At 64.9% G+C, this 115,343-nt stretch carries 93 protein-coding genes, 4 tRNA genes and 1 riboswitch (2 of these 98 cut by a window edge); of the genes, 41 read left to right on the top strand and 56 right to left on the bottom strand.

The annotated features are described in order from the left end of the window. The 9 genes from gltB to hisI all read right to left on the bottom strand — a co-directional run. A protein-coding gene (gene gltB, locus OS914_RS05530) for a glutamate synthase large subunit (RefSeq protein WP_267545061.1) crosses the window boundary here: on the bottom strand, positions 1-656 show its 5' end (the start). Its footprint begins 4,108 nt before the window's first position; only the first 656 of its 4,764 coding nucleotides appear in the window; it begins with the start codon at positions 654-656; its stop codon lies beyond the left edge, outside the window. Between the two features lie 296 nt (positions 657-952). Further along, entirely contained in the window at positions 953-2,224 is a 1,272-nt protein-coding gene (gene lgt / locus OS914_RS05525; RefSeq protein WP_267545060.1) for a prolipoprotein diacylglyceryl transferase, read from the bottom strand. A gap of 4 nt (positions 2,225-2,228) precedes the next feature. Beyond that, a complete protein-coding gene (gene trpA / locus OS914_RS05520) occupies positions 2,229-3,110 on the bottom strand; it encodes a tryptophan synthase subunit alpha (RefSeq protein WP_267545059.1) in 882 nt (293 codons plus the stop codon). After that, the gene (trpB, locus tag OS914_RS05515; protein ID WP_267545058.1) at positions 3,107-4,603 is read right to left on the bottom strand and encodes a tryptophan synthase subunit beta; all 1,497 of its coding nucleotides are present in this window, start codon (positions 4,601-4,603) and stop codon (positions 3,107-3,109) included. Before trpB ends, trpA begins: the two co-directional genes overlap by 4 nt. A gap of 48 nt (positions 4,604-4,651) precedes the next feature. Then, positions 4,652-5,503: an indole-3-glycerol phosphate synthase TrpC gene (trpC, locus tag OS914_RS05510; RefSeq protein ID WP_267545057.1), complete on the bottom strand. Its 852-nt coding sequence runs from the start codon at positions 5,501-5,503 to the stop codon at positions 4,652-4,654. 2 nt (positions 5,504-5,505) lie between these two features. Continuing rightward, positions 5,506-5,790 (bottom strand): HGxxPAAW family protein, encoded by a 285-nt coding sequence (locus tag OS914_RS05505; RefSeq protein WP_267545056.1) that lies wholly within the window; start codon positions 5,788-5,790, stop codon positions 5,506-5,508. A gap of 124 nt (positions 5,791-5,914) precedes the next feature. Further along, the gene (locus tag OS914_RS05500; RefSeq protein ID WP_267545055.1) at positions 5,915-6,613 is read right to left on the bottom strand and encodes a Trp biosynthesis-associated membrane protein; all 699 of its coding nucleotides are present in this window, start codon (positions 6,611-6,613) and stop codon (positions 5,915-5,917) included. A 29-nt stretch (positions 6,614-6,642) separates the two neighbouring features. Beyond that, a complete protein-coding gene (locus OS914_RS05495) occupies positions 6,643-8,226 on the bottom strand; it encodes an anthranilate synthase component I (RefSeq protein ID WP_267545054.1) in 1,584 nt (527 codons plus the stop codon). A gap of 72 nt (positions 8,227-8,298) precedes the next feature. Next, the gene (gene hisI, locus OS914_RS05490; RefSeq protein ID WP_267545053.1) at positions 8,299-8,706 is read right to left on the bottom strand and encodes a phosphoribosyl-AMP cyclohydrolase; all 408 of its coding nucleotides are present in this window, start codon (positions 8,704-8,706) and stop codon (positions 8,299-8,301) included. A 134-nt stretch (positions 8,707-8,840) separates the two neighbouring features. On the opposite strand from hisI, the gene OS914_RS05485 reads away from it, so the two are divergent. Beyond that, a complete protein-coding gene (locus OS914_RS05485; RefSeq protein ID WP_267545052.1) occupies positions 8,841-9,485 on the top strand; it encodes a TIGR03085 family metal-binding protein in 645 nt (214 codons plus the stop codon). Positions 9,486-9,564: 79 nt separating this feature from the next. Here OS914_RS05485 and hisF read toward each other — a convergent pair whose 3' ends face one another. The 14 genes from hisF to OS914_RS05415 form a co-directional block, all read right to left on the bottom strand. Next, positions 9,565-10,338 (bottom strand): imidazole glycerol phosphate synthase subunit HisF, encoded by a 774-nt coding sequence (hisF, locus tag OS914_RS05480; protein ID WP_267545083.1) that lies wholly within the window; start codon positions 10,336-10,338, stop codon positions 9,565-9,567. Between the two features lie 10 nt (positions 10,339-10,348). After that, positions 10,349-11,194 carry an ATP phosphoribosyltransferase gene (gene hisG, locus OS914_RS05475; protein WP_267545051.1) on the bottom strand — a complete coding sequence of 282 codons (846 nt, stop codon included), beginning with the start codon at positions 11,192-11,194 and terminating at the stop codon, positions 10,349-10,351. A gap of 96 nt (positions 11,195-11,290) precedes the next feature. Next, positions 11,291-11,554, bottom strand: coding sequence for a phosphoribosyl-ATP diphosphatase (locus OS914_RS05470; RefSeq protein ID WP_267545050.1), 264 nt, complete (start codon positions 11,552-11,554; stop codon positions 11,291-11,293). A 63-nt stretch (positions 11,555-11,617) separates the two neighbouring features. Then, positions 11,618-12,100: a 6,7-dimethyl-8-ribityllumazine synthase gene (ribH, locus tag OS914_RS05465; protein ID WP_267545049.1), complete on the bottom strand. Its 483-nt coding sequence runs from the start codon at positions 12,098-12,100 to the stop codon at positions 11,618-11,620. Continuing rightward, positions 12,097-12,882, bottom strand: a complete 786-nt coding sequence (locus tag OS914_RS05460) for a GTP cyclohydrolase II (RefSeq protein ID WP_267545082.1) — start codon at positions 12,880-12,882, stop codon at positions 12,097-12,099. The genes ribH and OS914_RS05460 overlap by 4 nt, the downstream gene beginning before the upstream one ends. 26 nt (positions 12,883-12,908) lie before the next feature. Continuing rightward, a complete protein-coding gene (gene ribB / locus OS914_RS05455) occupies positions 12,909-13,559 on the bottom strand; it encodes a 3,4-dihydroxy-2-butanone-4-phosphate synthase (RefSeq protein WP_267545048.1) in 651 nt (216 codons plus the stop codon). Next, positions 13,556-14,242 (bottom strand): riboflavin synthase, encoded by a 687-nt coding sequence (locus OS914_RS05450; RefSeq protein WP_267545047.1) that lies wholly within the window; start codon positions 14,240-14,242, stop codon positions 13,556-13,558. Before OS914_RS05450 ends, ribB begins: the two co-directional genes overlap by 4 nt. 1 nt (position 14,243) lies before the next feature. After that, positions 14,244-15,413, bottom strand: a complete 1,170-nt coding sequence (gene ribD, locus OS914_RS05445; RefSeq protein ID WP_267545046.1) for a bifunctional diaminohydroxyphosphoribosylaminopyrimidine deaminase/5-amino-6-(5-phosphoribosylamino)uracil reductase RibD — start codon at positions 15,411-15,413, stop codon at positions 14,244-14,246. After that, positions 15,410-16,108: a nicotinamide riboside transporter PnuC gene (pnuC, locus tag OS914_RS05440; protein ID WP_267545045.1), complete on the bottom strand. Its 699-nt coding sequence runs from the start codon at positions 16,106-16,108 to the stop codon at positions 15,410-15,412. Before pnuC ends, ribD begins: the two co-directional genes overlap by 4 nt. A gap of 107 nt (positions 16,109-16,215) precedes the next feature. Beyond that, a riboswitch (FMN riboswitch) is annotated at positions 16,216-16,361 on the bottom strand. 113 nt (positions 16,362-16,474) lie between these two features. Then, on the bottom strand, positions 16,475-17,158 hold the full coding sequence (gene rpe / locus OS914_RS05435; protein ID WP_267545044.1) for a ribulose-phosphate 3-epimerase: 684 nt from the start codon (positions 17,156-17,158) through the stop codon (positions 16,475-16,477). Positions 17,159-17,228: 70 nt separating this feature from the next. After that, on the bottom strand, positions 17,229-18,806 hold the full coding sequence (locus OS914_RS05430) for a transcription antitermination factor NusB (protein ID WP_267545043.1): 1,578 nt from the start codon (positions 18,804-18,806) through the stop codon (positions 17,229-17,231). Then, positions 18,803-19,795: a methionyl-tRNA formyltransferase gene (locus OS914_RS05425; RefSeq protein WP_267545042.1), complete on the bottom strand. Its 993-nt coding sequence runs from the start codon at positions 19,793-19,795 to the stop codon at positions 18,803-18,805. Before OS914_RS05425 ends, OS914_RS05430 begins: the two co-directional genes overlap by 4 nt. Beyond that, a complete protein-coding gene (def, locus tag OS914_RS05420; RefSeq protein ID WP_267545041.1) occupies positions 19,792-20,400 on the bottom strand; it encodes a peptide deformylase in 609 nt (202 codons plus the stop codon). Before def ends, OS914_RS05425 begins: the two co-directional genes overlap by 4 nt. A 68-nt stretch (positions 20,401-20,468) precedes the next feature. Further along, complete coding sequence (locus OS914_RS05415) at positions 20,469-21,359, bottom strand: cytochrome (protein WP_267545040.1); 891 nt, start codon at positions 21,357-21,359, stop codon at positions 20,469-20,471. 228 nt (positions 21,360-21,587) lie between these two features. On the opposite strand from OS914_RS05415, the gene OS914_RS05410 reads away from it, so the two are divergent. The 3 genes from OS914_RS05410 to OS914_RS05400 are packed head-to-tail and all read left to right on the top strand — an operon-like array spanning position 21,588 to position 24,881. Then, entirely contained in the window at positions 21,588-22,226 is a 639-nt protein-coding gene (locus OS914_RS05410; RefSeq protein WP_267545039.1) for an acetate uptake transporter, read from the top strand. A 5-nt stretch (positions 22,227-22,231) separates the two neighbouring features. Further along, entirely contained in the window at positions 22,232-24,259 is a 2,028-nt protein-coding gene (gene acs / locus OS914_RS05405; RefSeq protein ID WP_267545038.1) for an acetate--CoA ligase, read from the top strand. A 55-nt stretch (positions 24,260-24,314) separates the two neighbouring features. Then, positions 24,315-24,881 carry a phosphatase PAP2 family protein gene (locus OS914_RS05400; RefSeq protein WP_267545037.1) on the top strand — a complete coding sequence of 189 codons (567 nt, stop codon included), beginning with the start codon at positions 24,315-24,317 and terminating at the stop codon, positions 24,879-24,881. A 62-nt stretch (positions 24,882-24,943) separates the two neighbouring features. Here OS914_RS05400 and OS914_RS05395 read toward each other — a convergent pair. Beyond that, positions 24,944-25,018, bottom strand: a tRNA-Val gene (locus tag OS914_RS05395). 371 nt (positions 25,019-25,389) lie between these two features. Here OS914_RS05395 and OS914_RS05390 point away from each other — a divergent pair. From OS914_RS05390 to OS914_RS05375, 4 genes are all read left to right on the top strand, one after another. Further along, positions 25,390-25,461: transfer RNA gene (locus tag OS914_RS05390), tRNA-Gly, on the top strand. An 88-nt stretch (positions 25,462-25,549) separates the two neighbouring features. Next, positions 25,550-25,623: transfer RNA gene (locus OS914_RS05385), tRNA-Cys, on the top strand. A gap of 47 nt (positions 25,624-25,670) precedes the next feature. Next, positions 25,671-25,745: transfer RNA gene (locus tag OS914_RS05380), tRNA-Val, on the top strand. Between the two features lie 174 nt (positions 25,746-25,919). Beyond that, positions 25,920-26,150, top strand: coding sequence for an antitoxin (locus OS914_RS05375; RefSeq protein ID WP_267545036.1), 231 nt, complete (start codon positions 25,920-25,922; stop codon positions 26,148-26,150). Positions 26,151-26,255: 105 nt separating this feature from the next. On the opposite strand, the gene zapE is transcribed toward OS914_RS05375, so the two are convergent. Then, a complete protein-coding gene (gene zapE / locus OS914_RS05370) occupies positions 26,256-27,293 on the bottom strand; it encodes a cell division protein ZapE (protein ID WP_267545035.1) in 1,038 nt (345 codons plus the stop codon). Positions 27,294-27,505: 212 nt separating this feature from the next. On the opposite strand from zapE, the gene OS914_RS05365 reads away from it, so the two are divergent. After that, entirely contained in the window at positions 27,506-28,429 is a 924-nt protein-coding gene (locus tag OS914_RS05365; RefSeq protein WP_267545034.1) for a sulfurtransferase, read from the top strand. A gap of 21 nt (positions 28,430-28,450) precedes the next feature. After that, positions 28,451-28,897 carry a SufE family protein gene (locus OS914_RS05360; RefSeq protein WP_267545033.1) on the top strand — a complete coding sequence of 149 codons (447 nt, stop codon included), beginning with the start codon at positions 28,451-28,453 and terminating at the stop codon, positions 28,895-28,897. On the opposite strand, the gene OS914_RS05355 is transcribed toward OS914_RS05360, so the two are convergent. Then, positions 28,894-30,204, bottom strand: a complete 1,311-nt coding sequence (locus tag OS914_RS05355; protein ID WP_267545032.1) for an alpha/beta hydrolase family protein — start codon at positions 30,202-30,204, stop codon at positions 28,894-28,896. The two genes, OS914_RS05360 and OS914_RS05355, sit on opposite strands and share 4 nt — an antisense overlap. Before the next feature lie 109 nt (positions 30,205-30,313). Between OS914_RS05355 and OS914_RS05350 the strand changes: the two genes are divergently transcribed. The 14 genes from OS914_RS05350 (at position 30,314) to OS914_RS05285 (ending at position 47,071) form a co-directional block, all read left to right on the top strand. After that, positions 30,314-30,808 (top strand): hypothetical protein, encoded by a 495-nt coding sequence (locus OS914_RS05350; RefSeq protein ID WP_267545031.1) that lies wholly within the window; start codon positions 30,314-30,316, stop codon positions 30,806-30,808. A gap of 13 nt (positions 30,809-30,821) precedes the next feature. After that, on the top strand, positions 30,822-31,313 hold the full coding sequence (msrB, locus tag OS914_RS05345) for a peptide-methionine (R)-S-oxide reductase MsrB (protein WP_267545030.1): 492 nt from the start codon (positions 30,822-30,824) through the stop codon (positions 31,311-31,313). A 286-nt stretch (positions 31,314-31,599) separates the two neighbouring features. Then, positions 31,600-32,973, top strand: coding sequence for a DUF6421 family protein (locus tag OS914_RS05340; protein ID WP_267545081.1), 1,374 nt, complete (start codon positions 31,600-31,602; stop codon positions 32,971-32,973). Between the two features lie 34 nt (positions 32,974-33,007). Further along, complete coding sequence (locus OS914_RS05335) at positions 33,008-33,715, top strand: SDR family NAD(P)-dependent oxidoreductase (protein ID WP_267545029.1); 708 nt, start codon at positions 33,008-33,010, stop codon at positions 33,713-33,715. Between the two features lie 18 nt (positions 33,716-33,733). Then, the gene (locus tag OS914_RS05330) at positions 33,734-34,810 is read left to right on the top strand and encodes a threonine aldolase family protein (protein WP_267545028.1); all 1,077 of its coding nucleotides are present in this window, start codon (positions 33,734-33,736) and stop codon (positions 34,808-34,810) included. A gap of 135 nt (positions 34,811-34,945) precedes the next feature. Next, the gene (locus OS914_RS05325; RefSeq protein WP_267545027.1) at positions 34,946-35,635 is read left to right on the top strand and encodes a DUF3000 domain-containing protein; all 690 of its coding nucleotides are present in this window, start codon (positions 34,946-34,948) and stop codon (positions 35,633-35,635) included. 57 nt (positions 35,636-35,692) lie between these two features. Beyond that, a complete protein-coding gene (locus OS914_RS05320; protein WP_267545026.1) occupies positions 35,693-37,186 on the top strand; it encodes an HRDC domain-containing protein in 1,494 nt (497 codons plus the stop codon). A 187-nt stretch (positions 37,187-37,373) separates the two neighbouring features. After that, positions 37,374-38,603: a thiolase family protein gene (locus OS914_RS05315; protein WP_267545025.1), complete on the top strand. Its 1,230-nt coding sequence runs from the start codon at positions 37,374-37,376 to the stop codon at positions 38,601-38,603. Further along, positions 38,600-40,750: a 3-hydroxyacyl-CoA dehydrogenase NAD-binding domain-containing protein gene (locus tag OS914_RS05310; protein WP_267545024.1), complete on the top strand. Its 2,151-nt coding sequence runs from the start codon at positions 38,600-38,602 to the stop codon at positions 40,748-40,750. Before OS914_RS05315 ends, OS914_RS05310 begins: the two co-directional genes overlap by 4 nt. 68 nt (positions 40,751-40,818) lie before the next feature. Further along, positions 40,819-41,277 carry a QcrA and Rieske domain-containing protein gene (locus OS914_RS05305; protein WP_267545023.1) on the top strand — a complete coding sequence of 153 codons (459 nt, stop codon included), beginning with the start codon at positions 40,819-40,821 and terminating at the stop codon, positions 41,275-41,277. Between the two features lie 191 nt (positions 41,278-41,468). Beyond that, complete coding sequence (gene aroA, locus OS914_RS05300) at positions 41,469-44,498, top strand: 3-phosphoshikimate 1-carboxyvinyltransferase (protein ID WP_267545022.1); 3,030 nt, start codon at positions 41,469-41,471, stop codon at positions 44,496-44,498. Next, positions 44,495-45,778: an acyl-CoA dehydrogenase family protein gene (locus tag OS914_RS05295; RefSeq protein ID WP_267545021.1), complete on the top strand. Its 1,284-nt coding sequence runs from the start codon at positions 44,495-44,497 to the stop codon at positions 45,776-45,778. Before aroA ends, OS914_RS05295 begins: the two co-directional genes overlap by 4 nt. Continuing rightward, positions 45,775-46,620 (top strand): SDR family oxidoreductase, encoded by an 846-nt coding sequence (locus OS914_RS05290; RefSeq protein ID WP_267545020.1) that lies wholly within the window; start codon positions 45,775-45,777, stop codon positions 46,618-46,620. Before OS914_RS05295 ends, OS914_RS05290 begins: the two co-directional genes overlap by 4 nt. 307 nt (positions 46,621-46,927) lie before the next feature. Continuing rightward, a complete protein-coding gene (locus OS914_RS05285; RefSeq protein ID WP_267545019.1) occupies positions 46,928-47,071 on the top strand; it encodes a hypothetical protein in 144 nt (47 codons plus the stop codon). Positions 47,072-47,313: 242 nt separating this feature from the next. Here the strand turns inward: OS914_RS05285 and OS914_RS05280 are convergent, their stop codons facing one another. From OS914_RS05280 to OS914_RS05225, 12 genes are all read right to left on the bottom strand, one after another. Next, positions 47,314-48,927, bottom strand: coding sequence for an ABC transporter ATP-binding protein (locus OS914_RS05280; RefSeq protein ID WP_267545018.1), 1,614 nt, complete (start codon positions 48,925-48,927; stop codon positions 47,314-47,316). Then, positions 48,927-49,709, bottom strand: coding sequence for an energy-coupling factor transporter transmembrane component T (locus OS914_RS05275; protein WP_267545017.1), 783 nt, complete (start codon positions 49,707-49,709; stop codon positions 48,927-48,929). The genes OS914_RS05280 and OS914_RS05275 overlap by 1 nt, the downstream gene beginning before the upstream one ends. 5 nt (positions 49,710-49,714) lie before the next feature. Then, positions 49,715-50,524 carry an ECF transporter S component gene (locus OS914_RS05270; RefSeq protein ID WP_267545016.1) on the bottom strand — a complete coding sequence of 270 codons (810 nt, stop codon included), beginning with the start codon at positions 50,522-50,524 and terminating at the stop codon, positions 49,715-49,717. 138 nt (positions 50,525-50,662) lie between these two features. Then, positions 50,663-51,715: a nucleoside hydrolase gene (locus tag OS914_RS05265; protein WP_267545015.1), complete on the bottom strand. Its 1,053-nt coding sequence runs from the start codon at positions 51,713-51,715 to the stop codon at positions 50,663-50,665. Continuing rightward, on the bottom strand, positions 51,715-52,692 hold the full coding sequence (locus OS914_RS05260; RefSeq protein WP_267545014.1) for an aldo/keto reductase: 978 nt from the start codon (positions 52,690-52,692) through the stop codon (positions 51,715-51,717). Before OS914_RS05260 ends, OS914_RS05265 begins: the two co-directional genes overlap by 1 nt. 40 nt (positions 52,693-52,732) lie before the next feature. Next, positions 52,733-53,290: a hypothetical protein gene (locus OS914_RS05255; protein WP_267545013.1), complete on the bottom strand. Its 558-nt coding sequence runs from the start codon at positions 53,288-53,290 to the stop codon at positions 52,733-52,735. Beyond that, positions 53,287-53,844: a DUF402 domain-containing protein gene (locus OS914_RS05250; protein ID WP_267545012.1), complete on the bottom strand. Its 558-nt coding sequence runs from the start codon at positions 53,842-53,844 to the stop codon at positions 53,287-53,289. Before OS914_RS05250 ends, OS914_RS05255 begins: the two co-directional genes overlap by 4 nt. A 38-nt stretch (positions 53,845-53,882) precedes the next feature. Then, positions 53,883-55,856 carry a 1-deoxy-D-xylulose-5-phosphate synthase gene (gene dxs / locus OS914_RS05245; RefSeq protein ID WP_267545011.1) on the bottom strand — a complete coding sequence of 658 codons (1,974 nt, stop codon included), beginning with the start codon at positions 55,854-55,856 and terminating at the stop codon, positions 53,883-53,885. 220 nt (positions 55,857-56,076) lie between these two features. Beyond that, positions 56,077-58,935: an aconitate hydratase gene (locus OS914_RS05240; RefSeq protein WP_267545010.1), complete on the bottom strand. Its 2,859-nt coding sequence runs from the start codon at positions 58,933-58,935 to the stop codon at positions 56,077-56,079. Positions 58,936-59,003: 68 nt separating this feature from the next. Then, positions 59,004-61,520, bottom strand: a complete 2,517-nt coding sequence (locus OS914_RS05235; protein WP_267545009.1) for an HAD-IC family P-type ATPase — start codon at positions 61,518-61,520, stop codon at positions 59,004-59,006. Positions 61,521-61,656: 136 nt separating this feature from the next. Further along, a complete protein-coding gene (locus tag OS914_RS05230; RefSeq protein ID WP_267545008.1) occupies positions 61,657-63,279 on the bottom strand; it encodes a class I SAM-dependent RNA methyltransferase in 1,623 nt (540 codons plus the stop codon). Next, the gene (locus OS914_RS05225; protein ID WP_267545007.1) at positions 63,279-65,255 is read right to left on the bottom strand and encodes an APC family permease; all 1,977 of its coding nucleotides are present in this window, start codon (positions 65,253-65,255) and stop codon (positions 63,279-63,281) included. The genes OS914_RS05230 and OS914_RS05225 overlap by 1 nt, the downstream gene beginning before the upstream one ends. 423 nt (positions 65,256-65,678) lie before the next feature. Between OS914_RS05225 and OS914_RS05220 the strand changes: the two genes are divergently transcribed. From OS914_RS05220 to OS914_RS05210, 3 genes are all read left to right on the top strand, one after another. Beyond that, positions 65,679-68,537 carry an HNH endonuclease signature motif containing protein gene (locus OS914_RS05220; RefSeq protein WP_267545006.1) on the top strand — a complete coding sequence of 953 codons (2,859 nt, stop codon included), beginning with the start codon at positions 65,679-65,681 and terminating at the stop codon, positions 68,535-68,537. A gap of 131 nt (positions 68,538-68,668) precedes the next feature. Then, positions 68,669-69,343, top strand: a complete 675-nt coding sequence (locus tag OS914_RS05215; protein WP_267545005.1) for a potassium channel family protein — start codon at positions 68,669-68,671, stop codon at positions 69,341-69,343. Continuing rightward, positions 69,340-70,023: a potassium channel family protein gene (locus tag OS914_RS05210; protein WP_267545004.1), complete on the top strand. Its 684-nt coding sequence runs from the start codon at positions 69,340-69,342 to the stop codon at positions 70,021-70,023. Before OS914_RS05215 ends, OS914_RS05210 begins: the two co-directional genes overlap by 4 nt. Here the strand turns inward: OS914_RS05210 and OS914_RS05205 are convergent. From OS914_RS05205 to dut, 4 genes are all read right to left on the bottom strand, one after another. After that, on the bottom strand, positions 69,974-70,729 hold the full coding sequence (locus tag OS914_RS05205) for a DUF3159 domain-containing protein (protein WP_267545003.1): 756 nt from the start codon (positions 70,727-70,729) through the stop codon (positions 69,974-69,976). The two genes, OS914_RS05210 and OS914_RS05205, sit on opposite strands and share 50 nt — an antisense overlap. Next, entirely contained in the window at positions 70,730-71,092 is a 363-nt protein-coding gene (locus tag OS914_RS05200; RefSeq protein ID WP_267545002.1) for a single stranded DNA-binding domain-containing protein, read from the bottom strand. Positions 71,093-71,097: 5 nt separating this feature from the next. After that, positions 71,098-71,910 (bottom strand): DUF3710 domain-containing protein, encoded by an 813-nt coding sequence (locus OS914_RS05195; protein ID WP_267545001.1) that lies wholly within the window; start codon positions 71,908-71,910, stop codon positions 71,098-71,100. A 66-nt stretch (positions 71,911-71,976) separates the two neighbouring features. Next, entirely contained in the window at positions 71,977-72,471 is a 495-nt protein-coding gene (gene dut, locus OS914_RS05190; RefSeq protein WP_267545000.1) for a dUTP diphosphatase, read from the bottom strand. 91 nt (positions 72,472-72,562) lie between these two features. On the opposite strand from dut, the gene OS914_RS05185 reads away from it, so the two are divergent. Then, positions 72,563-73,054 (top strand): DUF3093 domain-containing protein, encoded by a 492-nt coding sequence (locus OS914_RS05185; RefSeq protein ID WP_267544999.1) that lies wholly within the window; start codon positions 72,563-72,565, stop codon positions 73,052-73,054. 173 nt (positions 73,055-73,227) lie between these two features. Further along, positions 73,228-74,691, top strand: a complete 1,464-nt coding sequence (gene sepH, locus OS914_RS05180) for a septation protein SepH (RefSeq protein WP_267544998.1) — start codon at positions 73,228-73,230, stop codon at positions 74,689-74,691. A 119-nt stretch (positions 74,692-74,810) separates the two neighbouring features. On the opposite strand, the gene OS914_RS05175 is transcribed toward sepH, so the two are convergent. Genes OS914_RS05175 through OS914_RS05160 form a run of 4 tightly spaced genes read right to left on the bottom strand, consistent with a single transcriptional unit; the run spans position 74,811 to position 80,219 of the window. Further along, positions 74,811-75,512: a thymidine kinase gene (locus tag OS914_RS05175; RefSeq protein WP_267544997.1), complete on the bottom strand. Its 702-nt coding sequence runs from the start codon at positions 75,510-75,512 to the stop codon at positions 74,811-74,813. Continuing rightward, a complete protein-coding gene (locus tag OS914_RS05170) occupies positions 75,505-76,749 on the bottom strand; it encodes an alkaline phosphatase family protein (RefSeq protein WP_420713867.1) in 1,245 nt (414 codons plus the stop codon). The genes OS914_RS05175 and OS914_RS05170 overlap by 8 nt, the downstream gene beginning before the upstream one ends. Before the next feature lie 21 nt (positions 76,750-76,770). Further along, a complete protein-coding gene (locus tag OS914_RS05165) occupies positions 76,771-77,502 on the bottom strand; it encodes a DUF5998 family protein (protein WP_267544996.1) in 732 nt (243 codons plus the stop codon). A gap of 41 nt (positions 77,503-77,543) precedes the next feature. Continuing rightward, positions 77,544-80,219 (bottom strand): bifunctional acetate--CoA ligase family protein/GNAT family N-acetyltransferase, encoded by a 2,676-nt coding sequence (locus OS914_RS05160; protein ID WP_267544995.1) that lies wholly within the window; start codon positions 80,217-80,219, stop codon positions 77,544-77,546. Positions 80,220-80,272: 53 nt separating this feature from the next. Here OS914_RS05160 and OS914_RS05155 point away from each other — a divergent pair, with 53 nt between their 5' ends. Then, complete coding sequence (locus OS914_RS05155) at positions 80,273-82,780, top strand: DNA gyrase/topoisomerase IV subunit A (protein ID WP_267544994.1); 2,508 nt, start codon at positions 80,273-80,275, stop codon at positions 82,778-82,780. A gap of 44 nt (positions 82,781-82,824) precedes the next feature. After that, positions 82,825-83,343 (top strand): DinB family protein, encoded by a 519-nt coding sequence (locus OS914_RS05150; RefSeq protein WP_267544993.1) that lies wholly within the window; start codon positions 82,825-82,827, stop codon positions 83,341-83,343. Between the two features lie 259 nt (positions 83,344-83,602). Here OS914_RS05150 and OS914_RS05145 read toward each other — a convergent pair whose 3' ends face one another. The 4 genes from OS914_RS05145 to OS914_RS05130 form a co-directional block, all read right to left on the bottom strand. Beyond that, entirely contained in the window at positions 83,603-84,592 is a 990-nt protein-coding gene (locus OS914_RS05145; RefSeq protein ID WP_267544992.1) for a GNAT family N-acetyltransferase, read from the bottom strand. Between the two features lie 160 nt (positions 84,593-84,752). Beyond that, entirely contained in the window at positions 84,753-88,724 is a 3,972-nt protein-coding gene (gene cydD / locus OS914_RS05140; protein ID WP_267544991.1) for a thiol reductant ABC exporter subunit CydD, read from the bottom strand. A 7-nt stretch (positions 88,725-88,731) separates the two neighbouring features. Then, complete coding sequence (gene cydB / locus OS914_RS05135) at positions 88,732-89,763, bottom strand: cytochrome d ubiquinol oxidase subunit II (protein WP_267544990.1); 1,032 nt, start codon at positions 89,761-89,763, stop codon at positions 88,732-88,734. A gap of 116 nt (positions 89,764-89,879) precedes the next feature. Next, positions 89,880-91,490 carry a cytochrome ubiquinol oxidase subunit I gene (locus OS914_RS05130; protein WP_267544989.1) on the bottom strand — a complete coding sequence of 537 codons (1,611 nt, stop codon included), beginning with the start codon at positions 91,488-91,490 and terminating at the stop codon, positions 89,880-89,882. A 140-nt stretch (positions 91,491-91,630) separates the two neighbouring features. Here OS914_RS05130 and OS914_RS05125 point away from each other — a divergent pair, with 140 nt between their 5' ends. From OS914_RS05125 to OS914_RS05115, 3 genes are read left to right on the top strand one after another with little or no spacing between them, the layout of a single operon-like run. Beyond that, positions 91,631-92,011 carry a BlaI/MecI/CopY family transcriptional regulator gene (locus OS914_RS05125; protein WP_267544988.1) on the top strand — a complete coding sequence of 127 codons (381 nt, stop codon included), beginning with the start codon at positions 91,631-91,633 and terminating at the stop codon, positions 92,009-92,011. 30 nt (positions 92,012-92,041) lie between these two features. Further along, on the top strand, positions 92,042-92,992 hold the full coding sequence (locus OS914_RS05120) for a M56 family metallopeptidase (protein WP_267544987.1): 951 nt from the start codon (positions 92,042-92,044) through the stop codon (positions 92,990-92,992). Positions 92,993-93,052: 60 nt separating this feature from the next. Next, positions 93,053-94,468, top strand: coding sequence for a cryptochrome/photolyase family protein (locus OS914_RS05115; protein WP_267544986.1), 1,416 nt, complete (start codon positions 93,053-93,055; stop codon positions 94,466-94,468). Positions 94,469-94,507: 39 nt separating this feature from the next. On the opposite strand, the gene OS914_RS05110 is transcribed toward OS914_RS05115, so the two are convergent. Beyond that, positions 94,508-96,619, bottom strand: a complete 2,112-nt coding sequence (locus tag OS914_RS05110) for a DNA gyrase/topoisomerase IV subunit B (protein ID WP_267544985.1) — start codon at positions 96,617-96,619, stop codon at positions 94,508-94,510. Positions 96,620-96,899: 280 nt separating this feature from the next. Here OS914_RS05110 and OS914_RS05105 point away from each other — a divergent pair, with 280 nt between their 5' ends. Beyond that, entirely contained in the window at positions 96,900-97,124 is a 225-nt protein-coding gene (locus tag OS914_RS05105; protein WP_267544984.1) for a DUF7455 domain-containing protein, read from the top strand. 142 nt (positions 97,125-97,266) lie between these two features. Here OS914_RS05105 and OS914_RS05100 read toward each other — a convergent pair whose 3' ends face one another. The 4 genes from OS914_RS05100 to OS914_RS05085 all read right to left on the bottom strand — a co-directional run bounded on the left by OS914_RS05100 (position 97,267) and on the right by OS914_RS05085 (position 102,778). Next, positions 97,267-98,691 carry an RNA polymerase sigma factor gene (locus tag OS914_RS05100; protein WP_267544983.1) on the bottom strand — a complete coding sequence of 475 codons (1,425 nt, stop codon included), beginning with the start codon at positions 98,689-98,691 and terminating at the stop codon, positions 97,267-97,269. Positions 98,692-98,931: 240 nt separating this feature from the next. Further along, complete coding sequence (locus OS914_RS05095; RefSeq protein ID WP_267544982.1) at positions 98,932-100,194, bottom strand: DUF4192 domain-containing protein; 1,263 nt, start codon at positions 100,192-100,194, stop codon at positions 98,932-98,934. 87 nt (positions 100,195-100,281) lie between these two features. Next, positions 100,282-101,661: an MFS transporter gene (locus OS914_RS05090; RefSeq protein ID WP_267545079.1), complete on the bottom strand. Its 1,380-nt coding sequence runs from the start codon at positions 101,659-101,661 to the stop codon at positions 100,282-100,284. Between the two features lie 190 nt (positions 101,662-101,851). Then, a complete protein-coding gene (locus OS914_RS05085) occupies positions 101,852-102,778 on the bottom strand; it encodes a proteasome assembly chaperone family protein (RefSeq protein ID WP_267545078.1) in 927 nt (308 codons plus the stop codon). A gap of 301 nt (positions 102,779-103,079) precedes the next feature. Between OS914_RS05085 and OS914_RS05080 the strand changes: the two genes are divergently transcribed. The 5 genes from OS914_RS05080 (at position 103,080) to OS914_RS05060 (ending at position 110,655) form a co-directional block, all read left to right on the top strand. After that, positions 103,080-104,600, top strand: a complete 1,521-nt coding sequence (locus OS914_RS05080) for a leucyl aminopeptidase (protein WP_267544981.1) — start codon at positions 103,080-103,082, stop codon at positions 104,598-104,600. A 302-nt stretch (positions 104,601-104,902) separates the two neighbouring features. Then, positions 104,903-106,285, top strand: a complete 1,383-nt coding sequence (gene lpdA / locus OS914_RS05075) for a dihydrolipoyl dehydrogenase (RefSeq protein WP_267544980.1) — start codon at positions 104,903-104,905, stop codon at positions 106,283-106,285. Positions 106,286-106,415: 130 nt separating this feature from the next. Beyond that, complete coding sequence (gene sucB, locus OS914_RS05070; RefSeq protein ID WP_267544979.1) at positions 106,416-108,236, top strand: 2-oxoglutarate dehydrogenase, E2 component, dihydrolipoamide succinyltransferase; 1,821 nt, start codon at positions 106,416-106,418, stop codon at positions 108,234-108,236. A gap of 129 nt (positions 108,237-108,365) precedes the next feature. After that, on the top strand, positions 108,366-110,099 hold the full coding sequence (locus OS914_RS05065) for an HNH endonuclease signature motif containing protein (RefSeq protein WP_267544978.1): 1,734 nt from the start codon (positions 108,366-108,368) through the stop codon (positions 110,097-110,099). A gap of 127 nt (positions 110,100-110,226) precedes the next feature. Beyond that, positions 110,227-110,655, top strand: a complete 429-nt coding sequence (locus OS914_RS05060) for an OsmC family protein (RefSeq protein ID WP_267544977.1) — start codon at positions 110,227-110,229, stop codon at positions 110,653-110,655. A gap of 224 nt (positions 110,656-110,879) precedes the next feature. Here OS914_RS05060 and OS914_RS05055 read toward each other — a convergent pair whose 3' ends face one another. Beyond that, positions 110,880-114,527 carry a S41 family peptidase gene (locus OS914_RS05055; protein ID WP_267544976.1) on the bottom strand — a complete coding sequence of 1,216 codons (3,648 nt, stop codon included), beginning with the start codon at positions 114,525-114,527 and terminating at the stop codon, positions 110,880-110,882. 100 nt (positions 114,528-114,627) lie between these two features. On the opposite strand from OS914_RS05055, the gene OS914_RS05050 reads away from it, so the two are divergent. Further along, on the top strand, positions 114,628-115,343 hold the 5' portion of the coding sequence (locus tag OS914_RS05050) for a TIGR01777 family oxidoreductase (RefSeq protein ID WP_267544975.1). Its footprint extends 196 nt past the window's final position; 716 of the gene's 912 nt are visible here — the first part of the coding sequence; the start codon lies at positions 114,628-114,630; its stop codon lies beyond the right edge, outside the window.

Genomic DNA, 115,343 nt, shown 5'->3' with positions numbered 1-115,343 from the left:
CCGGTGGCCGGCTGCCGGGTATCCAACCGGACGGCCGGGTCGGCGTCAGCCTGCGGCATGGCCACGAAGAGTTGGACAAAGCGCGGCATACAGGCCTTGGCCATCGCGCCGACCAGACCCTCAACGATGGGGACCTCCCGCCACCCAAGGACGGTCAGGCCCTCGTCCTCGGCCAGGGCTTCCAGCCCGGCCTTGGCCAGCTCAGCCTCGGCTGCCTCCGGGGGCAAAAACGCGGTGCCGACGGCGTACTGCCCGGCCGCGGGAAGCGCGAAGGCCGTGACGGCGCGGAAAAATTCGTCCGGGATCTGGGTGAGCAGGCCGGCCCCGTCACCGGTGCCTTCGTCCGCACCGACGGCCCCCCGGTGTTCGAGATTGCGCAGCGCGGTGAGCGCGGCGTCCACGATGTCATGCCCTGGCTCGCCGCGCAGCGTTGCGACTATGGCCAGACCGCAGGCATCCTTTTCCTGCTCCGGCTGGTAAAGGCCCTGCGCTGCGGGCAATTGCGCATAACGGCGGAACGGGGATTCGGGCACCGGGGACGGCGGTGCAACCTGCGCGTCGGTGGCCCTCAGCGGTGCGCTGGTGTGAACCTGCGGACCGGTGGCCTCTGGCGGTGCGCTGGTGTGAACCGGCGCACCGGATGGGATATGAATCATGGCGTTTCTAGTCCTTCCCCCTAATGGAGCGTACGGAGGGGACAACATTGGCCCGGCGCAACGGACGGCACAAAACCGGCCGCGCTAATTTTCTAGTGCAAATTATATGACAGTCGTCACGGCTGTTCTAACGTTCTTAGGACGCCAGTGCTTCCAGGAATGGCAGTGGCTGCAGGTGGTTCCACTGTCCCGGCCCGTTTCCGGGCCGCATCCTGGGCGGTGGACCTTCGGGTGATAACCCGGAGCGGCCCGCCCTGGCTCCGCCGCGACCGTGGTATCCCGCGGAGCTGTGGAGCCTAGGTACCGGAGATTTCCCCTTCCCCGGTATCGGCGAGATTATCACGCGCTGCGGGCTTTTCCCGAGTGCTGGACAAAGCGTCCGCATTCTGGACATCCGCAGTCTTCAGATCGGAATGCCCGACGGCGGCTGGACCGGAAGGAACCGCGCGGTCGGTTTCGGGACGGTCAACGACCCCGACCGCGCGGGTTGCCCCCGCTGCGCCGCCCGCCACGCCATCGGCTTTCGCTGCCCTGTCAGACTCGGACGCGGGGCTCATCCTATTGCCGGCTCCGTCGGAACCCACGTGGGACCCGCCGTCGGAACCCGCATCGGACCGGCCGCCGGGACCCGAATCGGCGTCGCCGTCGTGTCCAGCCGCGGATTCCCTGCCCGCCAGCAGGACGGTGTCATCATTGCCCTTGCCCCGGTAGAACGTCAGGACCAGGAAGATGACCGCGGAGGCCACAAAGACCAGAATGCTGGTCCAGACATTCAGCCGCGTGGTGATGCCGAAGAACGTGATCTGCTCTGCATTGTCGATGCGCAACAGCTCGATCCACACGCGGCCCAGCGTGTAGTACATCGCGTAGAGCCAGAACAGGCGGCCGCGGCGGAAGTGGAACCTGCGGTCCAGCAGCAGCAGCAGCGCGACGCCGGCCAGGTCCCATAGCGATTCGTAGAGGAACGTCGGGTGGAAAAGTGTGTCCGCCGCGTACCCGGCGGGGAAATTCACATTGGACGGATCCACCTGCAGCCCCCACGGCAGCGTGGTGGGGCCGCCGAAGAGTTCCTGATTGAAGTAATTTCCCCAGCGGCCAAGCCCCTGCGCCAGCAATAGGCCCGGCGCCGCGGCATCGATGAACGCCGGGAGCTTGACACCGGCGCGCCGGCATCCGATCCAGGCGCCGACGACGCCGAGCACTACCGCGCCCCAGATCCCCAGGCCGCCGCGCCAGATCTGCGGGATCAGCCACAGGTCTCCGCCGCCCCGGTAGCCGGGACCGAAGTAGGCGTCCGGGGAGGAGAAAACGTGGTACAGGCGGCCGCCAATGATGCCCATCGGGATGGCCCAGATGGCGATGTCCCAGATGGACCCAACCGGTGCCTTCCGCTTGGTCCAGCGAATATGCGTCAAGACCGTCGCGGCGATGATACCGGCGAGAATGCACAGTGCGTACGCGTGGATCCGCAGGGTCCCGGTGGGGAGCGAAATATCGAAGCCGGACCAGACCGGGGCGGGAATGCTGGCGGGCAGCGCTGTCAGGGCAGATTCAATCACAGTTCTCATCGGATCAGTGCGCTTCCGTGCCGGCGGGCAGCAGCCCGGAGCTGAGGTCTGTGGTCAGGTCGGCCAGTGCCGGCACGCCGCCGTCGCGCAGGGCTGCCACGAGGGCGGTCCCGACGATGACGCCGTCGGCATAGCCGGCGATTTCCCGCACCTGGTCGGCGTTGCTCACTCCCAGGCCAACGCAGACACGGGCGGCTCCGGCGGCTCGGGTGTCAGCGACGAGTTGCTCTGCGGTACTGCTCACGGCCGTCCGAGTGCCCGTGACACCCATGATGGACACCGCGTAGACGAAGCCGCGGCTGGCCTCTACGGTCCTCGCCAGCCGCTCGGGGGTGGATGACGGCGCCACCAGGAAGACCCGGTCCAGGCCGTACTTCTGCGAGGCTTCCAGCCATTGCGAAGCCTCCTCGGGAATCAAGTCAGGTGTGATGAGCCCCGCGCCCCCGGCCGCGGCCAGCCGGCGGGAAAATTCATCCACGCCCAGGCGCAGAACGGGGTTCCAGTACGTCATCACCAACACTGCCGCGTCGGTCGCGGCGGTGATGCCGGCGACGATGTCGAAGATACTGGAAACCCGGAATCCGTTAGCGATCGCCTCGGTGGTCGCGGCCTGGATCACGGAGCCGTCCATCACCGGGTCCGAGTACGGAATACCGATCTCGATCAGATCGGCACCGTTGCGGGCCAACGCGATGCCGGCGTCGATCGTGGTCTGGACATCCGGGTACCCCGCCGGAATGTAGCAGATCAGGGCCGCGCGGCCCTGCGCCCTGGCGCGGTCAATGGCTGCGGCACTCTTGCTGGGTGCGCCCGGAGTTTCCGGGCTGGAACTTTCCGTGCCGGGCGTTTCCGCAGTCGAACCACTTACGTTGGGGTCCACAGTCATTTTCCGTTCCGCCGGTTGGCTTCGGCCGCATGGGATGGGGTGCCAGATGCCGCAGCAGAGACCTGATCGGCTGCGGTATCGGCCGCGCGGATGACCGCTTCCGCCGACGCTTCGGCTGCGGTTTCGGCATCGATCAGGTCAAACCAGGCCGCGGCCGTTTCTACGTCCTTGTCGCCCCGTCCGGAAAGGTTAATCACAATGATGGTCTCCGCGGGATCGGCCTGATCCGCTGTGAGGCGCTGGCCCACCTTGATGGCGCCGGCCAGCGCGTGCGCCGATTCGATCGCGGGAATGATCCCCTCGGTCCGGCACAACAATTGGAAGGCATCCATTGCCTCGGCATCGGTAATCGGCTCGTAGCTGACCCGGCCGATGTCCGCCAGGTAGGCATGCTCCGGTCCGACCCCCGGGTAATCCAACCCGGCGGAAATGGAATGCGACTCGACCGTCTGGCCGTCCTCATCCTGCATCAGATAGGAGCGCGCGCCGTGCAGCACACCCGGGCGGCCGAGCGTAATCGTCGCGGCGTGCCGTCCCGTTTCGACGCCGTCGCCCCCGGCCTCGAAACCGTAAAGGCGCACGGATGGATCGTCAAGGAAACCATGGAAGATTCCGATGGCGTTGGAACCGCCGCCAATGCAGGCGCACACCGCGTCGGGCAGCCGGCCGGTCTGCTCCAGGATCTGCGCCCGGGCCTCTTCGCCGATCACCTCATGGAAGAACCGGACCATGGCAGGGAACGGATGGGCTCCGGCTGCCGTCCCGAGCAGGTAATGGGTGCTGTCCACATTGGCCACCCAGTCCCGAAGGGCCTCATTGATGGCGTCCTTGAGTGTCTGCGATCCGTTCGTCACGGGAATCACGGTGGCGCCGAGCAGCTGCATCCGCGCCACGTTCAGCGCCTGCCGGCGGCAGTCCTCGGCCCCCATGTACACCACGCACTCGAGCCCGAGCAGCGCCGCCGCCGTCGCGCTGGCCACGCCGTGTTGCCCGGCCCCGGTTTCGGCGATGACCCGGGTCTTGCCCATCCGCTTAGCCAGCAGGGCCTGCCCCAGAACATTGTTGATCTTATGCGAACCGGTGTGGTTGAGGTCTTCACGTTTGAGGAAGATCCGGGCGCCCCCGGCATGCAGGGCGAAGCGCTTTGCCTCGGTCAGCAGGGACGGCCGGCCGGAATAGTTCTTGTTCAGGTCCGCAATCTGGGCCAGGAAATCCGGATCAACCTTCGCCTTTTCGAAGGTTTCCTCCAGCTCATCCAAGGCGGCGATCAGGGACTCGGGCATCCAGCGGCCGCCGTAGCTGCCGAAGTACGGTCCGGCGGCGTGCCGAAAGCTTCCGGTGCGGGCTGCTGGGCCGGCGGCCCCGTCAGCGCGCGTGCCGGTGTCCGGGCCGGCGGCCGCGTCAATGCTCGTGCCTTCGGCGGGGCGGGTGGCCCCGCTGAGAAAGGCGTCCGCGGGATGGTCCTGGGGCGAAGCTGCTGGCGTGGTGGCCATCGGTCCGACCGTCCTGTTCTAAAAGTTGGCTGTTGGCGAATACGGTGGTCAGGAAAGGGCGTGGCCGGAGCCTGCGGTGGCAATGGCCGCGGCGCTGACGGCAGCAGCACCCGCGGAACCGAACTCGGCGATCCGCTCCCCCGGTGTGGCATGGCTGACCAGCGCCTCACCGACCAGGACGGCGTTGGCACCGTGACCGGCATAGTGCCTGACGTCGTCGGCATCACGGACCCCGGATTCGGCCACTACCAGGGCTTCGGCGGGGATGAGCCCGGCCAGCGAACCGAAAACGGAGCGGTCCACGTCCAGGGTCTTTAGATTGCGCACGTTGACGCCAATGATCCGGGCCCCGGCTGCGACCGCGCGTTGAACTTCCTCGCTGGTGTGCGTTTCCACGAGGACGTTCATGCCCAATTCATCTGCCAAGGCCAGGAACCCTGCCAGCTCGGCATCGGTCAGCGCTGCGACGATCAACAGGATCAGATCCGCGCCGTGGGCCCGGGCTTCCCAGATTTGGTATGGATCGCAGGTGAAGTCCTTGCGCAGCACGGGAATGCCGACGGCGGCACGAACCGCATCGAGATCCGCCAATGAGCCGCCGAACCGGCGCTGCTCGGTCAGCACACTGATGACGGCCGCGCCGCCATCAGCATATTGGGCCGCCAACAGAGCCGGATCGGCGATTTCGGCCAGCGGACCCTTGGATGGGCTGCGCCGCTTGACCTCGGCGATGACTTTAAGCCCCGCCCGTGGCGAATCGTCGCCGCCCAGGGCCGCCCAAGCATCCAGGGCCGGCGGCCGGGCAGCAATCAGGTCCTGCAGCTGGGCCAGGCTGACCTTCTGTTTGCGCGCCTCGAGATCTTCCCGGACCCCGGCAATGATGTCGTCGAGAACGCTCACGCCTAGTGTCCGTCGCTCTTGAGCTTGTGGCCGCCTACCCCGTAGCCGGCCGCCCGCAGGCCGTAGCCCACGCCCAGGCCAATGAGCATGATGACCACGCCGATGATGAACAGCACGGTGGCAGGCGGCCCCATCATGAAGGCTATGCAGGCGATCGCGGCACCAAAGAGCATGATGGCAACCGTGGTCCAAGCCGCCGGGCTGTTTCCGTGGCCCAACTCAACCGAATGGTCAATGTCTTCCGTCGCTGCGGCACTCCGGCCCGTGGTAGCGCTCCTGTTGCTCATGCTAAATCTCCCTCGTGCTGATTTCCGCCAAACTGCTACTGCTTCCATTCTGCCATTAGTTCCCCGCGTTGCCTCTCGCACGACGGTCCCGACGTTCCGGTCCCGTCGATCTTGGGCCAGCGTTTTAGGCTGTCGGATCGTTTCCGTGGCTGAGCTCGTCCCAACTGTCAATGTCATCGCGCACCTCGGGCCTCGCCGGTACAGCCGTCGGATCAGCTGAGCCGGCTGCCGAACCGGCCGGTGCTGCGGTACGGCGGCCGGCGCCGGCGCCGCTGGAATCGTATTTGGTCCGCTGGTTCCAGGTCCGGCCCAGCCAGGCGATTAGTACCGCTGTCAGCGCCAAAACCACGGCGGCAGCTGTTGCGATCAGTGGGAACGCCGTCGTCGTCACGTCCGAACTTTGGCCGGTGACCCCGGTCGCCGTCCCCACGGGTCCGGCCGCGGCTGCCTGCGCGTTTAGCACGACGGCGAGGGAAGAGACAATGATGCCGACGGCCCCCAGGAAAATGATGACCGCCGCCACGACGCGCGAGACCCTGCGGCCGATCGAGGCCGCCAGCGCGCCCGCCAGTGCCACCAGCGCCAACGCTGTGACCGCCGTCGCCGCTTTGCTGCCGGCAACGTTCAGATCCGCCTGCTGAACCACACCCTGCCCGAGCTTGACGTGCACCCAGGTCTGCGTTGTGGTCCCGAAGACCACCAGCGAACTGATGACGGCGAGCATGATCAGCGTGGACTTGCGCCGCAGCCGCCCTGTTCGCCGGCCGGCAGCTCCCCCGCCGTCGGGCTTTGTCTGCGTCCGTTCGACGGAATCTTCACGCATGCTAGATTTGCTCACAATCTTCGGGTCAGTCATCGAAAGTCGCTGAGGCTCTCGCTAAAGGAGGGGTGGCTGAAATCCGCGGCGATGGTCTGCAGCGAGGCGGCGGCATGCACTGCCCGCAGCGGTGCCGCTGCCTTATTGACGGATTCCTGCGCCTCGGTTGCATTGTCGGAATCGGCAACAATTCCACCGCCGGCCTGCACATAGGCGCGGCCATCTCGGAGCAACGCGGAGCGGATGGCGATGGCCATGTCCATATCGCCGGCAAAGTCCAGATACCCGACCACACCGCCGTAAATGCCCCGCCGGTGCGGCTCGAGCTCGTCGAGCAGCCGCAGCGCCCGGGGCTTCGGCGCACCGGAAAGGGTTCCGGCGGGGAACGTTGCGGCCAGCACGTCGTAGGCCGTGTACTCCGGTCCCAGTGTGCCGACGACGGTGGAGACCAGATGCATGATGTGGCTGAATTTCTCCACCTCCATGAACTGGGTGACGTCCACCGAACCCGGGACGCAAACCTTGGAAATATCATTGCGCGCCAGGTCCACCAGCATCAGGTGCTCGGCGCGTTCCTTGGCATCGGCGTGCAGTTCATCGGCCAGGGCCTTATCCGCCTCCACGCTCCCGCCCCGCGGCCGGGAGCCGGCAATCGGGTGGGTGATGACCTCCTCGCCCGTCACCGTCACCAGCGACTCCGGCGAGGACCCCACAATGGAGAAGGGGCGGCCCTTGGCATCTTCAAAGCTGAAGATGTACATGTACGGGCTCGGGTTCGTGGTGCGCAGTACGCGGTAGACATCCAGCGGCGAAGCGTCACATTCCATCTCGAAGCGGCGTGAAATGACCACCTGGAAGACCTCTCCTTCCACGATGGCTTCCTTGCCCCTGTCGATTGCGGCCAGATACTCCGGCTCGGCCCAGCGCTGCCGGACCCGGTCCGCGAAGGATGACGCGTCGGTGCTGTTCAGCACGGAGACCGGCTGCGCCACCGGTGTGCTGATCTGCTGCAGCATCGTGTTCACGCGTGACACCGCATCATGCCAGGCCTCATCCACCCGGTCGGTGCTGCCGTCGTAATTTATGGCGTTGGCAATCAGCAGCACGCTGCCCTCGGCATTGTCATGGACGGCCATGTCCGCGACCAGATTCAGCGCCAGCTCGGGCAGCTGCAGGTCATCCTCCGGCGGGGACGGAAGTTTCTCCCAATGCCGCACCGATTCCCAGCCGACAAAACCGACCAGACCGGAGGTAAACGGCGGAAGCCCCTCGAAGCGCTCGGTGCGCAGTTCATTGATCGTCGCCCGGACAGCTTCCACCGGGTTGCCACCCAACGGCACGCCCGTGGGTGCCTCGCCCAGCCAGCAGGCGGCGCCGTCGTCCGTCGTTAACGTGGCCCGGGACCGGACGCCGATGAACGAATATCGCGACCAGACGCCTCCCATCGCGGCGGATTCCATCAGAAACGTACCCGGCTGACCCTTAGCCAGCCGGCGGTACAGACCGATCGGCGTTTCGGCATCGGCAAGGACCTTCAGCCGCACGGGAATCACGCGCCTGGTCCTGGCCAACAGCCGGAACTCCTTAAGGGTCGGGCTGATCACGCCTAGCTCCTGCATGTGTACGGCGACCTTCTTTGTAGGTGGACTTCAATTCTGGACGGACTCTGCCGGGGACTGTGCTGAGGAAACCTAGCCGACGACGGCGTCAAGATCACGGCCTTCGAAGCAGGTCCGGCTGCCGGTGTGGCAGGCAGCACCTACCTGATCCACCATGATCAGCAAGGCGTCGCCGTCACAGTCCAGAGCCACGGACTTTACATACTGCACGTTGCCCGAGGTATCGCCCTTACGCCAGTATTCCTGGCGGGAGCGCGAATAGAACGTCACCCGGCCCGAACTCAACGTCCGGCGCAGCGCTTCGTCATCCATCCAGCCCAGCATCAGCACTTCCCGGCTGTCGAACTGTTGGATGACCGCGGCCACCAGGGAGGCGGCGTCACGTTTGAGCCGCGCCGCAATGTCCTCGGGAAGGACGAAGTCGGCGCTGGACCCAGCGGTGCTGCCGGAAGGGGACGGGGCGTTCGGCTCAGCAGACATCGCCTTCAATTCTAGTGCCACCGGCGTAAGCTGACGTTCGGGCGCCCGTAACAGCGCGGGGCAACAGATCGTAATCAGCAACTGCGGCGGTTCACAACCCTAAAACAGATGAGGGCGTGCTAATTTCACAAGTGATGCATTTTGTAGATCCTTCCCGCGAAGTCCTGGCCGAAACCCTGCTCGCAGCAGGGCCCGGCGCCGCCACTCTCTGCGCTGGTTGGCGCACCCAGGAGCTGGCGGCGCATCTGTACCTGCGCGAACGCCATGCCAAGGTGGGGCTCGGCGTGCTGATCAAAGCCCTCAACCGGGCCTCGGACAAAGCGACCGCCAAGCTGGCGGAAAAGTCCGGAACCGTCGAGGCGTACTCCCGGTTGGTCGCGGATTTCCGGGCCGGGCCACCCAAGCTCTCCCCGCTGAAAATCAAGGCAGTGGACGAAAGCTCCAACCTGATCGAATATTTCATCCACACCGAAGACGTGCGGCGTGCAATGCCCCGCTGGGCGCCGCGGGCGTTGGACCGAGCCTATTCGGACGCACTCTGGGACGAACTGGTCAAACGCGCAGCAATTCTGTACCGGGGCGTTGACCTGGGCATAGTCCTGGTCTGTCCCTCCGGGCCCCGGCACGTCGCCAAGCGTGCCGCCGTTTCCGTGGCCATCGTGGGCGAACCCGGCGAGCTGCTGATGCACGCGCACGGGAGGACCGGCCATGCGCTGGTCACGTTCGAGGGCCAGCCCGATGCCGTCGCCCTGCTGCAGACCGCCGAAGTGGGCCTCTAGGTCCCTGCTGTAGCCGGGAAAACCACAGCGACGCTATCCCTAACGGACCGCGGACCTGACTTTAACGGATGGCGACCCTCTACCGGACTTCGAAGCCGGCCTGGCGGATCGCGGTCTTGACTTGGGCGATTGCGTCGTCCGGCCCGAAGTGGAAGACCGACGCAGCTAGTACGGCATCGGCTCCCGCGGCAACGGCAGGCGGGAAATGTGCCGGCTCGCCAGCGCCTCCGGAGGCGATGATGGGAACGCGGACCGCTGCCCGGACCAAGCGGATCAGCTCCAGATCGAAGCCCTGCTTGGTTCCGTCCGCGTCAATAGAGTTGAGCAGGATTTCCCCGACGCCGCGGTCGGCAGCCTCGCGCGCCCAGGCCACCGCGTCAATCCCGGTCCCCTGCCGTCCGCCATGGGTCGTGACTTCAAAGCCCGACGGCGTCATAACGTCTCCACGTGTCCGCCTGGCATCCACGGAGAGCACCAGCACCTGGGATCCGAACTGCCGGGTGATCTCGTCGATGACCTCCGGCCTCGCCACTGCAGCAGTATTGATCGATGCCTTGTCAGCGCCAAAGCGCAGCAGCTTGTCCACGTCGGCCACACCGCGGACGCCGCCGCCTACTGTCAGCGGGATGAAGATCTCCTCGGCCGTCCGCGCCACCACATCAAAGGTTGTGTCGCGGTTCCCAGATGATGCCGTCACGTCCAAAAACGTCAGTTCATCGGCGCCGCCACGATCGTAGCGGTGCGCCAGCTCCACCGGGTCCCCCGCGTCCCGCAGGCCCTGGAACTTCACGCCCTTGACCACCCGGCCTGCGTCCACATCCAGACACGGAATGACCCGGATTGCTACACCCATCATTGACTCCTTAGATTCGGCAGGCGTGAATGCTGCTGACCAGAATCGCCCGTGCGCCGAGCTCGTACAACTCGTCCATAATGCGGTTGGTGTCCTTCTTGGGCACCATCGAGCGAACGGCCACCCAGTCCGAGTCACGAAGCGGTGAAATGGTCGGTGACTCCAACCCGGGAGTCAGTTTGGCGGATGTTTCCACCAGGTCCTTGCGAATGTCATAGTCCATCAGGACATACCGGCGCGCCACCAAGACGCCCTGCAGCCTGCGGATCAGCACGTCGAGTCCCGCCGGGGCGGCCACGCCGGGACGACCAATCAGCAACGCCTCGGATTTCATGATTGGATCGCCAAAGACTTCCATCCCTGCGGCCTTAAGCGTGCTTCCGGTTTCCACCACATCGGCGATAGCGTCCGCAACGCCCAACCGGACGGAGGATTCCACCGCGCCGTCCAGCCGGACCACAGTGGCGGCTACCCCGTTGTCGGCAAGATAACGGCGCAGCACGGCGTCGTAGCTGGTGGCTAATCGCTTGCCCGCCAATTGGGACAGCTGGGAGAACTGACCGGCAGGGCCGGCGAAGCGGAACGTGGAAACGGCGAAGCCAAGCGGCAGCAGTTCCTCGGCTGCCACCTCGGCGTCGAGCAGCAGGTCCCTGCCGGTAATACCGACGTCGAGTGTTCCGGCCCCCACATACACGGCAATGTCGCGCGGGCGCAGGAAAAAGAACTCCACGTCATTGTCGGGATCAACCATGACCAGTTCGCGCGGATCGCGGCGCTGGAGATATCCGGCCTCGGTCAGCATGGCGGATGCGGCTTCGGACAGGGATCCCTTATTCGGGACGGCAACTCTGAGCATGGCGAATCTTTCGCGTTCGGTTCACGCTGGGCGTGGGATTTTCACGGGTGGGGACGATTAACGATCTGGCCACAGCGCCGCGGCAGCAGCGCGTGGCTACAGATGCTGGTAAACGTCTTCCAGCGTCAGTCCCTTGGCGATCATCAGCACCTGAACGTGGTACAGCAACTGGGAAATCTCCTCGGCCATGTTGTCCGTGGATTCGTATTCTGCCGCCATCCAGACCTCGGCGGCTTCCTCCACGATTTTCTTGCCGATGCCGTGAACGCCGGAGTCGAGTTCGCTGACGGTGCGGGAGCCGACCGGCCGTTGGACGGCCTTGTCTCCAAGCTCGGCAAAAAGCGATTCGAAAGTCTTCACGCGTTCCAGCCTACTAGCTCTGCCCGGATCAGCCCGATTCGGTAGCGGAGTATGACCCAAAACCTATCTCCCGACAAACAGCAGCGCGGTGGCCAGCGCCGCCGTCGTCGCCTCGTAGCCCTTGTCCTCGACCGAGCTCGGCAGTCCGGCACGCGCCAGGCCCTGCTCCTCGTTATCGCAGGTCAGCACGCCGAAGCCGACCGGGGTTCCGGTGCGGACGCTGACGTCCGTCAGGCCTAGTGTCGCCGCCTGGCAGACGTACTCAAAGTGCGGTGTGCCGCCACGGATGACGACCCCGAGGGCGACGACGGCGTCATAGTCCGGCGCCAGCCGCGCCGCCGCGACGGGGAGCTCAAAGCTGCCCGGCACCCTGAGCACCGTGGGAGCGTCAATGCCGGCTTCCGCCGCCGCCCGCAGCGCCCCGGCCAGCAGGCCGTCCATTATTTCTGTATGCCAGCTGGCCGCGACAATGGCCAGGCGCAGGCCTGCTGCCAGTTCCCGGTCCTGGCTGCTGAAGCCGATACTGGGTGCTCCGTGTCCGCTCATAAGTGCTGTCCTCTGCTATCCGATGGTGGCGTGGTTCCGCTGCTGATGCTGGGGTTGGTGCTGGGGTTGGTGCTGGTGTTGGTGCTGGGGTTGGTGCTGGTGCTGATGCTGTGAATTGCCGGGACCGCCACTGCCGGAACCGCCGGGGTATTAGGCAGGTTCAGGGTATGGTTCATGCGGTCCCGCTTGGTGCGCAGATAGCGGACATTCTGTTCCCGGGACGGCACCTGCACCGGGACCATCTGCGCTACTTCAATGCCCAGCGCCGCCAGCTGGCTCCGTTTGAGCGGGTTATTGCTCAACAGCCGGATGCGGTGCAGGCCCAGGGCGGCCAGGATCCCGGCGGCGGCGGCGTAGTCGCGTGAATCCACCGGCAGTCCCAATTGCTCGTTGGCCTCGACAGTGTCTGCACCGGCCTCCTGCAGGGCGTAGGCCCGCAGTTTGTTGGCCAGTCCGATGCCGCGGCCCTCATGACCGCGCAGGTAAATCAGCGTTCCACCGCAGTCGCGGATCCTGCGCAGCGCGTGGGCCAACTGCTCCCCGCAGTCACAGCGGTAGGAGCCAAAAACGTCTCCCGTCAGGCATTCCGAATGCAGCCTGACCAGGGGCACCATCTCCACGCTGCGCTCCGCCCCGCCCGTCGCGCCCGTCGGACTGTCCGCCGCGGCCGGACGCTCCGCGCTGATGCTCAGATGCTCGGCGCCGGTTGTTTCATCGGTCCAGGCCTGGGCCTGGAAGTCGCCGAACGCCGTTGGCAGTTGCACCACCGGGCCCGCACTCATGGGATACGCGGCCAGCGAATGGGCGCTCACCTCGCTGCTCCCGTCGCGTCCAGATAGGCCACCAGGTCCGCGATCGAAATCAGCAGCAGGCCGTGATGGTCCGCGAACGTCCGCAGCGCAGCCACCCGCAGCATTTCGCCGTCGTCGTCCACTACCTCCGCGATGACCCCCACCGGCTCGCAGCCGGCAAGCCGGCACAGCTCAACGGCAGCTTCGGTGTGTCCGGGCCGCTGCCGGACCCCGCCGGCCGCGGCCCGAAGCGGAAACATATGTCCCGGACGGGTCAGCTGCGCCGGCGTCGAGTCCGCAGACGCCAGCACCCGGGCCGTGCGCGAACGGTCCGTGGCGCTGATGCCGGTGGTGACCTCCGCCGCGGCATCGCAGGAAACGGTGTAGGCCGTTCCCTTGGCGTCCTGATTGACCAGCACCATCGGCGGGAGTTCCAGGGCGTCGGCGCGTTCATGGCTCAGCGGTACGCAGATCACTCCAGAACTGTGCCGGATGGTCCAGCCCATTAATGCCGGCGTGCTGTGTTGCGCTGCGAAAATGATGTCGCCCTCATTTTCCCGCCGTTCGTCGTCCACTACCAAAACGGGCCTGCCGGCGGCCATGGCCGCGACGGCGTCCGGTACGGTGTCCAGCAGACCGGTCCGTTCGGTGGCTTTTACATCGCTCATTTTCCCGGCTCCTGTCTGGTGGGGATGGACGTGGCTGCGCTTCCCGGGATCAGTTCCCGCTCGTGGGCCCGCGGGCCAAAGGCCAGTAGCCGCTCGGTGTATTTCGCCAGCACATCCACCTCCAGATTCACAGCGGATCCTGTCTGCTTCGCGCCCAGCCCTGTTTCCGCCAAGGTGGTGGGAATAAGCCCGACCTCAAACCAGGGGCTCGCCTGCGTCGCGTCGCTCACCGCGCTCACGGTGAGGGAAACGCCGTCGACGGCGATTGATCCCTTCTCGGCGATGTACCGGGCCAGCGCCGCAGGAACCTCGAAACGCAGCCGCTCCCAGGCGCCCAGATCTTCCCGTTCGGCCAAGGTGCCCACCCCGTCAACGTGGCCCTGGACCACATGACCATCAAGCCGGCCGCCGGCGGGCACGCAGCGTTCCAGGTTCACGCTGTCCCCGGCCCTGAGCTGCCCGGTGGTGGTCCTGGTCAGGGTTTCTCCCATTACGTCAACGCTGATCACTCCGCCGCCGATGGCGGTGGCGGTCAGGCAGACGCCGTTGACGGCAATTGAGCCGCCATGGCCGAGGCCCTCGAGGGAGGGCCCAGCGCGCAGCACCAACGTGGCGCTGCCGCCGTCGGCCGCTTGCTGCAGCGACTCAACGCGCCCCTGCTCGGCAATAATTCCGGTAAACACTTCAGTTTCCTCCCGTAGTTCCAGCGGCCATTGCCGCAGGTTTTAGACGAAGTTTAAGATCCGGTCCCAGAGGTTTGACAGCCGCCCCACCACCGGCATCCCAGTCCCACCGTTGGGCCTCTGCCAGTGTGCCGATGCCCAGTTCTCCCAGCGCAGGAATACCGGCCCCCAGCAGCGTAGGCGCCAGATACACAATGAGTTCATCAACCAACTGGGCGGACAGGAAGGCTGCGCTGATCCGTGACCCGCCCTCCACCATCAAATGACGAACGCCGCGGTCGAACAAGGTCCGGGACGCGGCCAGCGGATCGCGGGTGCGCAGCTGCAAAAATCCCCCCTGACCAGCGGGTTCGGCCGGGCCCGTGGCGCGGACCGCCGCCCCCGCGGGGATGTCCCGCAGTCCCATGACTACGCGCAGCGGCTGCCGCGCGGAGTCCTCGCCACTGGCTTCCCGTGCCGTCAGCCGGGGGTTATCCGCGAAAACGGTTTCGGTGCCTACCAGGATCGCATCGATCAGGCGACGAATTCCATGGCTGTCCGCCCGGGAGGCAGCGGAGGTAATCCATTGGCTGCTGCCGTCGGCCGCGGCAATCCGGCCGTCAAGCGTCTGGGCGAGATGGAGTGTGGTGAACGGCCGCTCAGCACGGACGGCTGCGAACCAGCGACGATTTAGTTCGACGGCTTCCTGTGCCAGCAGCCCCGACCGCACCTGCACGCCCGCGTCCCGCAGCCGTTGAGCTCCACCGGCCGCCGGCTGGTGCGGATCGTCGACGGCGTAAATCACCTGGCGGATGCCGGCATCAATAATTGCCTGTGCACAGGGGCCCGTCCGTCCGGTGTGATTACATGGCTCCAGCGTCACCAGCATTGTCGCCCCCGCCAGTGCCCTGGCTAGTTCGCCGTCCCGTGAGCTCGCTAGGTCGCCTGATCCTCCGATCCGCCGGGCCAGATCCGTCCGGATACTGGCAAGGGCGTCCACCTCGGCGTGGGCGGTTCCCGCTCCGCGGTGATATCCGGTGGCGATGACCTGGCCGGCAGGATCCAGCAGCACGGCGCCCACCAACGGGTTTGCGCCGCGGATGCCCTGGGCTGCTGCGCCTAACGCGGTGTTCATGGCCGCCGATTCGGCGGTGCTGTAGCGCACGGGGTCCGGGCTCATCTCCCCGCTCATCGGGATACCCTCGGATCCGGAAACGCCGTTTCCACCAGCACTTTTTCCGCATTCCGGTTCCGCACATGCCACCAGATAAAGAAGCCGGTCAGCGTAAAGGCACCGTAGAAGATGTACATGAAGGCTGAGGCGTAGTAGCCGGCGCTGAACAGCAGCGGCACCCCCACCAGGTCAACGGCCACCCAGATCAGCCAGAACTCCACCCAGCCCTTGGCCATCCCGACGGTCGCGAGCAAGGACCCCATGAAGATCCAGGCATCGGCCCAGACCGGGGCATACGAGCCTAACGCGGTGAAAATCGGGGTCCATACCGCGGTGCCGCCGACCAGCGCAACCACCAGTCCCAGCCGCACGCGATTGGACGCCCAGCGCGGCTCTACCGCGGCTCCGTCGGCAGTACGCTTGCTCTGCCGCCAGCGGTACCAGCCGAAGATTGAAACGGCGATGAACATGATCTGCCGCCCCGCCTGTCCCAAGAGGTTCGCGTACAGCGGTGAGCCGAAGACCGAGCCCATGAAGACCGTGAACAGGAGCGCATTGCCGAAGATGCCCACGGGCCAGGCCCAGACCTTACGGCGCATTCCGCCCAGCGCGCTGGCCAGGCCGAAGAGATTGCCCAGCACCTCGCGCCAGAGCAGGAACCCGCCGCCGGGAAAATCCAGTTTCGCCTCGAAGAGCCACCGGAGCATGTCCATCGTTACTTGCCTTTCGCCAATCTGCACTGGCTCCGGGGTAACGACAGAGGGCCCGGACGGGCGGGGCACTCCAAAGAGTGCGCCAACGCCGCGGCAGGCCAAAACTGCTCGTGCTTCTCCCATCCAGACTTTAACTGTCGGTACCGGAATTCCACCGGTTCAACCGTTTGCATTCGAACCGTTGCCGGCCTTTTGCGTGCGGGTCGCGGACTATAACCGCCGGTTCGGACTTACACCGACCCCGGAGCACGTAAAAACTTGTTACTGCTCCATTATGGCACTGCTTAGCCTCGCGGTCCGCCGCAATGACCCAGGCGACGTCGGCAACTGGCTCAGCCGATCTTCCCCTCTGTGTCGGGAGGGAATTTAGCGGATCGCCAGTTGGCCCTTGGCCCGCAGCCGCTCAATGGCTTTCCCCGGATCCGCTGCCCCGTAGACCGCGGATCCGGCCACGAACATCGTGGCTCCCGCCTCCGCCGCCCGGGTGATGGTCTCCTCAGTGATCCCGCCGTCCACCTGAATCGCCACGTCCACCCCGGATCCCTCGATGGCCTGCTGCGCCCGACGGATCTTCGGCAGGGTCACGTCCAAAAAGGACTGCCCGCCAAAGCCGGGCTCCACCGTCATAATGAGCAGCATGTCCAGCTCCGCCAGCATGTCCAGATAGGGCTCCACCGGGGTCGCCGGCCGCAGGGCCATGCCCGCCTTGGCTCCGCGGGCCCGCAGCTCGCGCGCCAGCTTGATGGGTGCGTTGGACGCCTCGACGTGGAAGGTCACCGAAGCCAGACCCGCATCGGCGTAGGCCGGCGCCCAGCGGTCCACCTCCGCAATCATCAGGTGCGCGTCCAGCGGCACCGGACTGATCTGCTGGATCCGTTGCACCACGGGCAGCCCGATGGTCAGATTCGGCACAAAGTGATTATCCATCACATCAACGTGGACGGCGTCGGCGTTGGAAATCCTGTCCAGCTCCGCCTGAAGATTCACAAAATCGGCGGAAAGGATGCTGGGGCTGATGCAGCAGCGCGCAACGGAACGGTTAGCGGTCATGAGGTGCCTTTCGTGCGGATCAAGCTTTCGTGCGGATCAAGCCTTCGTGTGGATCAAGCCTTCGTGTGAATCAAACCTTTTTGCGGATCAAGGCCAGGAACATGGCATCCGTGCCATGAATATGCGGCCAGAGCTGGGCCGTCTTCTCGTGTCCTGCGCCCAGGTTTCCGGTGAGGCTGACGCCGTCCAGGACCGCGCCGGCGTCGAGCAGCTCCAGATCCTCACGCTTGCGCAACGCATCGACGACGACGGCGTTGGTCTCCGCCGGGTGCGGGGAGCAGGTGGCGTAGGCCACCACGCCGCCGGGACGCACCGCTTTAATGGCCGAAGCCAATAGTTCGCGCTGTAAGGGCCCGAGCTCGCCGACGTCGGAGGGTTTGCGGCGCCAGCGGGATTCCGGCCGCCGGCGCAGCGCACCCAGACCGGTGCAGGGAGCATCCACCAGAATGCGGTCAAAGCCCTCGGGGCGTTGCTCCCCCACCTCGCGGCCGTCACCGATCCGCACGGTCCAAACGTCCCGCGGCACCGCGGCCAGCGCCTGCTTTACGAGCTTGGCCCGGTGCGGGGCGGGTTCGTTAGCCAGCAGGGTTGCCCCGCGCTGGCCCGCCAGGGCTGCCAGCAACGCAGCCTTACCGCCCGGGCCGGCGCACAGATCCAGCCATCGTTCGCCGTCCGGCTCGACGGCCGAGCCCCCCGGCGGTAGCAGCTCAGCGGCCGCAAGCGCCCGGGCCACCAGCTGCGAGCCCACATCCTGCACCCGGTTGGTGCCGTCCCGCACGGCGGAAAGCCGGCCGGGGTCCCCGCCGGACGACAGTGCTGAACCCGGCGCCAGCCCGCCGACGGTAAAGCCTTCATCCAGTGCCTCGGTAAGGTCTCCCAACCCCGGCAGGGCCACCAGGTTCACCACGGGAGCGGCGTTATCCGCCTCCAGCAGTGCCGTGATCTCCGTGACGTCCCGCCCGTGCGAGACCAGCGATTGGCGCAGTGCCCGGACGATCCACTCCGGATGCGAATAGGTCAGCGCGGCGATCGTGGACGCATCCGTCTGTCCTTGCGTCAGCGTGGCGATCCATTCCTGCAGATCATTTGCGGACACGCGGCGGAGCACCGCGTTAATCAACGACGACGGACCCGCACCAATGACGGCGCGGGCCAGGCCGACCGTTTGATCCAGGGCCGCGTGGGCCGGGACCCGCATCGCGAGGAGCTGGTGGACGCCGATCCGCAGAGCATCGAGAACGGCGGGGTCCAGCTGCTCCAGCGGGCGGTCAACGCAGCGCGCCAAAATCGCATCGTACGTTCCCTGCCCGCGCAACGCGCCGTAGCTCAACTCGGTGGCAAATCCGGCATCCCGCTTGTCCAGGTGATGCTGCCGGATCCGGGAGGGGAGGACCAGGTTGGCGTAGGCATCCTCGCCGGAAACCGCCCGGAGCACCTCGAAGGCCACCAGCCGGGCCGGGTCAGCCCTGCGGGTGCGTGCCGATGGGGCCGCTGCGGTAAAGGACGGCGCGGACGTCCTGTTACGTTCGCGGCCCTGCGCATTCCGCCGCGCGCCCGAATCGTGCGCCCCGGAATTCCGCGCCCCGGAGTTACGTGCGCCGGAATTCCGCGCACCACTGTTTCCGGAGCCGTGGTTTTCGTTCGTCACTGAAACACCATGTCTTCCCTGTCCGCCAGGCCTCGTGCCCAGTCCGTTGCCTGCATTATCTTCTTACCCGCCGGCTGCACCTGCACCAGTTCCACGGGATGCGAACCAGTGCCCACCACAACGGATTTCGGCCCCACTGCCAGCCGGCCCGGCGGCAACTCGAGGGGACTGGTGTCCAGCGGCGAATCGGTGCCCAAGGGGGAATCTGGGCTCGGTCGTAAATCGGTGCTCAGGCGTACATCGGGGCTCAGGCGTACCGGTCCGAGCTTGATCCGCTGGTCCGCGAGCATGGTCCAGGCGCCGGGCTCCGCTGTGACCGCTCGGATCCTGCGCCCAATGGCCAGCGCCGGCTCGCTCCAGTCAATCCGGCCGTCCTCGATGCTCAGTTTCGGCGCCAAGGTGATCTCGCCGCGCTGCGGCTGCGCATTCGCGCGCCCGGATGCCAGCGCGCTCAGGGTCTGGACCAGCAGCACCGCACCGCTATGGGAGAGCCGCTCGAGTAATGCGGAACCGGTATCTGTCGGTCTGATCAATTCCGTCAAGGTGCCGTAGACCGGTCCGGTATCCAGCCCCGTTTCGAGGGCAAACGTTGAAGCACCCGTGACATCGTCACCATGGAGGATCGAGTGCTGGACGGGTGCGGCGCCGCGCCAGGCGGGCAGCAGCGAAAAATGCAGGTTGATCCAGCCCAACGGCGGAATCGACAGCGCGTCGGCCGGGATCATGGCGCCGTAGGCAACGATCGCGGCGACCTCGGGGGCCAGCGCGGCGATCTCGGCGCAGGCCTGCTGATCAATTCGCGCAGCCCGAATGACCGGCAGGCCGAGCTCCTGGGCTCGTTGGGCAACGGGCGACGGCGTCAGCACACGTTTGCGTCCGATCGGCGCGTCCGGACGGGTCAGCACCCCGATGATGTCCAGGCCGGCAGCGAGCAGAGCGTCCAACGACGGCACCGCCACCGCTGGCGTGCCGGCAAAAAGCACCCTCATTTGCCGCTCCCGGCACGTACGCTGCCGCCGCCGAATCCAGACCTGACCTGTCCGGCGGCGCCAAAGCTGGAGCCGACGCTGCGAGCGCGCTTTGCAGTGGTCTTTTCCGTCACTTCGCCATAGCTGGCATTGCGGATGGCGCGGAAGGCGGCGGTGCGGTCCCGGCCGTCAAGCCGGTCAACAAACAGCTTTCCGTCTAAGTGGTCCGTCTCGTGCTGGAAGCAGCGCGCCAGCATGCCCTCCCCTTCGATCTCGATGGCATCGCCGTGGAGGTTCACACCGCTTACCGTGGTCCGCAGCGCCCGCGGTGCGGGGAATCCCAGGCCGGGGACGGACAGACAGCCCTCAACGCTGGGAAGTTGTTGCTCAGGGCTGCTGACCAACACGGGATTGATGACGTGTCCGTGGTCCGTTCCGATCCGATAGGTGAAGACCCGTTTGCTCACACCCACCTGTGGAGCCGCCAGCCCGGCACCGTCCACGTCATCCATGGTTTCCATCATGTCCTGCACGAGTTTCGCCAATTCAGGCCCGAATTCTGTCACTGGATCAGCCACGGTCCGCAGCACCGGATCGCCGATAATACGGATACTCAAAATGGCCATGCGGGAGGAGCCTCACTTCAGTGCGGGACGATGTCTGTACGGAATTGTTGGTTATTCGCCTCCTCAGTCTAGTTGGCTGCGGTTTCAGCGGGCTGCGGCGCACCAGCATTGGCCCCGTCGGACTGGGGCGGAGAAATCGGCAGCAGGGCCGCACCGGCGGCACGCGCGTCCGCTGCCGTTTTCCATACGTTTCGCAGCGCGGCGAACTTGTACCAGTGATATTTGAGCACCTCCGGGTTGGCGCGTAGCGCCCGGACCTCCGTCTCCCCGATCGCCACCCCCAGCAGGATGGGATCCTCACCGTACGACCATGACTCCCAGCTTCCGGCACCGGCGTCGACCAGGCCTTCTTCTGCCTTCATCCCGGCCACCAATTGCATGACCACCTTCTCGTCCAGCGCCTTCACCGCGCCGTTGCGGTCCGTTCCCTTGGTTTTATAATCGATCAGACACAACCTCCCGCCGATCCGCGCCACTAGGTCCAGCGTCCCCGCGTAGCCAACGGAATGGTTCCAGACCGTCACCTCGGGCGCGACAGGTTCTACCTGGTACAGGTCCCACCATTCATCAAAGCGGGCCGCAAACTTTTCTTCGCCGTTTTCTGCCAAAGCGGCCCTCGTCTCCGGCATCCGGTGCGCGCGGCCAAGCGCCCGCAGCGACACCTGTTCGCAGTATGAATGAACGCGGTCTCCTCGGGCGGCGGCCGCATCCCGAAATCTCTCGGCCGCTTTGGAGGCGTCATTGACCATCCCGCGCAGTTGGGAAGGGTTGCTCAGCGCTCCCGGGAGGGCTGGATGCTGGGCCAGGGAATTGGCAGCCATGTACCCGAACCATCCGTCCAGCGTCCCGGACTGCTGGGAAATCACCGTAGTGATGGACGGCATAACGGGCGGCTCCGACAGGGACCGGGCGTACATCCGGCCGAATTCGGTGGCATGGGCTAAGGCTGGCTGAGTCATGCTTCCACTATTGCATTCACCACCGACACCGGCAGCCGTCCCCTTTCCGGCAGCGCCGTCAGCACCGGCCCCGGCACCGGTTCGGGAACCCTGACAGTACCCCAAGCATAGTGTGATGTTAACCACAAAAAATTCGGCAGTACCCTTGCCTTTTCGGGAGTAGCCTGTGAGGCAGTAGCCAGCGATGGCGCTGGTGTGAACGAGGAGTCATGTCATGAGAGACGAGCCATGAGCACAGAACCCAGCCCCATCCCCTCGCACGCTGCTCCAGCGCAGGTACTGCCTGCGGGGGCGCCCGCTGCGACCCTTCCCTTCGCCGATCCGGCCGCGCTGGGACTTGGCGCCTTCGCGCTGACCACCTTTGTACTCAGTGTGATCAATGCCGGCTTGATCCCCAAACTCGATGAGCCAGTGGTGCTCGGTCTGGCGCTGTTTTACGGCGGCGTAGCGCAGTTTGCGGCCGGTATCTGGGAATTCGCAAACCGGAATACCTTCGGAGCCACGGCGTTCTGCTCATATGGCGCCTTCTGGCTCTCCTTTTGGTTCCTGGTCCAGTTCCGGGCCGCCGCACTGCCGCCTGCGGATGCGGGCAAGGGAGTTGGACTGTTTCTGTTGGCCTGGGCCATCTTTACGGCGTATATGACAGTCGCCGCGTCGCGCGTCAGCATAGCGGTCCTTGCCGTCTTCGTTTTCCTGACCCTGACCTACATCGCCCTGGCCGCGGGCGCCTTTGCCGGCTCCGACTCGCTGACCGTAATAGGTGGCTGGCTCGGCATCATCACTGCCCTCCTTGCCTGGTACGCCTCGCTGGCCGTGGTGATGAACTCCACGTTCAAGCGGCCAGTAATACCTGTAGGGACCCGGTGATTCCCATGCCCGGCGCCTCAGGAAACGACCAGGCTAACCCCAATAGCGGCGGCGATCCTGCGCCGCCAAAAACCTCGCCCGGAACCGAGACTCTCGCGAACCTGCTGCACGAGCAGCGGCGGTTCCCGCCGTCGTCGGACTTCACCGCGCAGGCCAACGTCACAGCGGAGGCGTACGCCGAAGCGGACGCCGATTATCAGGCGTTCTGGGGACGCCAGGCCGGGCGCCTGGCGTGGGCGCAGGAATGGACAAAAGTACTGGACTGGTCCAATCCGCCGTTTGCCCAATGGTTTGTCGGCGGCAAGCTCAATGCCGCGTACAACTGCCTGGACCGGCATGTCGAAGCCGGCCGCGGTGACAAGGTCGCCTACTACTTCGAGGGCGAAGGCGGGGACACCCGGACCATTACCTATGCGCAGCTGACGGACATGGTCTGCCAGGCCGCGAACACCCTGACCGCCCTCGGCGTCACAGCCGGTGACCGGGTGGCCATCTACATGCCGATGATCCCGGAGACGGTCGTGGCGATGCTGGCCTGTGCCCGGATCGGCGCTCCGCACACCGTCGTCTTCGGCGGATTCTCCGCGGACGCCCTGCGCACCCGCATCCACGACTGCGACGCACGCGTTGTGATCACCGCCGACGGCGGCTACCGGCGAGGCCAGCCGGCGGCCCTGAAGTCCGCCGTCGACGAAGCGCTGCTGGACTGCCCCGACGTGCGCAGCGTGCTGGTGGTCCGGCGCACCGGCCAGGATGTCGCTTGGCAGGACGGGCGCGACATCTGGTGGCACGACTCGGTGGAGCAGGCCAGCACGCACCACCACGCCGAGCCTTTCGACGCCGAACATCCGCTCTACGTTATGTACACCTCTGGCACCACGGGAAAGCCCAAGGGCATTCTGCACACCACCGGCGGCTACCTGACCGGCGCCGCGTACACCCACTGGGCGGTCTTCGATCTGAAGGCGGAGCGGGACGTTTTTTGGACGGCGGCAGATATTGGCTGGGTCACCGGGCACAGCTACATTGTCTACGGGCCGCTGGCCAACGGCGCAACATCGATCCTGTACGAGGGCACACCGGACACCCCGCATCAGGGCCGCTGGTGGGAAATCATCGACAAGTACAAGGTCTCACTGCTGTACTGCGCGCCGACCGCCATCCGGACCTTCATGAAATGGGGGGCCCAGATCCCGGACAAGTACAGCCTGGCCAGCCTGCGGCTGATCGGTTCCGTGGGCGAGCCGATCAATCCGGCCGCCTACATCTGGTATCGCGACACGATAGGGCATGGCCGCACTCCCGTGGTGGACACGTGGTGGCAGACGGAGACCGGCTGCATAGTGGTCAGCCCGCTGCCCGGAATCACTGCCGGCAAGCCCGGGGCGGCTATGAAGGCGCTGCCGGGTTTCCAGGTCGACGTGGTGGATGACGAGGGGCAGCCGGTGCCAAACGGCTCCGGCGGATACCTGGTGCTCACCCGTCCGTGGCCTGCCATGCTACGCACCATCTGGGGCGACGACGATCGGTATGTGAAGACCTACTGGTCCCGTTTCCCCGGACTGTACTTTGCCGGCGATGGTGCCAAGAAGGACGACGACGGCGACATCTGGGTCTTGGGTCGGGTGGACGATGTGATGAATGTCTCCGGGCACCGGCTCTCCACTACCGAAATTGAATCCGCTCTGGTCTCCCATCCGATGGTGGCCGAAGCCGCCGTCGTTGGTGCCACCGACGACATGACCGGGCAGGCCGTCGTCGCCTTCGTCATCCTGCGCAGCGAAGCCGGCGACGGCGGCCCGGACATCGTGCAGCAGCTCCGTGCGCACGTGGCCAAGGAAATCGGGAAAATGGCCCGGCCACGGCAGATCATGGTGGTGGCCGAGCTGCCAAAAACCCGCTCGGGGAAAATAATGCGGCGGCTGTTGAAGGACGTGGCGGAGAACCGCGAGATCGGGGACGTGACCACTCTGGCGGACTCCACCGTCATGGAACTGATCCGCTCCAGCATGCCGCGAACGGAGTCCGGGTAACCACCGGGCTGAGCCCATTGTCCGCAGCGGCCGGGGGGATCCCTAAGCTTGATGGATGCAACGACTAGCCAGGGCCCTGACCGAAGTCTTCTCTCCCACGGATGTGGTGTCCGTGTTTTTACTGACCACCGGGGCGGTGTCCGATGGTTGGCGCGGCTTCTGGTTTGCCGTGCTGGCGGCGCTCTTCGCCGCTGTGGGACCATTTGCCGGCATTCTCCTCGCGACCCACCTGGGCAAAGTCTCCGATCATCACGTCGGGAACCGGCGGCAACGGCTGCCTGTACTTTTAGCAGCCATGGTCTCAGGTGTCCTGGGACTAGTCATCCTTCTCCTCCTCGGCGCCCCGCATGTCTGCATCGTCGGCCTCTTGAGCGTTATCTTCGGGATGATCCTTGTCGGCGCAGTGAACGCCTTCTGGAAACTGTCCGTGCATGTCTCCGTGGTCACGTTCGCGGCCGTCGCTTCGGCGCTCACCTTGGGTGCGGGATTCCTGCCAGCGCTGTTGATTCCGGCTGCAGTCGGCTGGTCCCGGGTGAAACTCGGCGACCACACCACCGCTCAAGTCCTAGTGGGGATCCCGGCCGGGTGCATAGTCGCGGTTGCATATGCCGTGTTCCGCTAGGGCCCGTCTGGACAGAAAAGCCCCCCTGACCGGCGTTTGTGCTGGTCAGAGGGACTTTTCTTTGGTGGGCGATACTGGGTTCGAACCAGTGACCTCTTCGGTGTGAACGAAGCGCGCTACCACTGCGCCAATCGCCCGCATGGCCCGCCGGCCGGGAAGGCCGCTCAAGCACTGCGTTGCTTCAAAATCCTAACGGATACCGGCGTTGGCTCATAATCAAGCCGCTGTCGGTCCAGCAAGGCGGGCCGGCCCACGAGGAGGGTGTCGGGCAGCACCGGGTGCTAAGCCTGCAAATGACAAGCGTGTAATCTGCAAAATCCCCGTCGTTGCGGGCCCCTAGGGCAGAGCAGGAGTCCTCCAGGGAGGCCCGCGGCAGCCCAATTTGGTGTTTGGCTGAACCTTCTGTAAAGTTTTTCTAGCAAGGAACGCCACGAACGCTTCAGCGGGAACGAAGCGGGAATGGAAACAAAAAATCCTCAGATCTTGAGGGCTCAATGTGGTTTCTTCTGCGGATGTGGCTCAGTGGTAGAGCATCACCTTGCCAAGGTGAGGGTCGCGAGTTCGAATCTCGTCATCCGCTCGCAGGACACTGTCGAAAAAGTGTCCGGGGCATTACGGTGCAGTGCAGTAAATGCTGTACTGAACTTTGGATTTCCGGACCGAAATACGGTGGGGTGGCCGAGAGGCGAGGCAGCGGCCTGCAAAGCCGCGTACACGGGTTCGAATCCCGTTCCCACCTCCACTTCACCGCAGTAAACAGATTTCAGCAGGTTTTCCTGGTGCTGATCTGGGCGATTGGCGCAGCGGTAGCGCGCTTCCCTGACACGGAAGAGGTCACTGGTTCGATCCCAGTATCGCCCACCACAGTAAGCAGCTTCGTGATGAAGCTGCTTTTTTGTTGCCTGGTCACGGGCCCCATCGGATGGAATTTATATCGCCCCGAGCCGGTCCTGGCCGGCATCCTTGGCAGCATAGGGATCTGCGCTTAGAATTATGGTGCTGGAGCGAACTGGCTCCCATGAGGGAAGGGAGGTGCCCGTGAGTGTTTTTGACGACATCAAGGGCAAGGCCGCGGGACTGGTCAGCGGCAACGAGGCTGCGATCCGGAACGGCATCGACAAGGCCGGGGACTTCATCGACAGTAAGACCGGTGACAAGTTCAAGGACAAAATCGACGGCGTCCAGAACGCTGCACACGGCTTCCTCGGTAAGGTGGGCGGTAACCCGAACACCAAGACCGGCGAAGGCTCCGAGGATCGTCCCGCTTAGAAATCCCTTAGCCTGAGACTCACGTCAAAGGAGCGCTGGCCCTGCCGAGAGGCAGTGCCAGCGCTTTGGCGTTTAAGACCCGCTGGTGCTTTCGGCCGGAGCAGGCTAGCTGGCTTCCTGCTTCTGGCCCTCCCGAACCAGCGCAGTTAGCCTGGAGACCGCGCGGTAGTACTTCTTCAGGTATCCCCCGGCCATCATTTCCTTCGTAAACAGTGCATCTAAGGGGACCCCGCTAGCCAGGATCGGCACGTCGCGGTCATAGAGGCGGTCGGCCAGCACCACGAAGCGCAAGGCGACGGACTGCTCGGTGATGGTTTCCACATTCCGCCACACCACGGCGTCAATACCGTCCAGCAATTGGCGGTAGCGGCTGGGATGGACGGCTGAAAGGTGATTCACCAGGGTGTTGAAATCATCCAGGGCCACGGTTTTGTCCGCGAATTCGGCTTTCAGCACAGCGTTCAGATCACTGTTGGACAGCGGCCGCGGCGGGGTTGGCAGACCGCGGTGGCGGTAATCTTCCCCGTCGATCCTGACAACCTCGAATTGATCGGCCAGCACCTGAATTTCGCGCTGGAAGTCAACGGCGGCAAACCTGCCCTCGCCGAGCGATCCGGGAAGCGTGTTGGAGGTTGCGGCGAGTTTGACTCCGGCGTCCGCGAGTTCGCGCATCAGCCGGGACATCAGCACCGTGTCTCCGGGGTCATCGAGTTCAAATTCGTCGATACAGACCAGCTTGTAGCTGCTCAATGCTTCCACCGTCTTACGGAAGGACAGCGCGCCCACCAGATTTGTATATTCGACGAAGGTCCCAAAGGCCTTCGGCCCCTCGGAAGCATGCCACAGCGAGGCGAGCAGGTGGGTCTTGCCCACGCCGAACCCGCCATCGAGGTAGAAGCCGGACCGCACGGCCGGCTTCTTGGCGGCGAAGAGCTTCCGCAGTCCTTTTGGTTCGGGAGTATTGATGGACTCCGCGAAACGCTCCATCGCCCTGACTGCTATGGTCTGCGACGGCTGCTCGGGGTCAGGGCGGTAGCTGCCGAATGACACGGAGCCAAAGCGGGGAGATGGATAGAAGCCCTTGAGAAGCTCGTCCACCGTCACAGACGGCATGCGGGCGGAAAGTTGCTCAAGTTGTGCCAAGGGGCGGTATCCATTCATCTCGATGCGCGGTGTGATGCGGGGTGTTCCACCGCAGGAGTTTGCACGCTGTGGGTGCACAGCAAGAATTGCGGGTGCACAGCAAGAATACCGCCGGAGATGTTGCGTTACGTTAACGGCCCGGAAGTTTTGCATCCCGCGGGTGGTTAAGCTGAAGTAAAGGCCGAAGGATCACGACGAGATTAAGGACCACCATGCCGATTGCAGCAGAGACCAACGAAAAGTTTGCCGCGTATGCACATCCGGACCGGCTGGTTTCCACCCAATGGCTCGCGGATGCGTTGCAGGCCGGGGCCCAGGCGGATGGATCGCTGGTACTGGTCGAGTCTGACGAGGACGTATTGCTGTATGAAACCGGTCATATTCCTGGTGCGGTGAAGATTGACTGGCACACCGACCTCAACGATGAAGTCACCCGTGACTACGTCGACGGAGCCGCCTTCGCCAAACTTGCCGGATCCAAGGGCATCTCCCGGGACTCTACCGTGGTGATCTACGGTGATAAGTCCAACTGGTGGGCGGCCTATGCCCTGTGGGTCTTTACGCTCTTTGGCCACGAGGACGTCCGCCTCCTGGACGGCGGCAGGGATAAGTGGATTGCCGAGGGCCGCGAACTGACTACAGCGGCACCGGCGGTGAACGCAGCCAGCTACCCCGTCGTCGAGCGTTCCGACGCCCCGATCCGTGCCTTCAAGGACGATGTGCTCGCACATCTGGGCAAGCCCCTGATCGATGTGCGGTCCCCGGAGGAGTACACGGGCCAACGCACTCACATGCCTGCCTATCCGCAGGAAGGTGCCATGCGCGGGGGGCATATTCCGACCGCCGCGTCGATCCCGTGGGGCCGGGCGGCCGACGACGACGGCACCTACCGCAGCCGCGAAGAACTCGAAAACCTCTATCTCGGCGAAGCCGGCCTCAAGCCAGGAGACGATGTAGTTGCCTACTGCCGCATCGGGGAGCGTTCCAGCCATACCTGGTTCGCGCTTAAATACCTGTTGGGATTCGATTCGGTGCGCAATTATGACGGTTCGTGGACCGAATGGGGTAACGCCGTTCGCGTCCCGATCGCCAAAGGTGCCGAACGCGGCGAGCTGCCGGCTAAGCGCGCCAACTGAAATTTGAGTAGGCTGGTTTCGATGACTACTACAGCTGCACTGCCTCCCGCCTTGGCGGAGATTGTTGATGATTTCCAGGCCCTTGAGGAACCCGATCGGCTCCTGCTGTTGCTGGAGTTCTCCCGCGGGCTACCGGCCCTTCCGGAGCGCCTGAGCGATCATCCGGAGCTGCTGGAACAGGTAGTGGAGTGCCAGACGCCGCTGTTTCTGACGGTCGAGACCGAAAAGGGCGACGACGGCGACGTGGTCCGGCTCTTCTTCAAGGCACCCGAGGAGGCGCCGACCACGCGCGGTTTCGCGGGCGTCCTGCATGAGGGCCTCGATGGGCTTCCGGCGGCGACCATTCTGGCTGTCCCGGATGATATGCCGGACCTGCTGGGTCTGACCCGGGCGATCACGCCGCTGCGGATGCGCGGCATGTCAGCCATGCTGGGACGGATCAAGCGCAAGGTCGCAGCTGCCAGCTAGGCCCCCGGGCCCGCCGTCCTCGGCAGCTCATGACGCCCCAGCCGCGGCTGCAGCCAATCGGCCACGACGGCTTCCCAGCGTTGCGGATCGACGTTCCACTCCTTGGTGTGCAGTGCGCGGCTGAACGTCTCGAGCGTCACCATCTCGGGATTGCGCAGGGCCAGTTCCGCTGATGGCCCGTATGGGACAAAGTCATCATCCACGCTGTGAATAATCAGGGTGGGTGTGCGCAGTTCCACCGCCCGGGCCACCCAGTCCATGCTCTTGAGGTCCACCGGCGCCGCCAGACCGGTCAGACGGCGGCCCAGCGGATGGCTGAGCATGAGCTGCCCGTACTGGCCAACGGCGGCGGGAATCTTGTTCAGCTCCGCCTGGTGCGCCAGCACATCCACCCAACTGATCACCGGCGCGTCCAGAACAAGGGCCAGAATCACGTTCCGGTGCTTGCTGAGGTCGGCCGTCTGCAGTGCGATAGCGCCGCCCATCGAATAGCCGAAGAGCACCACATCCTTGGCTCCCTGCGAGAGCGCATACTCAATGGCGGCCTCCACATCCGGCCACTCGGTGGCGCCGAGTCCATAGCGGCCGTCCCCGGCAGCGGGGGCTTCGCCGTCGTTGCGGTAGGACATCACTAAGCTGTTCAAGCCAAGATCATGGGCGGTCCGGACCGCCCGAAGCCCCTCGTTTCTCGTGGCACCCCGCCCGTGCACCATGATGGCCCAGGTACTGTGCCCAGCCCCGGAGCGGAAGAGCCACGCCGGTGCCGGGCCCACGGGCAACTCCAGGATGACGTCTTCGGCTGCCAGCCCCACGTCCCCGGGCCCGGCGAAGACGGCCGAGCTCCACCAGCCGCGGGAAGCGTGCCCCAGCTCGGCTCCGCTGACCCGCAGCACCTCCCGGGTCACCGTGCCTTCACGCGGCACATAGGAGCGGATGCCGCCAATCACCGCATGTCCGGCTCCCCCGTCGAAAAACAAGCTGTAAGTCCCCGGCACCGTAGTTTCCGCCGTCGCCGGTAGGACCACCTCCAGGTCCATACCGTCCCGGATTACGGCCAGAATCGCAAGGTCCTGTTCACGCTCCTTCGCCGGCGTGACCACCCGGCGGGCAAAGTACGCGGCCAGCGCTGCGGTAGCAGTCAGCAGCACTGAGCCCGCCCCGGCGCCGATACCGACGCCGGCGATGGTCCATTTGAGCCAGGCGCTCGGCGCGGGAACCTGGACCGGAAGCGCGGACTGGCCGCGTCGGGCCAGGTCCGTCGCGAGGGATCGGTTTGGCTGTGAAGTCGGCTGTACTGAAGTCGGCATGTCTCCATTGTCGCCAACCGGCCCGGGATCGTCGAACCGCGCGCCGCCGGTGGCTCCGACGCCCCGCAGCGCACACCTCGCGGGCCGGTTCCTGACATACGCTTAGGCCATGACTGATTCGATCATTATTCTCACCGAGGAACCGCTGGGCGACGTCGACGCGGAAAACATCACCCGGCTGTACGGCGAAGGAGATGACGTTGAGCTGCAGCTGCTGGTTCCTGCCAATACCAAACGGAACCTGCTCGTCGACGTCGTCGACGGGCTGACCATGCTGGACCTGCCGGCGGTGCTGCGGGAACTGCGGGAAAAGGCTCCCGACAAGACGACGGTCCGCGCCGAGGCGGCGCAAACGCTGGCCATCTCCCTGGCAACCTTACAAAAAGCCGGCGCGCGGGTCACCGGCCAAGTGTCGGATGGAAACGCCGTCGACTCTCTGGTGGCGAGGGTGAAGGAAACGCAGGCCCGGCAGGCCGTCGTCGTGACCCGCCCGCACGCCCTGGCAGATACCTTCCGGCAGGATTGGGCCAGCCAGGCCCAGCACAAACTTGGTCTGCCGGTGCTGCATCTTTACGCCGGCTCGGGATTTATTGGCGACTCCTAGGCGTTAAGCCACTATGAGCAATCAGTTGAACGACCAGACGAACAATTCAAACGGCGCTCCCGATCAGGAAGGCCGTACCGAACAGGCCGGTACTGATCAGGCCGGAACGGGCGGGCCCAAAACCGATCAGCAGTGGCGCGAGGAACTCACGCCGGCCGAATTTGACGTACTGCGGCGATCCGGAACCGAGCGGCCGTTCACCGGCGAATACTGGGACTCGCACACCGCCGGTGTCTACAAGTGCCGCGCCTGCGGTGCGGAGCTGTTCACCAGCGGGGAAAAATTTGATTCCTCCTGCGGCTGGCCCTCCTTCTGGGCACCGCTGGCGGAGGGAAACGTCAGGTACATCCACGACAGGTCACTGGGGATGGAACGGGTCGAGGTACGGTGCGCAAACTGTGATTCCCACCTGGGCCATGTCTTTGAGGGCGAGGGTCTGGGTAATCCGACCGACCAGCGCTTCTGCATCAATTCTGTCTCGCTGACACTGGTTCCCGCCACGTAGCCGCTGATTCACGGTGTGCTGATTCACGGTGTGCTGGGGCGGCCCAGCACACCCGGCTCTGGCGCAGTCCCCCGCTGTTGCGCCTCCGAGCATAACTATTGCTAATGTTGGAGTTGATTTCGCATAAGTGTTGCTGTCGCGTTGATACGCTCCTTAAAGACGCACAGCGGCCGTTACCGTCCTACCGAGGAACGGCCCATGACAGAAAAGGACTGGCACGGTGACCGAGACACTCAACGCATATTCCCTTCCGGCGCAGGAGCGCGAAACGGAGCACCCCGGTCAGCTGGGCCTCCGTGTTAATGCTGCTGATCTGCTTACCAATAGCGACTGGCTTGCCCTCAAGGCGGCTGCCTCCGGCCTCCAGCCGCTGCAGATCAAGGACGGCTCCGTTCCCGAAGCTGCCGATCACGGAACCGCGTCGGAATACGTGGGCACCATCTGCCGCGCCATCGAGGCCTTGGCGCCAAACTTCCCGCACGATGACGAATACCTGCGCCTGCTGGTCACCGACTTTCAGCGGTGGCGGGACGGCGGGTTCGCCGTTCCGGACTTCCTCGACTCCCTGCTGGCCTTCGCGCCGGCAGCCGAGCGCATCGACGGGCTCGGCCACCTGGTGGTCTTCCCGATGTACACGCAGAACGGCAGCACCAGCCGACTGGTGGAAGCGGTGCTGATTGAAGTGATCTGGCCGGAATTCATCGCGGAACTCGAATCCGGTGCGTACTCCAACAAACTCTTCGTCCCGGTCCGTTTCCTGGACTTCACCGCCGGGTACGACAGCAACTCCGCCGTCCTCTTCCCGGAAAGCGTTGCGGTGCGCCAGACACCGTCGTTCACCTGGGGCGCCATTTTCGCCGACCGGGAAGCCGCCCGGTTCCGCCGCGTCCTGCGCGCCGCGGCCGAGACCACGTCCTTGGAACTGCCCGCGGACGCTGCGGCACTGCTCGATGACCAGCAGCTGGCCCAGGAAACGTTCGTGATGTGGGACCTGATCCACGACCGGACGCACATGCGCGGTGATCTGCCCTTTGACCCATTCATGATCAAGCAGCGGATGCCGTTCTTCCTGTACTCGCTGGAGGAGCTGCGCTGCGACCTGACGGCGTTCCGTGAGTCCGTGAAGGTCCAGCACGACGACGACGCCTCACCGCAGGCACGCAAGCACGCCAAACTGGTGCAGTACGCCGTCATCTTCGACCGCATTTTCCGCTTCGCCATCACCGGCAGCCGGGTGCGCAACTATGACGGGCTCGGCGGCCAGCTGCTGTTTGCCTGGCTGCACCAGCACCACGTGCTGCACTGGACCGACACGAAACTCTCGATCGACTGGGACGAGGTGCCCGACGTCGTCATTGCTCTCGGTACCGCCATTGAAGAACTGTACTGGCGCTCAATCGATCGGCCCAAGACCGCGCACTGGCTCGCCGCGTACCAGCTGGTTTCCGGCACCGTCACGCCGAATCCCGCGTCCGTCTGGGCCCAGGGCCCGGAGGCGTTGCCGCTGGACGGCCCGCCGCGCGGGCTGACCGACCAGGTGCTCGATGATGAATTCCCGCTCTCCATGTTCTATGAGGCGCTGGAAAAAAAGATGCGGAGCGTGATCGACTCCACCGCGGGCATCACCGGCGAAAGCCCCGAATCCGCTGCCGCGGCCTAAGTACGTGGGGGCAGCAGTGGATAGGGTTGGAGCTGTGACCCAGAACCAGGAAGCAGCGAAGCTGAACATACTCATCGCGGGGGGCAGCAGCTCGGCGGGCATCGCCGCCGCGCGCGCCTTGGCAGATAACGGCCATCAGGTGCTCTCCGTGGGCTCGGACCCGGGCCGGATCGCCGCCGCAGTTTCCGGCATTCCCGGCGCCGTCGGGCTGGTCTGCAACCTGGCGGATCCGGCCGACGTTCAGGCGCTGGCGGACCGTGTACACCGCGACTTCGGGACCGTTGACGGGCTGATTCATCTGGTGGGCGGCTGGCGCGGCGGCAAGGGCATCGCCGGGCAGAGCGATGAGGACTGGGACTTCCTGCAGCGCAATGTCATCACCACGCTGCGCAACACCAGCCGCACGTTCTATCCGGATCTGCTGGCCTCCCCGGCGGGCCGGCTGGCCATCGTGTCCTCCACCTCGGTGACCCGGCCGACGGCGGGCAACGCCAACTACGCCATGGCCAAGGCGGCAGCCGAGGCGTGGGTCCAAGCAGTCGCCGACGGGTTCGCCGCGGACAAAAGCCAAGGCGCCGCCGTCGTGCTGGCCGTCAAGGCGCTGGTGGACGATGGTATGCGGGCGGCAGCGCCAGAGCGGGCCTTTCCCGGGTTTACCGATGTAACATTACTGGCCGAGGAGATATCGGCCCTCTTCACCCAACCGGCTGCCGGGCTCAATGGCAGCCGCAAAGTCCTCTAGAAAAGGTACCGCTTCCCCGTGACTGAGACCCTCAACAGCCAGCTTTCCGCCACCCGCCTGCACGACCCGAGTGTGCGGGGGTTCGCCTCGGACAACTACTCCGGCGTGCACCCGGAGGTTCTCCAGGCCCTCGCTGCGGCGAATGAGGGCCATCAGGTGTCGTATGGGGAAGATGTCTACACCGCTCGTCTGCAGGAGGTTATGCGGGGCCACTTCGGTGCCGGTGTTGAGGTTTTCCCGGTCTTTAACGGCACCGGGGCTAACGTACTGGGCCTGCAGTCGGTGCTGCCGCGTTGGGGTGCGGTGGTCTGTGCCCGGACGGCGCACATCAACATGGACGAGAATGGCGCACCGGAACGCGTCGGCGGCATGAAGCTGCTCGGCGTCGCGACCCCGGACGGCAAGCTCACCCCGGACCTCATTGACCAGGAGGCCTGGGGCTGGGGAGACGAACACCGGGCCCAGCCTCTTGCCGTCTCCATCACGCAGACCACCGAGCTGGGCACCTGTTACACGCCGGCCGAAGTCCGCGCCATTGCCGACCACGTCCACGAACGCGGCATGTCCTTGCATATGGACGGCGCGCGGCTGGCCAATGCCGCCGCTCATCTGGACTTGCCGCTGCGTGCGTTCACCTCGGACGCCGGCGTGGACGTCCTCTCCTTCGGCGGCACCAAAAACGGGCTGCTGTACGGAGAAGCCGTGGTGGCGCTGAATCCGGAGGCAACCAAAGGCCTGCTGTACCTGCGCAAGATGAATATGCAACTGGCCTCTAAGATGCGCTTTATCTCCGCCCAGTTCCTAGCCCTGCTGGAGGGGGATTTGTGGCTGCGTTCGGCACAGCACGCCAACGCCATGGCCGCCCGACTGCGGGCCGGCGTGGACGGGATCGCCGCCGTCCGGCCCACCCAGGCCACGGAATCCAACGGTGTCTTCGCCATCCTCCCGGAAGGTGCTGCGGACCGGCTGCGCGAATCCTTCCGCTTCTACGACTGGGACGCGGCGACCCGCGAGGTCCGGTGGATGTGCGCTTTTGACACCACCGAGGCCGACGTGGACGCTTTCCTCGCCGCCATCCGCAGCGAACTCGGCTAACCCCCAACTGGGCCGGCGCAGCTGCACTCAAATCCCGTTATGCGTGCATCTGCAGCGACCTAGTCGGGCCGGCGGCGGGGAGAAATACCGGCGCGCCTTCGAGGGAACCGGGTCCGGGCGGCATAATCTGCCAGTGTGAGCGCGATAGCACAGGTACCCTCAGATTTCCTGACGGCCCTGGGAACCCTCCGGAAAGCCCGATGCCGCAGCGAGCTGCGCCTCGAGGAGATTCCGGCGCCGTCACGCCTGGCCCCCTTCGCCGTGGCCCTCGGAGCAGAAGTCACCGGTGAAGTGGCCGGTGCCGGGATCGTGGCAGGCCCCGGCGGTGTACGTCCGGGAGGACCCGGAGCGGGACGCGTCCGTTCCCTGAAGTCCGTGCACGGCCCCGCCATGCTGGCCGCCCCCGCGCAGCCGTCGGAACTCGCCACCGGCCGCTTCATCCTGCTGCATGACCCGGAAGGCTCGGCCCTCTGGGACGGCACCTTCAGGATCGTGACCTACATCCGGGCCGAACTCGAGGCGGATATCGGCAACGATGCGATGCTGGGCTCCGTGGCGTGGACCTGGCTGGTGGATGCTTTGGAAAACAATGCTGCCCCCTACCGCGCCGCCGGCGGCACGGCCACCAGAATCCTGTCGGAAAGCTATGGCAGCCTGGCGGGACGGCCGGATTCGGTGGAAGTGGAGCTGCGTGCTTCCTGGACCCCGGTGTCCTCCGACGTTGGGGCCCATCTTCGGGCCTGGTCCGAGATGGTCTGCAGTTTTGCCGGCCTCCCGCCGCTGCCCGAGGGAGTCACTGCTTTGCCGGGCCGAAGGCTGAACTGACGGTGCGGGCTACTGCTGGAAGGTCCCCTAATCCGTGCTCGGTAGACTAGAGGAATCATGACCACCCCGCATACTCAAAATACCCCCAGCCACAAACGCAGCAGACTCCGCGGCCCCAGAGCCTCGCGGCCGGCGAAGACCCCGCACATCGAAGAACCGACAGGGGACCTGGGGCCCGGGCCGGAGCCCGTGGGCGCTTCACCCGGCGCCTTGACGCCGGCGGAACTGAACGCGGAAATCTCCGGGCTGCCCGACGTCGTGGACCTCGACACTCCACGGGACGGCGTTCCGGTGGTGATCTCAACCCAGGAGGGGCTGGAGCGCTGCGCCGCCGCCCTCGCTGCCGGCACCGGTCCGGCGGGTGTCGACGCCGAACGGGCCTCCGGTTACCGATACGGCCAGCGGGCCTTTCTGATCCAAATTCGCCGCGACGGTGCCGGCACCTGGCTGATCGATCCGGAGCCCTTCGATGACCTGAAAATCATCAACGAGGCGCTGCGCGGGGTGGAATGGATCCTGCACGCCGCGAGCCAGGACCTGCCCTGCCTGCTGGAACTGAGCATGTGGCCGGACCGGCTCTTTGACACCGAACTGGCCGCGCGCATCGCCGGGCTGCCGCGGGTGGGGCTGGCTGCGGTGATCGAGCAGCTCCTTGGTTTCGGCCTCGCCAAGGAGCACTCAGCGGCGGATTGGTCCACCCGGCCGCTGCCCGAGCCGTGGCTGCGCTATGCCGCTCTGGACGTCGAGGTCCTGTCCGAACTGCGCGATGAACTCGTCGAACTGCTGCAGGCCCAGGGGAAACTCCGGTATGCCGAGGAGGAATTCGCCGCAATCCTGGCCAGCGGCGTCGCCCCGCCGCGGGTTGAGCCCTGGCGCCGGACATCGGGGGCGCATCAGCTCCGTGACCGGCACCAGCTGGCCGCCGTGCGGGAGCTGTGGACGGAGCGGGATCAGCTGGCGCAAAAACGCGACGTGGCTCCGGGGCGCCTGATTCCCGATTCAGCCGTCGCCGCAGCTGCCAAGGCCATGCCCGCTACCGTTCCGCAGCTGCTGGCCGTGCCGGGTTTCAACGGCCGCGCCGCCAAGAAGGAAGCGCCGCGCTGGCTGCGGGCCATTTCCACCGCCCGGGACCTGCGGGATCTTCCGCCGCTGCAGCTGCCCACCAATGCGCCACCGCCGCCGCGGATCTGGGCGGACCGGGATCCCGCGGCAGCGGCTCGCCTGGCCACCGCACGTCCCCGCCTTGCGGCCCTGTCCGAGGAATTGAACATCCCGGTGGAGAATCTGCTGACCCCTGACTACCTCCGCCGGACCAGCTGGCGGCCGCCGTCGCCGATCAACACCGCAACCGTGGCCGAGCAGCTTACCGAGCTGGGCGCGCGTCCGTGGCAGGTCAACCTCATTGCACCGTTGCTGGTCGAGGCGTTCCTGCACCCCGACGAGTTGCCCCTCAAGGAGAAGGACCTGAAGGTGAAGGAAGCCCAGGAAGCCACTGACAAGAACGACGGCGGGTCCCCGGCCACCGCCGCCGGCCCCTCCGACCCGGCCTGAACAACAGTCGGCGGCCCCGTGCAGCATGCCGCTTGTCAGCTAAGTTACTGACTAGTAACGTAGCTGCTGGCGCCGTCGGCCGTTATGCCGGCGCCGTACAGTATCCGGCAGCAGTGCAGTAGCGGGCAGCAGTAGCAGGCACGACATCAAACCCGCGCGGATTATCAGTCTCGATGAGGAGTATCAGGTGAGCCATACCAGGCAAGTACGGGACGTTGTCTTCGTGGACGGCGTCCGCACCCCCTTCGGCAAGGCCGGGGAAAAGGGCATTTACGCCGGTACCCGGGCCGATGACTTGGTGGTCAAATGCATTCGGGAACTGATGCGCCGCAACCCCTCGCTGCCGCCGGAGCGCATCGATGAAGTGTCCATTGCCGCCACGACGCAGACCGGCGATCAGGGCCTGACCATCGGGCGCACCGCAGCGCTGCTGGCCGGATTGCCGAAATCGGTCCCGGGCTTCGCCATCGACCGGATGTGCGCCGGCGCCATGACAGCCGTGACGACGACGGCGTCCGGCATCGGCTTCGGCGCCTACGACGTCGTCATCGCCGGCGGCGTGGAGCACATGGGCAACCATCCGATGGGCTCCGGCGCAGATCCCAACCCGCGGTTCATGTCCGAGCGCCTGGTGGATCCGGCCGCACTGAATATGGGCAACACTGCGGAGAATCTGCATGACCGTTTCCCTGCCATCACTAAGGACCGCACCGATGCCTTCGCCGTCGGAAGCCAGCATAAGCTGGCCAAGGCCTACCAGGATGGTCTGATTCAGCCGGACCTGGTCCCAGTCGCAACGCTCAAGCCCGAAAAGGGCTGGGCACTGAACACCGTCGATGAGCCGCCGCGTCCAGGCACTACGGTGGAGGACCTTTCGTCCCTGCGCACTCCCTTCCGTGCCCACGGCCGGGTGACCGCCGGGAATGCCGCCGGCTTGAACGACGGCGCCACGGCAGCCCTGCTGGCGTCTGCCGAAGCGGCGGAGGAACTGGGCCTGCCGGTCAAAATGCGGCTGATCTCCTATGCCTTTGCCGGCGTCGAGCCGGAGGTAATGGGCATCGGCCCGGTTCCGGCGACGGAAAAGGCACTAAAGATGGCCGGCCTGGGTATTGCGGACATCGGACTCTTCGAAATCAATGAGGCCTTCGCGGTGCAGGTGTTGTCCTTTTTGGACCACTTCGGCATCGCCGACGACGATCCGCGCGTCAACCGCTATGGCGGCGCTATCGCCGTGGGGCACCCGCTGGCATCCTCAGGTGTGCGCCTGATGACTCAGTTGGCCAGCCAGTTCGAGCAGGATCACAGCGTCCGCTACGGCATCACCACCATGTGCATCGGCCTGGGCATGGGCGGAACCGTGATCTGGGAAAACCCGCACTGGGACGGCACGGCCACCGAAGAGGAGAACGCAGCATGAGCGTCCAGGATTACAGCACCATTACCGGGCGCTTTCCCGATGAAGTGGTCACCCACTCGTATGTACGGGACGTTCAGCTTCCCGCGGTCGGTGGCCGTCCCGGCGCCGGCACCTTTGCCCTGATCACGCTGGATAACGGTCTGGACCACCGCCGCCCCAGCACGCTGGGACCCAACACGCTGGTGGAGCTCAAGGGTGTGCTGGAGGCCCAGCGGGCACGGGCAGCCGCGGGGGAAATCATCGGCGTCGGCGTCACCGGAAAACCGCACTTCCTCGTCGCCGGCGCGGACCTCTCCGCGGTCAAGGGCCTGCATGACCGCGAGTCCGGCATCTTAATGGCCAGCCTTGGCCACGATGTCTACAGCACCCTGAACGATCTGGGGGTCCCCAGCTTCGTCTTCATCAATGGCGTTGCCCTCGGCGGCGGGCTGGAAATCGCTCTGAACGCGAATTACCGGACCGTCTCCACCGGTGCCGGCGCCATTGGTCTGCCGGAGGCGTTCCTGGGGCTGGTGCCCGGCTGGGGCGGGGTCTACCTGCTCCCCCGGCTGATCGGACCGGTTAATGCCGTGAAGGTAATGATCGAGAACGCACTGAGCAACAACCGCACCCTCAGCGGCTCAGCCGCGTTCAAACTCGGCATCGCGGATGCACTCTTCGAACCGGCCGACTTCGTTGAACAATCCCTCGCATGGGCCGCCAAGGTCATGACCGGCGAGGTCACAGTGACCCGGCCCAACGCCGTCGCCGAGCCGCTCTCGGACGCCAACAGCGCTGCCTGGGATGCCGCCGTCGCCGGGGCCCGTAAATTCGTCGAAGACAGAACATCCAACGCGGCCCCCGCCCCCGCACGCCTCCTGGACCTGTTGGAGAAGGGAAAGAACTACAGCAAGGCCGAGTCCTTCGCGCAGGAGGATCTGGCGCTGGCGGATTTGATCCAGACGGCGGAGTTCCGTTCCACCGTTTATGCCTTCCTGGATCTGGTGCAAAAGCGCGGCAAACGTCCCGCCGGTGCACCGGAGGCAAAACTCGCCCGCCCCGTCACCAAGGTGGGTGTGGTGGGTGCCGGACTGATGGCCAGCCAGCTCGCCCTGCTCTTCGCCCGGCAGCTCAAGGTCCCGGTGATCATGACGGACATCGATCAGGCCCGCGTGGACAAGGGCGTGGGCTACGTGCACACGGAGGTGGACAAGCTGCTGGCCAAGGGCAGGATCTCCCCTGACGCCGCCAACCGGACCAAGGCATTGGTCTCCGGCTCCGTCTCCAAGGCCGCCTTCGCGGACGCAGACTTCGTGATCGAAGCCGTCTTTGAGGAACTCAGCGTCAAAAAGCAGGTCTTCGCCGAGGTGGAGGCCGTGGTTTCCGAAACCTGCATCCTCGCCACCAACACCTCTTCGCTCTCCGTTACCGCGATGGCCGAGGACCTGGCACATCCCGAGCGGCTGGTCGGCTTCCACTTCTTCAATCCGGTAGCCCTGATGCCGCTGCTGGAAATTGTCCGCGCTCCGAAGACGGACGACGCTGTGCTGGCCACCGCCTTCGAGACGGCCAAGGCGCTGCGGAAGACGGCCGTCCTGGTCAAGGATGCCGCCGCCTTTGTGGTGAACCGCATTTTGGGCCGAATGTTCGGCGAAATCACCGCCGTCTTTGACGAGGGCACCGATGCGGTCACGGCCGACAATGCGCTGCGCCCGATGGGCCTGCCGATGAGCCCGTTCGGCCTGCTCGCGCTGGTGGGACTGCCGGTGGGACAGCATGTGCAGGAATCCCTGCACGCGGCTTTTGGCGATCGCTTTCACGTTTCTGCGAACCAGCAGCGGTTGATCGATGCGGGCAAGAAGGGCCTGTGGGAGAAGAACTGCGACGGCAGCCAGTTTGTGTCCAAGGAGACGCTGGCGCTGCTGAGCTTCGGCGACACCCCCTCCAGCAGCGCCGAAGTACTCACCCGCACGCAGGATGCACTGGCCGACGAGATCGCCCGGATGCTCGCCGAGGGCGTGGTGGCCGGTCCGGAGGACATCGACCTCTGCGTCATCACCGGCGCGGGTTGGCCGATGCATCTGGGCGGCATCACCCCGTATCTGGACCGGGTAGGGGCATCCGAGCGCGTCAACGGCCAACTCTTCCACCCGGAGCTGGGCGCCTGAGCCGTGGCGACTCCGGGCGCGCATCCAGCTTTGAGAAACTTCCCAGTCAGAACTGGCACACTGGATCCATGACTTCGAGCGCTCCGCTAAACCGCCGCACCCTGCTGAACCATTCCCTCCTAACGGCAGGTGCCGCCGCAGGCACAATTGCGGCACTGACGGGATGCTCTGCGCAACAGGCTGCCTTAGCCAGCGCGCAGAAACCATCAGCAGTTCCCAGTGCCGGCGGAACTCCCGTCCGGGTGGGGCGATTGGCCGATCTGGCCGTTGGCACCACGGGTGGCACGAAGGCCAATGGTAAGGACATTGTGCTGTTCCGGCGGGACGAAAAGTCCGTCCTCGCCTACAGCGCCATCTGCACCCACGCCGGCTGTACGGTGGCGGCAGCCGGGAAAAAGTTTGACTGCCCCTGCCACGGATCGTCCTTTCAAGCCGCGGACGGAACCGTCATTACCGGACCCGCCCAGCGCCCCCTGACGCCCCTGCACGCCGCTATCGACGGGGACTGGATCACCGTCTCGCTGTAGCCGCCTCAGGCAGCTGCCTCAGACCGCAACCTCCGCGCAGAAGTTTTTTTACTTGCCCCGTACAAGATCCAAATCACGTATGCTCACTAGCAACGGCCCTGACCCAGGGGTAGAAGACTAGTTTCACCACAGGAGAGCAGAACCAGAGACGTTACATTCCGTCTTAAAAATCGTGGAAACGGGTTGGCATCGTGCAATTATCCGTCATTGGTTCCGACGACCTTATCCGTGGGGATGTCCAGGTCCCCAACTCGAAATATCATGCCCATCGGGCGCTGATCCTTGCCTCGCTGGCTCCCGGCGTGAGCCACATTTCCGGGCTCAGCGACGCCCGGCACGTGGACTATACCGTTTCACTGCTGCGTTCCCTCGGCACCCGAATCGAGATCTGCGGAGATACCTTCATTGTCCATGGCGGCCCGTACCACCCGCGCTCGGATGCAGCCTCCGCCGGCAGTTCGGGCAGCACCCTATATTTCATGGTGGGACTGGCCTCCCTGGCAGACCGCGACGTGACCATCACAGGTCAAAAGTACTTCCTACGCAGACCCATCGGCCCGTTACTCGCCGCCCTGCGCCAGCTCGGCGTTGACGCCACCTCCCCCACTGACTGCCCGCCGATCCGGGTCAAAGCCCGCCGTCCCAGCGGCGGCATAGTGCACATCTCCGGAACGCTCTCACAATGGGTTTCCGGACTGCTGCTGCTTGCCCCGTTCGCGCTGGACGAAAGCACAGTAGTCATCGACGGGCCGCTCAACGAACGCACCTACATTGAGCTCACCGTGCGCATGATGCGCCAATTCGGCCTGCACGTCGATGTGTCCGCGGACGGCAGGCGTTACACCATCCCGCCCAACCAGATGCCGAAGCCCACGGATCTGGTCCTGCCGCCGGATATCGGCTCCGCCGCCTTCGGACTGGCCGTAGGGGCCCTGCACCCGTCGGACATTCTGCTGCGCGGCTTACGCCAGACCAGCTCCAGCGGCACCGACCATCCGGAGTCCGAGCTGCTGGACATTGTGGCCGCCATGGGGCTGCCGATGGAGTACGACAGGCAGGCCGACGGCGTCCGGGTGCGGCACCAGGGCCGGCGGATGGGGCCGATGGACGTGGATTGCCGGACGGTGCCGGACATGCTGCCGGTGCTCTCGGTGATGGCGGCCCTGGCCGATGGCGACAGCGTCTTCCGGCACGTGGAGCACGTCCGGCTGAAGGAGTCAGACCGCGTCGTGGCCATGCTCCAGCTCAACAGCATGGGCGCAGACCTGACCTTTGACGGCAGCAATTTATGCATCCGCGGCGTTCCCCGACTGCACGGAGCCCACCTTTCATCCTTCAACGATCACCGGGTCCTGATGTCCTTGGCCGTCGCGGCAACGGCCGCGGCCGGCAGATCCTCGCTGACCTACCCGAATGCGTACCGGATCTCTTATCCGAAATTCCTGGCCGCCATGCAGACGCTCGGCTTGGATATGGAGGTGGAGCAGGGCTCCGCCCGCCGGCCCGTGCTCCATCATCCCGCCGAGCCCGATGCGAAGGAGAGCGCCGCTGCCGAGTCCATGACGGCGTCGGACTGGATCCGGCGCTGGGCCACAGAGAAACCGCACGCCCTAGCCGTGGTGGATGCCCGCTGGAATACGACGTCGCACCTAAGCTGGGCGGCCCTTGATAGCGAGGTTGATCACGCGGCGACCGTCTTTCTCAACCTGGGAGTCGCCGCTGGAGACAGGATCGCCGTCCAGCTGCCGAACTGGCGCCAGTTCGTCGTGATCTCCGCAGCGGCACTGCGGATCGGGGCGGTCATCGCGCCGATCATGCCGATTTTCGGCGACCGTGAAGTTGCCTATGCGCTGCAGCAGTCCGGGGCCAAGGTGCTGCTGGTGGCAGACAATTTCCGCGGCCGCCAGCATGCCAGCGAAATCGCCCGGCTGCTCGACCGCAGCGGTCCCGGCACCGGCACCGCCGTCATCTGCGTCGAGCACGTCTTTGTGGTGCACGGCACGGCAGGTGTCCCGCGGCTGATGCCCAACAACACCAATCCACGGGTGCAATGGTCCCCCTGGCACCACGCCTGGGCGTCCGCCGTCGTCGACCGTGCAGCACTGGACGCGCGCGCACCAGGTCCGGACGACGCCGCCCAACTGCTGCTGACCTCCGGCACCTCGGGCCGGCCCAAAGGTGTGATCCATACGCACCGGCGGCTTTCCCGGGCTGCCCTGATGGAAGCCCGCCAGCTGGGCCTGGACGGCACCGATTCCATCTATATCCCGTCGCCGTTGGCGCACCAGACGGGCTTCCTCTACGGGATGTGGCTGTCATTCACGCTGGGCGTCCCGCAGATCCTGCAAAGCGTCTGGAATGCTCCCCGCGCGTTGGAGATCCTGCATGAGTGGGAAGCAACATTCGTGCAGGCCGCGACGCCCTTTTTGACCGATTTACTGCAGGCAGTGGAAGACGGCGGGCCCCGGCCGGAACGCCTGCGTATCTTCGTGGTGACGGGCGCGGCCGTCCCCCGGGCACTGGCCGAACGCGCCACCCGCGTGCTCGGTACGGCAGTGTGCGGTGCGTTCGGCACCACCGAGACGGGGCTCGGTGCGCTCACCTCACCGGCGGACCCGCCGTCGAAGGCGTGGGGTACCGACGGCAGGGCACTGCCCGGAGTGCAGCTGAGGATTGTCGACGACGACGGGCTGCGGCTGCCGCCGGAGGCGGAGGGCAATCTGGAACTGACCGGCCCCACGGTCTTCGACGGCTACCTGGACCGGCCCGAGCTGGCCGCGGAGACGTTCAGCTCCGATGGTTGGTACCGTACCGGGGATCTGGCCACCATCGACGATGAAGGCTATCTGCGCATCACCGGTCGCGTGCGCGACATTATTAACCGCGGCGGGGAGAAGCTTCCGGTCGCCGAGCTCGAACAACTCCTGCACACGCACCCCGCCATTGCCGATGTGGCGATCGTTGCCATGCCCGACGCACGGCTCGGCGAGCGCGCCTGCGCCTTCGTCCGGCTGGCACCGGGAGCGGAACTGAGCTTCAGCGGGCTGCAGCGGTTCCTGCAGCACAGCGGCGTGAGCAAACACTACTGGCCCGAGCGGCTCGAGCCCATAGACCAGATTCCGCGCAACCCGGTGGGCAAGATCCAAAAGTTCGTGCTGCGCGAGCGCGCCGCGCATCTGGTCCCGCAGACGCGCACGACGAGAAAGGCCAGGGAAAAATGACGGTACGGCAGGCTTCCACCTTGGACGGGCGCGGCAGCGCCGTGCCGCAGGAACTTTACGAAAGCCTCCTGGCGGAGGTCACGGCCTGGGTCGAGGGGCCCGGCGAGGCGTGGGCCGAAAGGATCGAGACCAGCGGCACGGTGGAACCGGCCCTGCGCGCTGAGCTCAAGAGCAAGGGCTTCCTGGGCCTGGCGGCGCCCGTGGAACTGGGCGGACGTGGGCTGAGCTTTACGCAGTGGATGGGGCTGATGGAGGTCTTCTCCCGGTCCCACGCTTCCATCCGGATGATCGTGCACGTGGTCAACGGCACCTGGCGGTCCATGAATCCGTACGCCAGCGCCGGGCAGCGGGAAAAATTCATCGGCCCCTCCGTGGCCGGAGACATCACCGTGGCGTTCACCCTGACTGAACCGGACAACGGAACGGGCGCGGACATCAGCTGCTCCGTCCGCCGGGACGGGGACATTTACTACCTCACCGGGACCAAACATCTCATTACGTTCGGCGTGAACTGTCACTATTGGCTGCTCTTCGCCCGGCTGGCCGGCAGCAGCGGCTCAGCAGGAACCGTCGCCCTGCTGGTGGACCGAGACGCTGCCGGCGCCACAGTGCAGGACACCTCCAACACCATGGGCGTCCGGGGCACCGATCACGCCCGGCTCACCTTCCGCGATACCCCCGTCCCGGTGTCCCAGCGCCTCGGCGCCGAGGGCGACGGCCTGACGATCGCCTTGGGCGGATTCCTCACGCCGAGCCGGATTTCCGTGGCGATGAGCTGCGTCGGTCTGGCCCAGCGCGCCCAGCAGCTCGCCGTCAGCTATGCCCAGCATCGGGTCACCTTCGGGAAGCCAATCTCACAGCGGCAGGCCATCGCCTTCCTGCTCGCCGAAAACGCTGCGGACATCGAGGCCGCGCGAGCTTTGGTCATGCACGCGGCTGCCCAGTGGGAAGCCGGTTCCGACCGCGCTCCTGCCCTGTCCTCGATGGCCAAGCTGACCGCCGTCGACATGCTGACCCGGGTGACGGACAAGGCGCTGCAGGTTCACGGCGGAATTGGCTATTGGAAATCACAGCCCATTGAACGTGTCTACCGGGACGCCAGGGCGCAGCGCTTTGAGGAGGGAACCAACGAGATCCAGAAGGCCGTAATCGCCAAGGACCTCCTCTCCCGTGCGGGCCACGGAGGGGCCCCGGCTGTTCCGGACCCGGCTGTTCCGGACCCGGCACCGGCGGATGCGGACCGGGACGCCGATTCGGGCCTGACCGAGGCAGCCCAGTGACCGCCGGCAGCGCAGCCAGAGCTTCTGGCAAGTACGCCGGGAAGGTGGCGCTCATCACCGGCTCTTCACGCGGGATCGGCCGGGCGTTGGCCCTGCAGCTCGCCGCGGAGGGGGCCAGCGTCGTGATCAACTACCGCAAAAACGCTGATCTGGCCGACGCCGTCATTGCCGAAGCCAAGGCCGCCGGCGGCGACGGCATCGCGGTCCAGGCGGACGTCGAAAACCCCGAAGACATCATCCGGCTCTTCGACGAAGTGGACGCTGCCTACGGGCGGCTGGACTTCTTCATCAACAACGCCGCTGCGTCAGCGTTCAAGAAGCTGCTGGACCTCAAGACCCACCACCTGGACCGTTCCTACGCCATGAACGTCCGGCCCTTCGTGCTCGGAGCTCAAGAGGCGGTCAAACTGATGGACCGCGGCGGGCGCATCGTTGCGGTCACCAGCTACGGCAGTCACCGAGGATTCGCCACCTACGCTGCCCTCGGATCCTACAAAGCAGCGGTGGAATCCTTCGTCCGCTACATGGCCGTGGAGTTTGCCGGCTACGGCATCAACGTCAACGGCGTCAACGGCGGCCTCATCGAGTCTGATTCGCTCGAATACTTCTACAGCATGCCGGGCATGGCGCCGATGGAATCCGTTCTCGCAACAATCCCGCTGGGGCATCCTGGCACCGTCGCAGACATGGCCAATGCCATCGAATTCCTGCTCTCCCCCAATTCCGCCTACATCACCGGGCAAATCCTCGTGGTGGACGGCGGCATGACGGTAGCATCCGCCCCTTACTACGCGCAGACCACAGAACCCATCAGCCTGCCCAAGCGTCCGACGCGGCATTAGTCACAACTGTCTTCGTTGAGGACTGAAGTACCGGAGCTCTGCTCTAATTCAGCGCTGCCCCTACAAGTGCGGCACAGGTAAAACCCGAGCCGGACCGCGTCAGTGCAATGTCAGACAAGGCCTTGGCCCGGGCAAATCTTGGGACTCCGTCAGATTCGAACCGATGACCCCCGCTTTACCTGCCCAGTGCCTACGGTGAGTGCTGCATCAAGAAAAGCCACCGGCCGTCTCCGAGGCGCGTATTGGTGCCCATGCCGTCCGGTGGTTGCGTAGTGCAGCGCAACGTCCACTGTGCCTTCCTCGACCAATGACTGGAGGCACAGTGGCGCGGGACATGCCTACCGCAGCGGCGACCTCGGCAGCCGTCGACGGCTGCGCCGACCAAGTCAGTGCCTCCAGCACCGCTCGTTCCGTAACGGAGCTTGACTGGCCGCCGCCGTCGCCCGGATGAAGTTACCGCAAGGCGTGTTCGACCGCCTCCGGGTAGAGGGCGTTGTCGGTGTCCAGCAGGCGGCGGTAGCGGGCGTATCCACGTAGGCGTTCAGCCAGCATGTCCGCGCTGAGGGAATTGATGAGATAGGCCAGCCGTTCGGGGTTCTTCCCGGTGCTGCCCGCGGCCGGAGCGGGACAAGATCACGCCGGCTGGGAAACAGCAAACCGTTGGGCTACGGCTCCTGCCTGGCGCAGCCAGTGCTACGGTTCCCGCCGACGCAGCCAGGCTGCGGGGGCCTGCACGCCGAAGGCTTCACCACCGGCGAAGTGGTGCGCCAAGACACGGGAAAAGGGCCCGTCCGCAACGATCCGACCCCCGCTGAGCAGCACCAGCCGATGGCAGTGCCGGTAGGCGAAGTCCAGGTCGTGGGTGACGATGGCCACCGCGGCGCCACGGGCCGCTTCCTGGGAAATCGCGTCCGCCAGCCGGTCCAGACCGTCCCGGTCCATCGCCACCGTCGGCTCGTCCATCACCAGCACGGCCGGACGCCGTGCCAGCACGGTGGCCAGTGCCACCAGCCTCTGCGCTGAGGCGGGCAGCTCGTAGGGGTGTGCTCCGGCCAGCTCGGCCAAGCCGCAGCGCCGCAATGCCTCCTTGACCACGGCCTCCCGGGCGGCCGGATCGAGTTCGGGCAGCCCGTAGCCGACCTCGCGGGCCACGGTCCGTTCAAAGAGCTGATCCTGCGGGTCCTGGAACAGGTAGGAAACATGCGCCGAAACAGCGCCGACAGACTGCCCCGCAATGTCCCGGTCCAGGATCCGAACGGTGCCAGACTCGGGCCGGGCCAAGCCGTTGAGGTGGCGCAGCAGGGTGGTCTTGCCGGCTCCGTTCGCCCCTGCGATCGCAACCCGCTCGCCGGCACCAAGAGCCAGGTCTACGCCGTCGAGCACGGCCTGTGCCGAAGTCTTGGCGCGCTTCCGGGAGGCAAGGAAAGGCCGACGGCGTTGCGTACCATAGCGGTAGACGACGCCGCCCAGCGCGGCCGCGGGGGTCCGGGCATGCGGTGCGGGGCATGGCGGCTGAAGCATAGTCTCCGCGGGCTCCGGGGCATCCAGCGGATCGGGGATCACCGGAAGGCGTGCGGCCCAGGCGGACGTCAGTACCGCCTGCCGCGGTCCGGACGCGACCATTTTTCCGCCGTCGAGCAGCAGCATCTGTCCGGCCAGACGCCCGGCACCCCCGAGCTCGGGTGAGAGCAGTACCACGCCGGCCCCACGGTCCAACAGTGATCCGATCACGTTTTCCACGGCGCGCCGGGCGTCCGCGTCCAGGCCGGCCATCGGCTCATCCAGGACCAGGGTGGCGGGGTTCAGCGCCGCCGCCGATGCAATGATCATCCGCCGTTGCTCGCCGCCGGAGAGCTCGAACGGCTTGCGCTCAAGCAGTTCCGTCAGGCCCAGGGCGCTGGCCGTGATCCGGACCCGCTGTTTCATCAGAGCGTGCTCCATCCCGGCGTTCTCCAGCGCGAAGGCAATTTCCTCCGCGACGGTGGCCGCAACGGTGGACAGCTGGGCTGACGGCACCTGGCCCACATAGGCAATATTCCGGTTCCAGACCGCAGGGTTGACCCGCGGATTCACTGAGCCCGTGCCGGAAAACACCAAGTTCTCCCCCGCCACCTCGAAGCGGGCCGTCAGCTCACCGTTATGCCGCCCCGGCAGCACACCGGCCAGGATGCGCGCCAGCGTTGACTTCCCGGAGCCGGATCCACCGGCCACGAGCACGCATTCGCCGGCACCCACGTCCAGCTCGATACCCTGCACGGTGGGCCGATCCTCGCCCGGGTAATAAAAGGTCTCTAGACTGAGCCGCATCACCGGACACCGCCGGGTGTGAACCAGCCCGGCCCGAACCAGAGCGCCAGGAACACCGCCAGGGCTGCTACGGCCAGCCAGCGGAAGATTCTCTGCGCTGGAGAATCGGGCACTTCCCGGTAACTGGTACGCGGGCCGCGGCCGCCGAAACCCCGCGCTTCCAAGGAATCCGCCCTGCTGCCGGCCTCGTGCAGCAAGGCCATCACCAGGGGCACCGCCTGCTGCCGGACCGCGCGCAGCCGGCCGCCGGCTCCCGGGCCGGTGACCAGCCCACGAGACTGCTGCGCCTGGGCAATGCGGCGGGCGCGCCCGCTGACGGCCGGGGCAATGGTGAGAGTGGAACATAGGACAAAACCAAGCTGCGGCGGGAGCCTGTACTTGCTGAGCAAGGCCATCAGATCCGCCGGCCGCACACTGAAGGAAAAAGCCAGGAACACCACCACGAAAACGGCCGTGCGCAGCCCCATGCCGGCGGCGAATTCAAGTCCCTCCGCCGTCACGCGGACTGGGCCGGCCGTCCAGAGAATGGTCCGGCCCTCGTGGAAGAACAGGCCGTGCGTGAGCAGCAGGGACAACCAGAACGGAACCATGATCACGGCCGCCGCGGGCAGCACCTTGCGCCCCAGCCCGTTAAGGCTCAGCAGTGCAGCCAGCAGCAACAGAACCGCTGCCGAAACCGCCCAGCTGTTGATCGCCGTCGTCGTGACTGCTATGACGACGGCGGCGCTCAGCAGGGTGAGCGGGTTGAGTCCGCCGGGGGCTGCCGGAGAGTCGGGAAGCAAGGACGCTAGGAGGTCTTGGCGCCGGCCAGCACCCGGTGGCGACGGATGAACGGGAATTGCAAGGTGGTGCGGCGTGGCAGGGCATAAACCAGCAGCGCCACGACGCTGAAGACGATCGCCTTGTCCATCGGATCCGACAGTAGCGCCTGCTTGGTGATGGCGCTCAGAAGCGAGTCCCCCATCGCCCGGAACGCGCTCACCACGGCCCCGGTGGCAATGCCGGAGGTCCCCCCATAGACGAACGACGCGATCGGCGCCGAGAACACGCCGGCAAAGATCCCTGTGACAAAGCCGGCAACCGGGGCAAGGTAGAACCGCCGGAACAGGCCATAGCGTGCCGCAAGTCCGGCCAGGAATCCGATCAGCGCGGCACCGGCGGCGAACGGCAGGACGGTGGGGTTGAACAGGGACCAGACGATGCCGCTGAGCGCACCCGTGGCCGCGCCGGCCGCTGGACCGGCGAGCACCGCGATCAGCACTGTGCCGATGGAATCGAGGTAGAACGGCACCAGCGTGCTCCCGATGAACTGTCCAAGGACGATGTTCAGCACCAGGGCAACAGGGATCAGCACCAGCGTGGAGGTGGGAATGGTGGGGAGAACGCCGGCAATCAGCAGCACGGCGCCAAGCAGGAAGCCGGACAGCGCCAGCAGGGTGGAGCCGCTGGAGAGGCCGTTAGTAATGTCCGTCGGCTGGGCCAGCACCAGGTAGACGTAGGTTGCGGCGATGGAGGCACCGCCCAGAATTTCCAGCAGGCGGCGGTTACGGCCGGCCGCCTGTCCAGAGGCGGGCAGGGTCAATGAGGAGGAGGACATCAGGAATCCTTGAGAGTACGGAAACGGTCCGCCTATGTCACCTTGGCGCAGTTAACCATTCTAGCCGCTCGGGCCAGCCCGTGACCCCACCATCCCGGCCGTCCGTCCCCGCTGACGGCTCGGCGGTCCGACAGGTTGTCATGGCCGGTGATTGGTCTCCGTGGGCGGCCCGTAGAGGTCCCGGGCCAGCCCGCCGAGCGACTCAATCAGCTCCCCAAAACACTGCTCCGGGTCATTGTCCACCACAATCCGGGCGTTGGGCGCCTTACCCCAGAGCCCGCGGAAGTCCGCCACAGTGGTGCCGACCAGCAGCGGCGAGGAGGTTTCGACGTCGACCGTCGCCAGCCGTGCCCGATACGGGGTGCGGTCCGCGGCCACCGCGGCCGCAAACGCGTCGTGCACGTGCGCAATGTACCCCTGGTCGTAGAGCCGGTGGAACTCCATATAGAAACGGAGGGCGTCCGAGAGACAGGCCACCAGCGGGTTATCCGAGTTGCTGCGCTGCCCTTCCGGCTGCTCCGGCAGCACCAGCTCCGGGTGTGCTCCCGCCACCTCCGCCAGGCGTGCCAGGTGCTCCGGCCGCATTTCAATCCGTTCCGTGGTTTCCAGCGCACAGACAATCGGCAGCCGGTCTTCCGGCAGCCCCGTGTAGGCCTCGAAGACCTCCCGGGCGGCGTGCGGATCCACCGAAACGTTCCATTCGGCGGTGGGCGTGGTGTTGCCCTGGTAGTAGAAGCAGCCGCCCATGATCACCAGTCCCTTGAGCAGCCGCGGGAGCTCCGGTTCACGCCGCAGTGCCAACGCGAAGTTGGTCAGCGGGCCGGTGATCAGGCCGGTGATCTCTCCCGGATGAGCCCTGACCTGATCCACCCACACGTCGACGGCGTGGCGCGGCGAAATTTGCTGCGCCGGCTGCGGCAGGGCCGCGTATCCGATGCCCTGCGGGCCGTGGGTCTCCTCCGTGGTGACCAGCGGGATCTCCAGCGGCACCTCGGCACCGATCGCTACCTCGATTCCGGCCCGGCCGCAGAGTTCCAGCAGCGAGAGATTATTCAGGGCCACCTGGCGGGCGCCGACATTGCCGGCCGTACAGGTGACCGCCTGCACCTGCACTTCCGGTCTGGACAGCAGGTAGACCAGCGCCATGGCGTCGTCGATGCCGGTATCCATGTCGGCCAAAATCCGATTCATTAGAACAGAGCCACTTTGGGCACCTGCGGGAAAATCACGTCCAGCTCGGCCAGCTCCTGGGCCGACGGCGTCCAGCAGACCGCGGCGGCATTGGCCCGGACCTGCTCGATCTTCGTTGCGCCGGCTATAACGCTGCTGACGGACGGCTGAGCTGCGAGCCAGGAGAATGCGACCTGCACCTCGGTCAACTCCCGGGCCGCGGCGAAATCGCCAAACTTTTCCAGCTGGTCCCAGTCGGCCTGGGCCAGCAGGTTGGTCCGCGAGTGGGTCAGCCTGCTGCCCTCCGGGGCGTTGCCCTTGCTGTACTTGCCGGTGAGCAGCCCGTTGGCGAGCGGGAAGTAGGGCAGCAGTCCGAGCCCGTAGGCCTCCGACGCGGGAGTAACCTCGAGCTCCGCGCGCCGGTCCAGCAGGTTGTAGTGGTTCTGCGCGGAGATGAACGGCGTGCAGCCGCGGGCGCGGGCGGTGAATTCCGCCTCCGCGATCTGCCAGCCGGCACGGTTGGAATGGCCGATGTACCGGACCTTACCGGAGCTGACCAGCTGGTCCAGGGCGGCGAGTGTTTCGTCGATCGGAGTGAGCGGATCCGGCGTGTGGAACTGGTAGAGGTCGATCCAGTCGGTCCCGAGCCGGCGCAGCGATGCCTCGGCGGCCTTGATGATGTAGCGGCGCGATCCCCTGCGGCCCCAATCGGACCCGTTGGCCCCCTCCATGTCCATCCCGAACTTGGTGGCAACGATGACGTCCTCACGCCTGCCGCTGAGGGCCTTGCCGAGCATTTCCTCACTCAGGCCCGCTGTCATCCCGTACGTGTCCGCGACGTCAAAGAGCGTGATGCCTTCCTCAATCGCGGCGCCGATCACCGCGTTGGTCCCTTCCTGGGTCTGGGTCGCAGTCCCTGGTCGGCCGAGGTTATTGCAGCCGAGGCCGACGACGGAAACGGTGAGTCCGGAGCTGCCAAGTTGTCGATATTGAGTCATTTGTCCAGCCTACCCGGGCACAGTCCAGGTAGGGCACCGCCTACAGGGTGAAGGTTTCACCCTTCTTCAGCCCGTGCTTGCCCTTGATTTCGTCCAGGTGTGAGTACGGCGCAACACCAATGCTCAGTTTCGTAACGTCCAGATCCGACTCGCGGGCGCAGGTCTTGATCCCCGCAACGGCCTTGGCGGCATCCGGAGCCACGGTGAAGATGTTGAGTTTACCGGTGGCGAATTCACTCCGGTCCACCAGGCCGATGCCGCGCCAGGCGAAGAAGGACGTAATACTGTTGGTCGCCTTGCGTTCCAAGTACTTATCCCGCTCAGTCCCTGCTGCGGTCTTGAGCGCGAACTGGGCGACTACCCAATACTGTTCCTCGAGCGGGACAACGCGGTAGCCCTCCTCTATGCCGCGCGTCTGGAACTCCGCCAGCAGTTCCGCCCCGGCGTCGGCGGTCTCGGCCGGCACCTCCTTGGTGGAGCTTTGATGACCTACTGCTCCGGCGTTGACCACGAAGACCCCGTCCTCCTCATCGCGCCAAGCCTCGCGGAACTCCAGTACGCCGTCGTCCGTCTTTTTATACATCCTGATAATGCTCATGCCCGTCCATTCTCATACGATTTTCTAAACCACTGGATGTTTGTACCGTCGAACGGCGCCTGACCTGCCGCGACGGCGGTGAAAATGCGTTCACACTCGGACCGGACCCGCGCAATAATCTCCTCCGGGTAGCGCATCGCCACCTGGTGGTCGGCGAATTCGTCCTCATCGTCAACGAAGACGCCGCGATCGCGGCTGCGCACCACATCGAGGTCCATGTCGATGAGGTGAAATTCGAACACGTGCGGCCGGATCGGGTTCCAGCCCGGATCCACCGCCAGGTCCACGTAGATCTCCGTACCGTCCGGGTGCTTCTCATCGAAGAAAGTGGCCACATAGTCGCCGCTGCGGGGAATGAGCAGCACTGCGTCCGAAGCGGTGTACAGCGCCGCCCCGGGCCTGGAAATAAATTCGTTACTGCCCTGGAAAATCCACCACCCGTGCCGGTCCTCCCCCAAGTACCTGCCGGGAACCACCCAATGCGCCCGGGCGTCGTATTTCCGGTTCCGCGCTACCACCAGGTCCCCGGCCTGAATGCCGTCCGGTTCCCTCACCGGCTTTCCCTCACAGCAGTTCTCTCAAAGCGGATCCCTCACAGCTGGGGCAACTGCCCGGTCTGCGGCGCTTCCTGACCGGGCAACGGCCGCGCGAACGGCACCTTGGTGCCCAGCACTTGGGCCACGATGTCCTGCGTCACCCGCTGAGCGGTCAGGCCAACGCGTTCGAGCACCTGGGACCGGCTGCCGTGATCGAGGAATTCAACCGGAAGACCCACCTCATTGAGGGCCGTGTCGACCCCGGCCGCGCGCATTTCCTGCCGGATCCGCGAACCGATACCTCCGGCCCGGACTCCGTCCTCAATGACAACCACAATCCGGTGCTGTGCCGCCAGGGTCACCACCGACGGCGGGACGGGCAGGACCCAGCGCGGATCGATGACGGTGGAGCTGATGCCCTGCGCCCCCAGCCGGTTGGAAACGTTCAACGCCAATTCACTCATCGCCCCGACACTAACAATGAGGACGTCGTTTTCCGTGGAACCCGACGGCCGGCGCACCAGCACGTCAACGCCGTCGGGCAGCCTTTCGATCGCCTCGGCCTCGGCCCCCACGTTTCCCTTGGAATACCTGATCACCGTCGGCGCATCGGAGACGGCGACCGCCTCGCGCAGTTCCTCGCGCAGTCTGGTGCCGTCCCGGGGCGCTGCAAGATGCAGTCCGGGAACAATCTGCAGCATGGACATGTCCCACATGCCGTGGTGGCTGGCCCCGTCCGGACCCGTCACCCCGGCACGGTCCAGCACCACCGTGACGCCGGCCTTGTGCAGCGCCACATCCATCAGCAGTTGATCAAAGGCACGGTTGAGGAAGGTCGCGTACATGGCAATGACCGGGTGCAGGCCGCCGAACGCCATGCCGGCCGCGCTGGTCATGGCGTGCTGTTCGGCGATGCCCACGTCGAAGACCCGGTCCGGGTGGCGGGCGGCAAACTTATGCAGCCCGACCGGGATCAGCATGGCGCCGGTGATGCCAACGATGTCCGGGCGTTCGTCGGCGATATCGGCGATTTCGTCCGCGAAGACCCCCGTCCAGGATTGGCCGGCGGAGGCCCCGATGGCCTCGCCGCTTTCCGGGTCGATGACGCCGACGGCATGGAACTGATCCGCCTCATGGGCCCGGGCCGGCGCGTAGCCGTGGCCCTTCTCGGTGATGGCGTGCACGATGACCGGTCCGCCGAAGTTCTTGGCCGCGGTCAGTGCCGCTTCCATGGCTTTTTCGTCGTGGCCATTGACCGGACCGATGTATTTGAGTCCCAGATTGTCAAAGAGTCCCTGCGGCGCCCACCAGTCCTTGACGCCGGTTTTTGCCGCGTGCAGGCTTTTGTAGACAAACTGGCCGGCCAGGTTTCCGCTTTGCAGCCTTCGCCTGGCCCAGGACATGGTGTCCTCGTATTTGGGGTGCGTGCGGACATGGTCAATGGCCGGGCGCATGGACGCCAGATAGTCTGCCAGACCGCCGACGGTGGGCGCATAGGACCTGCCGTTGTCATTGACGACGACGACGACGCGGCGGCGCTTGTCCGCGGCAATGTTGTTCAAGGCTTCCCAGGTCATCCCGCCGGTCAACGCCCCGTCGCCAACGAGAGCGACGACGTACCGGTCACCTTCGCCTGTCAGCTGGCGGGCACGGGAGATGCCGTCCGCCCAGGACAACGAGGAGGACGCATGCGAACTCTCCACTATGTCGTGCACCGATTCGGCCCGCGACGGATATCCGGACAAACCGTCCTGCTGCCGGAGCGTGGAGAAGTCCTGCCGACCCGTGAGCAGCTTATGAACATAGGACTGGTGGCCGGTATCGAAGACGATGCTGTCCCGCGGGGAGTCAAAGACCCGGTGGATCGCCAACGTCAACTCGACGACGCCCAGATTCGGTCCCAAGTGGCCCCCGGTCGCGGAGACGTTGGTGATCAGGAAGCGACGGATCTCCTCCGCCAGCTGTCCCATTTGGGTATTGCTGAGTTTGCCGAGGTCGCCCGGATGCCGGATTGTCTCTAAAAGTCCCATGGGTCCCCTCCTCGGATCGACCATTAGTCGATCAACTCTAACGCGTGCGCCCATAACTCTAACGCTTGCGCCAAATCGCCGGTTCCCGGCGCGGCCGTGTTCGGCGCAAAAGAATGGTCCCCGGTCCGGGACGTGAGCCGTCCGGACCGGGGACCATTCTTCTACTGCGGGTTACTGACGCTGCGGGATTTTTGCCGCTGCGGGGTTAGACCCGCCGCAATTAAGCGGCGGTCGAGATCTGGCGCAGCACATACTGCAGGATGCCGCCGTTACGGTAGTAGTCGGCCTCTCCCGGAGTATCGATACGCAGCACGGCGTCGAAGGAAATCTCCTGACCGTCCTGCGCCTTGGCTGTGACCTTGAGCGTCTTCGGGGTGCTGCCCTCGTTCAGGGCAGTCACACCTTCTACGGAGAATTCCTCCGTACCGGTCAGCCCCAGCGACTGAGCGTTCTGGCCCGCCGGGTACTGCAGCGGCAGAACACCCATTCCGATCAGGTTGGACCGGTGGATCCGCTCGTAGCTCTCGGCCACGACGGCCTTGACCCCCAGCAGCGCCGTGCCCTTGGCGGCCCAGTCACGCGAAGACCCGGAGCCGTATTCTTTCCCGGCCAGGACCACCAGCGGAATACCGGCCGCCTGGTAGTTCACCGAGGCATCGTAAACACGGGCCTGCGGTGCATCGGCCTGGCTGAAGTCGCGGGTGAAACCGCCCTCGACGCCGGCGCCATTGTTTTCCGCCGCGAGCAGCTCGTTCTTGATCCGGATGTTCGCGAACGTCCCGCGGATCATCACCTCGTGATTGCCGCGGCGGGAGCCGTAGGAGTTGAAATCCTTGCGCTCCACGCCGTTGGCCAGCAGGTACTGACCGGCCGGGGTATCTGACTTGAACGACCCGGCAGGGCTGATGTGATCGGTGGTCACGGAATCGCCGAGCTTGAGCAGGACCCGGGCACCGGCAATGTCAGCGACCGGCTCCGGCTGCGCCTTCATGCCCTCAAAGTATGGGGGCTTGCGCACGTAGGTGGACTCGGGATCCCAGGCGAAGGTATCGCCTTCCGGCGTGGAGAGGGACTTCCAGCGCTCGTCGCCGTCAAAGATGGTCGCGTAGGAGCTGGTGAACATCTCCTTGTCGATCGAGGCGTCCATGACTTCCTGCACCTCGGTCGGGTTCGGCCAGATGTCCGCCAGGAACACGTCCTTGCCGGCCTCGTCCTGACCCAGCGGGTCCGAGGCGAAGTCAAAGTCCATGGTTCCGGCGAGGGCGTAAGCGATCACCAGCGGCGGCGACGCCAGGTAGTTCATCTTTACGTCCGGATTGATCCGGCCTTCGAAGTTGCGGTTACCGGAGAGAACGGCCGTGACGGCCAAGTCATTCTCGGCGATCGCGGCGGAGATTTCCTCCTCCAGCGGGCCGGAGTTGCCGATGCAGGTGGCACAGCCGTAACCGACGGTGTAGAAGCCGAGCTTCTCCAGGTACGGGATCAGGCCGGACTTCTCGTAGTAATCGGTGACGACTTTGGACCCGGGGGCCACGGAAGTCTTCACCCACGGCTTGGACGCCAGGCCCTTGTTGACGGCGTTACGCGCCAGCACAGCCGCCGCCAGCATGACCGACGGATTGGAGGTGTTCGTGCAGGAAGTAATGGAAGCAATGCTCACAGCGCCATGGTCGAGCTCGAATTCGCGACCGTCGGACATGTGCACCTGAACAGGTTCGCTGACGCGTCCGGCCGCGCCATGGGCTGCCGAGTACTTCGGCGGCACGCGGTCCGTGTCGGTGACCTTGGTGTCCGGCTGAGTGAACGACGGCGAATCCGAGGCCGGGAAGCTCTCCTCCAGGGACTCATCGACGGTCCCTGCGTCGGCATCGTGCGCCACGTAGTTCAGGATGTCGTTGCGGAACTCGTCCTTGGCGTTGGTCAGCTCGATCCGGTCCTGCGGCCGCTTGGGTCCGGCGATGGAGGACACCACCGTGGACAGGTCCAGTTCCAGGTATTCGGAGAACTTGATGTCGATGGACGGATCATGCCACAGACCCTGTTCCTTGGCATAGGCCTCGACCAGCGCCAGCTGATCTTCGCTGCGGCCGGTCAGCCGCAGGTAATCCATGGTGACCTGATCAATGGGGAACATTGCCGCGGTGGAGCCGAATTCCGGGCTCATATTGCCGATCGTGGCGCGGTTTGCCAGCGGCACTGCGGCAACGCCTTCGCCGTAGAATTCGACAAACTTGCCGACGACGCCGTGGTTGCGGAGCATCTCGGTGATGGTCAGCACCACGTCAGTCGCGGTGGCACCGGCCGGGATGGCGCCGGTCAGCTTGAAGCCGACCACGCGGGGAATCAGCATGGAGACGGACTGGCCGAGCATGGCTGCCTCTGCCTCGATGCCGCCCACGCCCCAGCCCAGCACGCCCAGGCCGTTGACCATGGTGGTGTGCGAGTCGGTGCCGACGCAGGTGTCCGGGTAGGCGCGCAACGTTTTAACGCCGTCGACCTCCACCGTGCGGGTCATGACGGTGCGGGCCAGGTATTCAATGTTGACCTGGTGGACGATGCCCATGCCCGGGGGAACAACCTTGAAATCATCGAAAGCCGTCTGGCCCCAGCGCAGGAACTGGTAGCGCTCACCGTTGCGCTGGTACTCGATGTCCATATTGCGCTCGACGGCGTCGGCGGTACCGAACACATCGATCTGCACCGAGTGGTCAATGACCATTTCAGCCGGAGCAAGCGGATTGACGCGGGTGGGGTCGCCGCCGAGTTCCTTGACGGCCTCGCGCATGGTGGCCAGGTCAACAATGCAGGGAACACCGGTGAAGTCCTGCATGATCACGCGGGCCGGCGTGAACTGGATCTCCGTATCGGGCTGTGCATCCGGGTCCCACCCGGCGAGGGCGCGCACATGGTCTGCGGTGATATTGGCACCGTCCTCGGTGCGCAGCAAATTCTCCAGCAATACCTTGAGGCTGAACGGAAGGCGTTGTGCGCCCTCTACCGAATTCAACCGGAAAATCTCATATTCGGTCCCGGCTACATCTAGTACGCCTTTGGAACCAAAACTGTCCACATTCGTCATCGTTGGACTCCTCTCGCCACAGTTTTTATCTTTGCCACGCGGCGGCTGACCCGCTAGTTAGGAGATCCTCACTCGCGCTCCGACACGGCTCCCCGTTTTTTCAGGGACCGGTACAGAATTTCGATCGCCGCGCAGCCCAGTACAACTACTCCCATCGTAGCCGCAAGCAGCCACCCGCCCGGTAACTGCAGGGCAAAGAAGGCCCGCGCAGCGGGAATGGCCAGGATTAGTCCCAGGGCCAGGATCAACACCGACAGTAACAGCGCACGCCATTTGTCGAACGGCCGCGCCAGGGCGGAGAGCACCCACAGTGCCACCAACAGCACCGCGATCGTCGTCGCCGTCTGGCCGGCCTGGATCTGGGCGGCGGCGTCAAGCGCCGGGTCCGGGAAGGCGCGGGAGTAGCCATAGACGGACAGGATGCAGGCGCTGATGATCACTCCGGCGGGCACCGAGAACATCAGGCAGCGGCGCAGAAAGCCAGGCTGATAACGGCGTTTGTTCGGCAGCAGCGCCAGGAAGAACGCCGGAATGCCAATCGTGAGCGAGCTGACAATCGAGAGCTGGCGGGGCAGGAACGGGTACTGCCACAGCAGCAGGCCGATCACCAGCGAGATGATCACGGCGTAGGCGGTTTTTGTCAGGAACAGGTTCGCCACCCGTTCCACATTCGCAATCACGCGGCGCCCTTCCGCGACCACGGCGGGCAGCCGGGAAAATTGGCCGTCCAATAACACCAGCCGGGACACGGCGCGGGTCGCTGCCGCGCCGGATCCCATCGCAATGCCGATGTCCGCGCTCTTCAGGGCCAGCGCATCGTTAACGCCGTCCCCGGTCATCGCCACGACGTGCCCGCGCCGCTGTAGCGCCAGCACAATGGACTTTTTCTGCTCGGGCGTGACCCGGCCCAGCACATGCTCGCGTTCGAGCACCTCCGCCATTTCGGCAGGATCCTCCGGGAGGTCCCGTGCATCATAGCCGTGCACCACATCGGCGAAACCCACCGCCCTGGCCACCGCCGCAACGGTCCGCGGATTATCTCCGGAGATAATCCGCAGTGAAACGCCCTGTTCGCGAAAGTAGGACAGCGTGGCGGCCGCGTCGGAACGAATCTTCTCCCGAAACGTCAGCAGCGCTACCGGAGCCAGCTGGTCCGGCAACTGTGCGGCACTCGCGCGGTCGACGGCGGACGGGGACGTTGTGTGCACCAGCAGCAAGGCACGCAATCCGGCGGCGGCCAGCTCCCCCGCCGCCGCCAGCACCTGACGATGGCCATCGACGTGCGGATCGAGCAGCATTTCCGGGGCTCCGAGAAACCAGCCGGCCGGGCCGGCGGCGGGCCCTGCGCCGTCGGGGGCGGCGGCGCCGGCGGGCACGTCGGCGCCGTCGGAAGCGCCGCCGTCGAATATCACCCCGCTGTATTTACGCGCACTGCTGAACGGCACAACCAGCAACGGTCGGACCGTCGTCGGCCGGCTAAAGTCAGGCCGCAGCGCAGCGGCGGTGGCATTGGCGTTCCCATCGGCGGCAAAATACCCCAGTGCGCCCTCCCAGCCGGACGGCGGAGAGTCCGCGAGCGGATGCACTGCGTCGAAAACAATCGACCCCTCGGTCAGCGTCCCGGTTTTATCCAGGCACACCATGTCAACGCGGGCCAGCCCCTCCACAGCGGGCAGTTCCTGCACCAAAACCTGCCGCCGGGCCAGCGTCACAGCCGCCAGCGCAAAGGAAATGCTGGTCAACAGAACCAGCCCCTCCGGGATCATGGCCACAATACCGGCCACCGCGCTGACCACGGCACCCTTCCACTGCCCGGACTCCAGCGCCGGTCCCCACCCTCCGCGGGCCTGGATCTGGCCGTTGACCGTCAGCAGCACAATCGGGATCAGCGCCCACGTGATGTAGAGAATGATCCGGTTGATTGCGTTGCGGATTTCGGAATTAACCAGCGAGAATCGCTTTGCCTCCGCCGTCAGCTTGCTCGCGTAGGACTCTGCTCCGACGCGGATCACCCGCGCCGTGCCGGAGCCTGCGACGACGGATGAGCCGGATAGCACGTCATCCCCCGCGGCCTTGCCGACGGAATCCGATTCGCCGCTGAGCAGGGATTCATCCAGCTCCAGGCCTTCTGCGGAGAGAACCCGCGCGTCGGCCGGTACCTGATCACCGGACCGGAGCACCAGCACGTCATCGTGCACCACCGCTCCCACTGCCAGCTCCTGCACGGCGCCCTCGCGCAGCACCCGGGCCTTGGGCGCGTGCAGTACGGCAAGCTTATCCAGGGTGCGTTTGGCCCGGAACTCCTGCACCACGCCGATCGCGATATTGGCCACCACTATGAAGCCAAACAGTGCGTCACGCGGATCCCCGACCAGCAAAACAACCACTAGGCATCCGCCCAGAACCGCGTTGAACAGGGTCAGCAGATTGGCGCGCAGAATCTGCCAGATACTCCTGCTGCCCTCATGCGGCACGGCATTGGTCAGACCCGCTTCAGTCCGGGTGTCCACCTGCCCGGAAGTCAGGCCCAGATCCCCCAGCTCAGCGTCGTCCAGCGGTGCGAGCAGCCCGCGGGCGTGCGCCATGGCGGCCAAGTGTGCGGCAGAACGGGTCGACGGCCCGGAGGCCCTCGCGGGTTTTTCCCCTCTCGCGGTCTGTACCGGTCCCGCGGTCTGTACCGGTCCCGCGGGATTTTCAGGTATTTTCGGTCTTTTCGCTGGTTCAGCCAATCGGACCGGCTCCCGGCGTGAGCAGGGCTACCGTTTCCAAATGATGCGTGTGCGGGTACAGATCAAAAGCCCGCAGTTTCGACAGATTCCAGCCGGCTGCACGGAAGTAGCCGACGTCGCGGGCAAATGAGGCCGGGTCGCACGAGACATACGCGATGGCCCGCGGAGCCGAGGCAATCAGCTGGCGCACCACGTTCTTACCGGCTCCAGCGCGGGGCGGATCCAGCACGATCGCGTCAAAACCGGAGGCTGGGGTCCCGCTCCGTTCATGCAGAACACGCTCCACCCGCCCCTGCCTGATTTCCACCTGGCTGGCAGCATGCAGATTCGTCCGGGCATCCTTGCTGCTGCCGGCAGATCCTTCCACCGACAAGACGGACCCGGTGGGCCCGACGGCATCGGCCAGCAAGGCGCTGAACACGCCGGCGCCGGCGTACAGATCGGCCACGGTTGCGCCAGGAAAAAGGTAGCCAACTGCCTCTGAGCCCGTACCGGCGTGTCCGGCCGATCCGCCCGAGCCCGCTGATCTGCCTGAGCCGCCAGGACTACTTGAGCCGTCTGCGCCGGCCAAGCCGCCGGTCAATAAATCCATTACGGCGCGGGTGAGGATATCCGGAGCGCGGCGGTGGATCTGCCAGAACCCTCCTGCGCTGACGCGGAATTCATGCCCGACGGCCGTTTCACTGACCCGGCCGCGACCGCTGATCAGCGTCAGCGCGCCACTTTCCGGCACCCAGCCGGCCACTGAAACCCGTACCGCGGACGCAGCTTCAGAACCCTCAGCGCCCTGGTTGCCCGCGGCGTTGGCCTGCAGCTGCCTGGCAATTCGCTTCAGCGTCAAGCCCCGGGCCTTCTCGGAGAGCTGCGGATCGGTGGCAAGCAGCACCAGAGGCGCCGAACCGTTGGCCGGCGCCGAGACCTCAATGCGCGTGATCCCGGTCAGGTCAATTTCCCACAGCCGTAGTCCGTTGATTTCCGCCCCGGCCAGTGGCATCGCCCGAACGGGAAGCACTGCCTCGGACCGGTGCGCATGCATTCCCAGCCTGCCTGGCTCCGCAGGCCCCCCGGCGGCTGTGACGGCAAAGCCGGCCCGGGTCCGCCAACCCAGACCAGCAGGCAGGTCCCGGGCACTACCGACGCGGTCCCCGTCCCCGCCGTCGAGATCCTCCACCCCGGCCGCCAGCAGACCCGACGGTGAGTTGCTGTGCCCACCCGCTCCCGTGCCGCCGTCGAGCTCTATTCCGGCCAGACGATGAAGCTGTTCGGCGAGCACCTCGGCCTTGAGGCGGCGCTGGCGCGGCCGGCTGATATGCCCGAACTCGGCCCCGCCCACCGGCTGCTGCCCCGCTGCCGCCGTCCGCAGCGAATCGGCTTCAGCCCAGAAATGCGGAACCCGGTCAGCGGATGCCTCAAGCACCTCGGTGACGTCCGCCCGCCAAAAGGAGGCATCGTCGTCGTGCTCGGTCAACGCTACCCGCACCACCTCGCCCGGAATGCCATGCCGGACAAAAATCACCCGCCCTTCGTGCCGCGCCACACAATGTCCGCCGTGTGCCACCGGTCCGAGGGTAAGGGTCAGTGCGTGCGGATTCTCCACGGGTAGTGCTCCTGGCATTAAAGTAGGTCCTGGAATTTCTGCGAGTCTTCAGAAGATTTCAGCTGCCATGGCACGCTGGCCACCATCACGCCCGGCTCGAAGTGCAGCCGCGTTTTGATCCGCAGCGCCGTCTGGTTATGCACCAGCTGCTCCCACCACTTACCCACCACGTACTCCGGGATGTAGACGACAATCAGGTCCCGGGGGGAATCCCGGCGCATGGTGGTGATGTAGTCCATGATCGGTGTAAGGGTTTCCCGGTACGGGCTGGCCAGCACCGTCAACGGCACCGGGATGGCCAGCTTTTCCCAGTCCTGCACCGTCTGCTCGGTCTCCATCGGGTCCAGATCCACCGTGATGGCGTCGAGCCGGGACGGGCGCGACGCCCGCGCGTATGCCAGCGCCCGCAATACCGGCTTGCGCACGTGGGAGACCAGCAGCACCGCATGCACGCGGGAGGGCAACGCCCGTGGCGAGGAATCCTCGTCCACGGCCAGTTCCTTGGCCACCCTGTCGTAGTGCATCCGTATGCTCAGCATCATCATGAACAGGAAGAACATGGCCAGCAGTGCGATCCACGCGCCCTGCTCAAACTTGGTGATCAGCACAATGATCAGCACCGTGAGCGTCATCAGGAAGCCGACGCCGTTGATGACGCGCGATTTCAGCATCCGGGCCCGGGAGGCCTTGTCCTTGACCGTGCGCAACAGCCGCGTCCAGTGCCGGACCATGCCGATCTGGCTGGCGGTGAAGGAGATGAACACACCCACGATGTACAGCTGAATAAGCTTCGTCACGTCGGCGTCGAAGGCGATGATCAGCACCATCGCGCCAACGGCCAGGGCGATGACTCCATTGCTGAACGCCAGCCGGTCACCGCGGGTGCGCAGCTGCCGAGGCAAGTAGCCGTCCTGGGCGAGGATCGAGGCCAGTACGGGAAAGCCATTGAAGGCGGTGTTGGAGGCAAACACCAGGATCACGCCGGTGGCGGCCACAATGATAAAGAACGGAATGGAGCCGGTGCCGAAAACCGTGCCGGCGATCTGGCTGATCGTTGGGTTCTGCACGTAACCGTCCGGCAGCGCCTGGCCGTTGAGCAGGAACTCGCTGGTCGGATCCTGCGCCATCTGGACTCCGGTGGCCCTGGCCAGGTACAGAATTCCTGCAATCATGGCGGCGGCAATCGCACCCAGCAGCAGCAGCGTTGTGGCGGCGTTCTTGCTCTTGGGCTTTTGAAAGTTCGGCACGCCGTTGCTGATGGCCTCCACACCGGTCAATGCGGCCGCGCCCGAAGAGAATGCCCGCAGCAGCAGGAACCCGCCAGCCAGTCCCACGAGCCCGTTCTCGAAGCCCGCCTGCGGGACGATTTCGAAAGCGGCCGACGGTGCGCGGCCCAGGTTTCCGGAAATCGCCTCGATCAGCCCCGTCACAGTCATCCCGAGAATGCAGAAGATGAAGATGTACGTGGGAACGGCAAAAACACTGCCCGCTTCCTTAATGCCCCGCAGATTTACCAGAGCCAGCACCACCACGCCAATCGTCGCCACCATGGCCTGGGTCCCGTGCATCCCGGGAACGGCCGTGGCAAGATAATTGGCCGCGGACGACATGGACACCGCAACCGTGAGGACGTAGTCCACCAACAGGGCAGAAGCGACAGTGAGCCCCGCCGTCTTCCCTAAATTGACGTTAGCAATCTCGTAATCGCCACCGCCGGAAGGGTAAGCATGCACATTTTGCCGGTAGGAGGCCACCACAGTCAGCAGCACCACCATCACCGCTATGCCGACCCACGGCGCCATGGTCACGGCGGCGGCACCAGCCAGCGCCAGCGTCAGCAGGATTTCGTCGGGGGCATAGGCCACAGAGGAGAGCGCGTCAGAGGCAAAAACCGGCAGCGCGATCCGCTTCGGTAGAAGCGTATGGGCCAGGCTGTCGTTCCGGAAGGGACGACCAACCAACACACGCTTAAACGCGTTCAAAAAAGTCAGCACAGTTCTACCTTTGAGGCTCTAGCCGGCCAAGGCTGGGATCAGCCATGGCGTCAGTGACAACGCCACTTTACGGCACTGTCCAAGGGAAGTGGTCGCGACGAGCCACGGACAAGCCAGGGGCAGGCTTGGGTCAGCCCGAGGAAGAACCACAGACGAGGATCAAACGAAAGATTCGTTGCTGCAAGGCACTTTTAGCATTCCCCGGACAAGCATCGGCGCGGGGGAAAGTTTTTTCGAAGTTTTTTCCCCAGGGGCCGGTTTTGGGGTCTTTTTGTCCTAATAATGTCAGTGCCTGCTCGTAGCCTTGTAGTAGTTGGAGATCAGCAGGATTTCCCGGTTTTTGCCGGTACGGGTTGCCGGGTTTGGTTGCTGGTACGGGTTGCCGGGTTTGGGTTGCTGGGTTTGTGGGTTGAGGGGTGGTGGGTGGGCGTGGAGATTGATCGGGAGAATCTGGCTCAGGTGCTGGCCGCGATCACCGCGAAGTATCCGCGCCGGGTCCAGCGCGCAGGCCTGGGCTCTGGCCGTGTCCCGGACACTGTTCCCGGGACCGGCCAGCCCGACGGCAGCGGCGCCGCGAACCCGGCCGCTCCCGCTGCTCCTGCCGATCCTGTAAAGCCGGCCGCGCCCAAGGTTCCCTATGATGCCGTTGACGGCTCATCTGGTACTGCCGGTGCTGCTGTTCCTGCGTGTCCCGTTTGTTCTGTTAATGGTTTTCCTGTTGGTGGTACGTCGGCGGGGATGGTGGCCCGGTTGGAGCTGGTGAATGTGTTGTTGGCGGAGGTGTTGGGGACGGATCCGCAGGGGGTGTCGCCGGAGGCTTGGTTGTCGGTGATTGGTGTGTCTGAGGGGACCCGGCGTCGGTTGGATGCGGTGTATTTGCGCAGTGTCGCGGCAGCGGATCAGTGCGGGGCCGCGGCGTTGTCGGGGATCGGGACGAAGAACGTGCGCGAGTTCCTGGTTCATGGGGTGGGAATTGAACCGGGGCGGGCGAAAGCCGAGGTGGAAGCAGCCCGCGCGATTCACACCACTAACCCCGCCACCGGCACCGGCGGTGGAAGCGGCAGCGGCGGTGCGGGTGGTGGTACCGGTTTTTTGGTGCGTGAGGTGGAGTTGGGGGTCGGGCCGTTGGCGTTGCTGGGTGCCCGGTTGGCGGTCGGGGATATCACGGCCGGGCATGTGAAGACGGGGGTGCGGGTGTTGGAGAAGGTCCCGGCCCGGATCATTACCGAGGAGACGTCGGAGCGGATTGGGGAGTATCTGGCCCGGCAGGCTCCGACGCTGCGTAGTGATGATTTCCGTCGGTTCGCTGAGCAGGTCATCCGGCTTTGCCAGGCCGATACGGGGGATCATTATGATCCGGAGTCGGTGATGCGTCGTAAGTTCACGATGGGGGTGGATGTGACGGGGATGGTGCATGGTTCGTATCAGCTGGACCCGGTGGCGGGGGCGGAGTTGATGGCGATCCTGAATCCGTTGTCGGCTCCGCACCCGGATCAGCGGACCCCCGACGGGGACCTGGTCGCCGTTGATGAGCGGACCGCGGATCAACGGCGCGCGGACGCGCTCACCGAAATGGCCCGTGCGGCTGGCGCTTACCTCAACCTCACCCATCCACAAGGTATCGAGAGCCCCAACAGCGCCGGTACCGCCAACACCGGCGCCGGTGCCGGTGTTGGTGCCGGCGGTCACCACGACAGCGGAAGCGACGGCTCCCCTGAGGGCAGCGGAAGCGGCGGTTCTGCCGAGGGCTGCGGGAGCGGCGGTTCTGCCGAGGGCAGCGACGGCGGTTCTTCTGAGGGCATTGGGGGTGGCTGTGCTGTGAGCGGCGGTTCTGGTTCTGCCAGTGGTGATGGCGGTTTGGCCGGTGGTGGCGGTGGGTGGGCGCATCCGGAAGTCGATGCCTGGGCCCGGGCTGAGGCAGCCGCGGCCCGGGCCGAGGACCTGTTCTCCCTCACACCAACAGATGACAGCACAGACCCCGGTACCGGCAAGGATGCGGGTAGGGGCCTAGCAACCGGCACAGGAACTGGCACAGGAACTGGCACAGGAACTGGAGCCGGCACCGGAATAGGCACCGATGCAGGTGCGGGCAAGGAAACCGGGACGGGGAGGAGGAGTACTCGTTGCGGTCCGAGCAGGGCCGGCAGGCTCCGGCCGGGGAGGCGGCCGGCCCGTATGACGATCACGACTACCTTTGATCAGCTCCGCAGCTTCCCGGACAGGGAAGCCGCGATCCTCCGCCAAACGCTGTGGAACCAACCAAAACCATTAGCACGACCGGAACTAGCAGCGCCGCTGAAACCACTGGAACCACGGGAATCGGTGGCACAGCTGGCGCTGACAGCCGGACCGGAACTACCGGGGCCAGGAACGCCGGCAGACCCACCCGCACCACCGGACGGTGATGGGTGGCCGGGAGGGATCGGCCCGGACACCCGGAGCTTCGGCTGGGCCACTTGCACGACTGACGGCAGCACCAACGATTCCTCCAGCCCCGGATCCGGGTCCTCATGGTCCTGGGAGCCGGAGCGGGAGCGGGAGCCGGAGCGCGAGCGGGAGCGGGAGCCGGAGCGCGAGCGGGAGCGGGAGCCGGAGCCGGAGCGCGAGCGGGAGCGCGAGCGGGAGCGGGAGCCGGAGCGCGAGCCCCTCTCGGCTCCAGAAAGCAATTTGACCGGGGCCGGCGGTTTGGTCGGTGCCGGTGGGTTGACGCCGTTGGATCCGATGCCGTCCTGGTGTGATGGTCTGGGCAGCATCAGCCCCGGCACCCTGGCCCGAATGGTGTGTGACGCGGCATTCGAGCGGGCCGTCCTGGGCGCCAACGGTGCCCTCCTGGATCTGGGCACCGCGGTCAGACTCGCGACCCCCGCGCAGCGCAGGGCCGTGTCCGTCCGGGACGGCGGGTGCGTCCGGCCCGGCTGTAACCGGCCCGCGTCCTGGTGCGATATCCACCACGTCATCTGGTACTCCCGCGGCGGACCCACCGCCGTCTCCAACATGTGTGCTTTGTGCCCGGGATGTCATTCCCTGGTCCACGCCGGGATCCTGGAAGTCACCATGATCAACCAGATCCCCTACCTCCGGTACGGACCCAACGCCCGTCAACGCCCGGGCCTGCACTGCTACAACCGCACCACCGGCACCGGTCTCAACGCGAGGACAGGCACCACCCCAAACGGAGGACCAGCGGCCGGGTACACCGAGAATCCCTGGATCCGCAACACCTACCACGACGACCTCAAAGACGCCCAAAACTTCGCCCGCACCATCATCACCGACCGCTAAACTACAAGCCCCAAGCTACCGAGGACCAGGCGAGTTGGTGACAGCCTCTGCAGCAACGGATAATATCCACGGACGAGTTCACCATTTGCGGTGCTGTGACGGCTGCGGATAAACCACCTTGAGGAGGGCCAATGGCGCATTTTGTGATCATGGGCTGCGGCCGCGTCGGCGCCACGCTGGCGCATACGCTGGAGGACGCCGGGCATTCAGTGGCTGTCATTGACCAGGATGACCGCGCCTTCCGTCGGCTCCGTACCGGATTTGCGGGCCGCACCGTTACCGGTGTCGGCTTTGACAGGGAAACCCTCAAGCAGGCGGACATCGAGAATGCCTACGCCTTTGCTGCCGTGTCCAGCGGGGATAACTCCAATGTGCTTGCCACTCGCGTGGCCCGCGAGACGTTCCATGTCGAGCACGTAGTTGCCCGTATTTACGACCCGGGCCGCGCGGAAATTTACCAGCGTCTCGGGATTCCAACGGTCGCAGCGGTCCGGTGGAGCGCCGACCAGGTGCTACGCCGGATTCTGCCGGAAGCTGCCATCAGCGGCGACTTCCGCGAACCTTCCGGCCGGCTGATCCTCACAGAAGTCAATCTGCATGCTGGTTGGATCGGACGGCACGTCCTGGATATCGAAAAGGCTTCCAGCTGCAAGGTGGCCTACCTGACTCGATTCGGGGAAGGCATGCTGCCCAGCGTAGACACCAGCTATCAGCAAGGGGATACCGTGCACGTGATGTTGCCGGTGGCGGATCAGCCCGAAATCAATCGTATTCTTGTCACTGCCCCAGCCAAGGAGTCCGAGTGAAAGTCGTCATTGTAGGGGCCGGCAGCGTCGGTTCCTCGATCGCCCGGGAACTTTTGTCCCACGGACACGAGATTCTGCTCATTGACCCCAAGCCGGAGGTAGTTGGCCGCAGCGGCCTGCGTGGTGCGCGCTGGCTGGTCGGAGATGCGTGCGAAATCAGCACACTAAAGGAAGCGAAGCTTGAAGAGGCGGATGTGGTCGTTTCCGCAAGCGGGGATGACAAGGTCAACCTGGTGGTGTCGCTGCTGGCCAAAACGGAGTTCGGTGTGGGCCGCACCGTGGGACGGGTTAACAACCCGAAGAATGACTGGATGTTCGACGATTCGTGGGGCGTGGACGTCGCCGTGAACACGCCGCGCCTGATGACCGCTTTAGTGGAAGAAGCAGTGGAGATCGGTGATCTGGTGAGGTTGCTCACGCTGCAGGCCGGAGTCTCCGCGTTGGTCGAATTCACGGTGCCCGAAGTGGCTTCGGTGATCGGCAGCACGGTGGGGTCCATTCAGTGGCCGCTTGACTCAACGCTCGTCGCGATTCTCCGTGACGAAACACCGATCACACCAAGTCCCGACGACGTCATCGACAGCGGCGATGAACTGTTCTTCCTGACGACCATTGCGGCCGAGGATGAGCTTAGGGCCCTGCTGTCCCCGGGGAAGCAGCGTCAACAGCCAAATCCTTAGTACGGACGGGCCGGCTGAGCAGCCATGCAAGCCAAAGCCCGAATGCGTACAGCGGCAGCCCCATGATCAGCCGTGTCGAGCCTAACGCCGCCACCTGGTCAGCGAGGTACAAGGGAATTTGCACCGCGAGGCGCAGTCCCATCACTGCCACCAGCATCCAGGTGGCGACGCGGTAGGCCCGGAGCCGACTGGGGTCCCGGCGCCAGCGCAGCCCCTCGTTGCGTACATATCCGAACACCACGCCCATGATGGGCCACTTGACCAGGATCGAAATGACCATGGCCGCCATATAAGCGGCGTTGGTGAAGAATCCCGGCAGATAATAGTCTTTGGCCTGCCCGGTACTGCGGCTGATCAGCGCAGAGATCCCTACACCTATCAGTCCCCCAATCGCCTGGGTCAGCGGCTCCTTTTTCAGCAACCGTGCCCCGGTGAAGACCAGAGCAACGAGCAGCGAAAGTATGAGCGAGATGTTCAGCTCACTAGTGATGGTGAAGACCACCACAAACAACAGACCTGGCAGCACGCTTTCGGCGATGCCCCGCCAACCTCCGGCTGCTTGGAGCAGGTCGATTTGGCCGTCATCCTTGCGCTTCAGACCGGATTTTGCGGCCATCTCCTGCGCTACTGACGCCAGGGTCGGGTTCGCCTGGAGGTCGGGCGGTCCGCCGGGCTTTTGCGGTAGGCCGTCGTCGGGAATGGTCAACTAAGTCTCCTGTTTACCGATGATCTCGTAGCGGGGGTTAAACATGGTGGGAAGTCCGTCGCGCAGCGACACCATGCCCTCGAAGCGCAACGCAGTTCCCGGCGCGATCCCGGCGACCCGCCGTCGCCCGAGCCAGACTACGCGCAGCCGGTTGTTCTGTTTCGCCGGAACCTTTTTCCGGCCTGTGCCGCCAGCGGGCTGCGAGTACTTATCCACGTCCGTAATGATGGCGGAAAACTCCGGGGGGCAGTCCAGGGGGAGAATAGTGACTGAGTCGACAAACCCGCTGCACCGCGCCCGCCCCCGTGCTGGGAGGGCGCAAATAGCGGTCCCCGTCGTCAAGGAGTGCTGCAGATCAAACATGGATATCAGCCAATCTGGGTTATCTCCGGACCGCGCCGGTAGGGCTCGCCGCCTTGCGCCTGAACGGGCTGGTCCCCCGGCACGTGTCCGGCGTCGTCCGCTACTGCGTCCTTGGGCAGCCGAAGCACCAGCAGGTCTCGTGGCGGCAAGGGACTTTCTCCCCGGACGACGACGACGGCGCGGAAGAGCGTCTCCAGCGGCGCCGCGGCTTCGCGGTCAAGCGCCGCATCCCCGCCGAGCACTCCGCGCAGGAACCAGCGCGGGCCGTCGACTCCGATGAACCGGGCAATGCGGTAGCCACGGCTTCCGTCAGCAGCCTCTGCCGGGAGTTTGGCCAAGACCTCCGGGCCGAAGGTGCCGTCCAATTCGTCGATGCTTCCACTTTGAGAATTCACCGACACAGCGATTTGCTCACGGATTTCCGGCCACAGGCCTTCCGAGCGTGGCGCGGCGAAGGCCTGCAACTGCAGGCTCGATCCGTTCAGGTCAAGGGTTACGGCAATGACCCGCTGGGTACGTTCTTCAACTTCGAGCCGCAGCTGCAGGCCGTCATGCGGGGTGATGAGCAGCGCGCCCAGGTCAAGGTACCCCTCACGGGTGGGAATCTCGTCCGCATCGAAGGGTCCGTGTGTGGCGCGGTCATAGGCAACGTCTGCCGGGTCCTCAACGCCGTTCGCAGCTCCGACGGGCTCAGCGACAGTTGCCGACTTATCCACGGCGTCGCTCACGGCAGGCTCCGCCTCCGGAACGGAAGCGTCTTGGACGTCGTCCGCCGCAGGGCGTGTTTTGGAGCTCTTCTTACCTATTCCGAAAGCCATTGAGCGGCATCTCCTTTGTTTTCGCAGCGGTCAGTGGGCGCAATCCGTGAGTGGACGAACCGAACATCAGCGACCGGTGAAGCCACCGGTGGAACCGAAACCGCCGGTTCCGCGGACGGAATCAGGAAGTTCGTCCACCGGGACAAAAAGTGCATGTTCCACACGCTGAATGACCATTTGTGCAATTCTATCGCCGCGGGAGAGGTGAATGCTCTGGGACCTGTCCGTGTTCAGCAGCGTAACGGCAAGTTCCCCGCGGTACCCGGCATCCACAGTACCGGGGGCGTTGACAATGGTCAGCCCATGTTTGGTGGCCAGCCCGGAACGGGGGTGAATGAGGGCTACGTATCCTTCGGGCAGCGCGAGGGATACGCCCGTGGGAACGAGAACGCGCTCCCCCGGGGCGATGACCAGATCCAGCCGTGTGCGCAGATCCGCCCCCGCATCGCCGGGATGGGCGTAGTGGGGAGGTTCAATGCCGTCGTCCAGCATTTTTAGCTGCACTTCGAGACGGCCGGTCGTCGTTGGGGCAGGTTTGAACTCTGTATTTTCTTCGCTCACAGCAGATCACTCTAGCGGCTGCATCGTTGGGCATTCCTCCGCGGCGGCCCGTCAAGGTGAAATCATCAGGGAAAGGTGAAAAGCTGGGGTTATGTCCCATGATTCCGCGATGAACCTCGCGCCGGCCTCCGCCGTCGTTTATTCCGAAAAACTCTGGCCGAATGTCTGGATCTGGGTCGTCGTCGTGGGCCTTTCCGGGGCCGGGATTTTGATTCTGGCGCCGATCAGCATGCTGGCCGGATATCTGGCTGCTGTGGGACTTTTTCTGCTCATGGGCATTCTTTTACTGACCTCCACACCGAAGATCGAGGTCACTGAGGACACCATCCAGGTTGGCCGCGCCAACATTGAGCGGCGTTTTGTGGGCAGTGTCGAAGGCTTCCGGGGCGACGACGCCACAGCCCAGCGTGGCACCAAGCTAAATGGCCTGGCCTATCTGTGCATCCGCGGCTGGATCGGCCCGGTGGTCAAGATCGACATCACCGACGAGACAGACCGTACGCCCTACTGGCTCGCATCAACCAGACGGCCGGAGAAACTCGTCGCTGTGCTGACTGGCAGGCCCTCGCCGTCCGCATTCTAGACCGGCCTCGTAGACCGGCGCCGGAGACCGGCCCGGGCAGTTCCGCCCTTGGACGTGAGCTCGCCGGGGCCCTGGCTGCCGGACGCGTTCGCGCCACGCCCACTGAGGTAGTAGGAAATACCGCCTTTCGGTGGCAAGGTTTTCATTGATGTAGCGAGAGGCTGGAGGGCTTTATGCAGGATTTGCGGTTGGTGGGCGTCCATGATGACGCCGAACACCTGCTCCTCAGTGGTACCGGCGGGGAAATTTACCGGCTGCGTATCGATGAGGCCCTTCGCGTCGCCGCGTCGCGGACGGCCAAGGCCAGCCGGATGACAGCCCGGGGGACCGATGCGGAAAAACCGCGGTTGTCCCCGCGTGATATCCAGATACAGATCCGCGCCGGCGCAACGGCAGAGGCGGTGGCTGAGTCCTCGGGCCTGGATCTGGCCCACATCCGCCGATATGAGGGTCCAGTACTGGCCGAGCGCGAGTACATTGCCCGGCAGGCCCGAGCTGTCGAAGTATCGGCTGCTGCCCCGGCCCACGACGGATACCGATCCGCTTTCGGCGACAATCCGGCAAGCCTGGAGGAAATGGTGGCCTGCCGGCTCACGGCCTTCGGCATTGATCCGGCCAGCGTCGTGTGGGACGCCTGGCGCCGGCCAGATGGCGCCTGGACCGTCACCGCAGACTTCGACAGCGACAATTCGAACAGCGACGATTCGAACAGTGACAGTTCCAAGACAGACAGTTCCAAGACAGACAGTTCCAAGAGTGACAATTCAGCCGGCGAAGAATCAACGAGCGAAAATCCACCCGGCGAAACTTCCCAAACCAGCTCAACTTCCAAGACCGGTTCGTTCCGGGCCCCTGCAACGGGCGCTATTGCCAGCATCGGCGAGCCGGCTCCCGCGCAATGGATCTTCAACCCGGGGCGCAAAACCATTCACAACACCAACCGCTGGGCACAGCAGCTTAGCGAGCTCGAACCGCTCGACGGTCCCCTTCCGGCCCGACGGCTCACCGCCGTCGCGGACAGGCCCTTTGACATTGAAGCCCAGGCTGCCCTGGACTCGGAGTCGGCCGACGGCGGCGAACCAGCCGGAGCAGATCAGACGGCAAGCGAGGCGGAGAACCTCCTGGATATGCTGCGGTCCCGCCGCGGGCAACGTCTGGGTGTGGACGAGGACGAAGATGACGCCCTTGCCTCGATGTTAACAAGCGGAATCCCGGCAGCACACCCGCGGGCGGTGACGCCCCCGTCGGAAGACTCGGCCGAACGTAATTCCACGAGCTACGGCCTCACAGCCGACAATTCCTCTGGCCGCGACTCAGATTCCAACGCAGCCGAGGACGAGACGCCTGAAGCCGGCACGCCCAGGAACCGGAAAGATCGCTCCCGCCCCTTTTCGCGTCTTAGCCTGGCCCCGCGGCACCCGGCGCCGGCGCCGGCGCCGGACAGCCTTGACCTCCATGACGTCAGCACCCAGACCAGGGAAGTGCGCATCTCGGCGGCACCCAAGGGTGCTCTTGCCCAGGAGTCCCCTGACCGGGCTGAAACAGCAGAGCGCGCGGACCGGAAAGCTGCCGTCAAACCTAAACGCTCAAGCGTACCGAGCTGGGACGAAATCGTCTTCGGCACGAAAGGCGACTAGCTCACTCCCGGAAACTGACGCTTCAGCGTCCGGACGTGTGGGCAAACTGCTGCGCCCACGGTGCCGCCTCGACACAAACGCCGACGGGAGCCCTCACGTCATCCGGGGAAAAATTGCGCTCAGCCGGCAACGTCGAATGGCAGGAGGGGCTCTTGCGCTCCGGCCAGGCTGGCACTGTGTGCGGTGATCCGGCGCATGTAGTGGCGGCGGCACAGCGTTTCATAGCCCACAGCCGCAGCACTGGTGCCGTCGTCGGCTACTCCGCCCCCTGGAACGTCGGCGCCCAGGCCCATCTCAACGTCGCCGACCGCCACCTGCGCGCCCTCAACCACCATGGCCCCGTCCACGGTCCGCGCGTTCTGAGTGGCGCGCCGGCCGCACCAGCACAATGCCTCCAGCTGGGGTATCTGCACGCGGTCGGCCAGCTCAATGAGCCGTTGGGAGCCGGGAAAGAGCCTGGTTTGGAAATCGGTCGCAATGCCAAAGGCGAAGACGTCCACGTTCATCTCGTCCACGGTGCGAGCCAATTGTTCAATTTGCGCGGCGGCGTAGAACTGCACTTCGTCACAGATAAGGTAGTCGATCCGCTCCCCGCGGGTGCGCCGTCCGACAACCTCGGCCCATAGGTCCGTCTGAGGGTCCACCTCCAAGGCAGCGCTGCGCGGACCCAGCCGGCTGGAGATCACCGATACTCCAGCGCGGTCGTTGCAGCTGAAGAGCAGCCCACTGCGGCCGCGTTGACGGTGGTTGTGGTCCATTTGCAGGGCCAGGGTGGATTTCCCGCAGTCCATGGTGCCGGAGAAGAAGACCAGTTCAGCCACGCCTGCGCCCGCTCCTGCCGCTGGCAGCGCTCATGGGAATCTGCAGCAGTGGGACCTCGCGCTCGACCTTCGTGAGGGACCCGTGCTGGCCCACCACTTCCATGGCCGAACTGCGCACTCGGCGCAGATCGTAGAACGCTATGGGCTCCCTGGCCGCAATCAGCACGTCGCCGATCCGGCCCAGCACCTCCGGCCGTACAGTGCCGAAATAACCCGCCCGGACGGCCTGCTCGCGGGTCAGCACCCAGGCCTGCTTGCCGTAGCGCCGCAGCCAGGCTTCAACAAGGCTGTCCCGTACCTGGTCGCCGGCATCCGGTTCAAGGTACAGATGGACCATCCGCGGCTCTCCCGCCGTGTGTCGAACACCAGCAACCAGTTCGCGCTCGGCAGAGAAATCGATGCGAGCGTGCTCGGGGACGTCCAGCATCCCGTGGTCCGCGGTCAACAGCAAAATCGTGTCCGACGGAAGCTGCGCCGCCAGACGCTTCATCGCCGCATCCAGCTCTTCAAGCTGGTGTTCCCAGGCAGCGGACTGGCAGCCGTGGCCGTGGCCGGCCTTGTCCAACTCGCTCCAGTAGAAATAGAGCAGCATGTTCTCATTGGCCGTCAACAGCTCGGCCGCTGCCGCGGTGCGTGCGTGCGGCGACGTGGCAGCGGTGAATTCGCTCCCGCGCAAGGCCGCGCGGGTCATCGGCGAATCGGCAAACTTGGGCAGGCTGACCGTCGCCACCGGAATTTTCCCGCGAAGCCGTTCAAAAATGGTGGGAAAAGGCTGCCAGGCAAGCGGATCCACACCCGCATCCCACCCGCCCAGCAGGTTTACCACCTTATCCTGCGCCGGATCCAGCACGTCGTACCCCACCATGCCGTGCTGACCGGGGGCGACGCCGGTCCCCAGACTGGTCAGCGAGCTGACCGTGGTGGACGGAAAGGAAGCGCTAAGCGTTGCCATCCTGCTGTCGGGATGCGTCATGACCGAACGCAAGAAGGGCGCATGCGCGGCCCGTTGGGCCAAGAGCGCCTTGCCCAGACCGTCCACCAGCACTACACAGATCCGGCGGGAAGACGGAATCTTGAGCGGATTCGTAAATCCCGGCACACCGAGGGCAGCGGCACTGCTGGTCAGGACTTCGCCAACGGTACTACGCCCGTACCCGGGGGCCTTGGGCAACGACTCCTGGGCCGGCATGTCCGCTCCGGGCTTGAGCGCAGTGGACACTGCTTGTGCAGGTGGCATCCCACCAGTCGACGGCACGCCCTAGCGCCGGTCGTGCCCGCGATTGAGCTTGTACCCCAGCGAGGGGAACCTGCCCCGTTCGACGGCGTGCGGCTCCCCTGCGGACGAGGCGGTGCCGTGGGCAGCGGCGGGTGACACGGCCGCTGCGGTGCTGATGCTGCTGGTATTGACAGCGCGCAGGGAGCGGGCAAAAGACTTGGCATCCTGCACTGCCTGCAGCCCGTCCGCCTCGGCACTGATCCGCAGGGCGATGTCTTCCTGAGCGACGGTGCCCGTGTAGCCGTGATCCGCGTCGCACTGTGGATCTGCGCAGCCGGCGGGGCCGATGTCGATCCGTTGGCCGCCGGACCAAGCGATGGAAACCGTCAGCTCCCGCACCGGGTCGGACGGCTTGTAGTTTTGCGGCTGGGCATACAGGTAGCTGAGCACCACGGACTTAATTTGGCTCACTGGCACAGATTCAGTGGATACCTGCGCCACCATCTGTTCGCCCTCGTCGTCGAGCTGCTGATCGTCCACGTGGGTGATTACCAGCATGTCCTCGGTGAGCACCAGCACGGTGATGTGGCGGTGCACTTCGGTCCGGTCAAAATGGGTTTCCAAGTGGACTAGATGTGCCAGGCACGACCGCCCGTCCAGGGCATCCTCGACCACGTCAGCGACCAACGGCGGGTAAAAGCCAGCCCGTTGCAGAGCCGCCTCGAGGTCATGGCCTTGGGCGGCGTGCGGCGCCGTGGTTCCGAACGAGTTCATGGTTCCATTTTCACAGATCCGCCGCCCGCATGCTAACCGGTTCAGGAGACCATCGCACGGCGTGCGCTGTCCGTCCGTTGTGCAGGGTTTCCGATCCGCACGTCGGCGGCGAGGATCTGCAGTCCGTTATGCCCGACCAACACCGGATTGAACTCAACCAGCGCAATCTCCGGGTGCTCGTCCTTCAGTACGGCCAGCCGGGCCAGCAGGTCCTCTAGGGCGGCAATGTCTACCGGCGGCAGGCCCTGATAGCCAAATAATTTGCGCGCCGCCTGCGGGGAGCGCACCAGGTCCGCCACGTCCGTCCCGGTCAGCGGGGGCACTCGATGAGCCCAGTCCCCCAACAGATCAACGGCATCGCCGGCGAGTCCGAAGGAGACAACCGGGCCCAGCAACGGGTCCTCAATGGCCCGCAGTGTGCACGACTGACCCACAGCTGCCATGCTCTGGACTTCCATAGCGAAACTTCCGAATGGCTGGAGCACCTTGGCCATCTGCGCGATGTTCAGCCGCAGCGAAACGGCGTCTTCGATATTCAGTCGCACCCCGCCCAGGTCCAGGCGATGCCGCAGGATGGCATCGGTCGTCTTCAAGGCCACCGGCCAGCCCAGTCGCTGTGCCGCCGCCACCGCCTCATCCGGCGTCTGGAAGGGTACGGATTCCAACACCCGGATGCCATAGTGCGACAGCAGCTCCGCGCCTACACCAGGGTCAAGGGTCACCAGGGCATCCCCTACGACGCCGTCCAGCAGGCCCTCCAGCGCCGCCGTGACCGCGTCCGAATCGATGTGCTCCGGTTGCGCAAAAGCCACCTGTTCGCGCTGGCGCCACTGTGCATAACGGACGACGGCGGCGAGCGCCCGAACGCCGTTGGCCGGGTTTGAGTAGCACGGCAGGCCCCGACCGATCAGTCCCTCGACATAGATCGAAGGATCCAAAATCCCGGTAAACGCCGCCACGACCGGCTTGCCCGCTTCCTGGCCGCAGTCAAAGAGCAGCTGGGCAATCGCTTCAACGGTCAGGCCACGGGCGGGCAGCAGAGTCACCACGGCGGCGTGCACTGTGTCCCGGCGGAGCTCAGCGAGCAGGCGCCGCCGCAGGATGGGAAGTGCCACGGACTGGCCACTGTCCAGCTGCAGATCCGCTGTGATGGAACAGGCGTGAAGCCCATGCGCCTGCGCGGAATCCGCAACCACTTTACCCAAGGCCAGGGAATTGCTGAACACGGCTATGCCCGGCCCGGCCGGCAGCGACTGGCGATCCACGATCTGCGCCACATCCAGCAGTTCGTCGATTGTCTCAACTCGAATGACACCGGCCTGCCGCAGCATCGCATCCAACGCGCCTGGTGGAGCTGCGGTGGTCCGAACCGCGTGGCCGGGCGGCAGCACCAGCCCCATCACCTCTGATTTCGCCACGATCACCGGCTTGCTGCGCGCCAGCCGGCGGCAGATCCGGGAAAACTTCCTGGGATTCCCGATAGATTCCAGATACAGCCCGCATGCGCGCGTCTGCTCATCGTCTTCCCAATACTGCATCAGGTCATTGCCGGAAACGTCGGCCCTGTTGCCAGCCGAGAGCATGCTGGAGAGTCCGATGCGTCGTCGGCTGGATGCGGCGTACAGCGACACCCCGATGGCTGCGGACTGGCTGAACAAACCCAGGCCACCGCGGCGCGGCAGCGAAGGCGCCATCGAGGCGTTTAAGGACACGTCGGGATGCGTATTCGCCACGCCGAGCGATGCGGGTCCGATTACACGCATCCCGCTCGCCCTGGCCTGACGCACAAGCTCGCGCTGGCGCAGCAGGCCGCGGGCGCCGTCGTCCGCGAAACCTGCGGTGGCCACCAGCAGTCCCTTCACCCCCGCGGCACCGCATTCAGCCACGACCTTGGGCACCTGATCGTAGGGGACGGCGATGATGGCCAGATCCACCGGCCCGGGAATATCGCCGATACTGCCGTAGGACATCAGGCCGGAGAGCTCCAGCGCCTCGGGATTGACCGCGTGGACCGGACCGTTGAACCCGCCCTCCACAATGTGCTCCAGCAGCTGGTTACCCAGGCTTCCCCATTGCCGGCTCGCGCCGATCACGGCCACGGAGCGCGGCGCCAGCAGCCCGGCCACGCTCCGGGCCTCCGCCCGGTGTTCCCTGGATTCCATCACCGCCCGCGATTTCTGCGTCGGATCGATATCGAAGGCGAGGGAAATAACACCGTCGTCAAAGTGCCGGTGGACTTCATATCCGGCCTCGGAAAAGACCGCGAGCATTTTGCGGTTCTCCGGCAGAATCTCCGCGGTGAATTTTCGGATTCCGTTCTCCCGTGCGGCGGCGGCCAGGTGTTCGAGCAGGATGGAACCAAGACCGCGGCCCTGATGGCGGTCGGCGATATTGAAGGCGACCTCCGCCTGCGCCGGATCGTCCAGCCGGTCATAACGGCCGATCCCGAGGATTTCGCCGGAGATAGTAATCACCAAGGCAACCCGGTCCCGGTAATCAAGTTCGGTAAAGCGGTGCAGCTCTTTGTCGGTCAACCGGGACTTATAGGTGAAAAAGCGCAGATAAATCGAGTTCTGCGACTGCCCCAGATGAAACGTCTGCACGGCGTCGGAATCGGTGGCGGACATCGGCCGCAGATGAGCGGTCCCGCCGTCGCGCAGCACGACATCGGCCTCCCAGTGCTCCGGATATTCGGCCCTCTCGGGCTGTTCCACCATAGACTCACTGTACCTAGTCCCTGCACCTTCCCCAGTAAGGAACCCGTTTTCCCATGGCCAAGCGCCAACCGCCTGCCGATGACTTCGTCGAAAAAATCATTGACATTGATGTTTCCAGTGAAATGGAAGGGTCATTTCTCGAATACGCCTATTCGGTCATCTACTCGCGCGCCCTGCCCGACGCGCGGGACGGCCTGAAGCCGGTGCAGCGCCGCATTCTGTACATGATGAGCGAGATGGGCCTGCGTCCGGACCGCGGCCATGTCAAGAGCGCCCGCGTAGTTGGGGAGGTGATGGGTAAGCTGCACCCACACGGGGACACCGCCATCTACGACGCCATGGTGCGCATGGCGCAGGACTTTTCGCTGCGGCTGCCACTGATCGACGGGCACGGAAACTTCGGCTCGCTCGACGACGGACCGGCAGCCCCGCGCTATACCGAGGCACGGCTGGCGGCCGCCGCCCTGACGCTGACCGACGACCTGGATGAGGACGTCGTCGACTTCATTCCCAACTACGACAACCAGCTGACGCAGCCCGAGGTGCTGCCGGCCGCCTTCCCAAACCTCCTGGTCAACGGTGCCAGCGGCATCGCCGTCGGCATGGCCACCAATATGGCCCCGCACAACCTGGGCGAGGTCATCGCGGCCGCTCGGCATTTGATCGCCCACCCGGAGGCAAGCCTGGAAGACATGATGGTCTTTATCCCCGGGCCGGACCTGCCCAACGGCGGCCGGATCGTAGGTCTGGACGGCATCCGCGACGCCTACGCCACCGGACGAGGTTCCTTTAAAACCCGTGCCAAGGTCGAAATCGAGCAGCTCTCCGCGCGCCGTACTGGACTGGTGGTCACCGAACTGCCGTATCTGGTGGGACCGGAAAAGGTCATTGAAAAGATTAAGGACGCCGTCACGTCCAAGAAATTGCAGGGCATCAGCGACGTCATTGACCTGACAGACCGTAACCACGGGCTGCGCCTGGTCATAGAAATCAAGAACGGCTTTAATCCCCACGCCGTGATCGCGCAGCTCTACCGCTACTCCCCGATGGAGGATTCCTTCGGGATCAATAACGTCACCCTGGTGGATGGCCAGCCCCAGACACTCGGGCTGTTGGACCTGCTGCGGGTCTATGTGGCCCACCGGCTGCAGGTGGTCCGGCGCCGGACGTCCTATCGGCTGGGAAAGAAGAAGGAGCGGCTGCACCTGGTGGAGGGTCTGCTGATCGCCATCGTCGATATTGACGAAGTGATCCAGATCATCCGCTCCTCCGATGAGGTCTCCGCGGCCCGGGAGCGCCTGATGGCGATCTACGATCTGAGCGAGATCCAGGCCAACTACATTCTGGAACTCCGGCTGCGCCAGCTGACCAAATACTCCCGCATTGAGCTGGAAAAGGAACAAGAAGAGCTGCTGCGTGAAATCGCGGAGCTGGAAGCAATTTTGGCCTCCGAACAGCGCCTGCGGGACCTTGTCTCCGGCGAGCTGGGCGCCGTTGCGGACAAGTACGCCACCCCCCGGCGCACGGTGCTGCTCGAATCCGAGGCGGTGGCCCCCGGCGTTGCCAAAGCCCTGGCCGCGGTCGACGGCGGTGCCGGGCTGAAGGGAAAAGCCGCTCCACTGGCGCTGGAGATCGCCGATGACCCCTGCTGGGTGATCCTGAGCGCGTCCGGACAGATTGCCCGCACCGCCCATCAGGAGCCCCTGAACGACGGCGGTCCGCGCAATAAGCATGACGTCTTCCGTTCCGTGCTGCGCACCAGCGCGCGTTCGGAAATCGCGGCGGTTACCTCTGCCGGACGCATGCTGCGGCTGCAGGTGCTGGACATGCCGGCGCTCCCGCCTACCACCGCTATGCCCAACATGGCCGGCGGTGTCCCCGCCAAGGAATTCCTGACGCTGACGAAGGGTGAAACGCTCGTCGGGTTCACCCCGCTCAATGAGGTCATCGCCCTGGGCACCGAGCAGGGAGTCATCAAACGCGTCTCGCCGGAATATCCGCTCAACCGCGATGACTGGGAGGTCATTGCGCTCAAAGCCAGGGACAGAATCGTCGGTGCAGCGCCCGCGGGCGAGAACGATGAACTCGTCTTCATCACCGAACAGGCGCAGCTGCTGCACTTCCCCGGCTCCAGCGTCCGCCCGCAGGGCCGCACCGCCGGCGGGATGGCCGGCATCAAGCTGCAGGCCGGAGATTCGGTCATCAGCTTTACGGTCGTCACAACTGAAGGCGGCGGCGCACCTGACCCAGCCGCCGTCGTCGTCACCATCGCCGGCAGCTCCGACGCCCTACCCGGCACCGTCCCCGGTTCGGCCAAGGTAACGGCATTCGCCGAGTACCCGGCCAAGGGCCGCGCCACAGGTGGAGTCCGGGCGCACAGATTCCTCAGGGGTGAGGACCGCCTGCTGCTGGCGTGGGCCGGGCACGGACCGGCCAAGGCGGCCTCGGAGACCGGCGTGGCCCGTGCGTTGCCCACCGAGCACGGGCGCCGCGACGGCTCCGGAATCGTGCTGACCCAGGCCATCGATGCGATCGGACCCAGCCAGACCGCAAGCGAATGACGCGAAAGCGAGCCCGCGTTCGCGGGTGTGCCTAGACTGTTGCCATGATCATCACTCCGGACACCAAAGACTGGACCTGGGTGTGTGCCCGTCCCTGCCCCGAATGCGGCTTTGAAGCAGCCAGCACCACACCCGCGACGGCGGCAAGCGCCTTACCGGAGCTGCTGCCCCGCTGGCACATGGTCCTGCGCCGGCAGAACGTCGCCGAGCGCCCGAATGAGACCACCTGGTCCGCGCTGGAATATGCCTGCCACGTCCGTGACGTCTTTGGCCTCTTCGACCAGCGCCTGGAGCTGATGCTTGCGGGCGACGACCCGGAATTCGCCAACTGGGACCAGGACCAGGCGTGCATCGACGGGGATTACAACGGTTCGGACCCCGCGGAGGTCAGCGCAGCCCTAAGGGATGCCGGCGAGGAAATCGCCGAGACTTTCGCCGCCGTGTCACAGGACCAGTGGCCCCGGACCGGGCGGCGCAGCGACGGCAAGTCCTTCAGCGTAGGGAGCCTCTCGGGGTACTTTTTGCACGAGGTTGTCCATCACCTGCACGACGTGGACGGCTAAGCCGGCCGCAGCAGCCCAATCCGCCTCGGCGGGGCACACCCAGGCGGCGCACACCCAGGCGGCGCACACCCAGGCGGGGCACACCCAGGCGGCGCACACCCAGGCGGCGCACACCCAGGCGGGGCACGCCTTGGCGGCGCACGCTGCGCACGCTGGCTCTGCGCTCCGTCCGGCCCGTAACCTCAGACTGCTCAGGCCGCTCCCACGGTCAGCCGGGTCCGCAGTCCCAGGCCGCTTCCCGCACTGCTTGTCTTCCCGGTCAGCCGGGCTCGCAGTCCCAGGCTGCCGAGCGGTGCGTTGGCCGGAATCCCATCCGCTCGTAGAGACCAAAGGCTCCGGAGGGGTTCTCCGTGTCCACATCCAGAGTCGCGTAATCCATCCCGGCTGACTGGAAGCGTTCCATCGCATCAGCCAGCAGCGCCGCAGCAATCCTGCGGCCGCGCCAGGGCCGGCGGATGCCCAGCAATTCCGTGTAGCCTTCGTGCCGTCCCCGCGTGTTGAGAGGGTCCGGGTCGTAACTGGCCAGTTGGTACCCCACCACCTCCCCCGTGCCGCGGTCCACGGCAATGGCACTGAAGTCCGGACGTGCCAGCGGGTGGTTAACCATGAACCCCCAGGCCTCCTCATCGCGGGGTTCAGAGCCCCAATGATCGGCAAACGCCTCGTTATGTGCAGCCCGTACTTCTTCGGATCGTTCGGGCGTGAAAGGAAGCAGCTCAATCCCGGCGTCCAACGCGACCTGGGGAATGTCACCGGCCAACGGCCTCACCATCTCGGTGAAATACCGCACCGGCCTAAATTCCGCTCCGGAGAGCAGAGCACGTTCTGCCGCGTTGTCCTCCTGGGAATGAGCGCGCACCACCACCGGTGCCTGGCTATCCCCGGCAAAACGGCACTTTGCCTGGGCCAGCTGCCAGCGCAGTACGGCCGAACCGATTCCCCGACGCTGCCACAGCGGGTCCACACCGCCAAAGGCATAGGCCTTGGGCCCCCCGTCATTTTTGGTCACTTGGCCGTAGGCGCGAGCAGCGCCCTCGCTGTCCAGACCGATCACCGTATTGACGGCCGGATCGTTCTTGCTGCTGGCAAAGACCTGCTCCAGGTCCGCACGCTGGTCATGCCAAGGCGGTTTCTCGGCCGCCGCAATCCGTTCAATCAACGCCAGCCACTGGTCAATATCTGCGGACGTGATGGCGCGGAACTGCAGATTCGCGGCTGCCGGCAGGGCAACACGGAAGGATTCGCTCATGCCGCCAGCCTATTGTGACCGATTGCATCCCGCCAAAGGCCCATCGCGATCGCACAAGCGGGACCCGGTCATCCAATGTGCCGGTGCGCTGGACAGATGCCCTGGGAATTTCCACGGCATCCGTCCAAATCCATGGCAGAGCGCCCGCCATGCATGCCGCTCAGACACCCACCAAAGCCTGACAGGTGTTGGCCAACGCTATGGCAGCGACGGTATCGTCACTGCGTCCGGCACGGCCACCGAGTTCCAGCCGGAGATCCCCGGGATCGCACACCGCTGCGTCGTGGGTGACCAGCACAACCGCTTTGTCCCGCAGAGCCCGGCGCAAATCGACCATCAATGCGGCCGCCGATTCGGCGTCCAAATGCGCCGTTGGTTCATCGAGCAGCAGGATGTCTGCACCGGTGAGCAGTGTCCGGGCGACCGCGACCCGCTGGCGCTGGCCACCAGAGAGGTGGCTGCCCTCGGGGCCGAGCCGGGTGTCCAGCCCGCGCGGGAGCTGGCGAAGTAAAGTACCGAGGCCGACGGCGTCGAGCACCTTGACCAGCTCGGCCTCGGTTGGTTCATCGTCCCGTGAGCGGGCCAGCAGCAGATTCGCCCGCAGCGAGGAGTCGAAGAGGTGTCCCTGCTGCGGGCACCAGGCGATCCGGCCTGTGGAGGTACAGTGCCCCTCCACAGGTGCCAGAAAGCCGAGCATCACGGCAAGCAGAGTGGATTTCCCGGACCCCGATTCCCCCGTCACCGTGAGCCATTCGCCGCCGCGTACGGCTGCGTCCAGCCCGCTGAAAACTGATGCGGCAGAATCCGGCCAGCGGGCCGTGACGCCTGTTAGCCCAATACCGGGCGTTTCGGAACCGCGGCGGGAATGCACCGCCAGCATCACCGCGGGCTCGGCAACTTCAGCGACGATGTGCCCGGCTCCGGGCTCGGGCGCAAAGTCATCGCTGAAGCGGGCCAGCACCGTTCGCAGCGCGGGCCAGAGCTGCACTGCGGCGCTGACCGGTGCAAACGCGTCCACGAGGGAGAGATTCAGCAGCACCAGCGCGGCCAACGCCTCCACCGGCAGTGCCCCGGCCGCGACCTGTCCGGCACCTATAGCGAGCATGCCGAAAGCGCCTACGGCGGAGAGCAGAACCAACAGTCCCTGCGCTGTTCCCTGTGCCCGGGCTGCCCGCTGCACCGCCGCCGTCGCCTCGTGATCGTCCCGGCGCAGCTCATTCAGCAGCGGTCCTTCCGCGCGATTGACACGCAGATCCGCCGCCGCGCCAAGCAGCACGCTGACGGTGCGGATGACGGCGGAACGGTGCCGATGTTCGGCAACGCCGGCTCGATTGTCGGCCCAGAGGGCGACGGCCGGGGCCAGCAGCACGGCACCGGCGAGCACCACGAGCTGGAGCGGCACGGCGGCAGGCAGCAGCAGCGCCGTCGTCGTTATGACCGCAGCCGCGGCCAACAGACCGGCGGCAGGGGGCAACACCACCCGAGGTGCCAGATCACGCACGGCATCGAAATCCCCGATCAGGTGATCCACCGCGCCGTCACCGCGCAGCAGCGAACGCCGGGATAGCACGCGCAATGCGAGGGATTCCCAAACGCGCACGCGCAGACGGGTCAGTGACGCGAAGACCGCATCGTGCAGCCAGAGTCGCTCGCAGTACCGGGAAAGTGCCCGGAGCAGCCCAAAGAACCGAACGCCCACAATGGCGACGAGCAGATACAGAATGGCCGGCTGCTGGCTGGCGCGCACGATCAGCCAGCCGGAGAGAGCGGTCAGTGCAAGGGCCGCCAGCGTCGCCACGGCGCCGGCGACGACGGCGAGCAGGAACCGCGGACGCCACGGTTCCAGCACGCCGACCAGCAGTTTCAACAGTCGTGCGGTGCCAACCTTAAGGCCGCTGCCTGCCGAGGCAGGAGTGGTCGCTGCGTCACCGGCAGAGCCGCTCCAACCACGGGGGATGCCCGGGGCTGCCTCCCCCGAGACGGCGAGCGGCAGGCTCGACGTTTCCTCACTGCTCACGCTGACGTTTGCGGGGGCGGCGGCGGAGGCCGCCACGGAGGCATCAACTGCCGCTTCGGCGGCAGCGTCAGCGGCAGCGTCAGCGGCAGCGTCAGCGGCAGCGTCAGCGTCAGCGTCAGCGTCAGCGTCAGCGTCAGCGTCAGCGTCAGCGTCAGCGTCAGCGTCAGCGTCAGCGTCAGCGTCAGCGGCAGCGTCAGCGGCAGCGGCAGCGTCAGCGGCAGCGGCAGCGTCAGCGTCAGCGCCAGCATTAACGTCGTCCGTCCGCAGGCCGCGGGCATCGAGGTGGACCACGTGATCGGCGAGCGCGAGCGTGGATTTATTGTGCGCCACCACAATAATGGTGACCCTCCCGCGGAGGTCACGGATGGTCCGCTCGATGCTGCGTGCCGTGAGAGCGTCCAGATGGGCGGTGGGCTCATCGAGGAGGAGCACGGTGGCGCCCGCTTCAATCCGTGCCAACGCCCGGGCCAGCGCAAGACGCCGCAGCTCCCCCGGGCTAAGCTCCGCCGGGTGCCGCAGGGCCGCATATGTGAGACCCACCCGGGCCAAGAGCATATCCGCGGTCCCGCTGGCCGACGCTTCGCTGGGCACTGTCTCGCTGGGCACTCTATCGCTGGGTCCTGTCTCGCTGGTCACTGTCTCGCTTCTCGCGGTTCCGCTGCTCCTTGTAGTTCCAGCCGCACCGTAGATTTCCACCTCCGCGCGCGCGGTCTGCGCCACGGTGGCGGGATGCTGCGGCACCCAGGCCAGGCGGTCGGGGTCTATCCCGGTGATGCTGCCGCTGACCCGGACCCCCGAGGCGGCAGCGGACGTTCCCGTCGTTTCGTTCGCAAGCGGCGCGACAATTTCGTTCTCAAGCGGCGCGACAATGCTGGCCAGCACGTGCAGCACGGTGGATTTTCCGCAGCCGCTCGGACCTGAAATGGCGGTGATCTGCCCCGCGGGGGCCGTGAAAGTCAGCGCCGAGACTGCCTCAGTGTTCCGGTCCGGATATCCGACATGCAACCCTGCGACGCCGACCTCCGGAGCCCGCGGGTCTACAGAAGCCCGCACGCTGCCGCCCTGAGCATTGCTGTCAGCCAGCTCGTCGCCGTCGTCCTGAACGACACAATCAGCCAACGTGCCGCCGTCCCTTGAGTCCGTCAGCCGCGCCGACTTAATCGCCTGCCGGGACAGCGGCACCGAACCCGGAGCGGCCAGAATTCCTTCGGCCCGTGCCAGCGCAACGCGTCCGTCTTCGCTGGCATGGTGCGCGGTGCCCAGCTCGCGCAGCGGGAGGTAGCACTCCGGCACCAGAATGAGCACCAACAGGCCCGTTTCCAGATCCATCGATCCCTGCACCAGCCGCAGCCCAATGAAGACGGCGACGACGGCGACCGAGAGGGTAGCGATCAGTTCCAGTGCCAGCGCGGAGAGGAAGGCCACCCGCAGCGTGCCCATCGTGGTGCGGCGGTAGTCGTCAGCAACCCTGCGCAGCGCCTCGGTCTGCGCCCTGGCCCGGCCCAGTCCCACCAATACCGGAAGCCCCTTCGCCAGTTCCACCAGATGATTGGACAGCCTCGACAGCGCACCGGCCGCGCGTTCCACTTGGTCCTGGGTGTGCATGCCGATCAGCGCCATGAACAACGGCACCAGCGGAACCGTGAGGACAACTATCACCGCGCTGACCCAATCGGCCAGCAGCACCCTGGCCCCGATCAGCAGCGGCACGGTGGCGCACGCCAGCAGAGCGGGCAGAAACTGTGTGTAGTAATTGTCCATCGCGTCCAGCCCACGCGTGGCCAGCACGGTCCCGGCGCCCTGTCCGCCGGAACCGTGGCCACCGTCCTGCACCATCCGGGCGGCAAGTTTTAGCCGCAGGTCTTCTTTGGCACCGGCCGCTGTCCGCCGCGCCACGACGGCGATGCCCCAGACCGTGGCCGCCCGGGAAAGTGCCGCGGCTACGCCCAGCAGCAACGCTCCCGGCAGACTCCCGGGTGCCGAGATCAGGGCGGCTATTCCGTTCACCACTGCCTGCGCCAGCAGCACCCACGTCAGTGCCTTTAGCGCGCTCAGCAGGCCGAGCAGATACAAGGTCCGCTGCGAACCGGTGGGCAATGGCAGGCGCTTTGGCACAACCACGTTAGACCCGTCCCACGGCGGGCAACACATCATGCGTGGGCGGCAGATGGGACGAACTGACCCGTTTGCGGAAGACCCAATAGGTCCAGCCTTGATACGCCAGCACCAGAGGGATGCCCACACAGGCGACGATGCTCATCAGCCCCAAGGTGTAGGGCGAGGAGGAAGCGTTACTGACGGTCAGGTCCCAGTCGTGATTCAGGGTGGACGGCAGGACCACCGGGAACACGGAGCCAAAGAGTGCCGCACTGCCGGTCAGGAGGAAGACCCCCAGTCCCAGGAAGCTCCAGCCTTCCCTGCCCTGTCGCGCCAGCCGCCACGCTGCCACGGCGGCTACCGCGGCCACCGCAACAAGCAACCAACTGAACACCTGGCCATGCCGGTAGGTCACCAGCACCACCCAGACCACCAGCGGCAACAACCCCACCGGCAGCCACCGGGTAACCAGGCGTTGGGTCCGGTCACGGATGTCCCCATCGGTCTTCAATGCCAGGAACGCGGCGGCGTGCACCAAGGAGAAGCCGACGACGGCGAAGCCTCCGAGCACGGCGTACCAACTAAACCAGGCGAAAGGCCCTCCCACCCGGTCACCGTTGGCGTTCAGCGGCAGGCCGGTGGTGGTCAGCGCGAGGGCGGCACCAATGCCGAAGGCGGACACGAAGGACCCGAGAGCGATGGCCCAGTCCCAGCGGTTGCGCCACTGCTCTGTATTGACTTTGCCCCGGTATTCAAAGGCGACCGCGCGGAAAATCAGTCCTAGGAGCACAAAGACCAGTGGAATATACAGGGCGGAAAAGAGCGAGGCATACCAGAGCGGGAACGCGGCAAACATGGCCCCTCCGGCGGTGATCAGCCAGACTTCATTCCCGTCCCAGACCGGTCCCACAGTGTTGAGTAGGACGCGGCGCTCGGTGTTATTCCGGGCGAACAGCTTCATCAGCATTCCCACGCCGAGATCGAATCCCTCCAGAAAGAGGTAGCCGGTCCAGAGCACGGCAATCAGCACAAACCAGATAGTCGGCAGTGTCTGCATATCGGTGTCCTTTGTGTGTGGAAAGTCGGGTGCGGGCGGTCAGGATCAAGGCGTTCAGAACGCTTGGCCGTCAGCGGCAGCGCGATCGTAGGCAAAGCAGTCAGTAGGCAAAGCAGTCAGTAGGCAAAGGCAAGGACGTCATCGGTGTCCCCGGCGCCCCCGCCGGACGCTCCGCCGTTGTGGTCGCCGTCGTTGCTCTTCTTGCCTTGCGCGCCGTGCGCCAGTTCAGGCATCGCGGCGGCGACCCCACCGCGGACATAGCGGAACAGCAGTTTCACCTCCACCACCAGCAGCACCGCATACACCGTTCCCAGCGCCACCAGCGAGAAGATCAGCTCACCGGCGGATACTCCCGGCGAGACTGCTGCAGCGGTGAACATGAACACCTGGTCGATCCCGGTGAACTGCGGATTTGGCGCCACCACGAACGGTTGCCGCCCCATTTCAGTAAAGATCCAGCCTGCCGCGTTGGCTCCGAACGGCGCGAGGATGCCGAAGACCGCCAGGCGCATCAGCCACTTCGACTCCGGCACGGTGCCCCTGCGCACCAAGACCAAAGCCACCAGCGCGGCCAGTGCGGCCAGGCCGCCAAACCCGATCATCATCCGGAACCCCCAATAGGTCACCGCCATCACCGGAACGTACTGGATTTCCTGGCCGGCCCGGTCGCCGTAGATGGGGTTATCCGGCAGAGTTTTGCCGTATTTCGCCTGATATTCCGGCACCAGGGTATTGACGCCCTTGATATCCGTGGTGAAGTCGTTGTGCGCCAAAAAGGACAAAATTCCGGGAACCTCAATGACGGCGGTGACGTCGCTGCAGTTTTTGCTGCCCGGATCTCCAATGGAAAGGACGGAAAAACTGGTCCCGTCGTGGCAGGCGGCTTCCGCGGCCGCCATTTTCATGGGCTGCTGTTCAAACATCAGTTTGCCCTGCATATCCCCGGTAATCGCGGTGCCGGCAAAGGCAATCATGGCGACGACGGCGCCGATCCGCAACGATCGCAGCCAGACGGCGTGGTCAGTCTTGTCCCGGCCGGGAATTGTCGCGGACTCTCCGACCAGGACCCGTCCCTGGCCATCCACGGTGTCGATCCCGTCGCGGCGGCGGCGCCAGAGGTGGTACCAGGAGATCCCCAGCAGGAAACCTCCCGCGACTGCGACGGCCCCGGTGAGGGTATGCGGGAAGGCAACCAGCGCCGTGTTATTGGTGAACACGGCCCAGGCATCCACCATCCGAGGGCGTCCATTGACGATTTCCACGCCAACCGGATGCTGCATCCAGGAATTGGCTACCAAAATGAAATAAGCGGAGACCACCGAACCCACCACCGCGGTCCACAGACACGCAAGGTGGATGCGGGCCGGAAGCTTCTTCCAGCCGAAGATCCACAGGCCCAGGAAGGTGGATTCAATGAAGAACGCCAGCAGCGATTCCATCGCCAACGGCGCTCCAAAGACGTCGCCGACAAAGCGGCTGTATTCGCTCCAGGCCATGCCGAACTGGAACTCCTGCACCAGTCCCGTGGCGACGCCCATGATGAAGTTGATCAGGAAGAGTTTGCCCCAGAATTTCGTCATTCTCAGGTACTCTTCTTTGCCCGTCCGGTGCCACAGCGTCTGCAGCAGGGCCACCAGCAGACCGAGCCCGATGGTCAGGGGAACCATCAGGAAGTGGTAGACCGTGGTGATGCCGAACTGCCACCGTGCGATGTCCAGCGCTTCCATCGTTTACACCTTCAGGTCCGGGTACATGAGATTTCTACACTACGTAGAAAACCTTATTTCTACCAACTGTAGAAACTTTCGTCCGGACCCTGTAGATTGAGACCAAGACAATTGCATCCCACGACCTAGAAGGATCATTGATGGCCACATTGGGGGAGCTTGAACGAGCCGTTATGGATCTACTCTGGGAACACCCTGAGGCCATCACCGCCAACGCCCTGCGGGACCTGCTCTCGCAACGCCCGCCCGCAGTCGCCGGGGGGACCGACACGAAGGAACTGGCTGTCACCACGGTTCTGACCGTGCTGTCCCGGCTGGAGAAGAAGGGACTGGTGGAACGTGAGCGAAGCATCCGCCCGCACCGCTACCGCTCCGTCACCAGCCGCGCCGAGCATACCGCTGAGCTGATGCTCGAGGTGCTCGGCTCCGCCCCTGACAGGGAGGCCGTGCTGGCGCGCTTTATCGGGACTGTCACCGACGGCGAGGCCACCACACTGCGCAAACTCCTCGGCCGGGGCTAAGCCACGGGCCGCCGTCGAGCGCACTAATCCATGTTCTGGACCTCGTGGTTCCTGGCCATCCTCGCCGTCATCCTCGCGTGGCCGGTTCCGCTGGTACTGGCGCGGGCCCGATGGACCGCCCGCTCCCCCTTCAGCGCTATGGTCCTCTGGCAGGCAATAGCCCTTGCCGGCGGACTGTCCATGATCGGGGCCATGCTGGTATTCGGCCTGGTACCCCTCGGCGGGAACCTTATCTCCGGGCTGAAAAATCTGCTGGGCATCATGCTGGGGAGAACCTCTGGCGCGCAGCTGGAGTTCTGGCACGCCTTCGCGCTCAGCGCTGCAGCGCTCCTTTTTGCCCACCTCGTATTCACCCTGCTGCTCACCTATGCACGGATTCACAAGCAGCGCCGCCGGCATCGGGAATTGCTGGAGCTGCTCAGCTCTCCAGCCACCGGAAGGCCGGGCACCGTGGTCATTAGCCATGACGTGCCGGTAGCCTACTGCCTGCCCGGCGGCTCCCGGTCCATCACTGTCCTGTCCGACGGGCTGATGAATCTGCTGGAACCGGACGAATTACGGGCGGTCCTGATTCACGAAAACGCGCACCTGAGCCAACGGCACCACCTGCTGCTCTGGGCCTTTGCCGGCTGGCGCTCGGCCCTGCCGTGGCTGCCCACGTCCCGGCTGGCGCAACGCTCCGTCAACGCGCTGATTGAAATGCTCGCCGACGACGTGGCGCTGCATTCGGTGGACCGGGCTACCTTGGTCAAGGCGATCGCCCTAGTGGCCAGTGGCCCGGCACGGCTCGCGCCCATCGAACTGGTCGACGGCGGCGGAGACCGCATCGATACGCCGGAAACGACGTCGGCGCGGCTGGGCCGGTTGCTTAACCCGGCTCCTGCTTTGCCGCGTCCGGTGCAGACTTTGGTGCTGGTCGGCTCGGTACTGCTCTTGGCTGTACCCACTGCCCTGCTGACGGTACCGGGGCTGCTGGGTTAGCAGTACCGGACCGGTAGCCGGGCTAGAGGTACCAGGGAGCGCCTAGGCTAGATTGGTGGGATGGCAACTTCCGTCGTTTGGCTCCGGGACGATCTTAGGCTGGCCGACAACCCGGCCCTCAGTGCAGCTGCCCAGCGCGGGGGCAAAATTGTGGTTCTCTACGTTCTCGACGAACAGTCCGAGGGGATTCGTCCGTTGGGCAGCGCCTCGAAATGGTGGCTCCATCATTCACTGGAGTCTCTTGCGGCGCAGCTGGCAGCCGTCGGAGGCACGCTAATTCTCCGGCGTGGCTGTGCCAGGGACGCCGTCCTTGACGTCACTGCTGAGGCGGAAGCGGACGCCGTATTCTGGAACCGGCGCTATGGATTGGCGGAGCGTCGGGTCGACGCCGCTCTCAAGGAGGAGCTGGCTGATATCAACATTGAGGCCGCAAGCTTCCAAGCCAACCTGCTCTTCGAACCGTGGACCATCCGGACAGGCGCCGGTGGGCCCTACAAGGTTTTTACTCCGTTTTGGCGCGCCTGCAGCAATGCGGAAGAACCACGCGGGCCGCTGAGCGCCCCGGAATCGCTTCGCAGCCCCAACGTCGTCTCGGAGCCGCTGGCCAACTGGAAGCTCCTCCCCACTGCCCCGGACTGGTCCCCAGGTCTAAGCTCGGAATGGACACCCGGGGAGATTGGTGCCCACCAACGGCTTGCGGACTTCGGTGATCGGCAGGCCAGGGACTACGCCACGGATAGGGACTTTCCTGCCATTGAGGCCACGAGCCGGCTGTCACCGCATCTGCGCTTCGGAGAAATCAGCCCGTTCCAGATCCGGCACGCATTGCGCGGACTTCCTGCCGCCGCTCACAAAGACTTGCAGGTCTTCCGCAGTGAACTCGGCTGGCGCGAATTCTGCTGGCACCTGCTCTATTTCAATCCGGACCTGGCCACTGCCAATTACCGCCCGGAGTTTGACCAATTTGCCTGGGCTTCCCCTACCGCACCGGACGCTTCGGCCGAACTCGCAGCGTGGCGCAGCGGCCGCACCGGTTATCCGCTCGTGGATGCCGGAATGCGCCAACTCTGGCAGACCGGCTGGATGCACAACCGGATCCGGATGGTCACCGCCTCATTCCTGGTGAAGAATCTACTGCTCGACTGGCGAATCGGTGAACAATGGTTTTGGGACACCCTGGTCGATGCGGATGCGGCGAATAATCCAGCGAACTGGCAGTGGGTTGCCGGCTCCGGGGCTGATGCTTCGCCCTACTTCAGGATCTTCAATCCCGTGACGCAGAGCCGCAAGTTCGATCCGGACGGGCTCTACCTCCGGCGCTATGTGCCGGAGCTCGCTTCCTTCGGAGCACGGTCAGTCCACGAACCGTGGAAGACCCCGGACATTGCCGGGGACTATCCGGCGCCACTGGTGGAACTCGGCCCCTCCCGGCAGCGCGCCTTGGACACTTATGCCGCGCTGAAGGAGGGCCAGTAGGCTCCGAGCAGGCCGTGGGCTTCCCGACCGATCGGGCCCTCAGGCGTCGATCTGCTCCCGGTCAAGAGACGCACTGCCGGCGATAATGAAGTCTTTACGGGGTGCAACATCGGAGCCCATGAGCAGTTCGAAGGTCTTCTCCGCCATTTCCGCGTTTTCGGCAGTGACCCTACGTAACGTCCTGTGCCGCGGATCCATCGTGGTCTCCGCCAGCTGCCCGGCGTCCATCTCCCCGAGGCCCTTGTAACGCTGAATCGGTTCCTTGTACCGTTTCCCGGACTTTTCCAGCGAGGCAAGCAGCGCGTGCAGCTCCTGCTCGGAATAGGTGTAAATCATCTCGTTCGCCTTAGCCCCGTGGTTGATTACTTCCACACGGTGCAGGGGCGGAACGGCCGCAAACACCCGCCCGGCATCGATCATCGGCCGCATGTACCGGAAGAACAAGGTCAGCAGCAGGGTGCGGATATGCGCGCCGTCGACGTCGGCGTCGGTCATCAGGATCACTTTTCCGTAGCGCGCGGCTTCCGGCACAAAGCTGCGCCCCGATCCGGCCCCGACGACCTGAATCAGGGCAGCACACTCGGCGTTGGAGAGCATGTCCCCAACCGAGGCCTTCTGCACGTTAAGGATCTTCCCGCGGATCGGGAGGAGAGCCTGGAAATCCGACGACCGGGCAAGCTTGGCCGTACCCAGCGCGCTGTCTCCCTCGACGATGAACAGCTCGCTGCGGGCCGTGTCGTCCGTACGGCAGTCCGCGAGTTTGGCTGGAAGCGAGGAAGTTTCCAACGCATTTTTGCGCCGCTGTGTTTCCTTGTGCACACGGGCCGAGATCCGGGATTTCATCTCGGAAACAACTTTTTCCAGCAGCTGCGCCGACTGTGCCTTCTCGTTTCGCTGCGATGAGTTGAGCTTGGCGGTCAGTTCCCGCTCCACCACCTTGGCCACGATGGTCCGCGCCGCGGGAGTGCCCAGGATTTCCTTGGTCTGACCCTCAAACTGCGGCTCTGCCAGACGTACCGTCAACACAGCCGTCAGGCCGGCCTGCACGTCGTCTTTCTCGATCTTGTCGTTGCCGGCCTTGAGCTTGCGGGCGTTAGCCTCGATGACCTTGCGGAACGTTTTGAGCAGTGCCTGTTCAAAACCTTCCTGATGCCGGCCCCCTTTGGGCGTGGAAATGATATTGACGTAGCTGCGCACTGTGGTGTCGTAGCCAATCCCCCACCGCATCGCGATGTCCACTTCGCAGTCGCGTTCCACCTCGGTACTTTTCATGTGTCCGTCCGCATCCAGGACGGGAACGGTTTCCTTGAAGCTGCTGGTGCCGTGGATCCGCCAGATATCGGTTACCGCCGGGTCCACGGCGAGATAATCGACAAATTCTGAGAGTCCGCCGTCGTGCTGGAAGACCTCTTCATGCACTTCCAGTTCGCCGGGCGTTCCCGGCAGCCGCCGCTCATCGCGGATGGAAATACGTAGCCCTGGTACCAAAAAGGACGTTTGGCGGGCACGATCGGCGAGCTCCGAATAGGAAAACTTCGCGTCCGGCGTGAAAATCTGCCGGTCCGCCCAATACCGGATCCTGGTTCCCGTGACACCGCGCTTGGTGCTTCCAACAACATCAAGGCTGGAATTCTCTATGAAGGGCTCAAAAGGCGCGGTGGGGCTCACACTGCGTCCGGTGTCCTTGAAGTGTCCCGGCTCGCCGCGGCGGAAGCACATCTGGTACGTTTTGCCGCCACGGTCCACCTGGACATCCAGACGTGCCGACAGCGCATTGACCACGCTGGCGCCAACACCATGAAGTCCGCCGGAGGCGGTATAGGAACCTCCGCCGAACTTGCCACCGGCATGGAGCTTGGTCAGTACCACTTCGACGCCGGTCAGACCGGTCTTGGGCTCCAGGTCAACAGGTATTCCGCGGCCATCGTCGTGGATTTCCACCGAATTGTCGGGGTGCAGGATCACCTTAATGCTCTGACCATGGCCAGCTAGAGCCTCGTCCACGGAGTTGTCGATGATTTCCCATAGACAGTGCATCAGTCCACGGGAGTCGGTGGAGCCGATGTACATCCCGGGCCTTTTCCGAACAGCTTCCAGCCCCTCCAGCACAGAGAGGTGACGGGCGGTGTACTCGGAACTCGGTGGGGTCACGTTCGGCAGACTCCTTTAGGCGGTGCTGGTTCGGGCGGTGCTGGTGCAGGGTCCCGCCGGGGAAAGCGGACCACTGTCTAGGGTATCGCCCACCATGGCCCGGCTGGTGCAGGCGTGCCGGGCCGGGCTCGGTGCATCAATGTTGTGCCGCCGACGACGACCGCACCCGGGTCCTCCCAGCCCGACACGGCTACGCGGTCAGCGAAAGTTAACCCAACCTGACGCCCGACGGCTACGAATAGTGATTGGATGAATGTACAGATCTACTAAGGAGGCCATCATGACAACAGCTGTAGCCAGCCGCGAATTGAACGCCCTGGACCGCTGCGACCGCTGCGGAGCTCAAGCATATGTCCGCGTTGTGCTGGAATCCTCCGGCGGTGAATTACTCTTCTGCGGGCACCACGCCCGCGGTGTCGAGCCCACATTGAAGCCGCTTTCCTCACAATGGCAGGACGAGACGGCCCGCCTGCATCAAAAGGACCCCGTTCTGGTCGACGACTGACAAAGTTCCTGGCCAGCCGGATAGTCAAACCTTAAATCCGGTATAACTGAGCAACTTTGGGAATAAAGCACAGGAAGGGCCCCTCCACTGGAGGGGCCCTTCCTGTCGCCATCGGTCCTGTCCGGTCAGGACCGGTCCGGTATTAGTCCAGGTAGTCGCGCAGTACCTGAGAACGCGACGGATGACGTAGTTTGGACATCGTCTTAGATTCGATCTGCCGGATACGCTCCCGCGTCACTCCGTAGACCTTGCCGATTTCGTCTAAAGTCTTCGGCTGTCCATCGGTTAGACCGAAGCGCATGGCGACTACGCCGGCCTCACGCTCGGAGAGGGTGTCCAACACCGAGTGCAGTTGCTCCTGCAGCAGTGTAAAGCTGACGGCGTCGGCCGGGACCACGGCTTCGGAGTCTTCGATCAGGTCACCGAACTCGGAGTCCCCGTCCTCGCCCAACGGGGTATGCAGCGAGATGGGCTCCCGGCCGTACTTCTGAACCTCCACGACCTTTTCCGGCGTCATGTCCAACTCGATGGCCAACTCTTCCGGAGTAGGCTCGCGGCCCAAATCCTGCAGCATCTGCCGCTGTACGCGGGCCAGCTTATTGATGACCTCCACCATGTGCACCGGGATGCGGATGGTCCGGGCCTGATCGGCCATGGCGCGCGTGATCGCCTGACGGATCCACCAGGTGGCGTAGGTGGAGAACTTGAAGCCCTTGGTGTAGTCGAACTTCTCCACCGCACGAATCAGGCCCAGGTTACCTTCCTGGATAAGGTCCAGAAATAGCATCCCGCGGCCGGTGTAACGCTTTGCCAGGGAAACAACCAGCCGGAGGTTGGCCTCGAGCAGGTGGTTCTTGGCCCGCTTGCCGTCGTGAATGACCCACTGCAGTTCGCGCTTGAGCTTGTCATCGATCTTGGTCTTGTCTGCCGCGAGGTCAGCCGCAAGCTTCTCCTCGGCAAAGAGTCCGGCCTCAATACGCAAGGCGAGGTCAACCTCCTGCTCCGCGTTGAGCAGCGCGACCTTACCGATTTGCTTCAGGTAGTCCTTCACCGGGTCCGCAGTGGCACCTGCAGACATGACCTGTTGGACGGGTGCGTCGTCGTCATCGGCATCGGAGTAGACGAAACCGCGCCCCGTCTTCTCAGGCACAATCTCGACGGTCTCAGTGTTTGTATTGGTCCGCGACTCGTCATCGTCAGCGGTCGCCGCGTCCTCGGTCTCGTGATCCTGAGATCCCTTTGAGGCCCTTCCGCGGGTGGCTTTGGCAGGGGCACCGGCAGGTTTAGCCTGGCGTCCGCGGGCCTTTGGAGCGGCATCCTCGCCATCAGAGGAGGCTGCCTTCTTTGCGGCGATCGTGGCGGCACGCTTCTGCGCCGGGGAGAGTGTGGCGGAGGCATCGGAAACCTCATCTGCAGTAGCAGATTTGACAGCTTTGCTGACGGTGGCAGCGGCCGTACGGGAGGCACCGGTTTTCACTGCAGGAGCCTTCTTCGGGCCAGCTGCAAGGGGTGCCGAGGCATCAACCTCGGAAGTAACAGAGTCATTGCTCTTGGCAGTGTCAGACACAGAAAACCTTTCTTGCGGCGGTCTGTGGAGTCACCTACGGGCAACACCACTATGACCCTGTCAAGTCCGCGATGTTGTACACACACCATCGCAACCTGCAGAGTCACCAGTTATAACTACCAGCAAGCCGACATTGTTCCCGTCGGTGTGAGGAGTTTCCCCGGCAACTGCACGTTACAAACGCAATGGAGGTGAATCACGGACCCAACCGGGTCGCGGCTTCCAGTCTCTCACGATAATTCACTGCGAACGATATCCTTCCCGGCCGTTGGCTGGAATCCGGGCCGTCCTGCGCCAGGAAGTGCGCCGGTTCCGAGCCCAGTTACAGATACAGCCGCGGCTGATCAGTTCCTCCAGGAGCACCGCCAGTGGGTAGCCGCCGACCTCCCGCAGTGCCAACTGGAGGAAGGCATCCGCGCTTGAACCGCGTCCCCGGCACCATTGAGTCCACGCCAACATAGTCAGGACGGCCGCCCGCGGCTCGGCAGTCCCCGACCGGGACAGGTAGGTCAACAGCTCGTCCGCCGCATCGAGCTTTTTCCAATCCGGGTCGCTTGATCCCTCTCCCATGAGGATTGGCCCGAAGTCCTGGACGGCCACATCCTGCCCATGGGCATCCTGCAATCTGCTGAAGCTTCGCCGCAGTACATCCTGCTCGTTCCGGCTGGGTCTCCTGGTCGCGGGCCTTGCCACACCATGCTCCGAGTCAGTGAGCAGGCCACAGGCCAGGGCCCCTTCGAATGCCAGCCGGGCATTGACACTAGCCAGGACCAGTATTGAGTCCCGGACGGTCACGCTTTGCAACGATGCCAGCAGGTAGCCAGCAGTGGATGCGTTCGGCGGTTCCGGCCAGCGAAGAAGTGCCAGCTCCCAGGTTTGGAGCACTGCCACGAACTGCTCCTGTTCCCGCTCCCGCCCCGCCAGCACTGCGTGGTGTTGGTGCACTTTCCGTTGCACGGCCGCCACGTCAACATCCGAAGGGGTCACAACTGCGGAGCCCGCCCGGTCTGCGGGATCCACCAGTGCACTGCCACGAAAAACCAATTCCGCATTCAAAGCGCTATTGGTAATGTCTTCCAACGGACGCCCAGGCCAGCCGCAGCATGCTCCGTCCATACAGAGGTAATTGCGCCAATACTCGGGCCCCAGATACCACTTCTCCCGCACCGGCATACCCGCCTGGGCCAAAGAACGGTCCAGCATTCTGATCATCTCCCGGTACGGAGTACGTCCCTTCAGCTGCCAGTCAGTTCCGCCAAAGATGGCCAACAGCACACCGTCGGCGGCTTCGTCCGCGCCGAGTGTGGAGCAGATGTAATCGGCGAACTCGCGCAGCCCAGCGTCCCCGGGCCGGGGAAGATCCACACGGAGGGTGGCGCCGACGCTCCCGGCGGCCAGTGTGAGGCAGACCAGGCTGTTGGTGGGCCAGTAGCCCACCGCATGCGGTATGTAGCTGAGAATATCTTCTCCGGAGCTGATGGAAAGGCGCTGTTCGGTAGTCATGGTTTAACTGTCCGTCCGCCCTGCCGCCGCGCCCAGAGGCCAACTGCCGATTGTGCACCGAACCCCGGTGAAAGAGCCTGTGCAGGGCTAGTCTGAGGTCTTTCCGCTGTCCCCGCCCCGCGAACCACGCTGCTCCGCGCGGTACTGCCGCCGTCGTCGCCGGTTATCCGAAAGCGCTGCGCGCAATGGAGGCAGCCGAAAGCCCTCCAGTGCCATCTGTTTGCGCACCGCTGCGCGGCAGGAGAGCACTCCCCCTACCCCCACCGCCAGGACAAGGAACTGCACGGACAGCGCTATCCGGAAGGAATCAAGTGAATACAGGTCACCGTGGGAGAACCCGCTGTTATTGAGTAGGTCCAGCACCAATCCCACAACATACATGGTGAGCAAGGAGGCACAGAAGCCACCAATATTGACGATTCCGGTCGCCGTGCCCATCCGATGCGAGGGATTATAGGTCCGGGCGAAATCGAAGCCAATCATCGATGCCGGGCCACCCAACGCCAGCACCAGCACCAGCACCAGCAGCAGCCACAACGGAGACCTTCCAGGTTGCAGCAAAGTGGCGAGCCACACGACGGCGATGGCCGCGGCAATCAATAACACCATGGTGGATCGCCGCAGCGGATGCCGGCCGACCCAGCCGCCCAACAGCGGCCCACAAATAATGCCGACGACGACGAACAGGCTCATCAGCAACGTCACCACGGCCGGGTCGACCCCCTGCCCGGAGGCCAGAAAGGGGTAGCCCCACGTCATGATGAAAACCGTGCCGGAGAACTGGGTGGTGAAGTGACTCCACATACCCAACCTGGTGCCGGGCTGTTTCCATGCTTTGGTGATGGCTGAAGCGGTTTCCCTCAGGCCGTGGGCCGTCCTGGCATCCGGCTCGCCCGCTGGCTGGTTGCGCAGCAACGCTGCCGCCAGCACGAAGGCCAGCAGCGAGAGTCCGGCAACACCCAAAAAGGCCGGGCTCCAGCCGAAAGCATGCAGGACCAGCGCAAAGGGGATCACACTGATCAACTGTCCCAGCTGGCCCAGCTGTCCGGTCAGCTGAGTTAATAACGGGACGCGGGAGGCGGGAAACCAGGCCGGGATCAGCCGCAGGACGGCAATGAACGTCATCGCATCTCCGGCACCCACCAGCACCCGGCCCACGATGCCGGCCGGGACTGAGGTCGCCGCAGCCAGCTGGACCTGCCCCAGGCACATCAGCACTGCACCGCATGCGATCATCAGCCGCGGGCCGAAACGGTCAACCAACACCCCGACGGGTATCTGCAGCGCCGCGTAAACCAGCAGCTGTAGCACGGTGAAGGCCGACAGCGCGGAGGCGGTAGCCCCGAAGCGGGCCGTTGCTTCCAGCCCCGCGACGCCAAAGGAAGTCCGTGCCGTTATGGCGATCAGATAGGCGAACACTCCAACGCCCCAGACGAACCAGGCCCGGCCGTACCCACCGCGGGACACGGCGCCGTGCCCCTGTGTTGTGCTTCTCTGCTGGCCAAAGCCGGTTCCGCTCCCACTGGTTTTCACACCACCATCTTAGGTGGGCAACACGCAGGAGACCTCCGTCCCGACCGTTACCGGAGCCCGACCGCGACCGTTACCGGAGCCCGACCGCGACCGTTACCGGAGCCCGACCGCGGCCGGCCGGCGCTCAGGAGCCGCCGCCGTCGTTCTCCTTTTCCTGGCTGGCCAAGTAGGCCTCTACTGCGGCACCCAAAGTATCCGCGTCCGGCAACTCGTCATTCTCGCCCGCCAACAGCGAACGGCGCGCCATTCCCTGGGCCCGGTCATCGAACTGACTCTCCAGGTTATGCACCACGGCCTGGACCTCTGCGGAGCCCTGCGTCTGCTCCGCGATCTGGCGCTCCACGTCTCGTCCGGCTTCCCGCAGACGTTCGCTGGGCAGCATCAGGGATGCCACCGCGCCCAGGTGCTCCAGTCCGGCGACGGCGGCCGGCGGGTACTCGGCGTCGGCTAGGTAATGCGGAACATGGATTGCGTAACCGGCCACGTTCCGGCCCGCCTCCTGCAGCCGGAATTCCAGCAGATGACCGACGGCGGACGGCAGGTCCACCGTGGCCTGCCAGGTCGAGATTCCTTCAATCAGCTCGGGCCTATTGCCGTGCACGGTCACGCCGATCGGGCGCGTGTGCGGGACCGGCATCGGGATGGAGTGCACCCAGGCCACCAGATTGACATCGAAGCGTTTAACCAGCTTCAGCACCGCACCGGTGAACCGCTCCCATTGCAGATCGGGTTCATTACCTGTCAGGAACAGGAAGGGCTTATTCAGCGCGTCCTTCATCCGGTACAGCGCCAGCCGCGGCTGCTGGTAATCGGTCAGACGGTCCTGCGCAAAGGTGATCCGCGGACGGCGGGAGCGGTAATCGATGAGCTGATCGATATCGAAAAATGCCACCGGCTCGCTTTCCAGCTGCCCAAGCAATTCAGTGGTGATCTGCGAGACGACCTGACCGGCGTCGGAAAAGCCGGAAAAACCCATGAGCATATTCAGTCCGCGCAGATCCTCCTGCTGCAACAGCGCGTCGTTGAGGGCGTACAGCCCGGACGGCTCCATAAACGGTGTGTACTCGATGTCTTTCACTTTCTTCCTCCACGAACCAAGGCCCGGCGTTCTGGTCCGCCTGCTGGCAGACATGTGACGTAGCGTTATCAGCCCAGTACCGCTACTAGTTGTTAGAACGTCCTGACTACCCCGAACATTCCGGCGTCCAAGGCCCCGGGGCGGCGCCGGCCATCTCGGCCCTCGTTTATCGTAGCGGCGACCCGCCGTTGCGCCGTCCGTGCGCTTCCTCGGACTACGATCTTATTCAACGCCGCAAACGGTAACCACCCACAACCAGCGAGGATCAGTATTCGTGTTCAAAAATCATGAAGTAACTCTCCGTGCCATAGCCAAAGACCTCAAAAAGGATGATTCGCAGGCCCTGGTGGTCGGCGTCGGGCAAGGCAGCAATGGACCCGTGCTTTTAGACAACCCCTTGCCCGCGAAGGCCGCTAACGCGCTGGCAGCATCACTGCAGGTTCTAGGCATCACCGGTGCCGCCGATGAGGTTCGTCGCCTGCCCGGTGTCCCCGAGGTCGGCGCCCAGGTCCTGGTGCTCTCCGGCGTCGGTAAGCTCACCGATAACCAGACCAGCGAAGAGGCGCTGCGCCGCGCGGCCGGGTCCGCCATCCGGCAGCTCGCCGGCGTTAGTTCCGTCGCCGTCGCCCTTCCGACGACGACGGTGGGTCAGGCGGCCGCGGTTGCTGAAGGTGCCGCTCTGGGTGCCTATTCCTATACCGGTCACCGCGCCGCTGACGCCGCGAAGACCAACGTCGGGACCATCACCATCTTCACCCCGGCAGCGGAGGACCCGGCGCTGGCACCGGCTCTGGAACGCGCTTCCATTGTCGCCAAGGCCGTCAATGCGACCCGCTCACTGGTCAACGAGCCTCCTAGCCATCTCTACCCTGAGACGTTCGCGGAGGCGGCGAAGGATCTGGCCAAGGGGCTGCCCGTCAAGGTCACCGTGATGGACGAAAAGCGGCTGGAACGCGAGGGCTTCGGCGGGATCATGGGCGTCGGCCAAGGGTCCTCCCGCCCGCCGCGGATGGTCAAGGTGGAGTATGCACCGGCCCGGGCCAAGGTTAAGCTGGCGTTTGTGGGGAAGGGCATCACTTTCGACAGCGGTGGAATTTCCCTCAAGCCCGCCGGCAGCATGATGACCATGAAATGCGATATGGCAGGTGCGGCCGCGGTGTTCAACGCCCTGCTGGCCGTCGCCGAGCTGGGCCTGCCGGTGAAGCTGACGGCGTGGCTCTGCCTTGCCGAGAATATGCCCTCGGCAACGGCCATCCGCCCCTCCGATGTGCTGACCATGTTCGGCGGCAAGACCGTCGAGGTTCTGAACACCGACGCCGAAGGACGCCTGGTGATGGCCGACGGCCTCGCGGCGGCATCCGCGGAATACCCTGATGCCATCCTGGATGTCGCCACCTTGACCGGAGCGCAGGTGGTCGCGTTGGGGAACCGGGTGTCTGCAGTGATGGGCGACGACGGCGTCAGCGCCGCGGTGAAGGCCGCTGCCGACCGCGCCGGGGAACTGTTCTGGCCCATGCCTATGCCGGAGGAATTGCGTCCGTCGTTGGATTCCCCGGTTGCGGATCTGGCCAACATCGGCGAGAAAATGGGCGGCATGATGACAGCCGCGGTGTTTTTAAATGAGTTTGTCGGCAAGGCCAAGGACGGCTCGACAATTCCGTGGGCGCATCTGGACATCGCCGGACCGGCCTTCAATGAAGGGGCTCCCTTCGGCTACACGCCCAAGCAGGCCACCGGCATTGCCGTGCGCACGCTGGTCGCGTACGTGGAGGACGTGCTGGCCCGAACGGCCTGATCCGGCAGCCCTTACGGCCGGCGGCATGATGACCGCCGGCCGTGACAGGTCACTCACACAGAATCGTGAAACTCGACACAACGCCGTCATCTGCGCGTCCCGCAGGTGGAGCATGGTTACTGTGGACGATAAGGTGAAGGCTGAAAGTCTGCCTGCTGGATTCGTCGCTGCACAGAAATCCGGCACTGCAGGTACGTCAGACCACGTTGTTTAGTTGCAGTAGTGAACAAAGCAGTGAACAAAGTAGTGAACAAGAAGGCGCGCGGCTATGCGCGTCAACCGATACGCGAGGGAGCGTCTAAGTGGCCGATCAGGCAGCTGCGCAAGAATTTGACATCCTGGTTCTCGGGGCTGGGAGCGGCGGCTATGCCGCAGCCCTCCGTGCCGTCCAGCTGGGCTTCACTGTTGGACTTGTCGAGAAAGGCAAGTTGGGCGGAACCTGCCTGCACAACGGTTGTATCCCCACCAAGGCGCTGCTGCACTCTGCGGAACTCGCCGATCATGCCCGCGACGCTGCGAAGTACGGCGTCAACGTCACCCTTGACTCCATTGACATGAGGGCGGTCAATGCCTACAAGGACGGCATCATTGCCGGCAAGTTCAAGGGCCTCAGCGGCCTGATCAAGGGCAAGGGCATCACCGTCATCGAAGGCGAGGGCAAGCTCACCGCCGAGAACACCGTCACGGTGAACGGAACCGCCTACACCGGCAAGAACATAATTCTGGCCACCGGGTCCTACTCCCGCAGCCTGCCGGGACTGGAAATCGGCGGGAAGGTCATTACCTCCGACACCGCCCTGACCATGGATTACCTGCCTAAGAGCGTCATCGTCCTTGGCGGCGGCGTGATCGGCGTTGAATTCGCCTCGGTCTGGAAGTCCTTCGGCGTTGACGTCACCATCATCGAGGGCCTGCCCTCGCTGGTGCCGAACGAGGACGCTGCCATCATCAAGGTGCTTGAGCGCACCTTCAAGAAGCGCGGCATCAAGTTCAGCACCGGCACCTTCTTCCAGGGCGTGGAGCAGAACGACGACGGCGTCAAGGTGACTCTCGTCGACGGCAAGACGTTCGAGGCAGATCTGATGCTCGTCGCCGTAGGCCGCGGGCCCTCCACCGCCAACCTGGGCTACGAAGAGGCGGGTATCACGATGGACCGCGGCTTCGTCATCACCAACGAACGCCTGCACACCGGTGTGGGCAACATCTACGCCGTCGGCGATATTGTCCCCGGCGTACAGCTGGCGCACCGCGGTTTCCAGCAAGGCATCTTCGTTGCCGAGGAAATCGCCGGCAAGAGTCCGGTGGTTGTTGAGGACATCAACGTCCCCAAGGTCACCTACTGCGACCCCGAAATCGCGTCGGTGGGCCTGAGCGAAAAGGCAGCCAAGGCTAAGTTCGGCGACGACAAGGTCGAAAGCGTCGAGTACAACCTGGCCGGCAACGGCAAGAGCTCCATTCTCGGTACCGGTGGCCTGGTGAAGTTTGTCCGCGAAAAGGACGGCCCCGTCGTCGGCGTTCACATGATTGGTTCACGCATGGGCGAGCAGATCGGGGAGGCTCAGCTGATTGTCAACTGGGAAGCCTACCCCGAAGACGTCGCGCAGCTGCTCCACGCGCACCCCACGCAAAACGAGGCCCTGGGCGAGGCTGCCATGGCCCTGGCCGGCCATCCGCTGCACGGCTAGTAACACTTGCTTAGTGCACCCGGTGTTCCGCACCGGGTGCACTAAGCTCAAAGCAGTATTCCCAGCGGTATTTCAGGCGTAGAAATACCGCTATCAATTCGCATTGCAGATAAAGGAGAACGGGGACGAAATGTCTGAATCCGTGAACTTACCCGCCCTTGGTGAAAGCGTCACCGAAGGTACCGTCACTCGCTGGCTCAAGCAGGTTGGTGACCGGGTTGAGGTAGACGAGCCCCTGCTCGAAGTCTCAACCGACAAGGTTGACACCGAGATCCCTTCTCCGATCGCGGGTGTGATCGAGGAAATTCTTGTTGCCGAGGACGAGACGGCAGAGGTCGGCGCCCCGCTGGTGCGCATCGGCAGCGGTGATTCGGCAGCGACCGAAGACGCTGCAGCGCCGGAAGCGAACGTTTCCCCTGCCGAGACGACAACGCCTTCCGCTGACGCTCCGATCGGTTCGGATTCTTCCGCCGCGAAGAGTGAACCTGTCGCTCCCGATAATGGAGCTTCGTCCGGTGGCGGCGAGACGCACGACGTCATTCTGCCTGCATTGGGCGAGAGCGTGACCGAAGGAACCGTGACCCGCTGGCTCAAGGCGGTGGGCGATTCCGTTGAGGTCGATGAACCCCTTCTTGAGGTCTCCACGGACAAGGTTGACACCGAGATCCCGTCCCCCGTGGCAGGAACGCTGCAGGAAATCCGCGTCAACGAGGACGAGACCGCCGAAGTCGGCTCCGTGCTCGCCGTCATCGGATCCGGCGCGGCCGCTGCGTCCGAACCCGCCCCTGAGGCCAAGCCGGCTGCCGATGCCAATTCTACACAAACCCAGCAGAAGCCCGTCGATACGGCTGCTCCCAAAACGGGTGCAGGCACCGAGGCTCCCGCACCGGAAGCTGAGGTTCCCTCTGCTGCACCCTCTGCACCTCCGGCGTCGGCCCCTACGGTTTCTGCGGCCAAGGATTCGGCAGCCAAGACCACGGCACCCTCTGATGGCGGTGAAGCCGGGTACGTCACTCCGTTGGTCCGCAAGCTGGCCAACCAGCACGGAGTCGATCTGGCAGCTGTCACCGGCACCGGCGTCGGCGGTCGCATCCGCAAGCAGGACGTCGTTGCTGCTGCCGAGGCGAAAGCCGCACCGGCGCCCAGCGCTGCCCCCGCGGCGGCCCCGTCCGCCCCGGCTGCGGCTTCGTCTGCAGCCCCGGCCGCTGCAGGTGCTCCGGCCTCCTCGCTGCGCGGTACGGTCCAGAAGGCTCCTCGGATCCGGCAGGTCATCGCCCGTCGTATGCGCGAATCCTTGGATGTTTCCACTCAGCTGACGCAGGTGCACGAGGTCGACATGACCAAGATCGCCAAACTGCGTACGGCGGCGAAGGGTACCTTCCAGGCTCAGAACGGCGTCAAGCTCACCTTCCTGCCGTTCATTGCCAAGGCTGTCGCCGAGGCCCTGAAGCAGCACCCGAAGGTCAACGCTGCCTATGACGAGGACAAGCAGGAGATCACGTACCACAACGCCGAGCACCTGGCGATTGCTGTGGATACGGACAAGGGTCTCTTGGTTCCTGTCATCGCCGATGCCGGCAACCTCAATCTGGCCGGTTTGGCGGCCAAGATTGCCGACGTTGCGTCCCGGACCCGAAATAATAAGATTGGCCCGGACGAGCTCTCCGGCGGAACGTTCAGCATCACCAACATCGGTTCCGTGGGCGCCTTGTTCGACACGCCAATCATCAACCAGCCGCAGGTCGGGATTCTCGGTACCGGTGCCATCGTGAAGCGGCCGGTCGTGATCACCGGTCCTGACGGAGACGACACCATCGCGATTCGTTCCATGATGTACCTGTCCTTGACGTACGACCACCGCCTGGTCGACGGCGCCGACGCCGGACGTTTCCTGCAGACACTGCGGGCGCGCCTGGAAGAAGGAAACTTCGAGTCGGAGCTGGGCCTCTAACTCCCAGTTAGCCACTGCCGATGGGCGCTCTTTCCATTCAGGAAGGGCGCCCATCGGCGTTCTACTTCCGTCGTATATTTGTTCGACTCAAGTATTCTAATTGGTGATTGGTTAGGATATGATTGGTGTATGGGAACCGGTCGGGGTTTTGAGGCGCTTCTGGAGGAATTCCTCGAGGCTCCCGGACATGCCCGGAACGTTCATGATGCCGGGTTGCCGGAGCTGTTTTGGGGTCCGGCCAAATACGTTACCGAGAAGGACCTCAGGCACCCGCAGGCCGGTCCCCGCGCGTTGCTGGCCGCCCTGACGCGGGAGGACAACCCCGCGGCCCTGGACCCGATCGCGGCGGCCACGGCCCTGGCTGAACTGAATCCCGCCGGCGGCGGAGCCGATGAATTCCTCGATTACGCCGGCGCCGCCGGGAAACTGATCTCCTGGGCCCAAGCCGTCCAGGCCCGGGCCGTCGCGGCGTTCGCGACCGTTCGTCCGCCACTGCCGGAGGAAACACCCCGGCGCTCCACGGTCCCGGCCCGGTCCGAATGGATTTCCGAGCGCTCCAAACACGCCGCCGCGGAAATCGGTGCCGTCCTGCATCTGAGCTCCTTCGCCGCGCAACGGCTGATGGACCAGAGTGAATACCTCACCCAGCTCCTCCCGGCCACCTTGGCCCTGCACGAACAAGGGATCCTAGACAAAGCACGGGTGCAGGCGATCTTCACCGGCCTCGCCACCACCCCCGCACACCTATGGCCACGGGTCGATGCCGCGATCGCCGGGACCGCACCGTCCCTGACACCGAAAGCACTGGAACGCCACGCCCGGGTCATGGCCGAGAAACTCGATCCCGAACCCCTTACCGCCCGCTTCGAACGCGCCCGCACCACCCGTGATGTCTGGTTCACCCCGCAAGCCGATGGCATGGCCGACATCGGCGCGCACCTTTCCGCCGTGGATGCCCGCCGGCTCTACGAGACCATCGACGCCTGGGCCCACCGCGCGCAACAAGAAGGCGAACCGACCACCGCGTCCACACCCGGAGGGAAACCCTCCCGCGCCATCAACGAATACCGCGCCGACGTCTTCACCGACATCTTCGACACCACCACCAACCCCAACACCGATACCGACACCGACACCGACACCGACACTGATGCCAGCACCGACACCGAGACCGCCCCGGTCCCTGAGACCGGTCCCGGAAACACCCGTACCACCTGCACCGGGACCACCAACACCGGCAGCTCCAACACCGGCAGCTCCAACACTGGCAGGGCCGGGCTGGGCCGGGCTGACGCGGCCGGATCCCATACCGGGGCCCGGGGCGGCCTGGTACGCGGTCGGCGGTGGGCGCCGGCGCAGATCGCCGTGACCGTGCCCGTCCTGACCCTCCTCGGCGTCGAAGACAAACCCGCCGTCCTCGACGGCTACGGACCAATCCCCCTCGAGACCGCCCGCTTACTGGCCGGGAAAGCAACATCCTGGCTACGGATCCTCACCGACCCCGAAACCGGGACCATCCTCTCCATCGGACGCCGCCAACACGACCCGCCCGCAGACCTCAAACGCTGGATCATCACCCGGGACCAAACCTGCCGCGGCATCGGCTGCGACAAACCCGCCAGGGACTGCGACATCGACCACACCATCCCCTACTACCGGCAAACCTACGCCACCGACGGCACACCCGTACCCCTGGGCGAAACCAGCGACACCAACCTCGGCCCACTCTGCACAACAGACCACCACCTCAAAGACAACCCAGGCACCGGCTGGACCGTCAGCCAACCCACCCCAGGCACCTTCATCCACACCTCACCCACCGGCCGGACCTACACCAAAAACCCCCAACCCCCACCCTTCTAGGGCCGGCCTGTGCGAAGTCTCTTCGCACAGCATAGGGTGGGACAGTAAGGACGTATTGGAACATCCGCCGCCAGTACCGGCAAAGTTCCACAGCCTACTGGCAGCACCAACTACCCTAGGAGTTAGCATGGCTACTACACGCACAGCCCATACCGTCTGGAACGGCGATTTGCCCAGTGGTTCCGGGCAGGTCACGCTGGATACTTCCGGCGTTGGCACCTACGACGTCACTTGGAAGGCTCGCTCGGAGCAGGCTGAAGGCAAGACCAGCCCGGAAGAATTGATCGCCGCCGCTCATTCGGCTTGCTTCTCCATGGCATTCAGCAACATGCTGGGCGAAGAAGGTAAGACTCCCGACGAGGTTCATACCACCGCCGATGTGACCTTCCAGCCGGGAGAAGGCATCACCGGCAGCCACTTGACGCTCAAGGCGAAGGTTCCCGGGCTCAGCGAAGAAGACTTCCAGCGTATTGCCGACAACGCAAAGTCCGGCTGCCCGGTCTCTGCGGCACTGGCTGGCGTCAATATTACGCTGACGGCCTCGCTGGAGTCTTAACCCGCGCCACCGGCGCTCCGCATGGGGTTCTCCCCCCGTCGGGAAGATCTGACTCGAAGGCCGCGGTCCCCTCGGGGAATCGCGGCCTTCGACGCGTAGGGGGACAACACACGCTGGCCCGTATGCCCCGCCAAATGGTCATGGACCATCACGACGGGCGTCCATGCTCACGTTTTTAGCTTGGGCGCAGACAACGCACCACAGTGTGAGCAGTGGGTCCGGCGCTACTGGCGCCGCGGCCGGTCCGGCAAAGCGCCGGGGGCCCGGCTGGGATATCCGCTCAGCGGCGGCGGCGTCTGCGTGGGAATCTCGGCGAGCATTTCCTTGAGCACACCGATGGCATACTCCAGCTGCGGGTCGGACCCGTCGCCATAGGCGTGCGGTGGGAAGGGCACCTCGATGTCCGGATCGACGCCATAGTTTTCCACCTTCCAGCCGACTCCCCCACTGAACCAGAAGGAATAGCGCGGCTGAGTCACTCCAGTGCCGTCGGCCAATGCGAACTTTCCGTCAATTCCTATGACACCGCCCCAAGTCCGCATGCCAACAACGGGACCAATCCCCCGCAGTTTAGCCACCTGAGTGATGATATCCCCGTCGGAGCCGGCGAATTCGTCGGTGAGGACCACCACCGGACCGCGTGGTGCCTGAGCGGGGTAGATGCCCGGCTTAAGGCCCCGAGCGTGTGTCCACGCGGTCATCTTTCGGCCGATCAGCTCTGCCACCAGCTGCGAGGTGTGGCCACCACGATTTCGGCGGACGTCCATAATCAGCCCGTCCTGGGCCGTTTCCGTATCCAGATCGCGGTGCAGTTGGGCCCAGCCGCGGGCCTGCATGTCCGGAACATGCAGGTAGCCGAACCGCTCCGCGGATGCCTGCCGCACTGTTCGGCGATTTCCCAGCACCCAGTCCTGGTAGCGCAACCGTTCTTCATCCTTTATCGGCACAACGGCGATCCGGCGCACCGCGCCCGCGCCGCCGTCGTTCGCGGCTCCAGCGTGCCCGCGGCCGTTCCGTACGGTTAGTTCCACGGTTTTCTCCGCGGCGCCGACCAGCAGCGTTTCGGGTCCTTCTGCAGGCACGTCCTCGCCGTCGATTCGCAGGATTACATCGCCCTGAAGCACACCGGCACCGGGCGCGGTCAATGGCGAACGGGCCTGCGGATCCGACGATTCTCCGGGAAGGACCCGTTGAATTTCCCAGCCTTGGTCGGTACGCTTCAGATCAGCGCCGAGCCTCCCCTGCTGGCCAGCGTCCACCTCGGTGACCGGTTTCGGCGTGACGTAGGCATGCGAGGTCCCCAGTTCCCCGTGCATTTCCCAGAGCAAATCCACCAGGTCATCGTGGGAGCCCAGTTTCTCCACCAGCGGCCGGTATCGGTCGTAAACACCCTGCCAGTCGATCCCTGCCATGTCGGCAGTCCAGTAGAAATCCCTTTGCAGGCGCCACGCTTCGTCAAACGCCTGGCCCCATACCTTCAGCGGCTCCAGCTGGACGCGAACGCGGCTCAGGTCCACGGTGACACTCTCCGGGGCGCTCTCCTCCACCTTCGCGTTCGCCGGGACCACACGAACCTTGTTCTCGTGCACCACCAGGACCCGCTTGCCGTCCCCGGTCACGCGATAGGCGCTGGCCGTCGGTACCAGAGTGCTGACCTCGCGCTTGGCAATATCGAACCGTTCCAGCCGCTGGGCCGTCGGCTCGTCCGTTGTCACTGCACGACCGTCGCCTGTGACACCTTCTCCCGCACCGGCCAGCCAAAGCAACGCTCCGTCCGCCGCACTGAGCTTTTCGTAGTTGCCCTGCGGAACCGGCACCGGAATGAGCCGGTCGGCAATGCCCTGCGCGTGGACCACCAGTTCCAGCGGCTCGTCGCCGGCAGCTGTCATGGCGTCCGGCTCGGCCTCGGTACCTTCCACTGAAGGGCCAAAGGGCGACGGCGTATTGGTGGCCAGCGCGATCAGGAACGGTTTGGTTGAGGAGGGGAAACTGAGATCAAATCCGTGTGTGTCATAGACGGGATCGAAGCTGCGCTGTGACAAAAATGCGATGAAGCGGCCGTCCCGGGTGAAAGCAGCACCGTGATCGGCAAACCGTCCATCGGTCAGTTCGATGATCCGCGCTGTGTTGTCCCCAGCGGAGTCTTCCCCCACGGTGTCTTCCCTAACGGGGTCACCAACTCTGCTCAGCCGTATCCGGGAACGGCTGGTATCGGCACCTACGGGTTCCGCCCACAGTAACCAGGCTGAGTCGGGGCTGAAGACAAGTTCGCCAATTGCTCCGGCGTCGGTGCTGGCGATCTCGCGCAGGGTTTCCGCTGCAACGTCCAGGATTAGCACGGCGCCGAATTCGGTTCCGATGGCAGCAAATCGGCCGTCCGGACTCGCGGCGATCTCACTGGCGCGGGTTATGCCCGCAAAATCAATCCGCTTCGTCGATGTGCCAGGAACGGCCGGGTATCCAGCGTCCGTCGTCGTTGCGGAGCTGGCCCAGGCTGCCGCACCGTCCGCGGTTGGTGACACCGGCGGGCGCCCAGTCGCCCCTTTTCCACCCGGGCGCGGGTCATAGTCCGGGGCATCGACCTCCTGCGCCGGGAGTGCGGCAGCTGCCGCACTGTCCTGACTGACAGCGGCGGCCGAGACGGGCCGCGGCAGTTCGTCCTGCGGGGCCGGGGGCGTAGCTGCCGCCGGGCGGCCAGTACCGCTTGCGCCGGAACTGTCTGCCGCAGGCTCCTGACCGGTCCTCTCGTTCCCGGGCAGCGCAGCTGCGGACTTCTCTGATACACCGCCAGTAATGTCTTTGAGGTAAAGCGCCTCGACGCCGCCGTGATCGGCAACGTAAATCACCTTCCCGCTACCCAGCGGCCGGACCAGACGGGCCCGAACGCCGGGAGCTGCCTCCAGAATCCGTGACGGACCGTCACGGTGCGTCAACCAATGCGCCGTGCCGTGGGCCTCCAATGCACTGGCCCTGCCTGTTTCGTCGGGCATGATCTGACCCAGGTGCTCGCCGACGTTCAGCGCCCGCGGTCGGCGTCCGGTGGATGCCGAACCAAGCGTGATCTCCAGCTTGACCGGCTCGGCATCGAGGCTGGGCAATAGGAACAGACTGCCGGAAGACTCGAAAACTACCCGCTGTCCGTCCGTTGCAGCATGCCGGACGTAGAACCCCTCGTGGTCGGTGTGCCGCTGCAGCCCGTCACCGTTGGGCCGGACGGAGTAGACATTGCCGTATCCCTCGTGATCGGAGAGGAATGCAATGCGGTCCCCAATCCACATGGGATCGGTTAAATTGCCGTCCAGCCCGGGCACGAGCCGGGAAAATTCTCCCGATCCATGGGCATCGATCCACAGCTTCCCGCCGGTGCCGCCGCGGTACCGCTTCCACCATGCCGGTTCGCGGGACAATACGGAAGAGACGACGACGGGTCGCTCGTCTCCGATTTCCGGGCCGAAGGCGGCGGATTCTACCGGGCCGTATGGCAGCAGGCTGCGACTGGCCCCATCTGTTTTCACTGCATAGGCCCAGGTATGACGGCTCTCTGCTTGCTCAAATGCGCTCGTCACCAAGACATCCCCCGCGGCGGTAAACCCTTTGACCTTCGTGCTCGGATGCCCAAAATACGTCAGGCGGCGGAAGCCACCGCCGTTGACAGCCGAGCTCACCACCTCCGGCGCCGCGCCCTGGATCACCGTCCACACCAGGTGGCTGCCGTCCGGGGTGAATCGCGGGTTCCTTGCCGGGAGCTGAAGGGACGACACCCGCCACGCCCGGCCGCCACCCAGCGGCGCCACCCAAACGTCGTCCTCCGCCACGAACGTGACCATGTCTGCGTGGACGTGCGGAAATCGGAAATAGCTGGAAGTGGTCATTGTCCGATCTTAGCCACACCCCCAAAGGGGCCTGCAGGAAGGAAGAAGAGCTGCATCTGCCGGTCTTTCGCCCGGGCGGACTCCGTGATGTGATGAACGCATGCGAATCCTAATCTCCGGCGCCTCCGGCCTGCTGGGCTCGGCGAGCAGCCTGGCCCTGACCCGCGCCGGTCACCACGTCATAAAACTCGTTCGTCGTTCGGCACAGAGGCCGGACGAAGTGCAATGGGACCCGGCCCGGCAAGAGCTGGATCCGCGTCGGCTGGAGGGCATCGACGCGGTGATCAACCTTTCCGGCGCGGGGTTGGCCAACCGCCCGTGGACGCGGGGCTATGTTGAAACGCTCTATGAATCGCGGGTAGATCCAACCAGGACCCTGGTTCGTGCCATGGCGCGGATGCAGAATCCGCCGTCGGTCTTCCTCAGCCAATCTGGAACGGGATACTACGGCGAGGCCGATTCAACATCCGTCGACGAGTCGTTTCCTTCGGCGGAAGATTCTTTGCTGGCCGATATTTGCCGCCGCTGGGAGGACGCCGCATTTGCCGCCCCCCAGGAGGTCCGCACGGTCGTCATGCGCACTGGAGTCGTCGTGACGCGCCGCGGAGGTGCGATCGGGAAGCTGCTGCTGCCTCTGAAGCTCGGCCTCGGTGGTCCACTCGGCAGCGGCCAGCAGTACTGGCCATGGATTTCCCTTCCGGATGACGTCGCCGCGATGGAATTCCTACTGCGGACCGAAATCCGTGGGCCGGTGAACCTTTGCGCGCCCGAGCCGGCCCAGGTCGGGGCGCTGGTCGAGGAATTGGGGAAGGCGTT

This window comes from Arthrobacter endolithicus, from assembly GCF_026627425.1.
Classification (GTDB): domain Bacteria; phylum Actinomycetota; class Actinomycetes; order Actinomycetales; family Micrococcaceae; genus Arthrobacter_M.
The sequence above is the reverse complement of the archived record's forward strand: the minus strand, read 5'-3'. Positions and strand labels throughout refer to the sequence as shown.

What these genes read in the sequence shown, in the direction of transcription:
- lgt (WP_267545060.1), bottom strand. Translation starts at nt 2,224, where the DNA reads ATGAGAACTGTGATTGAATCTGCCCTGACAGCGCTGCCCGCCAGCATT.
- trpA (WP_267545059.1), bottom strand. Translation starts at nt 3,110, where the DNA reads ATGACTGTGGACCCCAACGTAAGTGGTTCGACTGCGGAAACGCCCGGC.
- trpB (WP_267545058.1), bottom strand. Translation starts at nt 4,603, where the DNA reads ATGGCCACCACGCCAGCAGCTTCGCCCCAGGACCATCCCGCGGACGCC.
- OS914_RS05505 (WP_267545056.1), bottom strand. Translation starts at nt 5,790, where the DNA reads ATGAGCAACAGGAGCGCTACCACGGGCCGGAGTGCCGCAGCGACGGAA.
- OS914_RS05500 (WP_267545055.1), bottom strand. Translation starts at nt 6,613, where the DNA reads ATGCGTGAAGATTCCGTCGAACGGACGCAGACAAAGCCCGACGGCGGG.
- OS914_RS05495 (WP_267545054.1), bottom strand. Translation starts at nt 8,226, where the DNA reads ATGCAGGAGCTAGGCGTGATCAGCCCGACCCTTAAGGAGTTCCGGCTG.
- hisI (WP_267545053.1), bottom strand. Translation starts at nt 8,706, where the DNA reads ATGTCTGCTGAGCCGAACGCCCCGTCCCCTTCCGGCAGCACCGCTGGG.
- OS914_RS05485 (WP_267545052.1), top strand. Translation starts at nt 8,841, where the DNA reads ATGCATTTTGTAGATCCTTCCCGCGAAGTCCTGGCCGAAACCCTGCTC.
- hisF (WP_267545083.1), bottom strand. Translation starts at nt 10,338, where the DNA reads ATGGGTGTAGCAATCCGGGTCATTCCGTGTCTGGATGTGGACGCAGGC.
- hisG (WP_267545051.1), bottom strand. Translation starts at nt 11,194, where the DNA reads ATGCTCAGAGTTGCCGTCCCGAATAAGGGATCCCTGTCCGAAGCCGCA.
- ribH (WP_267545049.1), bottom strand. Translation starts at nt 12,100, where the DNA reads ATGAGCGGACACGGAGCACCCAGTATCGGCTTCAGCAGCCAGGACCGG.
- OS914_RS05460 (WP_267545082.1), bottom strand. Translation starts at nt 12,882, where the DNA reads ATGAGTGCGGGCCCGGTGGTGCAACTGCCAACGGCGTTCGGCGACTTC.
- ribB (WP_267545048.1), bottom strand. Translation starts at nt 13,559, where the DNA reads ATGAGCGATGTAAAAGCCACCGAACGGACCGGTCTGCTGGACACCGTA.
- ribD (WP_267545046.1), bottom strand. Translation starts at nt 15,413, where the DNA reads ATGAGCGGGGAGATGAGCCCGGACCCCGTGCGCTACAGCACCGCCGAA.
- pnuC (WP_267545045.1), bottom strand. Translation starts at nt 16,108, where the DNA reads ATGGACATGCTCCGGTGGCTCTTCGAGGCGAAACTGGATTTTCCCGGC.
- rpe (WP_267545044.1), bottom strand. Translation starts at nt 17,158, where the DNA reads ATGACCGCTAACCGTTCCGTTGCGCGCTGCTGCATCAGCCCCAGCATC.
- OS914_RS05425 (WP_267545042.1), bottom strand. Translation starts at nt 19,795, where the DNA reads ATGAGGGTGCTTTTTGCCGGCACGCCAGCGGTGGCGGTGCCGTCGTTG.
- def (WP_267545041.1), bottom strand. Translation starts at nt 20,400, where the DNA reads ATGGCCATTTTGAGTATCCGTATTATCGGCGATCCGGTGCTGCGGACC.
- OS914_RS05415 (WP_267545040.1), bottom strand. Translation starts at nt 21,359, where the DNA reads ATGACTCAGCCAGCCTTAGCCCATGCCACCGAATTCGGCCGGATGTAC.
- OS914_RS05410 (WP_267545039.1), top strand. Translation starts at nt 21,588, where the DNA reads ATGAGCACAGAACCCAGCCCCATCCCCTCGCACGCTGCTCCAGCGCAG.
- acs (WP_267545038.1), top strand. Translation starts at nt 22,232, where the DNA reads ATGCCCGGCGCCTCAGGAAACGACCAGGCTAACCCCAATAGCGGCGGC.
- OS914_RS05400 (WP_267545037.1), top strand. Translation starts at nt 24,315, where the DNA reads ATGCAACGACTAGCCAGGGCCCTGACCGAAGTCTTCTCTCCCACGGAT.
- OS914_RS05365 (WP_267545034.1), top strand. Translation starts at nt 27,506, where the DNA reads ATGCCGATTGCAGCAGAGACCAACGAAAAGTTTGCCGCGTATGCACAT.
- OS914_RS05360 (WP_267545033.1), top strand. Translation starts at nt 28,451, where the DNA reads ATGACTACTACAGCTGCACTGCCTCCCGCCTTGGCGGAGATTGTTGAT.
- OS914_RS05355 (WP_267545032.1), bottom strand. Translation starts at nt 30,204, where the DNA reads ATGCCGACTTCAGTACAGCCGACTTCACAGCCAAACCGATCCCTCGCG.
- OS914_RS05350 (WP_267545031.1), top strand. Translation starts at nt 30,314, where the DNA reads ATGACTGATTCGATCATTATTCTCACCGAGGAACCGCTGGGCGACGTC.
- msrB (WP_267545030.1), top strand. Translation starts at nt 30,822, where the DNA reads ATGAGCAATCAGTTGAACGACCAGACGAACAATTCAAACGGCGCTCCC.
- OS914_RS05320 (WP_267545026.1), top strand. Translation starts at nt 35,693, where the DNA reads ATGACCACCCCGCATACTCAAAATACCCCCAGCCACAAACGCAGCAGA.
- OS914_RS05310 (WP_267545024.1), top strand. Translation starts at nt 38,600, where the DNA reads ATGAGCGTCCAGGATTACAGCACCATTACCGGGCGCTTTCCCGATGAA.
- OS914_RS05305 (WP_267545023.1), top strand. Translation starts at nt 40,819, where the DNA reads ATGACTTCGAGCGCTCCGCTAAACCGCCGCACCCTGCTGAACCATTCC.
- OS914_RS05295 (WP_267545021.1), top strand. Translation starts at nt 44,495, where the DNA reads ATGACGGTACGGCAGGCTTCCACCTTGGACGGGCGCGGCAGCGCCGTG.
- OS914_RS05285 (WP_267545019.1), top strand. Translation starts at nt 46,928, where the DNA reads ATGACTGGAGGCACAGTGGCGCGGGACATGCCTACCGCAGCGGCGACC.
- OS914_RS05280 (WP_267545018.1), bottom strand. Translation starts at nt 48,927, where the DNA reads ATGCGGCTCAGTCTAGAGACCTTTTATTACCCGGGCGAGGATCGGCCC.
- OS914_RS05270 (WP_267545016.1), bottom strand. Translation starts at nt 50,524, where the DNA reads ATGTCCTCCTCCTCATTGACCCTGCCCGCCTCTGGACAGGCGGCCGGC.
- OS914_RS05265 (WP_267545015.1), bottom strand. Translation starts at nt 51,715, where the DNA reads ATGAATCGGATTTTGGCCGACATGGATACCGGCATCGACGACGCCATG.
- OS914_RS05260 (WP_267545014.1), bottom strand. Translation starts at nt 52,692, where the DNA reads ATGACTCAATATCGACAACTTGGCAGCTCCGGACTCACCGTTTCCGTC.
- OS914_RS05255 (WP_267545013.1), bottom strand. Translation starts at nt 53,290, where the DNA reads ATGAGCATTATCAGGATGTATAAAAAGACGGACGACGGCGTACTGGAG.
- dxs (WP_267545011.1), bottom strand. Translation starts at nt 55,856, where the DNA reads ATGGGACTTTTAGAGACAATCCGGCATCCGGGCGACCTCGGCAAACTC.
- OS914_RS05240 (WP_267545010.1), bottom strand. Translation starts at nt 58,935, where the DNA reads ATGACGAATGTGGACAGTTTTGGTTCCAAAGGCGTACTAGATGTAGCC.
- OS914_RS05235 (WP_267545009.1), bottom strand. Translation starts at nt 61,520, where the DNA reads ATGGCGCACGCCCGCGGGCTGCTCGCACCGCTGGACGACGCTGAGCTG.
- OS914_RS05230 (WP_267545008.1), bottom strand. Translation starts at nt 63,279, where the DNA reads ATGCCAGGAGCACTACCCGTGGAGAATCCGCACGCACTGACCCTTACC.
- OS914_RS05215 (WP_267545005.1), top strand. Translation starts at nt 68,669, where the DNA reads ATGGCGCATTTTGTGATCATGGGCTGCGGCCGCGTCGGCGCCACGCTG.
- OS914_RS05200 (WP_267545002.1), bottom strand. Translation starts at nt 71,092, where the DNA reads ATGTTTGATCTGCAGCACTCCTTGACGACGGGGACCGCTATTTGCGCC.
- OS914_RS05195 (WP_267545001.1), bottom strand. Translation starts at nt 71,910, where the DNA reads ATGGCTTTCGGAATAGGTAAGAAGAGCTCCAAAACACGCCCTGCGGCG.
- OS914_RS05185 (WP_267544999.1), top strand. Translation starts at nt 72,563, where the DNA reads ATGTCCCATGATTCCGCGATGAACCTCGCGCCGGCCTCCGCCGTCGTT.
- sepH (WP_267544998.1), top strand. Translation starts at nt 73,228, where the DNA reads ATGCAGGATTTGCGGTTGGTGGGCGTCCATGATGACGCCGAACACCTG.
- OS914_RS05170 (WP_420713867.1), bottom strand. Translation starts at nt 76,749, where the DNA reads ATGCCACCTGCACAAGCAGTGTCCACTGCGCTCAAGCCCGGAGCGGAC.
- OS914_RS05165 (WP_267544996.1), bottom strand. Translation starts at nt 77,502, where the DNA reads ATGAACTCGTTCGGAACCACGGCGCCGCACGCCGCCCAAGGCCATGAC.
- OS914_RS05160 (WP_267544995.1), bottom strand. Translation starts at nt 80,219, where the DNA reads ATGGTGGAACAGCCCGAGAGGGCCGAATATCCGGAGCACTGGGAGGCC.
- OS914_RS05155 (WP_267544994.1), top strand. Translation starts at nt 80,273, where the DNA reads ATGGCCAAGCGCCAACCGCCTGCCGATGACTTCGTCGAAAAAATCATT.
- OS914_RS05150 (WP_267544993.1), top strand. Translation starts at nt 82,825, where the DNA reads ATGATCATCACTCCGGACACCAAAGACTGGACCTGGGTGTGTGCCCGT.
- OS914_RS05145 (WP_267544992.1), bottom strand. Translation starts at nt 84,592, where the DNA reads ATGAGCGAATCCTTCCGTGTTGCCCTGCCGGCAGCCGCGAATCTGCAG.
- cydB (WP_267544990.1), bottom strand. Translation starts at nt 89,763, where the DNA reads ATGCAGACACTGCCGACTATCTGGTTTGTGCTGATTGCCGTGCTCTGG.
- OS914_RS05130 (WP_267544989.1), bottom strand. Translation starts at nt 91,490, where the DNA reads ATGGAAGCGCTGGACATCGCACGGTGGCAGTTCGGCATCACCACGGTC.
- OS914_RS05125 (WP_267544988.1), top strand. Translation starts at nt 91,631, where the DNA reads ATGGCCACATTGGGGGAGCTTGAACGAGCCGTTATGGATCTACTCTGG.
- OS914_RS05120 (WP_267544987.1), top strand. Translation starts at nt 92,042, where the DNA reads ATGTTCTGGACCTCGTGGTTCCTGGCCATCCTCGCCGTCATCCTCGCG.
- OS914_RS05115 (WP_267544986.1), top strand. Translation starts at nt 93,053, where the DNA reads ATGGCAACTTCCGTCGTTTGGCTCCGGGACGATCTTAGGCTGGCCGAC.
- OS914_RS05105 (WP_267544984.1), top strand. Translation starts at nt 96,900, where the DNA reads ATGACAACAGCTGTAGCCAGCCGCGAATTGAACGCCCTGGACCGCTGC.
- OS914_RS05095 (WP_267544982.1), bottom strand. Translation starts at nt 100,194, where the DNA reads ATGACTACCGAACAGCGCCTTTCCATCAGCTCCGGAGAAGATATTCTC.
- OS914_RS05085 (WP_267545078.1), bottom strand. Translation starts at nt 102,778, where the DNA reads ATGGAGCCGTCCGGGCTGTACGCCCTCAACGACGCGCTGTTGCAGCAG.
- sucB (WP_267544979.1), top strand. Translation starts at nt 106,416, where the DNA reads ATGTCTGAATCCGTGAACTTACCCGCCCTTGGTGAAAGCGTCACCGAA.
- OS914_RS05065 (WP_267544978.1), top strand. Translation starts at nt 108,366, where the DNA reads ATGGGAACCGGTCGGGGTTTTGAGGCGCTTCTGGAGGAATTCCTCGAG.
- OS914_RS05060 (WP_267544977.1), top strand. Translation starts at nt 110,227, where the DNA reads ATGGCTACTACACGCACAGCCCATACCGTCTGGAACGGCGATTTGCCC.
- OS914_RS05055 (WP_267544976.1), bottom strand. Translation starts at nt 114,527, where the DNA reads ATGACCACTTCCAGCTATTTCCGATTTCCGCACGTCCACGCAGACATG.